This is a genomic window from Paeniglutamicibacter psychrophenolicus (assembly GCF_030812255.1).
Lineage (GTDB): Bacteria > Actinomycetota > Actinomycetes > Actinomycetales > Micrococcaceae > Paeniglutamicibacter > Paeniglutamicibacter psychrophenolicus_A.
In genome coordinates this window covers 1-107,932 of sequence record NZ_JAUSSH010000016.1, presented here as the reverse complement: position 1 = coordinate 107,932, position 107,932 = coordinate 1, and the positions used below count along the sequence as shown (strand labels likewise).

Genomic DNA, 107,932 nt, shown 5'->3' with positions numbered 1-107,932 from the left:
CACACGGGGGTGCGGACCCTGAAACCATTCACCAATAAAATAAATAAATTGGTATCAACAAATTTGGCACACTATTGAGTTCTCAAACAACAGACGCTTCCAACTTCCACGACCCGGGCTTATGTTTCCTGCCGGCGCTTCGCTCTGGAGCAACTTTTCAAGCTTAGTCCCAATCAAACCCGGAGTCAAATCGACTTCCGAAATTCATTTGGAATTCTTTGCATCCGCCTTCCGCTGCTCTCCCTTTCGGGCTACGCTGCGGGGCTCGGTGCGAGAAACAACTCTACGCGCAACCCGCCCGAATGTCCAAACACAGGCTTCCTTCGCCCTTCAAGGTGCATAAACCGCAGAATCACGGCGAATCTCGGTCATATAACGGTCCAAAACCAACGAAATTTGCCAAATTGGATTCCTGTGAACTGGCCCACAGTATTTACCGGTCAATGGAGGGGTTTCATTGCATTGAAAATTCCCGCATTTCTAGGCTTCGAATCCCTCGGGTTGGACCACACAGATGGTGTCCGGATCCTCGGTCGAATAATGGCCAACCGGGTCGGCGTACTCGACCCATGTACCGGTGGGCTCCAGGTACTCGAACCGGTATTTGGCCCCGATGGCCACGCCGGGGATGAAGATCTCCCAGATCCCGCTGTTTCCAAGCTTGCGCATGGCGTGGGAGGAACCATTCCAGATATTGAAGTCGCCGCACACCCGTACGGCCACGGCTTCTTCCTGCTTGACCACGAAACCGGTGCCTTCCACCTCCCCCATGGGTGAAGAGTAGTGCTGGGGGTGCGCACCAAGCAGGAGCTCCTGCACCTGTACTCCCCCGGTCCTGATTCGATGCAGCTCCATCTCGCCAAGGCGCGGTGTGTGCCGGTACGGATCGTCGACCACCCGTACCCCGTCGGGCTCAATGCGTTGAATCCGGTAATCGGGAACCCTCCCGATCTCCTTGGCTTCAAGCAGGCCCACCCAAATGTCCCCGTGTTCACGTGTCATCGGCACAATCTCGGTTTTGGTGAGGATGTTGATGGCCAGGGCACCGCGTTGCAGGGTCCGGACGCCCACATGACCCAAGCGGTTCAGGTGCGGGCCGAGGACCGCATGCGGGGATTTGTCTTCGCCGCGTTCAACCGCTTCCAAGACCTCGGGCCGCACATGCAATGGCGCACCCAAGGATTCCTCAAGCCGTTGCGGTGCATAGTCGTCGGCGTCTAGCTGCGTTGGACCCATGGCGTTTCTCCATCCCTTCGCTGCGACGAGATGTTCCCCCGGCTGCAGTCCGGAGCCCGGGGTTCCCTTGCGTCTCACGCTATCGAGAATCGCCGGGCTTGGGAATAGTCCGTCGGACCGCCCCGGGGCACCGGGATGTGCGTTAACGAAGAAAGTGGTCCGACGAATCCTTGCCGGAAACGTCGAACCACTTTCATGAAAGCCTAGCGCCTTCCGGGCAGTGCCCGATGCACGGTGTTGCCCTACTTGGTGCGCTTGCGCGAAACCTCGTACAGCGTGATGCCCACGGCCATCGATGCGTTCAGGGATTCCATCCCGGAGTTGATCGGGATCGAGACGATCGAATCGCAGTTCTCGCGTACCAGTCGGGACAGGCCCTTGCCCTCGGAACCCACCACGATGCACAGAGCCTCGGTGGCCAGGCCAAGATCCGGAAGGGAGACATCGCCGTCGCCGTCCAGGCCGATGACAAACACCCCTGCTTCCTTCATGCCCTTGAGCGTGGAGGTCAGGTTGGGGGCGCGGGTGACGGGCACGCGCACCGCGGCACCGGCGCTGGTCTTCCAGGCCGAGGCGGTCATGCCCACCGAGCGGCGCTCGGGAACGATCACGGCGTGGGCGTTGAAGGCCGAGGCCGAACGAACGATGGCACCGAGGTTGCGCGGATCGGTGATCCCGTCCAAGGCAATGAACAGCGGGGCGTTCTTGATATGGCCCTTGTTGTACTTGGAGATGGTGGCCTTGACGGTTTCCAGCGCGTCGGCGTAGTTGTACGGCGGGACCTGCAGGACCAGGCCCTGGTGGATCGCCTCATCGGTCATCCGGTCGAGTTCCGGCTTTCCGGTTTCCATCACGGGGATGCCGCGTTCGGCGGCAATCTTCAGGGACTCGCGCACGCGCTCGTCCATGTCGATGCGGATGGCCAGGTGCAGGGCCTTGGCCGGGATCCCGGCGCGAAGGGCCTCAACGACGGAGTTGCGCCCGGTGACCAGCTCTTCGCTGTTCTTCGAACGCCCCCCGGTGCTGCGGCCGCGGGGCGCAGAGCCCTTGGCCGGGCCGCGCTTGGCGGCGGAGCGCTCGGCGAGCTCCTTGTTCTTGTACGCCTTGTGGTAGGGGCGGTCCTCGGCCTTGGGCGTGGGGCCCTTGCCCTCGAGTGCCTTGCGGCCATATCCGCCGGTTCCGACGGAGGGGCCCTTCTTGCTCTTGCGTATGGCGCCGGAACGCTTCTGTGCAGCAGACATGATGGTGTATTCCTAGGATCGGGGCGGACGGCACGGCGATTTCACACACCGCCCCGCCCATTTTAGCGACAAAGAACGTCGATTCCTTGCCCTTTGTGGGGCAACTTACCCTTTCAGGCTCCAGCGGGCGCCGTCGGCGGAATCCTCGACCACGATTCCCGCCGCAGCCAGGGTGTCCCGGATGGCATCCGAGCGTGCCCAGTCCTTGGCTTCGCGGGCGGCGGCCCGGTCGGCCAATTGCGCGGCAACCAACACGTCCAGGGCGGAGCTCAGGGCCGAGTCGGCACCGCCGCCGGCCTCGATGGTGTCATCCAGTCCCAGCGCGTAGGTCATGGCCATGACCTGCTGCATTGCCTCGTCCGCGGTATCCGTCTCGCCGGCCGCCAGCGCGGTGTTGCCGCGGCGCACGGTCTCGTGCAGGGCGGCAAGCGCCTGGGGCACGTTCAGGTCGTCGTTCATGGCGTTGGCAAACGCCTCGGTGACCTCGAAGTGGTGCATGTCGATGGAGAAGTCGTCGTTCGGACCGACATTGTGGATGCGCAAGAGCGCGTTGGCGACGAAAGTGTCGATGCGCTCGACCGCGGCCGTGGCCTCGGCCAGTGAGTCGGGGCGGTAGTCCAGCTGCGAGCGGTAGTGCGCCTGGCCCAGGAAGTAGCGGACCACGCGCGGGGTGGCCAGTTCCAGCATCTGCGCCGGGGAAATGGTGTTGCCGATCGACTTGGACATTTTCTCGCCCTGGTACGTGACCATGCCGTTGTGCATCCAGAAGTTCGCGAAGTCGTGGCCCGCGGCCATCGACTGGGCCATCTCGTTCTCGTGGTGCGGGAAGCGCAGGTCCAGGCCACCGCCGTGGATGTCGAAGGCGGTGCCGAGGTACTTGGTGACCATGGCGGAGCATTCCAGGTGCCAGCCCGGGCGGCCGGCGCCCCAGGGGCTCGGCCAGGAGGCGGTTTCCGGGTCGGTGTCCTTGTGGCCCTTCCACAGGGCGAAGTCGCGCGGGTCGCGCTTGCCGCGCGGATCGGCGTCCGGGGCCCCCTGCATGTCGTCGACGTTCTGGTGCGTCAGCGAGCCATAGGCGGGGAAGGAGCGCACGTCGAAGTACACGTCGCCGGAGTCGTCAAGGGCCGGGTAGGCGTGGCCGCGTTCGATGAGCCTGGCAATCAGCTGGTGCATCTCGGTGATGTGGCCGGTGGCGCGCGGCTCGTAGGTCGGCCGACGCACCCCCAGGGTGTCGTAGGCGGAGGCGAACTCCTGCTCGAAGCGGTAGGCAAGCGCGAACCAGGCCTCGTTGGCGAAGTAGTCCTCGTCGCCCTCGAAGTCCTCGGAGAAGGAGGCCGCGGACTTTTCGAGGATCTTGTCGTCGATGTCGGTGACATTGCGGACCACGGTGACCTCGAAGCCGCGGTTTTCCAGCCAGCGGGTGAGGATGTCAAAGGCGATGGCGCTGCGCACGTGGCCCACATGCGGCATGCCCTGGACTGTCGCGCCGCAGTAGTACAGCCCGACCTTGCCCTCGTTCAGGGGAACGAAGTCCCGGGTCGCTGCCTGCTTGGTGTCGTAAAAACGGATGCTCACCAGTACAGGTTATCCGAAGCGGTCAAAACCCGGTGCGCGGCAGTCCGGGGATTCAGGGGCGGACCGAGTACACAAGCGCGGTGGCATAGGCGGTCAATCCCTCGCCCGCCCCTTCGTAGCCCAATCCGTCCGAGGTGGTGGCGGTGACGCTAACGGGGGCGCCGGCAGCCTTGCTCAGCACGGCATCGGCCTCCAGCCGGCGTGCGGCGAACTTGGGGCGGCGGCCCACGAACTGGACGGCCACGTTGCCGATCTCGAATCCGGCCTCGCGCACCAGGCGGGCCGCCTCGGCCAGCAACGTGGTGCCCGGGGCCCCGGCGTACTCGGGACGGTCGGTGCCGAAGTGCGTGCCCAGGTCCCCGATCCCGGCCGCGGAGAAGAGCGCGTCGCAGGCGGCGTGGGCCACGGCGTCCCCGTCGGAGTGCCCGGACAGGCCCTGGTCCCCGGGGAAGTGCAGCCCGGCCAACCACATGGGCCGGGACTCGGAGGGATCGGCGACGGCATGCACGTCGATCCCGATTCCGGTGCGCGGGATCAACAGCGGGGCAGGGTGGCCGGTGGGCTCGGTCATCGGGGCTTCCTTCTCTGGATGGCGCGGCAGCATGGATTCGGCCAGGACGAGGTCCGGTTTGGTGGTGATCTTCAGTGCCGCGGCTGCGCCCGGCACGGTGTCCACGCGCTCGCCCAGCATCTCCATGAGCATCGCGTCGTCGGTGATCGCCTCGGCTTCGGCCCGGTCCCGGCTGGCGGCGCGTCGGTGGGCGGCCAGCAGCGTGGGGGCGTGGAAGCCCTGCGGGGTTTGGACCGCGCGCAGCGTTTCGCGGGCCGGGGTGCCGGTGATGTGCGGCTGCCCGTGGCCCGGGTCGGTGGCGACATGCTTGATGGTGTCCACCACTGGCACCACCGGAATCACCGCGCGGGCCCCGGCAACCAGCGCCGCGGCCACCTGGCGGAAGACCTCCGGCGGGGTCAGGGCGCGGGCCGCATCGTGGATCAGGACCCGTTCGGTTTCCGCGTCCAGGGCAGCTAGCCCGGCCCGGACCGAGTCAGTGCGGGTTGCCCCTCCATCGACGCAGCGTGGTTTCAGCGGATGGCCGGCGGCGCGTGCCGCCAGTTCCGTGTCGCCGCCGGGCAGCACGACAATGACTTGGGCTGCGCAGCCTGCCTGCTGGATGCGGTCCAGTGCGTGCTCAAGCAGCGACCGCCCGGCCAATGGAACCAGGGCCTTGGGGATGCCGAAACCCAGCCTGGTTCCGGAGCCGGCCGCAACCACAATGATCGCCGTTTGTTGGATCTCTGGCCGGCTTAGGGAAATGGAGGAATTCACGCACCCAAGCCTAGCGGTGTTCGTTTCCCGGTCGGCGATGCCCGGCAGATGGCGGGTTAAATGCCGGTGGGGGTCCGGGGCTCCTTGCGGAGTCCGGACCCCCACCGGGGTTCAAATCAATTAGTGCTTGAAAGCTGCTACGAAGCCAAGACCTCGTCGAGGACGGTTTCTGCCTTTTCTTCGTCGAGCTTCTTGGCCAGCGCAAGTTCGCTGATCAGGATCTGGCGTGCCTTTGCAAGCATGCGCTTTTCGCCTGCGGAAAGACCGCGGTCGTTGTCACGGCGCCACAGGTCACGAACGACCTCTGCCACCTTGATCACGTCGCCGGAAGCCAGCTTTTCCAGGTTCGCCTTGTAACGGCGTGACCAGTTGGTAGGCTCTTCTGTGAACTCGGCACGCAATACCTCGAATACGTGGTCCAAGCCCTCCTGCCCAACTACGTCGCGCACACCAACGAGATCGACATTTTCTGCCGGAACCTCGATGGTCAAATCACCCTGGGCAACCTTAAGCTTGAGATACATCTTCTCTTCGCCCTTGATGGTGCGCATTTTGATCTCTTCGATCATTGCTGCACCGTGGTGCGGGTAGACAACTGTCTCGCCAACCTCAAAAACCATGTGGATAAACCCCTTTCCCGTTAACCAGTTTATCACGATAATTGGTCAAAACGATTCGGGACCCTCCCCTACTCCCTAGCAATGGCGCGGTTTTGGCCCTTCCCAAGCGGCCGATCTAGTGCTATGTCAAGCGGTCATTTCGGGTCGGTTCAGTGCCTTGATCAGCGCATTGATGACACTTACGCCGGGGGCCGAATCATACATTCGGGACAAAACCCATTAGGCTAGGGGACGAGAGTGGCTCCCTCGGGTGCAACCCGTGTGCCCACGAGCTCACCCGAACTCGAACCTGATTGAGGAGTTTGTGCCGTGATGACCGCACAGAAGAACCGTGGACGCCGCGTCGTTGCAGCAGCCGCACTGGCCATGTTGACCCTTGGTGTTACAAGCTGTGGCGCCATCAACGAACAAGCGACGACGTTCCAGTACGCCGCATCCGATGGAATCGTGCTCAATGTCGGCGAACTTGATGTCCGCAACCTGATGCTCGTCACCAAGAGCGCCACCGACGAGGCCCGCGTACTTGGCTCCCTGGTCAACAACACCGACACCGCCCTGTCCCTGGAACTGAAGCTGTCGACCGGCTCGGTCACCATTGCGGTCCCCGCCAAGAGCGCCGTCCAGCTGGAAAAGACGGAGAACGAAAAGCTCCTGCCTTCCACCGGAGTGGCCCCCGGAGCCCACGCCAAGGCAACACTGGTTGTTGGACCGAACTCCGTTGAGGCCGGTGTCCCGGTGATCGACGGCACCCTCGAGGAATACCGCCAGTACGTTCCGGGCGGATTCGACCCGAGCGTTCTCAACCACTTGACCCCGTCCCCGAAGCCAGCCGAACACTAGGCAGCGCGGGCGCCACGGCGCCGACGGTGGAATTCAAGATTCAAAAGCGATGGGCCCGGAGGATTCCTCCGGGCCCATCGCTTTTGCCGTTAACCGTCGTTGGCCCCAGATGCCCGGGCGAAGCATGCGACGAACCCCGGTTTGGCAGCGCCAAGACGGGGACCGTCACACCGGCCGGTTAGGCCTCGAACTTGTAGCCCAGCCCGCGCACCGTGACCAGGTGCACCGGGGCAGCCGGCTCCGGCTCGATCTTTGTCCGCAGCCGCTTCACGTGCACGTCCAGGGTCTTGGTGTCCCCCACGTAGTCCGATCCCCAGACCCGGTCGATCAGCTGCCCGCGGGTCAGTACCCGGCCGGCGTTGCGCAGCAGCATTTCCAGCAGTTCGAACTCCTTCAGCGGCATCGGCACCTCCGAACTGCGCACCGAGACGACGTGGCGCTCCACGTCCATGCGCACCGGGCCCGCGGCCACGATGTTGGATACCAGCTCGTCGCCCTCGCCCTGGCGCCGCAGCACCGCGCGGATGCGGGCCACCAGTTCCCGGGAGGAGTACGGCTTGGTGACGTAATCGTCGGCACCCAGCTCCAGGCCGACCACCTTGTCGATTTCCGAGTCCTTGGCGGTCAGCATGATCACCGGCACCTGGGAGGTGACGCGGATCTGGCGAAACACCTCGGTGCCGGGCTGGCCCGGAAGCATCAGGTCAAGCAGCACCAGGTCGGCGCCGTGGCGCTCGAACTCGGTGACGGCATCCAGGCCGTTCTCGGCCACGCGAACCTCGAAGCCCTCCTTTTCCAGCAGGTACGTCAACGGGTCGGAAAGCGACTCCTCGTCCTCAACCAGCAAAATACGGGTCATCCCCGGCCTCCTTCCGGCAGCGCATCCGAAGGGCGCGCACCGTGTTGTGTGTGATCGTTCCGCGAGGGAAGCGAGTTGTCTTGTTCGCCGGATTCCTCGATCATCGGCAGGCGCACCGTGAAGGTCGAGCCCTGTCCGGGCTGCGACCACAGGGTGATTTCGCCGCCGTGGTTGGCCACCACGTGCTTGACGATGCTCAGCCCCAGCCCGGTGCCCCCGGTGTGTCGGGAGCGTGCCGCGTCGATGCGGTAAAAACGTTCAAAGATCCGTTCCTGCTCGTCCGGGGCGATGCCCGGGCCCTGGTCGGTGACGGAGATCTGGATCAATCCGTCGCGCGCCCGCAGCCCCACGCCCACGGTCGTGTCTTCCGGGGAGTAGCGGATCGCATTGTCGATGAGGTTGCGCAGGGCGGTCATCAGCAGGTCGCGGTCGCCGAAAACCGCCTGTTCCACGGTGCCGCCCACGGAGATCTTGATGCGCTTTTCCTCGGCCGGCAGCTTGTTGCGGTCCACCGCCTCGGCGAGCACCTCGTTGAGGTCGATGGATTCGCCGGCCTGTACCACGTCGGTGCCCTGCAGGCGGGAGAGTTCGATGATGTCCTGGACCAATGCGGCCAGCCGGGCCGATTCCTTGTGCAGCCGGGTGGTGAAGCGGCGCACGGCAACCTCGTCGTCGGCGGCGCCGTCGATGGCCTCGGCCAGCAGCGAGATCGCCCCGACGGGGGTCTTCAGCTCGTGGGAGACGTTGGCGACGAAGTCGTTGCGGACCGCGGCGGTGCGGGTGATCTCGGTGCGGTCGTCGGCCAGCAGCAGGATGTATTCCTCGCCCAGCGGGGCGACCCGGACGTGCACGAACATGCTGGTGGCACCCATGGTGCCGCGCTGCAGCTCGAATTCGCGCTCGGCAATCACTCCGTCGGCGCGGACCTTGCGTGCCAGGGCGCGCAGATCCTCATGGATCAGCGTGTGCCCGCGCACCAGTCCGTAGGCATAGGAGGCGGGGTTGGCGCGCACCACCCCGTCGACCTCGTCGAGGATCACGAAGGCGCGGCCAATGACCGAGAGGACTTCGGCGGAACCTTCGGGCAGCGTTGGTTCGCCGACCACGGGCAGCCCGCCGCGGGAGCGCATGGAGCCGCGGTACGCCATGATGCCCACAATGCCCAGGGCCAACCCGACGAGGCCCGCAACCACCGATAGCAAGACATCATTCACGCCTCCTAGCCTAGCCGGGGTTCGAAGCCCGACCCGTGCCAAAGCGGGGAGATCGGCGACTCATTCACCAAACGTTCACCTCGTTCCCCCGGAGGGTTCACCCGGTGCTGTAACAATGGACATGAACAGTTCCGTCGTCCGTGCCGGACGCGGTGCCCCACCGTAGTGAAAGGACGCCCGCGTGCGTAAGGTTTTCCAGGCCGATCTGCAGCAAATCGGAGAAGAACTCATCGAGATGTCTCGTTTGGTGGCCTCGGCCATGGAACGGGCCTATGAGTCGTTTGCGAATGCGGACATCGAGTTGGCCCAGGAAGTCATCGGCGAGGACGCGAAGATCGATTTCCTGCAGAACCAGCTCGATGAGCGCGCCATCGACGTGCTTGCCCTCCAGGGCCCGGTGGCCTCGGACCTGCGCATGATCGTCGGGTCCCTGCGCATGAGCGCCTCGCTGGAGCGCATGGGCGATTTGGCCCGCCACGTGGCCCAGTTGGCCCGCCTGCGCTTCCCGCAGCAGGTGGTCCCCGAGTCCATCGCCCCCACCTTCAAGGCCATGGCCGAGCTGGACATCGCGATCGCGAAGAAGGTCGGGGAGTTGCTGGACAGCCGCGATCTGGCCGTGGCCCGGGAAATCATCGAGCTGAACACCAAGATCGATGAATTGCATGTCTCGATCTTCAAGGCCGTCGCCGCCCCCGAATGGAACCACTCCGGGCCGATGACCGCCGATGTCACCTTGACCAGCCGCTATCTGGAGCGCTTCGGCGACCACGGTGTCTCGGTGGCACGCAAGGTCTCCTACCTGGTCACCGGGGAATGGGATCCGGACATCACCGGCTTCTAGCCTTCAAGACGCGAAAAACGCGCCGGGATCGCCCCCACGGGGCCGGGCCGGCGCGTTTTTTGTGGTGTGCATTGTGCGCTTAAACGCCAAACCGCCACAACCATCCCGCACGCGGGCACCCTCGGCACCGAGGACCATTGGCCATCGACGGGCGGGCGCCGTTGCGCGAAAAAGTGCAGCGGCAGAGCTTGGTGGGCGTTGGCTTCTTTAGCCTTCGCAGTCGCGGCAGTATGCCACGCCATTTGCCTCGCGCGCCAGCAGCGTGCGGTGGCGGATCAGGAAGCACGAGCCACAAAGGAACTCGTCTTCCTTCTGCGGAACGACGGTGACCGTCAGTTCCTCGTTCGACAGGTCGGCACCCGCCAGCTCGACACCGTCAGAGGTGTCTTCCTCGTCCAGGTCTCGGGACACGCTGCGTGCGTCGGGAGCGTTTGCGGACTTGACCGCTTCAAGGGAGGCCTTACGGGCCTCGGCTACGTCTGGCCGGACCTCGTCATAATCAGTTGCCACGAAATGCAATCCTTACGTGATTCAGGGGTACGTCGAGACGACACAGTACAGCATGAACCCGTGTGCGCAAGTGCCAATTCTTCTTTTTAAGCCCGTCGCGCACATTTTGTGATCAGACACACATTCAGGGCACCTGCCTCCGCCGCATCCGCATGGCGCCGGACACAGTGGACGACCTTGCTTGCGGGCCCCGCAAACCGCCAAAAACGCACCTTCCACCCAACGGATCGGGGCCGTGCCCCCCGCCCGTCAGGGCAGGGAACACGGCCCCGAAAATCCCCCCTCGGAGGGGAATCGCGTGCTTGGGCCCTAGCGGCCCTGGTTGGCCACGGCCTTGATGGCGTCGGCCGCCGCGTCGGCATCCAGGTACTGCCCGCCACGGGTGACCGGGGTGAAGTCCTCGTTCAATTCGTACACCAGCGGGATCCCGGTGGGGATGTTGAGACCGGCGATGTCCTCGTCGCTGATGCCGTCCAGGTGCTTGACCAGGGCGCGCAGCGAATTGCCGTGCGCGGTGACCAAAACGGTCTTGTGCGCGGCCAGGTCCGGCTTGATCTCATCCTCCCAGTACGGAAGCATCCGCACCAGCACGTCCTTGAGGCACTCGGTGCGCGGTGCGTCGTCGCCCAGGTTGGCGTAGCGCGGATCGTTGATCTGGCTGAATTCCGAATCGTCGGCCAGGGCCGGCGGCGGGGTGTCGTAGGACCGGCGCCATTCCATGAACTGCTCCTCGCCGTATTCGGCCAGGGTCTGGGCCTTGTCCTTGCCCTGCAGGGCGCCGTAGTGGCGCTCGTTCAGGCGCCAGCTGCGCTTGACCGGGATCCACGACAGGTCCGCGGACTCCAGGGCCAGGTTGGCGGTGATGATGGCGCGCTTGAGCAGCGAGGTGTGCAGCACCGCCGGGGCCAGTCCGGCCTCGGTGAGCAGCTTACCGCCGCGGGTTGCCTCGGCACGGCCCTGCTCGGTGAGCGTGACGTCGTACCAACCGGTGAACAGGTTCTTTTCGTTCCACTCGCTTTGCCCGTGGCGCAGCAGGATCAGGGTGTAAGTCATGGAACCCATTCTAGGACGCGTGAAGTGCCTTACTTTATTCCGTGACACGCGCGGGTCGCGGCGCCGGGCACTTTACGCTTAAGCCAATGGTTCAGAAAGCGACTCGGCTCGGCGGACGGTCGCTGACCGGTCGCCCGCTGGGCAATACGACCCGTGGGACCACCAATCCCAACCGCATGCGCCGCGTGGACCGCTGGATGACCGGGCCCCAGGCCTGGCGCCTGCGCCCCGGAACCACCGGGGCCCCGCCCATTGCGGTGGACCTGGGCTACGGGGCGTCCCCTGCCACGGCCGTCGAATTCTTCGACCGCGTGCGCTCCGTGTCCCCGTTGGCCCAAGTGGTAGGCATCGAGATCGAACCCGAACGCGTGGCACGCGGCACCGCCCTGCACCTGGAGGGGCTCGATTTCCTGCTGGGCGGCTTCGAGATCCCCATTCCCACGCAGGCCACCGTGATCCGCGCCTTCAACGTGCTGCGGCAATACGACGAGGCAGACGTGCCCGGCATCTGGAAAACCATGGCCGGGCGGCTGACCGAGAACGGCGTGCTCATCGAGGGCACCTGCGATGAGATCGGCCGGCGCAGCTCCTGGGTCGCCGTGACGAAAAACGGTCCGCAAACCCTGAGCATCTCCCTGCGCTTCGGCGCCTTCACCCGCCCCTCCGATGTCGCCGAGCGCCTTCCCAAGGCACTGATCCACCGCAACATCCACGGCGAACGCATCCACGAATTCCTCGCCGCGGCCGATGCCGCATGGCTTTCCGCCGCACCGCTGGCCTCCTTCGGCAACAAACAGCGCTTCGTGGCCATGTGCCGGGCCCTGCGCGAGAACGGCTGGCCGATCTGCGACTCGGCCTCGCGCTGGCGGCTGGGCGAGCTGACCGTGAAGTGGGAGGCCGTGGCCCCGCGCACCGGCGCCCTGGCCTTGGCGGAACTCAACTAGCCAGCCCCGGATTTCACGCTCCCCAGCGGGGATGCAATTCACCGCCCGTGGCCCCATACTTGACCCATGGCCAAAGATATTGGGCGGCCCGGGAGACCACTTCTGGTGCTGCTGAGCGTGATCGCCGCACTCGTGCTCGTCTCCGTTGTCGTCGTGCTCACCCGGGGAACACCGAAACCGCTGGATGCCTCCACCCCGGCCGGGGTGGTGCAGGGCTATGTCACCGCCGTCATCGGCGGGGACGAAGCCGCCGCCGCACGCTTCCTCGAGCCCGGGGTGGACACCCGCTGCAAGGGATTCGAGTCCATCGCCCCGGAGCGGAACATCCGCGTTGCGCTCATCTCCACGACCCAGCGCGAGACCACCGCCGATGTCGCGGTTTCCATTTCCTACACCAACGTCGGCGGCCCCTTCTCCAGCCCCGAATACGCCAGCGAGGAATCCTTCGGCCTGTCCCTCGTCGGTGGCAAGTGGCTGATCTCCAACGCCCCGTGGCCCCTGCTCACCTGCCAGGACACGGAAGTCGGGCCATGAGCGCCCCCGCCGCGGCGACCAGCCGCCCCAGCGCCCCCGCCCTGGGCACGCTGCGCCGCATCATCCTCTTTGCCCTCCTCTTCACCCTGGTGTCCCTGACCGCCTCCGGCGTCGGCGGGCTGCTGGACAGGTTGTTCACCGCGTCCGAGACGATCGCGTTCAATGATTCCTCGTCGCTGGCGCTTTGGCTGGCCCTGACCCTGGTTGGCGGGCCGCTGGGTGCCGTGGTGTTCTGGGCCTCCTGGCGCATGCTGGCGGATCCGGCCGAACGCCGCGCCACGGCCTGGGGCATCTACGTCTCGGCCATGTACATGACCTCCCTGGTGACCGCGACCAGCTTCGGCATCGGCGCCCTGGCCTCACTGGCCGGCGGGGACTCCGGTTCCTGGAAGTCCTCCCTGGCCCAGGCCCTGGCCTGGGCGGGGGTCTGGGTGTGGCACCGGTGGATCCTGGGGCACCGCGGCCGGGGCCCGGAGGCATTGGCGAAGGTCCCGCTCGTGCTGGGCACCGTCCTGGGCCTGGCGATCGGCCTGGGCGCCGGCACCAACGCGCTGGCCGTGCTCTTCGAGCGTGCGTTGGGGACCGACGGGGAACTGGCCGCCGTCGGGGTTTCGTGGTGGCGACCCGGGCTCGGCCTGATGGTGTGGGCCGCCGGGGGCATCCTGATCTGGTGGTGGCACTGGGTTCGCGAGGGCGCCCGCGGGCTGCACACCAAGCTGGCCGGCGTGGGGCTGGTGGCGATCGGAGTCGCCGGGTCCGCGCTCCTGGCCCTGGGCGGGGCCGGGGTGCTGCTCTACGTGCTGCTTCGCCTAGGCCTGGATCGCACCGACCCGGTGCCGGCGATCCTGGAACCGGCGCCCGAGGCGCTGGCCGCCGCGCTGCTTGGCACGCTGTCCTGGCTGTACCACGCCCGGATCGCGCGGGCCCGGCCCGAGCCGGTCCCGGCCGCGGCGCAGCTGGCGGTCTCCGGGATCGCCCTGGCCGCCGCCGCCTCGGGGATCGGGGTCGTCATCAATGCCGCCCTGGCCACGGGCACCACGCGGCTGGGCGGCACCGACGCCACGGTGCTGCTGCTGGCGGGCCTGAGCTCCCTGGCCATCGGAGGGCCGCTGTGGTGGTTCGCCTGGCGTCCGACCCGTCCGGCGGAACCGCACGGCCGGCGGATCTACCTGGTGCTGGTCTTCGGGATCAGCGCCGTGGTCGCCCTGGTCACGCTGCTGGTGATCGGCTTCCGGCTCTTCGAGTTCATGCTCGGGGACGCCGGCGGCACGGGCCTGCTCGAACGCGTCCGCGCGCCCCTGGGCCTGCTGGTGGCCACCGGGCTGGTGGCCGGGTACCACTTCGCGCTGTGGCGGCACGACCGTGCCGCGGCCCCGGCGCCCGCCAGGGAACAGGCACCGGCCATCGGGGAGGTGCTGCTGGTCGCCGGAGCCAACGCCCGGGACCTGGCCACGGCCATCGCGGCGCACACCGGCGCCGTGGTCACGGTGCTGCCGCGTGCGGACGGCGCCACCCCGGCCCTCGAGGCGGTGCTGCCGGCACTGGAAGGCCTGGAGGCCGCACGGGTGCTGCTGCTGGCCGGGCCCGGGGAACGGGTCGAGGCCATCGAGCTGGATGCGGACACGCCGCGCTAGCCGCGAGCACCCGAAACCGGGAAACGCGGCCGGCATGCTCCCGCGAGGGGCGTGCCGGCCGCGTTCGAGGCACCGGTGCGGCGGGTGCGGAACCCGCCGAATGCTCAGTAGTTGTAGTAGCCGCCCTTGCCGGACACCGCCGGCTTGACGTCCGCCAGGTACACGCAGGCGATGCAGGCGCCGATGAGCTGGAAGATCCCGCCGCCGCCGCCGGAGAGCACCGAGAGCACGCAGACCAGGGTTGCGGCGGCGGTCATGCCCATCCAGAACGGCTTGGAGCGCTTGTTTTCGCGCTGGTAGTTGGCGGCCGGGTGCCGCACGGCGTCAATGAGCGCCACCAGGGCCAGCACCGCGGCAACGATGCCAAGGGCAAACAGGAGATAGTACTCAAACAAGTGCGCGTAGACCATGGGAATCAGCTTAGCCGCCAACACCCAGCGCGGCGACGAGGTCGGCGTGCAAGTCCTCGATGTTTTCGATTCCGACACTCAGGCGCACCAGGTTCTCCGGGACCGTATCCGGTTCCCCCTGGTGGCGCCGGCGCCGCTCGGCCAGTGACTCGACCCCGCCCAGCGAGGTTGCCGGGGTCCACAATTCCAGCCGTGCGAGCATGGCGTCGGCCGCGTCCGCGCCGCCTTCGACCTCGAGGCACAGGATCGCCCCGAACCCGTCAAGCTGCGCCGCGGCCCGCTGGTGCCCGGGATCGGTCGGCAGCCCCGGGTAGCGCACCCTGGCCACCGCCGGGTGGGAGGACAGGCGCACGGCCAGCTCCATCGCGTTGGCCTCGGCCCGGTCCAGGCGCAGGGCCATGGTGCGGATGCCGCGCAGTGTCAGCCAGGCCTCGAAGGGCCCGGGGATTGCCCCGTGCAGGGTCCGCATGGTGTGCAGGCGGGTGCGCAGCTCCGGGTTTCCGGTCACCACGGCACCCAGGACCACATCCGAGTGGCCGCCCATGTACTTGGTGGCCGAATGCACCACCACGTCGGCGCCCTTCGCCAGCGGACGCTGGCGCAGCGGGGTGGAGAAGGTGTTGTCCACCACGGTCAGCACGCCCGCGGTGCGGGCGGCAGCCAGCAGCACCGGCAGGTCGGCGACCTCCAGCATCGGGTTGGTGGGCGATTCCAGCCAGGCCATGTCGGCCCCGGCAAGGGCGGCGATCGCGGCCTCGGTGTCGGCCAGGTCCACGTGGCGCACCGTGAGCCCCAGGGTCCCCTGCAGCTCGGCGACCAGGGAGAGCGAGCCGTTGTAGGCGTGGGCCGGGATCACGATGGTGCCGCCGACCGGCAGCAGCGAAAGCGCCGCGGCCACCGCGGCCATGCCCGAGGCATAGGCCAGCGCCGGCAGCTCGCACCCTTCGAGGGTGGCGATGGTCTCCTCCAACGGGTCCCAGGTCGGGTTGGTGAAGCGGCCGTAGACCTTCTCCCCGGCTCCCGGAGCCCCCAGCGAGTGGAAGGTCGAGGAAAGCACGATGGGCGGGTTCACGGGCTGGTCAATGGCGTGCGGCGGGCGTCCGGCGGCCACCACGACGGTGTCCGGGGCCCACGGCGCGGAAGCGGGGCGAGTCATGTTTTTCAGGTTACTCCCTGGCCCTTCCGATTCCCGGCTTGGTGACGCGCACCGTGCGGGTTCGCCGATGGGGAACCCGGTGCCCGGGGCAGATAGGCTAGTGGCCGTGAGTGACACGCAGCTGAATCCCGAGATCGCCGGCCGCTTCATCGTCTTCGAGGGCGGTGACGGTGCCGGAAAGTCCACCCAGGCCGCCCTGCTGGCCGACGCCCTGCGCGCGTCCGGCCACACGGTGCTGCACACGCGCGAGCCCGGCGGCACGCAGATCGGCGAGAAGCTGCGCTCCCTGGTCCTCGACCACGGGCAGGGCACCGTCGATGCACGCACCGAGGCGCTGATGTATGCCGCTGCCCGCGCTGCCCACGTCGAGCAGGTCATCCGCCCGGCCCTTGAATCGGGCACCATGGTCGTCTGCGACAGGTACGTCGATTCCTCCCTGGCCTACCAGGGCGTCGGCCGGGAGCTCGGCGAGGATGCGGTGCGCTCCATCAACGACTTTGCCACCGGCGGACTGGTCCCGGATCTGACGGTGCTGCTGGATGTGGCGCCGGCCGACGGGCGCTCCCGGCGCACCACCGGTGCCGACGGAGCCCCGGTGGTCGAGGACCGCCTGGAATCCGAGCCCGACGAGTTCCACTCCCGGATCCGCGACGCCTTCGTGCGCTTCGCGGCCCGCGAACCGGACCGCTACCTGGTGCTGGATGCCGCCACCGGGGTTTCCTCGCTGGCCTCCGCCATTTCCGCCGCCGTGCGGGGCCTGTTGGACGGGAACGAAGCCTAGCCATGGACGTCTGGGACGACTTGCCGGGGCAGGACAAGGCCATCACCGCGCTGCGCCGCGCGGTCGCCGAGGGCAACCCGGCGCACGCATGGCTGTTCACCGGTCCCCCGGGCTCCGGGCGCTCGAACGCGGCCCGCGCCTTCGCCGCGGCCCTGCAATGCCAGCTGCCCGATCCGGCGCAGCGCGGCTGCGGGCAATGCAAGGCCTGCGTGACGGTGCTGGCCGGAACGCACCCCGATGTCGCGCTGATCGCCACCGAGAAGGTCAACTACCAGATCGAGGACGTCCGGACACTGATCACCAAGGCCCAGGACCGGCCCTCCACCGCGCCCTGGCGGGTGATCATCGTGGAGGATGCGGACCGGATGACCGAGCGCACCACCAACGTGCTGCTCAAGTCCATCGAGGAGCCGCCCCCGCACACCATCTGGATCCTCTGTGCCCCGTCCCCGGCCGACGTCTTGGTGACCATCCGCTCGCGCTGCCGCTCGGTCTCCCTGGCGGTGCCCACCCGCCAGGCGGTCGCTGAGCTGCTGGTGCGCCGCGACGGGCTCACCGCCGAACAGGCCGACTTCGCCGCCCGGGTGTCCCAGTCGCACATCGGCATTGCCCGCCGGCTGGCCCGCGACGAGGAGGCCCGCCGCCGCCGGGACCGGACCGTGCGCATGCCGCTGCGCATCCGCTCGGTCTCCGACGCCGTCATGGCCGCGGCCGAGCTGGTGGAACTGTCCACCGCAGAAGCCACCGCCTCGTCCACCGAACGTGCCGAGAGCGAAGCCGCGGCGCTGCGCACCGCGCTGGGCATGGATGCCGATTCGCCCATCCCGGCCCAGCAACGCAGCCAGTTCAAGGCCCTGGAGGAAAACGCCAAGCGCCGCGCCCGGCGCTCCACCCATGATGCGCTGGACCGCTCGCTGATCGACCTGACCACGTTCTTCCGCGACGTGCTGCTGCTGCAGCTCAAGAGCGGCACCGAGCTGGTCAACGAGTACCTCAGCGACAACCTGCACGCCTACGCCAACGCGTCGCGGCCCGAGGCCACGGTGGCGAAGATCGACGCGATCGCAGAGGCCCGCGCGCGCATCGGCGCCAACGTGGCCCCGTTGCTGGCCATGGAGGCCATGATGGTTGCGTTGCGCCCGGCCAAGTAGCGTCGTCTTCGTCTTTACCCACCTGTCCCGCCCCGAGATCCCAGATCCGCCACCAAGGAGCCCGAAGCCTGCATGAGAGCACCCCGCCGCCTGTCCCTGATTGCCGTCCTGGGGTCGTTGGCCCTGCTGCTGGGCGCCTGCTCCATGGCCACCGTCGAGGCACCGGCGCCCGCGCCGGCCACCGCGCCGGCAGCCCAGCCTTCCGCCGGTGCGCCGGTGGACGCGGTCCCGGCCGGCCTGGAGAAGTTCTACGCGCAAGAACTGGACTGGAAGTCCTGCGGCGGGGTGCTGCAATGCACCGAGCTGAGCGTTCCGATGGACTATGCGAACCCGGGCGGAGACACCATGACCCTGGCGCTGAACAAGCGCCCCGGCGCCAAGAACGCCGCAGGTTCCCTGCTGGTGAACCCCGGCGGGCCCGGCGCCTCCGGGCTCGAAATCGTCCGCGACGCGGTCCCGACGATGTTCGGACAGAAGCTGCAGCGCGGCTTCGACGTCATCGGCTTCGACCCGCGCGGGGTCGGCTCCTCCACCCCGGTGAAATGCGAGAACCCCGAGGAGCAGGACGCCAGCCGCGCGGAGCAATTCGACGCCACCACCGATGAGGGCCTGGCAGCCATGCGCAAGGCCAGCGCCGGGTATGCCGCGCTCTGCGCCGAGCGCACCGGCCAGGCCCTGGGCTTCGTGGACACCGTTTCCGCGGCCCGCGACATGGACGTGATGCGCGCGGCGCTCGGGGACAAGCAACTGAACTACCTGGGCTACTCCTACGGCACCTCGTTGGGTGCCCACTACGCCCAGCTCTTCCCGCAGAACGTCGGCCGCCTGGTGCTGGACGGGGCCCTGGACCCCACGCTGGACAACAACGAAATCACCATGGGCCAGGCCGTCGGATTCGAGCACGAGATCCGCGCCTACATGCAGGACTGCCTGGATTCCGGGGACTGCCCGTTCACCGGCGAGCTCGAGGACGCCCTGGGCCAGCTGCGGGAGCTCTTCGATTCCGTCGAGGCCAACCCGATGGTCTCCAGCGACGGTCGCCGCGTCCCGATCATCGACTTCGTCAACGGCTTCATCATCCCGCTCTACGACAATTCCACATGGCCCATGCTCACCGAGGGACTGCGCAACGCGATTGCCGGGAACGTCGATGACATCTTGTACTTCGCCGACCTGAGCGCCGGGCGCGAGTCGGATGGCAGCTACACCGGCAACGGGACCGCCGCCTTCACCGCCATCAACTGCCTCGACTACCCCATGGATGCCGGCATCCCGGCCATGCGTGCCGAGGCCGAGGCACTGGCGGAGGCCGCCCCCACCATCGGCAAGTACCTGGCCTACGGCCCGGTCGGCTGCCAGGACTGGAAATACCCGGCCACCGGCAAGCCCGGAGAGCTGACCGCCAAGGGCGCGGCCCCCATCATGGTCATTGGCACCACCGGGGACCCCGCCACCCCGTATGCCTGGAGCCAGTCGCTGGCCGAGCAACTCGAGTCCGCCTCGTTGGTGACCTTCGAGGGCCACGGGCACACCGCCTACGGCCGGTCCAACGGCTGCATCTCCAACGCCGTGGAATCCTATTTCCTTGACGGCACGGTTCCGGCCGACGGATTGCGCTGCTGAGCCAGGATCGGCGTCGGGCCGTTTTGACCGCTGCCGATAGACTCCTATAAAGTGTTCACTTGTGGTGCTTGCGCACCACGGTGCCTCCTTAGCTCAGTTGGTAGAGCGTTTCACTCGTAATGAAAAGGTCGCCAGTTCGATTCTGGCAGGGGGCTCGTTTTTTGGTTCGAGGGCCCGTCACCACCAGGTGGCGGGCCCTTGAGCGTTAACGACCACGGCGCCCACGACACCCGCGGCCCCAGGAGAAACCCCTCATGCCACCTGCGACGCCCGATCCCGAAGACTACGTTCCCGAGTTTGCGCGATTCCTGGAAAACAGCGGTTTTCTGGAGGCCGGTCGCATTTCGGACCATGTCCCCGATCCAAACCCGGAGGCGCGCGCCTACGCCGGCTGCAGCTTCGTGATGGCGGGAGCCGTTGGGGCAGGCACCCTGACGGTATTCCGCTCGGCCAAGGTGACGCCCACGAAGGCGGGCCTCTTCACGACCCTGTGGAAACGCGACGGGAACGGTGCCACGCGGCCGTACTCGCTCGCCGACGAGGCCGAGAATTTCATCATTGCGGCCTCCGTGCCCTACGGATACGGGTATTTCACCTTCACGGCCACGGATCTGGCCAACCACGGCATCCTGGCCACCGGCGGCAAACCCGGAAAACGCGGGTTTCGGCTCTACACCCCGTGGGACACCGGGTTGAACAGGAGCGCGGAGGCCACGTGGGCCTGGCAACGCGCCTTCTTCACCATCGTGGACGGCTAGTCTTTTTCCATGGAAAAACTCTCGCTGGCCACCGCGAACTTGGAGCTGGTTCCGCCCGGACCCGATGATGCCGAGGCGGTTTTTGCCGCCTGTCAGGATCCCGAGATCCAGAACTGGGTGCCGATTCCGGTGCCCTATTTGCGCGAACACGCCCTGGTGTACGTCACCTCGCACACCGATACGACGTGGGCCGAGGGCACCGAGCACACCTGGACGATTCGCTCGGCGGGCACCCTGGCCGGGGTCGTGGGCCTCTACCGGGTCGCCAACGGCTCCGCCGACCTGGGCTACTGGATGGCACCGGACTTCCGCGGCCGGGGCTTACTGACCGAGGCCTGCAATGCCGTGCTGGATTTCGCCTTCGCCCCCGTGCCCGAGGGGCTCGGCCTGGCGCGGGTCGGCTGGAACGCGTACGCGGGGAACCTCGGTTCGGCCCGCGTCGCCCAGAAGCTGGGCTTCCGGTTCGAGGGCACCGCGCGCCTGGGTGCGGCGCTGCGCGGCCAATTGCGCGACGACTGGGCAGCCGGATTGCTCGCCACCGACGACCGCTCCACCTGCCCCTGGGCAATCCTGGACTGAGCCGGTCCCCGCCCAAACGGCCGGTGGCCGTGGAATTCCTTGGGGGAACTCCACGGCCACCGGCGTTGGTCGTGCTCGGGCCCCGAAGGGGCCGGAATCATGGATCAGGCGAAGTCGCTGACGGCCGGGTCGGCGGCAATGCGGCCGGCGGCGCCCTTGTCCAGCGCGTTGATCGCGGCGATGTCCGACTCATCCAGCGTCACGCCCAGGCCTGCGTGGTTCTCCACGATGCGCGAGGGGGTCACCGACTTCGGGATCACCACGTTGCCCAGCGCCAGGTGCCAGGCGATGACGACCTGCGCGACGGTGGCGTTGTGCTTTTCGGCGATGGCCACCAGTGCCGGGTCGGCCAGCAGCTCGCTGCCCTGGCCCAGCGGGGACCACGACTGGTGCAGGATCCCCTTGGAGGCTTCGAACTCGCGCAGCTCGGTCTGCGGGAAGTACGGGTGGGTTTCGACCTGGTTGATCACCGGCAGCACCCCGGTGGCTTCCTCGAGCTCGGCGAGCGCCTCGACGGTGAAGTTGCAAACGCCGATGGATTTCACGCGTCCGGACTTCTGCAGCTCGATCAGGGCCTTCCAGGTGTCCACGTACTTGCCCTGCTTGGGCTGCAGCCAGTGGATCAGGTACAGGTCGAGGTATTCCAGGCCCAGACGCTCCATGGACGCATCGAAGGCCGACAGCGTCGATTCGTAGCCCTGGTCCGCGTTCCAGACCTTGGTGGTGATGAACATGTCCTCGCGCGGCACGTCGGTGGCGGCGATGGCGCGTCCCACGCCCTCCTCGTTGCCGTAGATGCGGGCGGTGTCGATGTGGCGGTATCCGGCGGCGAAGGCCTGGACGACCACGTCGGTTGCGACGTCGTCCTCAACCTTCCACACCCCGTAGCCGAGCTGCGGAATGGAGTTGCCGTCATGGAATGAGAGTTCTGGGGATACAAGGTTGGTCATGTTTTCCATCCTGCCACCGGACATGGTGTGGCCGGGCACCGGCCCCAAGCGATCAGCGGTGGGCGAAACCGGGAATTTCCACCACGCGTGTAACAGTCCGCCCACCTGCGGACATAGGTGCAGTATGGAGGGAATGATGACACTGCCGCGGCCGGTGCCAAGCGCCGAGGAACGTTTCGCCGCCGTGCATGCGGCCTGCCACGACACCGTGTAGCGGATCATGCCACGCGGCGGCATGATCGGCGAGGGAGACGACTCGCCGTTCAACCTGGACACCGGGGACACACCCACGGCCGATTTCACAGGAATCCCCACCAGAAGGAACGCAACCTGCGGGGAATACTCCGGGGAGGTTCTCTTGTTCCGGGCGGTGGCCACGTAGCGCCGTGCTGCCCCGGTTAGTGCCGGGCCAACTCGGCCTCGGCGGCGGCAATGCCGTCGGCGACCAGGTCCGCGCGCATCGCAACGTTCTCCAATCCCGCGGATTCGTAGCCCCAGCGCTCGCCATCCATGCGCGACATGGCGGCGACCTGCGCGGTGGTGGCCAGGTCGTTGGCGGCCTTGGACAGCAGCCGATGCACCTCGTGGAGTTCGTTGGGGATGTTCTGGCCGTCGCTGGGGCATTGGGCCTGGGCGGCCACGCACACCGTGCGCACCCGGGACTGCAGGTCGGCCAGGTGATTGGCAATCAGGATCAGCGCATTGTTCAGGTCGTCGTCCTCGATGCCTTCGAGGATCTGGTGCACCCGGTCAAGTGAGCGCCCGAACCTGTCGTAGGCCCGGCGCCACACCCCGTCGCCGAGTTCCTTGTTGTCGCGGCGTGCGCTGCGCGCTGCGGAGAACAAACCCATCTAAGTGTGTGCCTTCGTTAATGCCGCGGGAGTTGTTCCCTCGTGCAAATCCAGTCTAGAGGTATTGCCCAAAACCGCCGTCGCCCTCGGTGCCCTGGCCCTGGGTGGGTGACTGCGGGCCCGGTCCGGTGCCCTGGCCCGGTGCGCCCATGCGTTCGGGTTCGCCCTGCTCGTTGATGATGATGCCCGGGGCCACCCGCGTGCCCGGGGGAAGCTGGCGCATGGACATGCGCTGGGCCAGCTGCTGGTTGGCCAGTTGCTGGGCGGCCATCGCGGCCTGCAGCCCGTGGAAGACGCCCTCGAGCCAGCCCACCAGCTGGGCCTGGGCAACGCGCAGCTCCGCGGCCGAGGGGGTCTCCCCGTCGGCGAAGGGCAGCCGGATGCGGTGCAGTTCCTCGGCGAGCTCCGGGGACAGTCCGCTCTCCAGTTCGTGGACGGAGCGTTCGTGGATGTCGGCCATGCGGGCGCGGGCTTCGGCGTCCAGCGGCGCCGAGCGCACCTCGTCGAGCAGCTGCTTGATCATCCCGCCGATGCGCATGAGCTTGGCCGGCTCCCCGATGCTAACCACCTGCACCGCGTCCTTGCCCGGGGCGTGCTTGCCCTCCGCGCCGGGTTCGCCGGGACTGGCCGCGGGGCCCGCCGGCTGGGCGCTGGGGCGGGTTCCGGCCGCGGCCGCCGCCAGGTTCGCCCACGTGGCGTCGTCGGGCTCGGAAGCGTTGGATGCGGCGTGGGGATCGGGGATCTGTTCACTGTGCTCGCTCATGGCTCCATCTTGCCATGTGATCCCTGCGCCCGACTGGAAGATTTCGCCGGTGGTTCCGGGCACGTCACACGCCAAGGACCGGCGGACCTGTGGTCCACCGGCCCTTGGCCTTCATCAAGCGGTGCGACCCCCTGGGGGATCAGCAGCACCGGCCTTGCGGGTTTTTCTCCTGCCAGTCGGTGTAGTCGCGCCAGAATTCGCGCTCGCCCATGGGCTCTACGCCCGGATGCGTGCGGGCCTGGTGTTCCAGGTAGACCCGGTATTTGTCCGCTCCCAGCACCCCCTCCAGGTAGCGTCCGAGGCCGCGGGCCGCGTTGCCGACGGCGCACAGGCCGCGCACCAACACGGAGGTTCCGGCACCCTGCGGGGTTGCCCCTGCGGTGTCCATGCTCAGTGTCCTCCTCGTGCGGTCCGGTGTTCCGGGGCAACCTGCTTCCAGGCCTTCTCCAGTTCCTTCTCTGCCGGAGAGGAAACCAGTCCGCTCGGGGCATAGATCATTGAGGGGATTTCCGGGTCCTCGGTGTTCTTGCCGCCGCCGTTGGGGTAGGCCCGGATGGTGGCGATGATTGCCGCGATGATCACGATCACCGAGAGCACCAGGAAGATCACCGAGAGCCATCCCTGCACGCCGGTGTTGCGCACCACGGCCTCCATGGCCTCGACGTTCTTGGCGGAACCGAAGCTGGTTTCCCCGCGTTCGAGGGCGCCCTTGTGGGCGTTGTGCTGGGCGAAGTAGCCCACGGCCGGGACCGTGGAGAAGATCTTCAGGAACGAGGCGTACACGGTGACCACGGTGGCGAAGGCCAGCGGCAGCACCACGATCCACAGGTACCTGAAGTTCCCGCGCTTGGCCACGATGGCCATGACCACGGCCAGCGCGATGGCGGCCAGCAGCTGGTTGGCGATGCCGAAGAGCGGGAAGAAGGTGTTGATTCCGCCCAGCGGGTCGGTGACGCCCAGGATCAGGATGTATCCCCAGGCCGCGACCATGATGGCGGTGCACGCCCAGGCACCGGGACGCCACGAGGTGTCCTTGAACCTGGGGATGAAGTTGCCGATGGTGTCCTGCAGCATGAAGCGGGCCACGCGCGTGCCGGCATCCACCGCGGTGAGGATGAACAATGCCTCGAACATGATCGCGAAGTGGTACCAGAAGCCCATCAGGTTCACGCCGCCGAACCACTGGTGCATGATGTGCGCGATGCCCACGGCCAGGGTCGGGGCGCCGCCGGTGCGCGAGACCACCGATTCCTCGCCCACGCCCGCGGCCAGGTCGGTGAGCATGCTCGGGGTCAGGTTCACACCGGTCAGGCCCAGCGAGTTCACGAACGCCACGGCACCCTCCACGGTGCCGCCGGTGGCGGCCGCGGAGGAGTTCATCGCGAAGTAGATGCCGCGGTCGATGGAGATCGCCGCAACCAGCGCCATGATGGCCACGAAGGACTCCATGAGCATGCCGCCGTAGCCCAGGAAACGGGTTTGGCGTTCCTTTTCCACCATCTTCGGGGTGGTGCCCGAGGCTATCAGTGCGTGGAACCCGGACAGGGCGCCACAGGCGATGGTGACAAACAGGAACGGGAAGAGGTGCCCGGCAACCACGGGGCCCTTGTCGGAGCCCGCGAACTCGGAGATCGCCGGAACGCTGATTTCCGGGCGCACCACGAGGATCGCGATGGCCAGCAGGCCGATGACACCGATCTTCATGAACGTGGAGAGGTAGTCGCGCGGGGCCAGCAGCAGCCACACCGGAAGCACCGCGGCGATGAAGCCGTAGATGATGATGAACCAGGCCAGGGTGGTGCGGTCCATGTGGAAGAGCTCGGCACCCCATGCGGATTCGGCAACCCAGCGTCCGGAGATGATGGCGAACATCAGCAGTGCAAAGCCGATCACGGAGATCTCCAGGACCTTGCCCGGGCGGATGAAGCGCAGGTAGACGCCCATGAACAGGGCGATCGGGATGGTCAGGCCGACCGAGTAGACGCCCCAGGCGGATTCGCCCAGTGCGTTGACCACGACCAGGGCCAGGATGGCAACGATGATGACCATGATGGCCAGGGTCGCGATCAGTGCGGCGGTGCCGCCGATGACGCCGAGTTCCTCACGGGCCATCTGTCCCAGCGAGCGCCCTCCCCGGCGCATCGAGAAGAACATGACCAGGTAGTCCTGGACGGCACCGGCCAGCACCACGCCGATGATGATCCAGATGGTGCCCGGAAGGTAGCCCATCTGCGCGGCAAGAATCGGGCCGACCAGCGGCCCGGCACCGGCGATCGCGGCAAAGTGGTGCCCGAAGAGCACGCGGCGGTCGGTCGGCATGAAGTCGCGGCCGTTGTTGTTGTATTCGGCCGGGGTCGCCCTGAAGTCATTGGGCTTGGCGATCTTGCGCTCGATGAACTTGGAGTAGAAGCGGTAGGCCACCAGGTAGGTGCACACCGCGGCGAAGACGAACCAGATCGCGTTGATGGTTTCCCCGCGGGAGAACGCGAGGATGGCCCAGGCGACGCCGCCGAGCAGCGAAATCGCCACCCACAGGGCGATCTTGGCCGGCGTCCATTTGCGTTCCTCGGCATCCGCGACCTGCGGATCCACACCTGCCGGGGGAAGCTCGGGAGCAGAAGGTTGAGACGTGCTCATGTTTTCCTCTCAAGTGACTGATGGATCGGACGATGCGAGTGGTCCTGTGGGCACGTGCCGCGGATGCTTGTGGTCCGCGACACCACCCCATGTCATCCACCGTAGTCCTTGGGAAAAACAGAATCAGATCTTTACGATGATTTTCCCCGTGTGGTTCCCCGAATCGAAGTATTCATGCGCCGAACGGGCCTGGGTGAAGGGGAAGCGGCGGTCGATGGACAGGGCAAGCCGTCCATCGGCCAGCATCGGCAGGGCGTGGTCCTTCACCGCCGCGACGATCTCCGCCTTTTGTTCCAGCGGCCGGGCGCGCAGCGTGGTGCCCACGACCCGGGCGCGCTTGGCCATCAACACCCCGAGGTTCAGCTCGGCCTTGGCGCCGCCCTGCAGGCCGATGACCACCAAGGTCCCGTCCTTGGCCAGCGCACGCACATTGGCCTCCAGGTACTTCGCACCCACGACGTCAAGGATCACGTCCGCCCCGGCACCGTCGGTGAGCTCCCTGGTGCGCGCGGCAAAGTCCTCTTCGCGGTAGTTGATGCCCGCGGAAGCACCAAGCGCCAGGCAGTGGGCGATCTTTTCCGCGCTGGAGGCGGTCACCAGGACCTTGGCCCCGGCGGCCACGGCCAATTGGATGGCCATGGACCCGATGCCTCCGGCGCCGCCGTGCAGCAGCACGGTGTCGCCGCGGGCCAGCCCGGCTTCCAGAAACAGGTTGGACACCACGGTGCAGGCGACTTCCATGAAGCCCGCGGCATCAACCAGGTCCACGGTCTCGGGAACCGAAAGGACCTGCCCCGCGGCAACCGCCACGTACTGGGCGTAGCCGCCGCCGGCCAGCAGGGCACAGACCCGCTGGCCCACCGCCGGTCCCTCGGTGCCCTCCCCCAGTGCCTCGACGGTTCCCGAAACCTCGAGCCCGGGAATGTCGCTGGCCCCGGGCGGAGGCGGGTAGACGCCCCGGCGCTGCTGCACGTCGGCACGGTTCAGTCCGAAGGCCGCCACCTTGATCAGCACCTCCCCGGGCCCGGGGACCGGCATGGGCCGGTCGACCTCGGTGAGAACCTCCGGGCCGCCGGCACCGCGGTATTCGATGGCACGCATCATCGTCATGGTCGTCTCCCGACTTTGTTGGCTTCGCACGCGGGCATGGCACGGAGGCCCGTGTTTCAGGGTCCCGGCGCCCGCGTCCTGTCTCGTTGGGGTCACTCTAACCGTTCCTTTTTAAATGCGTTTAAGCAACGCACTTGCTCCCCGGACGGTCTTGGGAGCCTGCCGCCGGCCGGTTCCCGACGGGCCCGGGCGGTTCGTGGCCGCCGGGCGAACTGGGCCTGTGCCGGTGGCCGCACCCTTGGATGCTTGATTGGGCCTGGGACTGGGTTGGCCCGCACCCGTCCACTGTCGAGTGCGGGGACCGTCCTCCCGTCGCCTAATCCTGCATCCGAGGGCGCGCCTGCCGATGGCCACGGATGCGGCATGGTGCCGCGTCACCGTCCCACCGGAAGCTGCTTGGAGGGGCCTCTGCCAGTGCTGGCCGCCCCACCGCGAGGTGTACGCCGGGTCCGCCGCAATCACGGACAGCCCCCGGCTGGCGGCCATCCCCACCAGCCGCTCCCCGAATTTCCCGGTCGGGATCCCGTGCACGGTGCGCCGGAAACGCTTGCCACGGGCACCTCGGCCCATCTTTTCGCGGCCTGTGCTGTGGGCGTCCTGGAAGTCAAGGTTTTCGATGGCGATCGCTGCGGCACCGGTGTCCCGGGCAAAATCCAGCAGGGTGGTGATTGCCGACCGCAGCCGCCCGTCCCGCGTGCCAGCAGGAAGGCCCGCCAACTCCAGCGGGATGCTGATCGGTGTCCCGACCGGGTTGCCGGATGCATCCAGCCGGCAGGCGGCCAGGTGGTCGGCATTCAAATCCACGCCCACCACCCCGCCCGCTTGCAGCACCGCTAGTCCCGGGGCCGGGGTATCGCCATATGACCAGGATGCATCCAGGTACCAGCGCCCGTTGTGGGGGTTGTAGGTGACGTCGTAACGGATGCGCCGGCGTGCCTCCACCCGGTCGGCCCACTCCTCGCCGCGGTGATTGAAAGCTACCGGGACCGACAGCACCAGGCGCTCACCCAGCTCCGGGACCAGCGAGGCCGGGACCTTCACAGCCAGGGTTCCGGCCGCATCGAGCCGGATGGTCTGGTTGCCGCCGAGACACCCGGATTCCCCGTCGGCGGTCAGGAACATCCGGGAGGCGGCCCACCGTTCCTCCCACTGCACCCGGGTGAGGCCGGCTTCGCCGAGGTGGTTGCGGGTCTTCCAGAGTCGCTTGCCGCCCAGCGTGATCGAGGGGCGGCCCGCGGCCAGGGATTCCTGTGCCGTCTCAAGGCTTTCCTGCAGCTGGGCCAGACGGCGGGTTTTCTGGAACCGCTCCGACTCGCTCCGGTAGCCGCGATTCTTCCCGTCCTTCCGGCCGACAGGCACCGCAATCCGGCGGTGCAGGGCCGCGGTGGCGGCCCGCAGGTGCGAGACCTCCGCCACCAGCGCGCGCATGCCTAGCTGGTATTGGTCCTCGGCGGCCCGGGTGATGGCACCCGCCCACCGGGAAGACGATACGGCGGTGAGGTTCCGCTTGCGTTCGGTGCGGCCCCGCTGGGCTGCAGGGACCCGGCCCAGGGCCACGCGGCCGGCCAGGTCGGTGCGGTACAGGTGCCCCAGGTGTTCGCCGATCGTGGTGAGCGCTGCTGCCTCGGTGTCGGTGGGGCGCAGCCGGGTGCGGATCCGCACCCCGGCCGGCGGGGCGACCACAAACGGGACCGCGATCCTCCGCAGTCCACCGGCATTGCGGGCAGGATCCCGCCCGGCGGGTGCCTCGGATGGCTGGATGGGTGTGTCCATGCCTCAATCATCCGCCCCGCCACCGACGCTTTGGTGCCTACCGGGCGGGGATGTGGACAACAGGACGCTCCCAACCCTGTCGGCAGTTGGCACGCGGGGCGGGACGTCCCGCAGCGGCCACGTTCCCACCCGTGGGAACAGTGCGGGGCCGACACCGCCGCCGCACCACCGGCAGCCAGCAGGGCGGGGACTTCCAGGCTTGGGCTGGCCCACGGACGCGGACAACGCCGCACCCGAAGGCATTCATTCGTACGCAAACGCATTCCCGGGCCAACTGTTGGCAACCCCCGATGAATTCGGGTTCCCGTTTGTGACTGCCGGGGCGTGGCGGTCCGGCAGCGTCGCCGGGCTGGCGTATACTTTTTGGGTCTGGATGGTTGTCCGAGCGGCCTAAGGAGCTGGTCTTGAAAACCAGTGTGCGGTAACCCCGTACCAAGAGTTCAAATCTCTTACCATCCGCTCACGGATAAGGCCCCGGCTTCCCTGTGTCTACAAGGAAGCCGGGGCCTTTCCTGTGCCCAACAGCATGCGCTTTGGGCACAAGCCATCTTGGGACGGCGGCATCCAGTGCCATGGCCACGACGTCCAAGTCCTCATCGAACGGCTCTGCATAGGTGTCCGGCCTCCTGACGGCAATGCCGGGATCGCCATCGGCCAGCCGCATTACGGCTCGGCCTTGGGCGGCAGGAACGCTTGGACGACCCCCCGCCGGGCAGGTGGATTAGTGGAGGCCGTTGATGTCGGTGCGCGGGGTGTCCGCCCACATCGAGCCGTCGTGGGAAGTGACGCGGACCAGCTTCAAGCTGTGGTCTGTCCAGCCGGCTTTGCCCATCATGTCGAAGGAGAGAGAACTGAGGTACTTTTCTTCCCAGTTGTTGCTCGACAGCACAACTACCAGGACACCTTCTTCAGGAGAAGACCAAGAGTCGATATTCCGGTGCGGAGTTCCTTCCAGGAATCCCCGGAAGCTTGCCGCGCCGTAGCCGTTCAAGAAGTGGTTGATCTGGGCGTCCGCCCATTTCTGTGAGAGGTCTTCATTCACTGGCGCGACGGAGTGGGTCCGATGAGACTCAGCCGATACTTCCATACCTGAGGTGCATCCGGTGAGCGCGAGGGCCGCAGCGAGCAGCGCAGCAACCTTGTTACGCATCATTCAAGTCCCTGCGGATGGAGACTACGGCGAACCCGAGCGTTACCGCGCAAACAGTCCGGATGATGCCGAACGCCACCGGGTAGGTGGAGCTGGCAACGTAGCTTCCGGCCGCTATCACGACGGCGATTACCGCCAAGCTGATTGTTAGTCGGTGCTTCAGTAGGCGTTTCATGCTGGATTCCTAACGTGCGAGCGATTGATTCGAGTGTAGGCAGGCGGGGCGACGAATGGCGAAATGCCCATTATTTGCCCACGTCATGCATCAAGTGTTGTTATCTGGAGTGATGTAAATCCGAGTGGTTACAGGATTTTTTCGACTTCCCAGAGCACCTTTAGGAATTCAAGTCTCTTACCATCCGTGCCATTCAAGGAGTCGGTTCCCGTGCCAACGGGAACCGACTCCTTTCGTTAACCCGCAGGCCATGGTCTGCACCGGGTGCGGCACGTAGGATTCATCGCAACCGGGCAGGCAGGATTCCCGGTTCACGAACCAACGGAAACCCCAGGATTGGAAGCGTTCGAAAATGCCCCTGCGCGATACCACCCCCGCCGGAAACCCGGTCTGGACCGACATCATGACCACCGACATCGAAGCCAGCAAGAAGTTCTACTCGGCCCTCTTCGGCTGGGAGTTCGAGGAGCCCGTTGCGGAGGAGTATGGCGGCTATCTCAGCGCCCGGCACAATGGGCGGCTGGTGGCGGGAATGTCTCCGCACAATCCGGATTTTGGCGGCATCCCCAACATCTGGTCGTTGTACCTGAAGAGCGATGACATCACCGCCACCGAGGCCAGCATCCAAGGCGCGGGCGGCAAGGTCCTGATGCCGCCGATGCACGTGGCACCTTACGGGCACATGGGAATCTTCCTTGATGCCGGCGGCGCCGCTTTCGGTGTGTGGCAGCCGCAGGAGCACCAGGGATTCGGTGCCGATTCCCAGCACGGCACCCCGGCGTGGCACGAGCTGTACTCGAAGGACTATCCCGCGGCGGTGGAGTTCTACTCCAAGGCCTTTGGCTGGGACACCCATGTGATGGCCGATTCCCCGGAATTCAGGTACACCACCTACGGGGAGGACGACGATGCGAAGGCCGGGTTGATGGATGCCTCCGGCTTCCTGCCGGCCGAGGTCCCCGGATTCTGGGTGACCTATTGGGGCGTGGATGACGTGGACGCTGCTTGCGCGACGGTGGTGGCCAACGGCGGCACCGTGACCGAGGGTCCGCAGGATTCCGAGTTCGGCAGGGTTGCTGCGATTACCGATTGCTGCGGCGCCACCTTGAAGCTGGTGGGCGTGTAGCAGGGCCGGGAAGTTCCCGGCGCGGGGAGGGAACGGGCGTTGGCGCCCGGCCCCTCCCTGCGGCCCTTTCGTTCCACGGCTTAGGGCTGTGTCCTCAGCGCGGCTGGTTCAGGTCCTGGACCTGGCTCAGTCGCAGCAGTTCCCGGGCGATGTCTTGGGCGTCGCCCAGGGTCCGAGCCGCACCGTCGAGCGCGGCCCCGGCCTGGGCCGCGATGGCGGTGCCCCATTGCGCGGAGGAAAGCTGGAGCCCGAGCACGAAGATCGCCCGGTGCGCCACCCCCTCGGCATCAACCATCCTGTAAGGCTCGCCCATGACCTCGAGTCCCGAGCCCGGGAACGGTTCTCCTTGGTCGTTGCGCATGTGGAACGCGGTAGCCAAGCCATCGTCGAGCAGCTGCCGCAGCAAGGGCGAGGCAGTCTGCAGCACTCGGTTGGCCGGCATCATGGCCTCGATGAGCGTCCGTGCCGTACACGCCGGCGCGTCGACCCACGGCGAGGATGCGGTGAACACTCCGGAAGGCCTGTCAATCTCGAATTCCGGGTCCGGGCCGATGAACTCCACGACGTTGGCCCGGGCCAATGCTGCGAGTTCCTCGATGCGTTGCAGCGGAGGACCGGAGGCCAGGCCCTCGACCAGCGGTTCAAACCAGCCCTGCACCTCGCTCTGGCGCGACTCGTCCGAGATCAGGCGCTCGGTGATCATCCTTTTGACGACCATGCGCCCGGCGTTCAAGGTGGCAATGGCCATCTTCAACGGGTCCTTCTCGCCCTCCACCGAGGAGATCGCATCGAACTCCAGGTATTCCATGACGGCCTTCTGGTATTCCTTCAAGGAGGAAAAACCGCGTTCGGCGAAGGGATGGCCCAGCCGGGGGACATCAAGGAATCCCAAGGCGGGTGCCTGCTCGTCCACGAGCCGGCGAGCGCCCTCCAACCACACCTGGGAGCCTGCCTGGTGTTCGGCGTCGAGCACCGCAATCAAGTTGTCCACGAATTCATCCGGGTCCACCTCGAAGCGGGACGGGTGCCGCCTGGCTGCGGTGCGGTAGTAGGCCAGCAGGACGTCGCGGTGCAGCAGCGGCCACACGTGCGCGTCAAAGCGGACAGCTGCCTCCGTGTTCAGTGCCCGGTCCTCGGCAACCTTCTGGACGATCACTTCGAAGTCCAGGTAGCGCAGGCTCACGGAGTCCGGGATGAACTCCTCGACGCAGGATTTTGCGCGGTACGGCGTTCCGCGGCGGGAGGCCGCCACGATCCGTGGTTCCCGGCCCGAGGGCCAGTATTCCAGGGCACGCCCCGGGCCGCCGTTGATTTCATTGAATTGTCCGCCGCGTCCCACGGTCAGGGCAATCATCACGTCAAAGAAGTTCAGTCCCAGGCCGCGGACCAAGACTGTTTCCCCGGCCGGAATCTTGTCCCAGGCGACGTCCCCGGGGACATTGGGGCCCTGGTAGGCCAGGCCGGCGTCATCGGCGGCCTGGGCCATGGCCTCCTGTGCCGGGTTTAGGCGCGCCGGAACGTGGCCCAGTGCCAGCACCACGGCGTCGGCACGCAGTTCAAGTGCATCGCCGGCTTGTGGCGTTTGCGCGCTGGTGCCATCAACCCGGTGGCCAGTCAGCAGGTAGTCGGCCGCGCCGCGGCGCAGAGCGGTGATCTCGGCGCGCTCCACACGCACCTCCACCACGGCGGTGTTGGCGCGCAGTGCCGCCACCGACCGGTCAAAAACGTGGCGCAGATACCGTCCGTAGAGGGCCCGTGGCGGGTAGGTTCCCCTGCCCATCCGTTCCAGCTCTTCGGCTTCCACGCTGCTGAGCACTGCGCCGTCGCCGCCGGCCAGGCGCCATTGGTCAAAGCTCATGCCCGGTTCGCCCGGGGTTTCCCGTTCCGGGGCAACGGTGGGAAATCCTGCCGGGGTGTTCATCAGGAAGAGCCTGGACTGGGACGTGCTCCAGACATGCCCTGCACCCGGGTCGTGGACATCGAAGACGACCACGGTGATCGCGCGCGAATGGTTCCGGGTGCGCCCCAGTTCGGATGCCAAGCGCTCAAGAACCGAGGTGCCACGCGGTCCGGCTCCCACAACGGCAATGACATACGGTTCTCGACCGGGATTCTGCTGCTCACTCACGGTTTCAGCCTAGTCTGCCGTCATGCCGTATCGGTTCGCTTGGACACGGGAATTGAAGATCGTGCCCAAGCGAACCGCTGGTTCAAGACATCCATCCCTTTCGGCTACGCCGCTTCATAGCTTTCCACCGTGGCGCGCAGGGCATCTGAATGCAGGTAGATTTCGTCGAGGCTTTCAATGGGGATGCGCGATTCTGTCTTGTCTTCCCCAAACAGCCCCAGGTATTTCTGCGCCCTGTTGAAGTGCAGCCGGGCTATCGGTTTGCGGTTGTTGTCATCGAGCAGTACCGCAAAATAGGACTTCGCATCTCGGTGCGCAATACGGTTGACCTTGACGTTCTTGCAAACTATGGCACGAACAATGTGGAAGCCTTCGAGTTCTTCCAGCGTCGTTTCAACGCCATCGTCCGGTTCAAGGTCTGCTTCGACCACGGATTCGCTGGTTACGCTGGCGGCCGCTTCCGTACTCGACATCATGGGGATGTTCGGTTCCCCGAGCGCCGCCTTGAGGCGGTCGTTGACTTGATCCGCTAGGTATTGCTTCGTGGCCTTGGCAACGAGGACTGTGAATTGCTCGCGAACACGCTGCGTAAATTGACCCTCGTAGACGCCAGCAGACAGGAATTTGACCCACTCCGCCGTTGGTTCCTGGAAGTTGGCGGCGATGGCGCGCTTGATCTCCCCGACGTAGCGGAGTTCCTCGGCGGCGCTGACTATGGATTCAAGATCGAACGCATCACGGGACAGCTTGCGCAGCTCCGGGATCAGTGTTTCGTCGATGTCGTTCATGTCGAGGATCAGGAACGGCTTCGCGTCCATCTTGTTCGGGGCATCGAGGTCGGTATAGAACTGGTAGACCTCACCGTTGGTCAGGATCGCGATTCTTGCGGTTGTAGCGGCAAAGTACCGGTAGAGCTGCGATGCATGTTCATACTTCAGGCCACCGGCCGAACGCTTGCACTCAATCAGGATCTGCACCTCGCCACCAAGCATGATCGCGTAATCAATCTTTTCGCCCTTTTTGATCCCGACGTCGGCGGTGTACTCGGGGACAACTTCCAGCGGGTTGAACACGTCATACCCGAGGATCGTCGAAATGAACGGCATGATGAATGCGTTCTTCGTGGCTTCCTCGGTTTCTATGATGTTGCGTTGCTGCTGAATCTTTGCCGCAAGCGCTGCTAGCCGTTCTCCGAACTGCATCGTTTTCCCCTATTCGACGAAACTGAGACCTTCTGCTCAACCTACCCACCTACCCCGACAAAAAGGGGCATCCCACCACGAGTCATATAACGAATCGATTACGAATCCCCAGTGCGCAAACAGCCGGTTTCCCTAGACTGTCCATATGAGCACCCCTCCCCTTGAAACCCCCGCGTCCGCCAGCCTCGCCGAAATGACCGGTAGTTCCGAAGCCCCGGCCTCGGATGCCCTCGTGCAGCACGCCCAAGCCCAGGCTTCCAAGAACACTCCCGAGGATCCTTTCCTGTGGCTCGAGGAATTGGATTCGGACCAAGCCATGGACTGGGTGGTCGGCCAGAACGACCGCACCGAAGCGGAACTCTTCGACGCGGATTTCGCCGCCACCAAGGATGCCATCCTCACGGTGTTGGATGCCGCCGACAGGATCCCCATGGTCACCAAGCGCGGGGAACACTACTACAACTTCTGGCGCGATTCGCAGCACCCCAAGGGATTGTGGCGGCGCACCAGCTGGGAGTCGTATCAGCAACAGGAACCGGAGTGGGAAGTCCTGCTGGACGTGGATGCCCTGGCAGCGGCCGAGGGAATCGACTGGGTCTATGCCGGGGCGCAGATGCTCCGCCCGAAAGCTGGCACGGAGTACACCCGGGCGCTGGTCAAGCTCTCCCCCGATGGCGGTGACCAGGTTCGCGTGCGGGAATTCGACCTGCCTACCCTGGCCTTTGTCCCCGGGGGCTTTGACCTGCCGGTCGCCAAGACCAACGTCTCCTGGGCGGATGCGGACACCTTGTTTGTCGCCACCGATGTCGGGGAAGGGTCGCTCACGCTGTCCTCGTATGCCCGCACCGTGCGCCGCCTGTCGCGCGGCCAGGAGCTGGCCGAGGCCGAGGAAATCTTCGCCATCGACCAGTCACACGTCCTGGCCTACGTTTCCCACGATTCGACCCCGGGATTCGAACGCGATGTGGCCCACGACGTCATCGATTTCTACAATTCCAAAACCTACGTGCGCAGCGGCGCTCAATGGGTGCACCTTGATGTCCCCACCGACGTCGGGGTCTCGCTGCATCGTGACTGGGTGATCTTCTCCCCGCAAACCCCGTGGACCCGCGAAGGAGTCACCCACATTCCCGGCTCACTGGTGCTGGCAGAACTCGACGGGCTCATGGCCGGCACCGCGGCCCTGCGCGAGATCTTTGTCCCCACGGAATCGACCTCCCTGCAATCCATTGATTTCACCGCCAGCCACATCCTGCTCAACGTCCTGCAAGACGTCTCCTCCCAGATACTCATCTGCGATCCCGCCCGCGACTTCGCGCTTCGCGCCCTGGACATTGGTGCCCCGCTGCACAGCTTCAGCATCTCGGCCGTAGACGACGAGGATCCCGAATGCGGGGAGGATTTTTGGCTGACCCTCACCGGGTTCCTCACACCCACCACCCTGGCACGCGGGACCGTCTGCTCGGACGCGGCCTACGCGGCAACCCCGCTGCCGGTGAAGAGCGCACCGGCTCGTTTCGATGCGGAAGGCTTCGAGGTCACGCAACACTTTGCCGTTTCCGATGACGGAACCCGCGTCCCATATTTCCAGGTGTCACCGCACGAGCTTCCGCTGGACGGGAAGAACCCGGTGCTGATGAACGGCTATGGCGGGTTCCAGGCCAGCCTGACCCCGAGCTACCTCGGTGCGTTGGGTCCCGGCTGGCTGGTTCGCCGCACTGAACAGGGCCGGCGCGGCAGCTACGTGGTGGCCAACATCCGCGGCGGCGGCGAGTACGGGCCGCGCTGGCACCGGGCGGCGCTGCGGGAAAACAGGCACCGCGCCTACGAGGACTTCGCGGCCATTGCCCGCGACCTCATCAACCGCGGGGTCACTTCGCGCGAACACCTGGCCGCGACGGGGCGTTCCAACGGAGGGCTGCTGATGGGCAACATGATCACCGGCTACCCCGAGCTTTTCGGGGCCATCTCCTGCGGTGTCCCGTTGCTGGACATGCGCAGGTACACGCGGCTGGCCGCCGGGCATTCCTGGATTGCCGAATACGGCGACCCGGATGTGCCCACTGACTGGGAATTTGTTCGCACGTTTTCCCCGTACCACCGGCTCGACGATGCACTCCCGGAGGGGGCCACCTACCCGGCCTCGCTGATTTGGAGCGCCACCAGCGACGATCGGGTCGGCCCGGTGCAGGCACGGAAGATGGCGGCGAAGATGATGGACATGGGTGTCGGCAATGTCCGCTACCACGAGTCCCTCGACGGTGGACATGCCGGGGCCAGCGACAACGGCGCGACCGCGACCATGCTGGCAACCAGCTACGAATTCCTCTGGCGGCACGTCGCCGAGTAATTCATCTTCCGGGGCGCATGCCGCCCAGGTCGTCGAGTGCGGCATCGAGGCGCTTGAGCAGACGGTGGCTCAGCCGGACTTCGTGGGGCAACTCGCGAAGCTCGGCGGGGCCGATGTCGAGATCTTGTTGTTCCAGGATTTCACTCAGGAATTCCCAATACTCCGTTGCCATCTCTTCTTTGTCTTGGTCCTCCGTCGGGGCATCGGGTCCCATGACATCGAATGCTCTCTTTTCGATGTCGTCAACCGATGCGTCCGCCCAGTGCTGGCTGGTCGACCACCCGCGGTTGTCGAGCAGCAGGACGCTCCCGCCGTCCTCCAGCAGCAGCCCCAGCCGGGCAGCCACCGAAACACGGCTTTTGTCGGCCGAGCTGTAGTCGAGGTCCGCCACGGTCACCAGTTTGGAAGCACTTGCCATGTGGCCAACGTTAGCGCGTCAGGCCTCCTGTTGGCGGCGGCAGTTGGCCTTTCCCGCGCGGCTGTTGCGGCCCTTTCGGTCTCGTTTTGTGCGGCGCGCCAGCTTTGGGTAGTCTAGGGGAGCTGGAAACAGCAATATGGACACGTGCCAGAGCGGCCGAATGGGCTTCACTGCTAATGAAGTGTCGGGGTTATACTCGACCGGGGGTTCAAATCCCCCCGTGTCCGCTGAAACAGCCTCGATTCTTCGGGGCTGTTTTCGTTTAACCCGCCGGAACCGCCGTCGCCGGATATTTGCCCCGGCAAAGGCAAAAACCGCGTATACCCGGCCCCTTCGGAAAGCCAAGTGCACGCGGCCTCAAGCGGTCCCCTCGGGGATCCCGCAGCGGGAACTACTTGTCGCCGTCCCCAAATGCGTTGAGCAGGGTTCGCACCATTTCATCGGGCAGGCCCGTGTGGCGGACGACGATGGTGGTGGCCTCGTCCAGCTCACCCAGGCGCAAGTGGTCGAGCAGTTCCGACCGCTCGGGTTCCACCAGGTCGTTGATGCTGAATTTCACCGCTCCGTCCGGTCCCTGCCCCTCGAAGCTGAAGTCGGCAATGTTTGCGGTTGAGGCCTGGCCTCCGCCCAATGGGGACGCCGCAAGCATCTTCAGGATCTCGGCCTGTTCCAGGCCCGAATGCTTGGCAATGAGTCCCGCGGCCCCGGGCAGGTCATCGTCCCGAACCAGCGACAGGAACTGGTCGTACTCTGCCGGCGGCAGGTCCTCGCTGGCGAATTCCCTGGATTCCCCGTCCACCAGGTACGAGACCTTGAATTGCGTCGAGGTCCGTTCCGCTTCGCTTCCGAATTCCTCTGCCCATTCGCTGGGCACCACCCATGCGTCCTCAAGGTTCCGCTCATTCGCGGAAGTGGGAGCGGAGTCGTTGGGCAGGACGGGCTCGCTCGGGATGGTGGTCGCCGCGTTCGACTCCTGCTCCTGCGGGTTCTGGGGCTCCGCGGCCTTGGCCGCCTCGCGTTCGGCCTCGAGCTGCTGGGAAATGGTGGGTCCGAGGTCTGGTTCCTTGCGGACCTGCGGGAAACGCTCCAGGCTTCGCACAGCAATGATACTGGCCTTGTATCCTTCCCCGGTCATGGCCTTGTAGTTTTGCACCGCGGCCATGAAATCGCCCTGGGCCAGGGACTTGTAGACGGCTCGGTGTCCTTCCCCGGTCAGGTGCGCGGCGGCGGCCTGCGCCGATTCCGGGGTGATTGCAGCAGAAACCTCGGCCGAGTTCTTGATGCGCAGCTTCTTCAGCCCCATCCACGCAAGTCCGAGAATGAGCAGCGGGACGACGACCCAAAGCAGTATTTCCATATCTCTAGCCTACGGCCCGGCGAGACCCAGCGCTAAGTTGCAAGGACCAAAGATTGTCCTTGCCCGGACCCGCAGGCCATGTTCCATCGGCCGCTTCTCCCCAAATAGCAGACCGCTCGGAGGCGGGTGTCCGCCTCCAGATCTGTTGAATGGGCAATCGGGTCGCGTTGCCGCTTGATAGATAGCCAGTGGCAACGCGACCCGAGTCCCCCGAATTCACTTTTGCCGCTGGACCGGCTCGGCCGAGGGGCCTTCGGAGAGGCAGAAGATCTTCCCGCTGACCGGGTCGGCCCACGCCCTCTTGAACTCCACGCCTTCCTCGCCATGGAAGGCGAGATCGGCCCCGTGAGCGGCCTTGAGGTCCGCTGCGGACAAGCCCTGCATGTGGTTGTGGACGTCCATGTATTCAGCCATAGCAACACTTCCTTGGATTGTGGCAAACGCATTCATGACTCTGCGTTGGCCCCATTCTTAGGAGCAGCGCGAGCGCATAAACACCGCTGCCGGCCACGAATCCTACCGCGGACCGCCACCCTGCCGGCACGGACCGAAAACTTCGGAAACGTGCCGCCTGGCGAATGCGGCTAGCCGGCCACGCCCAGCACAAAGGGAAGCACCCCGGGGGCCCCGGCCTCACGCAGGATCCTGGCCGCCTCGGTCATCGACCACCGGCTGTCGGCCAGGTCGTCGAGGAGCAGGATCGGGCCCGGGGCGCCGGCCAACTTCTCGGCCATTTCGGCGGGAACCACGAATTGGTCCCAAACCGCGGCGAGCCTGAAGGCCGAGTTGCCGCCCGAGCCGCCGCGCGGCCCATGGTCCCGGTATTCCAGCTGCCCCAGGTACGGCAGCCGGCCGATGGTGGAAATGCCCTGGGCAAACGATCCGACCAGTTGCGGGCGGGACCGCGAGGGCATGGAGACCACCGCGACTGGCCTGGTCGACCATTTCCACTCGCTGAGCACCTTCACGCAGGCATCGAGCATGGCCTGGGGCACCGGTGCATCCGGCTCGTCCGTGCTTTCGAGCAGGGCACGCAACCGGCCGCCCCAGCCCAGGTCGGTCAGCCGGGCCAGGGCCCGTCCGTCCTCGGCCTGGAACTCGGGCTTGATCTTGCCCTTGAGCGGAACACCCAGTTTTTCCATGCCGCCGGGATACATCCGACGTGCCTCAACCAGGGCCCCAACCCTGCCCAGGGCAGTCTGCGCCGAGTCCTTGGCGGAGGCCTGGATGTCATCGCTGAACCAGACACCCGCGCAGTTGTCGCAGCGACCACACGGGGCAGCGGCCGGGTCATCCAGGGCCCGGGAGAGGAATTCCATGCGGCAGGTCTTCAGGTTTTCGTAGTCGAGCATCGCGTTCTGCTCGGCCACGCGGGCGGCAGCCACCCGGGTGTAGCGTTCGGCATCATAGAACCACGGGGCATTGGAACCGATCCACCCTCCGGAGACCCGCTCCACCGCGCCGTCCACGGCCAGCACCTTCAGCAGCAGCTCGAGCGGGGTGCGCTTGATGTTGACCCGGGCCTCGAGTGCGGGCACCGACAGCGGCCCGGACGTGGCGGCGAGTTCCTGCAGCACGGCGTTGGCCTTCTGCTGGTCCGGCATGGAACTGGTGGCGAAGTAACGCCAGATCTCTCGGTCCTCCGGGCCCGGAAGCAGCAGGACGTCGGCGTTGATGCTGCCACGACCTGCACGGCCCACCTGTTGGTAGTAGGCCACCGGTGAGCTGGGTGCCCCGACGTGGATGACAAACCCGAGGTCCGGCTTGTCAAAGCCCATGCCCAGCGCGCTGGTGGCCACCAGCGCCTTGACCTCGTTGTTCTTCAGCGCGGTTTCGGCGCGGTGGCGTTCCTCGGTGTCGGTGCGACCCGAGTACGCGAGCACCTTGTGCCCGGCCTCGGCCAGCAGCCGGGTGATGTCCTCGGCCGCGGAGACGGTCAGTGTGTAGATGATGCCCGAGCCGTGGAAGTCGTTCAGGTGGCTCAGCAGCCAGGCGAACTGCGAGCGCGGCGAGGCCAGGCGCAGCACGCCCAGGCGCAGGGACTCGCGGGCCAGCGAGCCGCGCAGCGTGAAGACCTCGGTGCCTCCCACGGCCAGTTGCTCCTGCACGTCGTGGACCACCCGTTCGTTGGCCGTGGCGGTGGTGGCCAGCACCGGGACATTGCCCGGCAACGCCTGGATGAGGTCCTTGATGCGGCGGTAGTCGGGACGGAAGTCATGGCCCCAGTCGGAGATGCAGTGCGCCTCGTCGATGACCAGCAGGCCCATCCGTGCCACCAGCGCCGGCAGCTGGGTGTCGCGGAAGACCGGGTTGTTCAGCCGCTCCGGGGACACCAGCAGCACGTCCAGCTCGTCGTTGTCGAGCTTCTGGGCAATCGACTGCCAGTCCAGGGCGTTGGCGGAGTTGATGGCCTCGGCCCGCACCCCTGCCCGGGAGGCGGCGGCGACCTGGTCGCGCATCAACGCCAGCAGCGGGGAGACGATCAACGTGGGACCGGCTCCGCGGGCCCGCAGCAGCAGCGAGGCCACGAAGTACACGGCGGATTTTCCCCAGCCGGTGCGCTGCACCACCAGTGCCCGGCGGCCGCCGGCCACCAGGGCCTCAATGGCCTCGAACTGGCCGTCGTGGAACTGCGCATCGTCCCGGCCGACCAGGGAACGCAGGATGGAGGTGGCAGCGGAGCGCAAGTCCGAATCAATGCTGGGTGTGTAGGCATCCATGGCCCCCAGTATTCCAGTGTCCACCGACACTTGCCCCCACCGGCGGCAAACGCCGCCCCTATGTCGCTACTCACCTTCATTGCGCCAATTTCCCGGCGGGACGGACCAACCGGATAAGCTCATGGGTGTGAGTGTGGAAATCGATCTTTCAGAGTCCTTCAAGGCCTACGACGTGCGCGGCATTGTCGGGGCCACCATTACCGCCGAGGCGGTCGAGGCCATTGGCGCCGCATTCGTCGACGTGTTGGGCCTGTCCGGACAGGACGTCCTGGTCGGCGGGGACATGCGCCCCTCCTCCCCCGAATTTTCCGCTGCCTTCGCGCGCGGTGCAGCCTACCGCGGCGCCAACCCCAAGATGCTCGGGTTGATCTCCACCGACGAGCTGTACTTCGCCGCCGGTTCGCTGGGCTGCGCCGGGGTGGTGTTCACTGCCAGCCACAACCCCGCCGCCTACAACGGCATCAAGATGGCCAAGGCCGGTGCCGTCCCGGTCTCCTCGGACACCGGGCTCTTCGACATCCGCGACCTGGCCCAGTCCTACCTCGACGAGGGCCTGCCGGTGTCCACCGAGGCCCCCGAGGGCACCGTCACCGAGGCCGACGTGCTGGCGGACTACGCCGCCTACCTGCGCGACCTGGTCGACCTCTCAAGCATCCGCCCGCTGAAGGTCGTGGTGGATGCGGCCAACGGCATGGGCGGGCTCACTACCCCCGCGGTGCTCGGCGACACCTTGTTGCCGGGGCTGCCGCTGGAAATCATCGAGATGTACTTCGAACTCGACGGCACCTTCCCCAACCACCCGGCCAACCCGCTGGAGCCGGAAAACCTGCGCGATTTGCAGGCGGCGGTCATCGAGCACGGCGCCGACATCGGGTTGGCCTTCGACGGGGACGCCGACCGCTGCTTCGTGATCGACGAAAAGGGCGAGCCGGTTTCCCCCTCGGCGATCACCGCCCTGGTCGCGGTGCGCGAGATCGCCCGGGCCCGGGCCGCGGGCGAGGACACCCCGGTGATCATCCACAACCTGATCACCTCCCGCGCCGTGCCCGAGGCCGTCACCGCCGCCGGCGGCCGCCCGGTGGTCACCCGCGTGGGGCACTCCTTCATCAAGGCCGTCATGGCCGATGAGGGCGCGGTCTTCGGCGGGGAGCACTCCGCCCACTACTACTTCCGCGACTTCTACAACGCGGACACCGGCATGCTCGCGGCGATGCACGTGCTGGCTGCGCTGGGCCACCAGGACACCCCGCTGAGCGAGTTCGCCGCCGAGTACGAGCCCTACGTTTCCTCCGGCGAGATCAACTCCGAGGTCCAGGACAAGGCCGGGGCCGTGGCCCGCGTGCTGGCGGAATTCACCGACGGTCCGGTCACCGTCACCCGCATGGACGGCACCACCGTGGCCGCCACCGACGGGTCGTACTGGTTCAACCTGCGCCCCTCGAACACCGAACCCTTCCTCCGCTACAACGGGGAAGCAATAGACACCGCGACCATGGAATCCATCCGCAACCAGGTCCTCTCAATCGTCAGGAGCAACGCATGAGCACCCCCGAAAACAAGATCGCCGAACTCGACGAGGCCGCCCAGGCCGAGCTGAACAAGGTCCTGGGCACCGCCCTGGGCGTGGCCCGCGAACAGCTGGAGGAACAGGGCGTCTTCCTGCCCTTCGCCATCGCCGTGGAACCGGCCACCGAGGATAACGCCGAGCCGGAATTGCGCCTGCTGGCCGTCCAGCCCACCGAGGACCTCGACGACCCGGAAGCCGACATCGACGCCGAGGTCATGATGGCCGATCTCGTCCAGCTGTTGCAGGACCAGCGCGAATCGTTCAACGCCGTGGCCTTCGTCTCGGATGTCACCTTGCTGGATGACGCCACGGACGCCGTGCATGTGCTGGCCGAGCACCGCAACGGCGGTTCGGTAGCCATCGTGCAGCCCTACACCGCACCGGATCCGGAAACCGGGATCTGGGAGTTCTCCGAGCCCAGTGCCGAGGGCGGCCAGATCCAGGTCTGGGCCTAACCCCGCCTGTTTGCTTTCCGGCCTGTGGCCCGGAACCGGTCCCCCGGTTCCGGGCCACAGGTCCATGAACGGCTGCCAGGTTTCCGCCCCGAGCGGGAGGTTGCCGGTATTCGGCCGCGCGGCGGGAGCGGGGCCGCCCGAAGCTGAAGGCGGAGCAGGATCACCGGGACCGGGACACACGATCGAAGCGGTTGCGGGAGCAATACCGGGTGGGCGCCGGCTGACGGAGGCATGGATCACGGCGCAGGTTTCCAACACCTGCGAGAATGGAACACGTGAAACTCAGCGCCTATGCAGACGTGTGCCTGCGCACCTTGATGTTTCTCGGCTCCCGTCGCGACCAGCAGGTCACCACCAAGGACATCGCCGAGCAGATCGGCGTGCCCTACAACCACGTGGCCAAGGCCGTCGTTGAGCTGCGCAACCGCGGTGCCCTGGATGTGGCGCGTGGGCGCTACGGCGGATCGCAGATCACCGGCCGCGGCCTGGAGCTGCGCGTGGGCACCTTGATGCGCGATCTCGATCTCCGCGAGGATGTTGTCGACTGCATCTCCGAGGCCGGTGTCCCCTGCCCGCTGCTTGCCGCGTGCAAGCTGCGCAGCGCCCTGCGCCGGGCCCGCGAGGCCTTCTACGCGGAGCTGGACCTGCTCAGTGTCGAGGATCTCACCTCCATTTCCACCAAGGCACCACTGCCTTTCCCCGCCATGCCCTGACCACCAGAGCCCCGATTTCCGGGCCCTGTAGCGGTGTCAGGGGCATTGCGCGGGCGCGCGGGCACGGGGGTTCAATGCCCCCGAAATGACACCCTTCTTCACGAAATTGACGGGCCGATTTGCATCAAACTTCTACGCCATGTAGAAATGAAGTATCAATCTTGCATGACAGATGCAAGATAAGAGCCACCCTTCGTCAAGGAGCCACAAGATGCTTTCCGACAAGTCCCGCCCGGTCATCGAAGCCACGCTGCCAATCATTGGCGAGCGGATCTCCCACATCACCCCGAAGTTCTACGACCGGATGTTCGCGGCCCGCCCGGAACTCCTTGACGGACTCTTCTCCCGCGCCAACCAGAAGAACGGTGCACAGCAGCAGGCCCTGGCCGGCTCCATCGCCGCCTTCGCCACCCACCTGGTCAACAACCCCGGCACCCTGCCCGAGGCGGTGCTCTCCCGCATCGCCCACAAGCACACCTCGCTGGGCATCGTCGAGGAACAGTACGCCATCGTCTACGAGCACCTCTTTGCCGCCATCGTCGACGACCTGGGCGAGGCCGTGACCCCCGAGGTCGCAGAGGCCTGGTCCGAGGTCTACTGGCTCATGGCCGACGCCTTGGTCAAGATCGAAAAGGGCCTCTACGCGCAGCAGGCCAACGACAAGATCTGGACCGACTGGAAGCTCGTGGCCAAGGAAGCTGCCGGGACCGGTTCGGTCACCTTCCGCTTCGTCCCGGCGGACGACACCCCGGTGACGGTGGCCAAGGCCGGCCAGTTCGTCTCGGTGCGGGTCCCGCTGCTGGACGGACTGCGCCAGTGCCGCCAGTACACCCTCAGCGATTCGGTCACCTCCACGACCGAGCGCGTGATCACCACCAAATTCGACGGCGGCGGCGAGGTCTCCCCGTTCATGCACCAGCACCTGAACGTCGGGGACGTCATCGAGCTTTCCAACCCCTACGGCGACCTGGTCATCGACACCACCGGCGCCCCGATCATCCTGGCCACCGCGGGCATCGGCTGCACCCCGAGCGCCTCCGCGCTGGCCACCCTGGCCGCGGCGGGCTCGGACCGCCAGGTCATGGTGCTGCACGCGGAGGCCAACGAGGATGCCTGGGCGCTCAAGGAGCAGATGCTCGAATCCGTCGATTCCCTGCCCAACGCCGAACTGAAGCTGTGGCTCGAGGACATCAATGCCAAGGCCGAAGGCACCGAAGCCACCGAGGGCTACATGTCCCTGGCCAACCTGGAACTTCCGGCCGATGCCCGCCTGTACCTGTGCGGCCCGCTGCCATTCATGCGCGCGGTCCGCTCGCAGGCCATCGAGGCCGGCATCCCGGCCACCAACATCCACTACGAGGTCTTCGGACCCGACCTGTGGCTCGCAGCCTAACGGCCCGGAATCCGCGGGTCCCGCGACGATAGGCATATCAGCGGAACCCGCTTGGGGGGCGAAGGCCGCCACCGATCACTCGGTGGCGGCCTTCGCGTTTCGTTTCAATACCCCACGGGAACCACGTCGCCAAAGACCCCGGACTCGGTGATCCTTGCACCGTTGTATTTGAATGTCCTTAGGACGATCCGCCGGTCATCGATGGTCAGACCGGGAACGGCACGCAGGATCTTGCGCTCGATGGCCAACGAATCGGCTGGGCTGTTAAGCCAGACCACCATGTGGATGTTGTGCGCGCCGGTGACAGCCATCATGATCCGGAGTTCCGGTATTTCAGCCCCGAGATCTCGGTCAATAAGAAGCATGGCCTCCGGCGACATGGTTCCCCAAAACACGGCACTGACATTGCGTCCCAGCCCGTGACGCACCAGATCGCAGCGTACATTGATAAAGTTCCCCGTTATCAGCCGGTTGACGCGTCGGGCCGCGGCCGTCGCGGAGATTCCGGCGCGATCGCCGATTTCCCTGAAGCCCATCCTCCCGTTGGTGCTCAAGGAACACGCCACCGCGCGGTCGGCTTCATCCATCACAACGTTGCGGTCTTCGCGAGCGGAACCGGCGCTGGAGGAAATGCTTCGAAGCGTGCGCACCGTAGCCGCCGGCAATGCACGAAAATGCCATTTGCTGGCTTCCACCAACTGGCCGGTCACCGTGCGCACCGAGTAGTGCAGCACTCCGTCCATGGACCCAATGGTGGTGATCAGGAAGTCCGCCAGTGAGCCCCCGGGAGCGGCAACCGTCACCAAGAGGTGAGCAGACCCTGCAATGAACTGGACGGTCATGGCCCGGTGGTCCATGAAAAGTTCGTTAGCGACCTGCGCGACCTGGCTGTTTCTGCATGTCAGCTCCACGAATGCCATTTCCAGTTGCGTGGCGCTGCCATGGCCCGGGGAGGTGGAGATGCGAGCCAGTCCGGCCTCCGCGATGCGGTCCCAGCGGCGTGAGAGTGTGGTTGCATGCACATCCAGGACCTTCGACAGCTCGCTCCAGCTGGCTCGCGGTGCCAGCTGCAGGGCGTTGACGAGTTCCAGGTCACTTTCGGAGATGCCATCAATTTTCTGCAAATTTTTCGCCATAGTATCTTTTTCCTGCATTCTGGAGAAAAGTCATGTCTATCTCCTTACGTTTAGTTGAAATTATGGCACAGCGCACATGGAGGAAAGTTGCAGCAGCTGCAAACGGTATTTGAACACGTCACCCTTATCGATGGCACGGGGACTGCCCCGGTGGAAATGCACACCGTAGTGGTGCGGGGCCGCGAAATCGAATGGGTTGGCCCGGACGCACATGCACCGATCTTCGATACCGATGCGATCCGCATTGACGGACGTGGACAGGTCCTTCTCCCAGGATTCATCGATTCCCACGTCCATTTGGCCATGTCCGCCGGCCTGTTCAGCGGCACCGAAATGCTGCACCTGCCTCCGCGCTTTGGTTACTACGCAGCGATTCCGCTGCTGCGCGCCACCCTTGACGCCGGGGTCACCACCGTCCGGGACTTGGGCGGCATAGACATGGCAACCGAGGTGGCCGTCGAGCGCGGACTCGTCGAGGGACCGGAAATCATCTTCGCTTACCGTGCGCTGGGCCCCACTGGCGGCCACGGCGATTTTCGCACCTGCTGCGGCTTCAACCAGGGCTCCGCGATTTCCCCGAACGGGGACATCGGATTCCTGACCGACGGGACGGATGAGGCCTTGCGCAACACCCGCGAGGTCATGCGCCTGGGCGGAAAGGTCATCAAGGTGATGGCCAGCGGCGGCGTGTGGTCCCCGCGCGACACCCCATGGCACGACGGCCTGAACATCGCCGAAATGCGCACGGTGGTCGACGAGGCCGGAAGCCACGGCGTGCCCGTTGCTGCCCATGCCCAGTCTGCTCGTTCCATTTCCAATGCCCTGGTTGCCGGTGTGCGAAGCATCGAGCACGGCTATGAGATCGATGAAAAGGCGATCGAGCTTATGCTCGACAAAGGCAGCTTCCTGGTGCCAACCCTCAGCACGGCAACGGTCCCAGCAGACCCGGCGACTGCCGCTTCCTACGCGGTTGAAAAGAAGCAGCGCCTACAGAAAAGCCTCTACGGCTGCGTTTCGAATGCCATATCCGCCGGAGTCAAGGTGGCCATGGGAACCGACGCAGGGATTTCCCCGCACGGCACCAACCTCACCGAGTTGGGCCTCCTTGTGGACTTCGGCATGTCGCCGATGGATGCCCTGGTCGCCGGAACCCTCAACGCGGCACGGCTGCTGCAGTTGGAGGACCGGGTCGGCTCTGTCGAGGTCGGGAAGGAAGCGGACTTGGTCCTGACAAGTATTGATCCCTTGACGTCCATCCATGCCTTAGCCAATGCCAAGAACATCGAGCTCGTCATGGCCAAGGGTCGCATCGTCAAGGACAGCCGCGTCGGCGTGCCGGCAGGGGCCGTGGCATGAGCACCCTGATGAGCAAGAAGCCACCAACCAAGCCCCGGGCCGGAAAGAAGAAGTTCGGCGCAGGGGCATTGGACCATATAGAACGCGTTGGCAACAAGCTGCCCGAACCCTTCGCGCTCTTCCTTTACCTTTTCCTGGCCATCGGGATCATTTCCACCGTGGTTTCCTGGTTCAATGTGAGCACCACGCTGCCGGGAGCCGAGACACCAACCTTGGTCAAGGGGCTTTTCACCGGCGAAGGCATCGTGTGGCTCATGACCACCGCCGTCCAGAACTTCATCGGGTTCCCGCCCTTGGGCGTTGTGGTCACCTTGTTGCTGGCGGTCGGGGTCGCCGAACGCACCGGGCTGTTGCTGGTCCTGGTCAAATCGACTTTGGGCCGCGCCCCGGGGTGGGCGTTGCCGTACGTCATGGCTTTGGTGGCGTTGTGCGCCCACATCATGTCCGATGCCTCGATCCTGGTAATCCCGCCCATAGCGGCCATGGTTTTCCGCGCCGCAGGGCGCAACCCCGTGGCCGGCCTGCTTGGGTCCTATGCCATCGGGCTGGCGGCATTCAGCTGCACCCCGTTCGTCACCTCCACGGATGCGTTGCTGGCAGGCATCTCCAATGCCGCAGCCGCCCCGGTCGCGGACATGGTGCTGCCGGTGACGGCAGTGTCGAACCTGCTGCTGAACATCGTCTTGGCCGGCGTGCTGACGATCGCCGGAGGCCTGGTCATCGACAAGGTGCTCGAGCCACGGCTGAACCGCGCCGGAGTGGGCGTGAATTCGATGGTCTCCGAGGACGCGAACACGGAAGTCACCGCCGCCGAGAAATCCGCACTGCGCTGGGCGGGGCTGGCACTGTTGGCCGTCGTCGGCCTGGTCTTGGCCTTGTCGATTCCAGGGGGCGCACCGCTGCGTAACGAGGCCGGCGAATTCCTGCCCAAGTCGCCGCTGCTGAGTTCGGTCATCTTCATCGTGTTCTGCGTATTGCTGGCACCCTCGATCGTCTATGGGGCGCGTCTTAGATTGATCACCAATATCCAGTCCGTCGTGGAAATGATGGGCCAGGCCGTAAAGGACGCGGTGTCCTTCATCATCGTGGCGTTCATCCTCGCCCAGTTCCTGGCGTTGTTCACATGGTCCGGTCTTGCCTCATGGGTTGCCTTCAACGGGGCCCAGATGCTGAAGGACATGAACTTCACCGGTTACGGCGCCATCATCGCATTCATCGTCGTCGTCTCGATCCTAAACCTCCTGATCAGCTCGGGGTCTTCCCTGTGGACGCTGATTGCCGCCGTGTTCATCCCAATGTTCGCCCTGATCGGCTACGAGGCCGGTTTCATCCAGGCGGCTTTCCGTGTCGGCGATTCCGCAACCCAGGTGTTGACTCCGTTGAATCCGTATCTGGTGGTTGTCCTTGGGTTCCTGCGTAGATACGAGCCGGAAGCAGGCATCGGGTCCATCATTGCCCGCCTTCTTCCGTTCACGCTGGTCTTCTGGGTGCTTTGGGTGCTGGTATTGACCGTGTTCTTCCTGACGGGGACCGGCACAGGCCCCGGCATGGACATCATGATCGGCTAGGGAACCCGTTTCCCGGGAGGCCGAGGGACCGGGGTCATTGCAGGGAACGTCCCGCAACGACTCCGGTCCTTTTGTTTCGTCCTTGCGTGCCGTCTACTGCCCGGGCTCCTGCAACCGCGGGTGTGCGGTGCCCTTTTCGACCCAGGCGCGCACGGTCGCATTGAAGAGGATCGGGTCCTCGATGTTCCACTGGTGGTGCATGCCGGCAGCGGTGCGGAACCGGGCCTGCGGCAGCGCGCGGGCCAGCACCGGGAAGGACTTGGCCACCAGCTTGGGTTCCTTGCCGCCGGCAATCACCAGCACCGGGCCCTTGTAGTCCCCGAGCTTGGCCGGGACGCCGCCGGGGTCGACCTCGTCCATGATGGCGCGCATGTTGTCGGCCCGCAGGTGCGTGCCGTGCTCGGTGAACAGGTCTTTCTCGTCGGCAACCATGCCATAGGCGCCGGCCTGGAAGCGCCAGTACCATTCGCTGCCGAAGAGGCGCAGCTGCATCCGGCTCATGGTGCGCATCGAGGCCGAGACCCCGGCGGCCGGGACCCCGGAGATCAGCAGGGACTCGACGAGCTCGGGGTGCCGGGCCAGCACGCGCAGTGCCACGACGCCACCCAGGGACAGGCCCACCAGGTGGGCGCCGCCGTTGGAGACCTCGTCGGCAATGACCGCGGCCACGTCGTCGGCTGCGCTGTCCAGGCCCGCCCAGTCTTCCTGGGCGCGTGCACCGAACCCGGGAAGGTGCGGGGTGAGCACCTCGTAGTCGCCGAAGGCCCGCACCTGCGGGTCCCAGGTCCAGTTCGCCACGTTTCCGCCGTGCAGGAACACGATGGTCTGGGCCGGCTTGCCGTCGCGGCGGGCACGCGTGGGCGCATGAAACTCCGGGTAGCCGCCCGGGTCGCGCGGACCTGCGGGCTTGGCCGAGACGGTGGCTGCTGCCGGTGCCGCCGTTCCCTGCGGCTCGGTGCGGGCGTGCGGGACCGTCGGCCGGGGTTGCCGTGGCGCCTTGGCCGGGCGCGCGGGCTTTTCCTTGGCCGGAACCTGCGGCCGGCGCTCCGGGGGCTTCGGGTCCGCCGGGCCGCCGGCCGGAACCGCGTCCGCTTCGGCTGCTGGCTTCGCCTCGTCCTTCGCGGTGCCCTTGTCCTGCCCGGGTTCGGGGCGGGGCCGGTGGTCCTTGGGCGCGCGTTTCGGGTTGGCTTCCCGGGCCGGCTTGTCGGCCCGGGAGGCCTGGCCTGCCCCGTCCTCCGGGGCGGGCTCCGAGTTTTCGTCGGACAGCGAGCGGTCCACGAATTCCTCGTCGGCTCCCGCGTCGCCGCCGGAGGCGCCCTCGTGCTCGCTCATGGCAGGTACTCCGTCACGGCATCCAGCCATTCAAGCTCGGCGGCCGCATGCCGGATTCCGTTGTCGAGGGTTGCTGCCATCAGGAAGCTGCGGCGGTCCGCTGCTGCGCGCATGTCAATGTCCTCACGCTGGGAGAGGTAGTCGTCCAGCACTTCCTGCGTGGCCTCGCGCCGGGCCCGGATCAGTTCGAGCACCGACTCTCGGTCGAGTTCGGCGGCAAAGAACACCCGGGCCAGGAACGGCTCGCGGGGCGTGTGCGCGGTGACCTCGCCGCCCAGCCATTCCACCAGGGCCTCGCGCCCGGCGTCGGTGATGTGGTGTTCCTGGCGGTCCGGGTAATTCTTCTGGGCAACGGTGGTGACGGTGGCGTGCCCGTCCTTTACCAATTGGGCCAGTGTGCGATAGATCTGCGCCTTGTCGGCATTCCAGAAGTGATTGATGGACGAGTCGAAGTGCTTCTTCAGTTCATACCCGGTCATGGGCGCCAAACTCAAGAGCCCGAGGATCAAACGCGCAAGAATCATGCTTTCATCCTGACACATCCCCTAGGGGATTGGTCCAGCAGCCACGCATTTTGCTGTCGAAACCATGCCCGACCTCTGGCGATGAGGCCGACGCCGGGACCCTGGAAGGGGAAACGGAAGGGCCCCGCCGGCCATCCCCCAACCATCCCGTAACCGGGTGGCGGGTGATGGCAGCGGGGCCCTTCTCGAAGGTTGCCGTGCCGGGAACGCTAGGCTTCCAAGCGCTCCTTCAAGCCATCAAGCTCGGCGCGCAGCGATGCGGGAAGCGCCTCGCCGAACTTGGCGTACCACCCCTCGATGCTTGCCAGCTCGGTGGCCCATTCGCCCTTGTCGACGACCACGGCGGCCTCGACGTCTGCCGGGGTCAGGTCCAGGCCGGTCAGGTCGATCGAGTCGCCGGTCGGTACGAAGCCGATCGGGGTCTCCACGGCGTCGGCCTTGCCCTCGATGCGCTCGATGGCCCACTTCAGCACGCGGGAGTTGTCACCGAACCCGGGCCAGGCGAAGCCGCCGTCGGCGTTGCGGCGGAACCAGTTGACCAGGAAGATCTTGGGCAGGCGCTCCGGGTTAGCCTTGGACTCGATCGAGTCCCAGTGGTTCAGGTAGTCGCCGGCGTTGTAGCCGATGAACGGAAGCATGGCCATCGGGTCGCGGCGGACCACGCCCACGGCACCGGCTGCAGCGGCAGTGGTTTCCGAGGACAGGGTCGAACCCATGAAGATGCCGTGGGCCCAGCTGCGGGCCTGGGTGACCAGCGGGATGGTGGTCTTGCGGCGGCCGCCGAAGAGGATCGCGTGGATCTCCACGCCGTCCGGGCTGTAGTACTCCTGCGAGAGCATGTCGACCTGGTCGATCGGGGTGCAGAAGCGGGAGTTCGGGTGTGCCGCGACTCGACCGGACTCAGGGGTCCAGTCGTTGCCCAACCAGTCGATCAGGTGTGCCGGGACCTCGTCCGTCATGCCTTCCCACCACACGCCGCCTTCGTCGGTGAGTGCAACGTTGGTGAAGATCGAGTTGCCCTTGGTGATGGCGTTCATGGCGTTGGGGTTGTTGGACCAACCGGTGCCCGGAGCCACGCCGAACAGGCCGTATTCCGGGTTGACGCCGCGAAGCTCGCCGTCCTTGCCGATGCGCATCCAGTTGATGTCATCGCCCAGGGTCTCGGCCTTCCACCCCTCGATGGTCGGATCCAGCAGGGCCAGGTTGGTCTTGCCGCAGGCAGAGGGGAAAGCCCCTGCAATGTTGTAGCTCTTGCCTTCCGGGCTGGTCAGCTTGAGGATGAGCATGTGCTCGGCCAGCCAGCCCTCGTCGCGGGCCATGACCGAGGCGATGCGCAGCGCGTAGCACTTCTTGCCCAGCAGTGCGTTTCCGCCGTAGCCCGAACCGTAGGACCAGATGGAGCGCTCTTCCGGGAAGTGCACGATCCACTTGTCCTCGTTGCACGGCCAAGCCACATCCGCCTGCCCGGGGGCCAGCGGGGCGCCGACCGAGTGCAGTGCGGGGACGAAGAATGCGTCCTCTGCCTCGATCTGGCGCAGGACCTTGTCGCCGATGAGTGCCATGATGCGCATGGAGGCGACAACATAGGCCGAGTCGGTGATTTCCACGCCGTACTGCGGCTGCTCGGCATCCAGCGGGCCCATGACGAACGGAATGACGTACATGGTGCGGCCGCGCATGGCGCCGTCGAACAGGCCCTTGAGCATCGACTTCATCTTGACCGGGTTTTCCCAGTTGTTGGTGAAGCCGGCGTCCTTCTCGTCTTCCGAGCAGATGAAGGTACGCTCCTCGACGCGGGCAACGTCCTTGGGGTCGGAGAAGGCAGCGAAGGAGTTGGGGAACGAAGGGTCGGTCAGCTTCTTCAGCGTTCCGCTCTCAACCAGCTCGGCGGTCAGTCGATCGTTTTCCTCCTGCGTGCCATTCACCCAATAGACACGGTCAGGCTTCGTCAGTTCCGCGACTTCCTGCACCCAAGCAGCTAGCTTTGCGTGCGTGGTCGGTGCTGCGTCGATGACCTTCTGGTCCGAGCTCTCGCTCATGTCCATTCCCTCCATTGGGCTGAATTTGCAATAATTCGATGCTATTGGGCGGAAATCGCGGGCCCATGTGACCCGGATCCCAAAAATTTCGCAAATTTGGTTTAGCTTCAACGAAAAGCCCGGCTTCACGGGCATTGCCCCTCCCCCATCAAACCACAAAAGTGACGAAGGACACGTAGACCGGTATACTTCATGCAACGCCACCCGAAGACGGCCCACCGTTCACTCCCCCGAATTTTGCGTGGCAGGCATTCGTCTGTATAGTTATTCGAGGTCGAACCGCGAGGTTGGTACCGAAAACAGAATATGCGCCCATAGCTCAGCTGGATAGAGCGTCTGTCTACGGAACAGAAGGTCAGGGGTTCGAATCCCTTTGGGCGCACCAAGAAGAAAGGCCACGAGAAATCGTGGCCTTTCGCATTTCCTCCAGCCCTGGCCATACCCCGGGCGTCGCTACCGACGACCCGCCGGGAAAGCCACGACACGGTCACGATGTTGGACTGTTTTCGGCTGCCGTCGCGCCGGAAATCCTATCCACCGTCCATTCCCCGGGCGTTGCCGACCCAAGTGGCGCTGTTGTCCTTGCTTAACAGGCCCTTCTGGATCGACTCGACCCACCGCGCCCGTGCGCGACTTGCCTCGCGGTCATCTGCCGGTCAAAAGCGGTCCGTGGCGCCACCTCGAGGGCGGCCAATGGCTTCACGAAAAGGCCGCGGACGCATCCGAATCCAACTCATGGAGCTGGATTGCCGGGGCCGGGCCCCGGCTTCGACCAGGCAGTGCCTGGGCGTTGAAGCTCCTTTCGGGGGCTCGTGTCCCACCACCGGTTGCGCATTTGCTCGGCCCAACCGAGCAGTCCGTCAATCCGGACCCGGCGCTCCTCCACCAGCACCGAACCGGTGAAGTGCCCAAGGCATTGGTGGCCGCGGCTGGCGACGAGCAGCAGCTCGGTGCGGCTCGTCCTGTCCCCGAACGGCGTGAATTCCAGTTCCACGTTCTGCCCGGAGATCCGCCAGGGCGCCAGCCAATCGGCAGTATCGTAGTGCCAGTCGAGCTCCTCGCCGATCCTGTGCAGCCGGCCGGAAACTCTAGTGCGATCCGCGCTTGATCAGCTCGGTGGGGATGATGGTCCGTTCCGGAACCTTCCCGCCGGAGATCAATTCCACGAGCAACTTGGCCATGGTTGCACCCTGGCGCTCGGCGGGCTGCGCGACGGTGGTCAGCGGCGGGGACGCGCTTTGCGCATAGGAGTCGTTGTCCACCGTGGTGATCGAGACGTCCCGGGGCACCAGGATCCCGCGCTCATGCAAGACCTTCAGTGCACCAAAGGCCATCTGCGCACTGGCGATGAAGATCCCGTCCAGCGGTTGCCCGCGCTCGAGCAGCGCCGTCATGGCGGCTTCTCCCCCGGAAGGGGTGAAGTCCCCGAACTCCACCAGGTCGGCATCCAGCCCTGCGGAATCGAGGGCCTCGCGCCAGCCCTGCAGGCGATCCTGCCCGGCTCCCATGTTTTGCGGACCGGCAATCGTGGCCACCCGGCTGCGGCCCGATTCCAGGATGGTTCGCGTTGCGGTGGCGGCGGCGGCAACGTTGTCCACGTCCACCACGTGCACGGGGCCGGTCTCCTTGCTCATGGGCCTGCCGCCAAAGACCATCGGCAGCGCTCCGGCCAGTTCCACGTAGGAGCGGTCGTCGCTGTGGTGGGAAAGGATCAGCGCACCGTCGACGTTGCCGCCACGCAGGTACCTGCCGGTCTTGGCGGGATCGGCCTCGGTGGCGATGAGCAGCGTGAGCGTGAATTCGGTGTCGGCCAGGTACATCGCGGCACCCTGGATGACTGTGGCGAAGTAGGGGTCGGCGAAGAACCTGGCGGCGTTCTCCGGGATCACCAAGGCGATGGAATTGGTGCGTCCGTTGGCCAGCGAGCGTGCCGCCCGGTTCGGGACGTAGTTGAGTTCGGCGATGGCCCTGTTGACCTGCTCGATCACCTCGGCCTTGACGTTGGGCGATCCGTTGACGACCCGGGAGACGGTTGCGCGTGAGACCCCCGCCCGCGCCGCCACGAGCTCGAGGGTCGGCTGCTGCTTGGCTGGATCGCCCATTGCTGCTCCCATGCCCCTTCCGTGACAAGTCCGTGTCCCCGCCGCGGCGACGGAGAGGTGCCGCGGAGCGTCAAGCGTCCGCGGCACCCGGTTCATGCCAGTGTACGGCTCGCCGCTATCAGCTTGGCGTAGGCGAGCCCGCTGTCCTTGATGGTTCGTTCCTGCGTGTCGTAGTCGACCCGGACTATGCCGAAGCGCTTTTCATACCCCCAGGCCCATTCGAAATTGTCCAGCAGCGACCAGACGAAGTAGCCCCGGACATCGGCTCCGTCCGTGATGGCCTCGGCCACGGCCCCGATGTGCTCCGTGATGTAGCCGGAACGCCGGGTATCGGCCACGCTCCCGTCCGGTTCCACCGCGTCTTCGAAGGCCGCACCGTTCTCCGTGATGTACAGCGGCGGCAGGTTCGGGTAGTCGGCGGTGAGCCGGTCCAGCAGCGTGCGCAGCCCGGCGGGGTTCACCTCCCAGCCCATGGCGGTCAGCGGCAGGTCGCGGGCGGGGAAGGAGACGTGTTCGCTGCCGACAAAGGGCGAGCTCTTGGGCCGATCGGTGGGGACCACCGCGGGGGCCGCGTCCGCGTCGGCCGGATGCCCGCTGACGTTGTCGTCGTGGTAGTGGTTCACGCCCAGGAAGTCGAGGGGCCGGGCGATGGTTTCCAGGTCGCCGGGCAGGATCAGTTCCGCCAAGCCGTGGTCCTTGAGGTCCTCGAGCAGGTCGGCGGGATAGGTGCCGTGCAGGATCGGGTCGAGGTACATGCGGTTCCACAACGCATCGATGCGCCGCGCGGCGTCAAGGTCCACCGGGTCGCTCGGGTCGTGGGGCACCGCATTGGTGAGGTTCAGCGTGATGCCGATCTTTTCGACGCCCGCCTCGCGCAGCCGCGCGGTTGCCAGTCCGTGGGCCAGGTGCTGGTGGTGCATCGCTGCCAGCGCAGCGCGCGGTTCCCTGCGGCCCGGCGCGTGCTCGCCCGCCGCATAGCCGATCAACGAGGAGCAGAGCGGCTCGTTGAAGGTCGTCCAGTGAGTGACCCTGTCCCCCAGTGCACCGTGGACGGCCTCGGCATACTCCACAAAGCGGTGGGCGGTGTCGCGGTTGGCCCAGCCTCCGCGCTCCTCCAGCGCCTGCGGCAGGTCCCAGTGGTAGAGGGTCAGCCATGGCAGGATGCCTGCCTCCAACAGCTCATCGACCAGGCGGCTGTAGAAGTCCAGGCCCTTGGCATTGACCCTGCGCCCACCCGGGACGACCCGGGCCCAGGAGGTGGAAAACCGGTAGGAATCCAGGCCAAGGTCTTTCATGATGCCTACGTCTTGGGCGTAGCGGTGGTAGTGGTCCACCGCCACTTCCAGGTGGTCGCCGCCGGCGATGGCCCCGGGGACCCGGGCGAACGCGTCCCAGATGGAGTCCTCCTTTCCGTCCTCGTGCGCGGCTCCCTCGATTTGCGCGGCGGCCGTGGCCGATCCCCACAAAAAGCCCCGGGGCCAGGAAAAATCGTGAAGTTTTTTGATGTCCATTAGCCTTTTACTGCTCCTGCCATGATTCCTGATACAAGTTGTTTGCCGGCCAGCACGAAGAGCAGCAGCAGCGGGATGGTCGCCATGACGGCTCCGGCCATCACGATGGTGTGGTCCACGTACTTGGCCGATTGCAGTTGGCTCAAGGCCACCTGCAGGGTGGGGTTTTGCGGGGCCACCAGCAGTGGCCAGAGGTAGTCGGTCCAGGCCGTCATGAAGGTGAACAGCCCCAGGATCGCCATGGCGGGTCTCGCTGCGGGGACCCCGACGTGCCAGAAGGTCTGGATCATGGATGCCCCGTCCACGCGGGCAGCCTCGACCAATTCGTCGGGGATGACATCAACCAGGTACTGGCGCATGAAAAACACCCCGAACGCCGTGACCAGCGTGGGGACCATGACAGCCCCGATCGATCCGGTCCAGCCGAATTCCTTCATCATCATGAACAACGGGATGATGCCCAGCTGCGTGGGCACCGCCAGCGTCGCGATGACAAACACCATCAGTCCGGATTTTCCGCGGAAGCGCAGCTTGGCGAAGGAGTAGCCGGCAAGCGTGGAAAACCCGACCACCGAGATCGTGATGACGCTTGAGACGATGACGCTGTTGCCCAGGGCGGCCCAGAAGTCGATGGTCGAAAAGACCTCGGCCACGTTGGCGAGGAATGCGCTTCCCGGAAAGAGCGGCGGCAGCGGCCCGGCGAAGGCACCTGTGGAGCCGGAGCCTGTCACAAACGACCACCACAGCGGATAGGCCCCGCCCAGGAAGAAGGCGATCAGCAACCCGTAGGTGAGGAATCCCGGCCGCCTGTCGATGCCAAGGGGTCGTTTGCGCCGGGTCTTGGCGGGCGCGGTCCGGGTACCGGGCCCCGGGGACAACTCGGTATTGGTGCTCATGACGGATCCTCCTTCGAATCATGGGCGGCCGAATGGCGGGCGGCCGGCTCGTGTGCGCGCCGCGACTTGCGCTCCCGTGCCGCCCGGCGGGCCGCCCGGCCGGGCTTGGCGTGGTGCTTCGCATCGGCCGAGGCGATGGAGCGGGAGATGAAGAAGTTGATCAGTCCCACGCCGATGATGATCAAGAAGAGCAGCCAGGCCACGGCCGAGGCCTTGCCGAAGTCTCCCCGGTTGAAGGCCAGGTCCCAGAGGTAAAGGACGGTGGTTTGGTATTCGCGGTTGGGACCGCCGAGGGTCGAGCTGCTGGGGTTGAAGAGCTTGGGTTCGGTGAAGATCTGCAGGCCGCCGACGGTTGCGGTGATGATCACGAAGATCATGGTCGGGCGGATGCCCGGCAGCGTGATGGAGACGAAGCGGCGCAGGGCCCCTGCGCCGTCCAGCGACGCCGACTCGTGCAGGTCCCGCGGCACGGCCTGCATGGCCGCCAGCAGGATCAGCGCGTTGTAGCCGGTCCAGCGCCAGTTCACCATCGAGGCAATGGCCAGGTGGGAGGGCAGGACCTCTGACTTCCAGCCGACCGGGTCGATGTCGAGCATCTGCAACAGGTTGTTGATCAGCCCGTATTTCTCGTCGAAGGCGCTGGAGAAGATCAGCGTCACTGCCACGGGGGTGACCACGTAGGGAAGCAGGACGCCCATGCGCCAAAAGGTCTTGGCGCGCAGGTTCTGGTCAAGCAGGGCGGCAATGAAGGTTGCCGCGATCAGCTGCGGGACGGCGGAAAGCAGGAAGATGCTGAAGGTGTTGAACAGCGAATTCCAGAAGTAGGGGTCGGTGAGCTCGGCCGCGTAGTTCTCCAGGCCCACCCATTCCCCGGCACCCGAAAGCAGGTCCCAGTCGTTGATCGAGACGACGAAGGTGTAGACCAGCGGGAAGAGTCCGACCAGGGCGAACAGGATGAAGAACGGCGCAACGTAGAGGTAGGGAGACGCCTTGACGTCCAGGGCCCCCAGCCTGCTGCGCAGCGTGCTGCGGGGGCGCGGGGATTCCGCGGCTTCGGGTGTTGCCGGAGCTTTCCCGGCACGTGGGCCATGCTTTTGCGCCGGCCCCGAGGGCGGGCTGATGGTGCTGGTCATTGGTTTCCTCTCCCAGGGGTCCGGGCTCGGCATGGTGCCCATGCCGAGCCCCGAACCGTTCGGTGGCCTATTTGAGGTCGAGGTTCTTCAGCGTGGCCAGTGCGTCGTTCCACGCAGTGGTCCCGTCGGTCCCCTTGTCCAGTGCGATGGTCGCCGGGCCGAAGACCTGCTCCTGGATGACCGAGTCGTTCGGGCCCTTGTACTGGGCCTTGACTCCCTCGGCACGCGAGGCCAGGATCTCCCCGACCGGGGCGTCGTTGAAGAACTTGCTCAAGGCGTTGCTGCCGGTGACGCCGGGATCGCCTTGGGCTGCCGTCACGCTCGGGAAGGTTCCTGCGGCCTGGAAGGCGGCCACCTGGGCCTTGGCGTCGGTGAGCCACGCGGCGAGTTCGGCGGCCTCGGCCGGGTGCTTGGACTGGGTGGGCACCGTCAGGAAGGTTCCGCCCCAGTTGGTGGCGCCGCCCGGGAACACGTCGGCGAAGTCCCAGCCGGAGTCCGCGTTTCCGCCGGCGGCCTCGACCTGCCCCTGGACGACCCCGAGCATCCAGCCCGGGCAGACGAAGGTGGCAAAGGAACCGTCGACAAAGGCCTTGCCCTTGCCCCAGTCCCATTGGGTCTGGCCCGCGGACAATCCGGCCGCTGCCCCGCCGGCGAGTTCGCCCCAGCGTTCGGCCAATGCCGCGTTGCCTTCGACGTCCAGCGTTCCGTCGGCCCGGTAGTAGCCCTCGGGCAGCTGGTTGACCATGGAATTCCAGACGAAGCCCGACTGGTCGTACCAGGCTTTGCCGGTGGCTTCCTTGTACTTCTTGCCGGTCTCGAAGTAGTCGGCCCAGGTGGAGTTGTCCCCGCCAAGCAGCGAGGCGACCTCTGCCCGGTCGGTCGGCAGGCCGGCCTCCTTGAACAGGTCCTTGTTGTAGCAAAGTCCCACCGGTCCGATGTCGGTGCCGTAGCCGATGACCCGGCCCTCCGGATCGGTGGCCTGGTCCATCTTCCAGGACACCCAGCGGTCCTTGATGTCGGCGGCGCCATGCTGGCCCAGATCGGTGAAGGCGTCGGAGACCGCCATGACTTGCCCCAGCCAGCCTTCCTCGACGGCCTGCACGTCGGCGAGTCCCGAGCCCGCTGCCTGCTTGGTCTTCCAATCGGTCAGGGCGTTTCCACCGGTGTCGATGTTGGTGGCCTCGATGGTGATGCCCGGGTGCTCGGATTCGTACTGCTTGTAGAGGTCGTCAAGACCCATGGTGCCGAAGGTGGTGACGGTCAGGGTCACCGGGTTGTCCGACGAGGCGGGCTCCGCCGAGGAGGCGCCTGTTGAGCAACCTACGGCCAAAAGCGCGAAGGCCGCTGCCCCGGCGACGGCCGCGGCGGTTCTAGTGTGGCGTGAGAACTTCACGTTCACTCCTTTGAGTGCGTTGGTGGTGCTGCGAATACATGGTGGTGAAACATTCTTGAGAGCGCTCTCAATTTGCGCCGACGAGCACCCTTCGCAAACTTGGCCGGGGATTCGCCGAACCGTGAGAGCGCTCTCAAACTTGAATGTGAGCGCTCTCACGAACTTTCTAGATACAAGATTCCATGACCCGGAACAAATGTCAACGCCCCGGGAGCAACGCATCCGGCTTCGGCCCGGCCATGAATTGCGGCGCCACCGGGATCGCCGACGGCCAACACGCGGCTTTCCCTGCCGGCGATCCAGCGATGGCCTTCCGAAACGGCAACCGAGAGCCCGTCCCGACAATGGAGATTCCCCAATGCGGCCAGGGCACGATCCTGGCCGCCGACAGGACCCGCGCCGTGTCCGCGACCAAGCCAATCGGCAGCGGGATCAGGCCCAGGGCAGCGATCTGCAACACGATGCTTCCCGCAACGGGAACGATGGATTGCGGCACAACGGCGGTGAACAAAATGAGGCTTTTGGGGTTGGCCAGCCCCACCGCGACGCCTGTGCGAGGGGCTGCACACGGGGAACCGGCCCGCAGCCTTGCCGGGGCGTCCCGCCGGACCGGTGCCGCGTGGCGCATTGCCTGGAGGCCCAGGTGCAGGAGGTGGAGGATGCCCGCCCTCTTGATGGCCTGGAAGAGCAGCTCGGACCGCTCGAGCAAGGGACCCAGGCCAAGGGTGCCGACCAGGCCCACGAGATAGCAGCCCAAGGCGTTCCCCGCGACGCTGGCCAGCGCGTTCCCGCGCCCCTGGCTCAGCGCCCGCCCCGCGACGAACATGACACCGGGGCCGGGCACGGCAATCAGGAGGACACCTGCCAGCGCCGGGGCACCAACTTGGGCAAGTGCAAGCATCCCCTGCGCCCCCGAATCCGAGGCTCCACGGTCGGACGCATCGATCCGTCCACACGTGATTCACCGTTCCGGCGGGCCGGGTTCCCTCGCACCCGCATCGGCCTGCTTCGAGCCGTCCGGCACCCGCCCCCGCCTCGGTTGGTTCGACACAGGACGGCATGTCCCGATGGGCCGGGGCTTGCGGGTCCCTAAACCGAGCTCGTTGCCGCGCGGTCGGCGCGCAAAGCGTGAGATCGCGCACGATTCGACCTCGCGGATCGACCATCCCGCGAAAGCTATGTATAGTTGTTCGAGGTCAAGTCGCAAGACTGGTCCAACAACTGCATATGCGCCCATAGCTCAGCTGGATAGAGCGTCTGTCTACGGAACAGAAGGTCAGGGGTTCGAATCCCTTTGGGCGCACCAAGACGAAAAGCCGCGAGAAATCGCGGCTTTTCTGCATTCACGCCGGAATCAACGCCCCCCGTACCAGCGCCGGGAAAGCAGCGCGTTCGCCCCATCGATGGCCCCCAGGGCCAGCGCAACCAGGGCAAAGGTGCACCAGGCGGGCAGGGCCCAGCTGAGCAGGCAGGCCACGACCGTCAGGGCAATTCCCAATCCCAGCACCAGCAGCACCCGCCGCCACGGGCGCCCGAGGCGCAGGGCAATCAACGCGTTAGATAGGTAGTAGCCGCCAACACCCATCGCGAGCAGGGCCCTGGATTCCAGGTCCAGCGGATCCTGCGCATGCGCCACGGCAATGCCGACGGCCGCCGAGACAAATGACAGGGCGGTGACCACGAGGAAGGGCAAATACATCACGACATCGCGCATGACCCCATAGGATTGCGCCAGGCGGGCGTCCCCCAGTCCCGCGGCCGCCGTTGGCACGCCCCAGCGGAAGAACGCCCGGGCCAGGAACGCGCAGGCCACGAATCCGGAGAATGCCGCCGCGGCTCCACCCCCGCTCGGATGCTCGATCAGCCCGGTAACCCCCAGATACACCGCCTCGCCGATCACGATGACAACAAAAAGACCGATCCTCTCGAGCAAGTGGGGAATGGAGACCTGCTCGTACACCTCGTAGGCGAACCCGGCACGCAGCACCAGCAGCAGCATCTCGGCGAGCACGGCGAGGGCCCACATCCAGTAGCGGTAGGGAGCGGGCACGGCGATCGACCCCAACCACAGCGCGGCGGTACCCACATTGTACCCCAGGGTCCGCCACAGCGGCACCCGGATCGCCCCGCGGACCGTGGCCGTCATCCACATCAGCAGCAACACCAGCCGGATCCAGACGGCACCGAGGGCGTAAAGCCAGGCATTGTCGGAGATTCCTCCCGCGACCGCGACGGCCATCGCCGCCGGTCCCGGCATGGCGGCCACCACCAGCATCCCGATGGGGGCATAACGCCGGCCATAGAGGTTGTTGGTGACCATCAAGTTGACCCAGGCCCACCAGAGCGGAAAGAACAACAGCACGAACCCGGCCACCGCGCCCGGCGTGGGCCCATGTTCGAGGACCTTCGCCGAAACCGCAATGACCACCACAAAGACCAAGTCGAAGAACAACTCGTACCAGTCGGCGGGGCGATGCTCCCCGGCATCCCTTCCCGGAATTACCGCTCGGCGCGGGTCGGATTCCGTGGAAGACACCGGACACCCATCTCTTTTCCCTCACCGGCAGCGGAAAACCTGACAGCCCATTATGGGCACCCCGGGGCCCCGCGCACCAGCGGAGTACGGCCCGGACCGCTCAGCGGCCGGCGGCCAGTATCGCGACCGCTTCGTTCACGGCGGCCAGCACCAGCGGATCCTTCAACGTCCGAAAATGCCCGGACACCGGCAGCCGCACATTCGTGCCGCCAGCCAAGGCGCTGCCACCGGGGATATGCGGGTCGAATTCAGGGAAAATGGAGGTGATCCGCCCATTCGCCTCCACCTGGGCCTGCAGGGAGAGCAGGACCGCATCGCCGGGCGAGAACTGCCTCAGGGCCCGCGGAAAGAGGTACCTGGCGTAAACGGATCCGGCAAACGGGGTATTGATGGCCACCATCCCCAGGATCTTGGGTCCCTCCGGTCGGAGGGCCGATTCCGGCGGCAGCAAGGCATCGAGCATCGCGTGCTTGCCGATCAGCCCGCCCTTGCTGTGTGCCAGCAACACGCATTGCTCCACGCCGTGCGCTTGGCCCAGTTCCACCAGGCGCCGGCGCACCCGGGCGGCGGACTCGGGCACGGAGCGCTGGTTGAATCCCAGATCCGGAACGGTGAAGACGCGGAACCCGGCCCGCCGAAGGCCCACGGCCGCGGGTTCGAGGAACAGCCATGTCTCGTACACACCGGGCAGCAGCACGAGGGCCGGGAGCCCCGGATCCCCCGCGGCGAAATCCCTCGGCGCGCGTCGCCTAAACACCGAGCGGGCTTGGACCCGCCCGGCATGGGAATAGTCAAGCAACCGCCACCACGGGTTTCCCGGGCGCATCAGGCAGCCACGCTACACGTCCACTTGCGCTGCGATGCAGGTGGGGCTTTCCAGCGCCAGGGAGCTGAGGCGCCGGCTGGGCAGCCCGTCCGCGGAGTCCAGCCCGATCGCCTCGATGGTGTTCGAGAGCTGGTTGGCCACCAAGAGGGAGTTGCCGACGTGCAGGTGGTGCCGGGGCCACTCCCCCGCGCACGGGCCGCTGCCCAGGAAGACCGGACGCCCTGCGTTCAGTCCCAGCACCGCCATCACCCGGGCGCCCCGGACCCCGATGTAGAGCCGATTGGTGGGCAGGTCCAACGAGATCTCCGCCGGGAAATGCTCACCGGCCCGGATCGATTCGCCCAGGGCGCTCCGGGAGACTTCCCGGTAGTCCCCGGTGGCATCGGCGCCCAGCGCGATGACCTCGGCGCCGTGTTCGGTCACCACATAGATGAGTCCCGAGGGATGCTCCACCAGGTGCCGCGGGCCGTCCCCCTTGCGCAATGCGACCTGCTGGCGCAATTGCAGCTCCCCGGCGACCAGGTCCCAGATCCGCACCGAATCATGGCCCAGGTCGGTGGTGATGACCCGGCCCGAGCGCAGCACCGTGCTTTGGTGCGACCGCGAGGCGCGCCTTTCGTGCCCGGGCACGGCAAAGGGGTCGACCGAGGCCGGTGCGGTCGCCGGTTCCGCCAGCGACCCGTCGGGGTTGATCGGGTAGGCGAGCACCTTCCCGTCCCCGTAGCAGCTGGCAACCAACGTTCCGGATGCGGTCGCGACGGCCAGATGGCACACCAGCTCCCCGGCCCGCACGGGCCTGCCCAGGGGTTCGAGCCGGTCGTTGCCGAGGATGCGGTAGGCGGCGACCTCTCCGCGGTGTTCGAGCGCTGCATAAAGCACCGGCAGCGTCGGGTGGGTTGCCAGCCACGACGGCGAATCGGCGGCGTGGGCCAGGCCCAGGTCGTTCAGCACGCCGTTGCGGATCCCGATGGCCCGGATGCCCAGGCTTGTTCCGCCGCCGTCGGGCGAATAGCCGCCAACCCAAAACCGCTTGTCCATACCCCCAATCCTCCCCCGCCGCCCCGCCCGTGTGGTGGTCAGCGCTGAAATGTTGCCCGATCGTGTCGTTGGGCCCGTTTTGCGCCACACCCCGAGGTGGGGAATCCGACATCCATACTATTTGAACTGACCGGTCAGTTCGGTTTACGCTTTAGCTGTGCTCATTGCCGATAACCTGGCCATTGCCGGACGCCACCTGCCCCTGCTGAAACCCACAAGCCTTGCCGTTGCGCGCGGCGAACTCCTGCTGGTGGCGGCCGAGCCCCAGCCCACCCGCACCGCGCTGGCCCTGGGCCTCAGCGCGCGCATGCGACCCGGCGAGGGCACCGTGAGCTGGTCCGGGACCACCGCCCTGCGCTCGGTGCGGCGCATCAGCGCACTTGTCGACTCCCCGGAAATCAACGAACCCGAGGCGCACCTGAAGGTCCGTGACCTCGTGGCCGAGGACCTGGCCCTGCAGCCCGGACCGATCTGGCGGCGCAGCGGCATCGAGGCCTGGATGAAGAAGCACGGCATGGAATCGCTGGCCAACCAATGGCTCGACGCCATCGACCCGCTCGAACGCCTCACGCTGCTCACCCACCTGGCCCTCGAGGACCGCGCCATCGAGCTGCTGGTCTTCGACTCCCCCGACCGCCACGGCATCCCCGAGGACGACTGGACCGGCTACCTTCAATCCGTGGCCACCTCCCGCCGCGCACCGGCGGTCGTCTCGGTGGTCCAACGCATCCCGGATAACTGGGAAGGCTCCAGGGCACACGCGGGCCAGGTCCAAGAGAAGCTGGCCGTGGGCCGGGAACGGCCACCGGCGCACCCAACCGAATCCGGGCCGCGCTCCGAAACCGCGGCCGCGCAAGTCGAGATCGCGGAGAACGCATGGGCCCCGGCATTCTCCCCCACCGGGGAAACCCCGGTTCCCGAGGCCTCGCCTTCACCGCAGGAACCCGAAATCGCGCCCGCGGACGAGCCCGCAACCGACTCCGCCCCGGACCAACCCACCGCCGCCCTGAGGGCACCGAAGGAAAATTCATGACCACGTTGCGCCTCGCCCTGTCCGAACTCAAGCGCATGACCTCCGGGGCCCTGCCGCGGATCGCGATCATCGCCATGTGCCTGGTCCCGCTGCTCTACGGCGCCCTGTACCTCTACGCCAACTGGGACCCGTACGCGCACCTGAACAACGTCAAGGCCGCCATCGTGAACCTCGATGCCGGTTCCGACAAGGACGGCAAGGAACTGCGGGTCGGAGACGACGTCACCACCGAGTTGCTCCAGGACGGAACCTTCGGCTGGACCGTGGTCGCCTCAGATGCCGAGGCCAACGCCGGGGTCGCCTCCGGCGACTATGCATTCTCCATGACCATCCCGAAGGACTTCTCCGCGAATCTTGCCTCCCCGGGTGACTTCGAGAAGGCCAGGCAGGGCATCTTGGAGATCACCACCAACGACGCCAACAACTACATGGTCGGCACCTTCGCCGACAAGCTCGCCGGGCAGGTGCACAACACCGTGGCCAAGGAGGTCGGCACGCAGACCGCCGACGCCCTGCTGACCGGATTCTCCGACATCCACACCTCCATGGCCAAGGCCGCCGACGGCGCCGGGGAACTGCACACCGGAACCGTCAAGCTCTCCGACGGGGTCACCACCCTGGCCGACGGGGTGGGAAGCCTGCAGGACGGAGCCACCAAGCTCAACGCCGGCGCCGCGGATCTTGCGGACGGAGCCGACACCCTGCACGGCGGCACCGGCTCCCTGGTGGCCGGGCAAGGGAAACTGGTCTCCGGCGCCGACCAGCTCGCCGATGGAGCCGACACCCTCGCCCGGGGCACCTCCGAGCTGAACACGGGGATGGGCGAACTGAAATCAAAGACCTCCTCGCTTCCGGCCAAGACCGCGCAGCTCGACGGCGGGGCGCAAAAAGCCGCCGACGCCTCCAAGAAGCTTTCCTCCGGTGCCGCCCAGGTCGCCGCCGGAAACAAGGCCCTGGATGACAAGGTCACCCAGGCTGCCGACACCCTCACTGCCCTGGAGAAGGATGCCGAGACCCGCATTGACTCGGCCACCAACACATTGGATGCCCGGCTGGACACCTTGGTGCAGGACGGGGTCCTCACCCAGGACCAGGCCCAGAAGCTCCGCGGCGACGTCAAGGACGCCGCCGCCTCCAGTGGCGTGGCCAAGCAGGTCGCCGACACCAAGAAGCAGCTAACCACCGCCCGATCGCAGATCTCCGCGCTCGCCGACGGGTCGGCCCAGGTCGCCGCGGGCGCCAAGGAACTTTCCGGCGGGCTGAGTACCCTCGCCGACGGAACCCACCAGCTGGCCGGGGCCATGCCGGCCCTGAAGACCGGCATCTCGGATGCCGCTGCCGGCGCGTCCAAGCTCAACGGCGGCGCCCACACCCTGGCCACCGGGGCGGGCACCCTGGCCGACGGGCAGCACGACGCGCTGGCCGGGGCGAAGAAGCTCGACTCCGGCGCCGGCGCGCTGGCCACCGGCGCCCACAGGCTCCATGAGGGAACCGGCTCACTGGTTTCCGGGGTCGGCGAACTGCGCGCCGGCGTGGGCGAGCTGGGCGACGGCGCCACCGAATTGCGCGACGGCTCCGGGGAACTGTCCACCAAGCTGGCCGACGGCACCGACGAGGTGCCCAACCCGAATGCCGCTGCCCGCGAACAGGTCTCCTCGGTCATCGGGGATCCGGTGGACATTGCCCGCACCGACCAGGCCAAGGCCGGGGTGTACGGCGAGGGCCTGGCCCCGTTCTTCATGACCCTGGCCATCTGGATCGGCGCGTTCATCCTGGTGCAGATCATGCGCCCCATCACCAAGCGCGCGCTGGCCTCCAACGCCGCGAACTGGAAGATCGCCGTCGGCGGTTGGCTGCCCTTCCTGGGCATCTCGATGCTCCAGGGCACCATCCTCTACGCCGTGGTGCTCTACGGGCTGGGCCTGGACACCGCCCACCCGTGGATGACGTGGGGGCTGTTCCTGCTGGCGTCCATGGCGTTCACCGCGATCATCCAGGGCATCTGCGCGCTGGCCGGGACCCCGGGAAAGATGGTGGTGCTGGTGCTGATGGTGCTGCAGCTGGTCTCCTCCGGCGGCACCTTCCCCTGGGAAACCACCCCCGAGGCGCTGCACGTGGCGCACCGCTGGCTGCCCATGGGGCACGTGGTCACGGGCCTGCGGCACCTGATGTACGGGGCGGACCTGTCGGTGCTCGGACCGATCGTCTCGGGCCTGGTTGGCTACACCGTGCTGGGCCTGGTGGCCAGCACCGTGGCGGTACGATTGCACAAGACCTGGTCCCTGAAAACCCTGCATCCGGAGCTGAGCGCATGAGCGACCCAAGCGCCCCGCGCACCCGCGTGCGGGCCACAGATTCAAAGCACCGCCTGTTCACCGCCTCCATGGAGCTGATCGGTGCGCGCGGGCACCACGAGGTAAGCGTCGATGAGATCGCCAGGGCCGCCGGGGTCTCCAAGGGCACGGTCTACTACAACTTCGGGTCCAAGTCCGAGCTGATCGGCGAGCTGCTGAACTACGGCGCGGCGATCCTCTTTGAGCGCTTCGAGCGGGCCGCCAAGGTCCCCGACGCCGCCGACGGCCTGCGGCTGATGATCGCCGATGCCCTGGAATTCATTGCCGAATACCCGTCGTTCGCGCAGTTGTGGATCTCCGAGCAATGGCAGTCCGACAGCGACTGGGCCACCGCCCTGGCCACGCTGCGCCACGAGGTGATCGCCCTGGTGCGCAACGCCCTGGCCCGGATGGCCGCGGACGGCCCGCCGGCCCCGGGCACCCCGGAGGCGGACCTGGATACCCTGGCCACCGCGATCTTCGGCGCGGCACTGATCCTGGGCCGGGACCGGCTGGTGTTCCACCCCGAACGCGGCATCGAAAGCTGCGTGGAGGCGGTCATGGCCTTCACCGCGCCGCTGCGCTGAGTCCCTCCGCGCCCTCGGCCGGCGCCTGCGGGCCGTCCAGGTTCCATTCCCGGTAGCCGGAGCACCAGTCGGCGTCGGAGCCGACGACCACCACGCCGCGGTACCCCTGAAGCATGGCCTCCAGCTCGCGCCGGGCCGCGGCGTCGAGGTGGGAGTCGATGTCGTTGAGCAGCAGCAGGGCCGGGGAGCCGAGCACCGCGCGGGCCACCATGAGCCCGGCGCGCTGCGCGGCGTCCAGCGGCATCCCGCCGCGGCGCAGCTGCGTGTTTTCCCCGTGCTCCAGCCGGGCGGTGTCCAGTCCCAGCCGCGCGGCCAGCGCCAGCGCCTTGGCCGGGCTTGCCTCGGGGCGGCGGTAGCGCAGGGCCCGGAGCACGGTTCCGCGTTCGGGCAGCATCGAGCCGAAGGCCGCGCCAATGAGCCGGCGGCGCTTCTTCTCCTCCACGGCCGCGGGAATCGCCCCGGCCACCACGTACCCGGCGGCGCGGTTCGAAGCGTCGGAGCCCAGGTTCCCGAGGACCGGTCCGTCGGGAGTGCGGGCCGTGGCCAGCACGCCGAACAGCTGGGCGCGGACCCGCGCGTCGCCGCCGGTCATCCGGATCCTGGCACCGGGTTCGGCGAGCAGCTCGGGGACGGGGCGCCCCTCGAGGGTGATGCCGCGCAGCCACACCCCGGACACCCGTTCGGCCTGGATCTGTGCCGCGGCGTGCCGGGCATCCTCGCGCAGTGGTGGACCGGCGGACAGCTCGCCCTCCTCCTCGAGCAGCGGGGCGATGATCCGCGCGGCGGCGCGGTGGTTCTGCCGGTACTCCACGATCCGCCCCCATTCGCCCACCGGGGCCGCGCACAGCCCCAGCAGGGTCAACGCCGTGGCGATCTGCCCGGCATCCAGCTGTGCGTGCCGGGCGAGCAACACCACCAGGGCGGTGGCCAGCAACGGCATGCCCAGCGAGAGAGCGCGCAGCACCGCGGCCAGCCGCGCGCGGTGCACCGCCGCGTCCATGACCTTTTGGCCGCTGGCCTTGACCCTGGCCAGTTCCCGGGCCACCCCGCCGGCGGCGACCACCGCGGAGGACGCGGCGACGGTGTCGGCGATGCGCGCGGCCAGGTTGCCGCGGTGCCGCCGCAGGGTGCGGGCCCGTTCGAAGGCGGGGCCCGCCAGCAGCAGCAGGGCACCGGCCAGGGCAAGCACCGGAAGCCCCAGGGCGAGGGCCAGGACGGGGTGCAGCATCCAGAGTCCGGCCATGGAGATGGCCACCAGCGGGATGCCGGCCAGCATCGGCGCGATTCCCTGGGCCACCCAGTTCCGTACCGAGGAGAGGTCGTTGCTGGCCCGGGCCACGGTGATCCCCAGCGAGGGGACCTTGCTGGCCAGCATCGAGTGCGAAATCAGGCCCACGCGCAGCTGTGCCACGTAGTGCTGCCCGAGCTTCTCGGCCAGCACCCGCTCCTGGTAGCGGCCGTAGCCCAGGAGCAGCACCAGCGCTGCGATGCCCACGGCGGCCGGGAGCACGGCGGCGCCGTTCACCAGCCGGCCGACCTGCAGGGCCACGAGCAGCCCGAGTCCGGCGCAGCCGACGGCGACGGCCAGCAGCGCGGCGAAGAGGGCCCGGCGCGATCCGGTGACGAGCTTCGGCAGCCGCGGGGCCGGCGCGCGGTCCTTCGCCGGCACGGCGGGAACGATGTCCAGCGGTGCCGTGACCGGGGCCTGCTGCTCCTTCATCAGCGCGTCGAGGTCGCTCACAGCGAGTCGGCGCGCACCGGGACCAGGGCGGTGGCGACCTTGGGGTTGCACAGGGAGTAGGTGTCGATGACCGGGACCTCGAGCTGGGCCGCGGCTTCCGCGGTGGCCAGCGGGGAGGCGGTGAGCAGGCCGGAGACCGCGGCAACCGGCACCCCGGCATCCTGCAGCACGTCGAGCCCGGCACGGGCACCCAGTGCGTCCTGGGCGGAGAACACCACGGTGTCCACGCAGGCGGCGAAGAGCGGGTCGCGCAGCAGCCGGGAGGTCTCGCCCTGGTACAGGCCATCGGCGATCTCGATGACCACCACGTCGGCGCCGGATGCGGCCTGCTCGTCGATCATCGCGGCCAGCAGGTCGCGGACCTGTTCGTAGGCGAGCTTGAAGGTGGTGGGGTAGCCGAAGTCGGTGAAGTCGCAGACCGGGAACGCGCCGGCGTCGATGAACAGGTTCGGGTCGTTGCCGGCCCCGGTTCCGGTGGCCTTGCCCGCTGCGACGTGCAGCCCGGCGTTGGCCAGCCCGTTGACCAGGCAGCCCAGGGTGGTGGACTTGCCCGAGTTCATCGAGGTGCCCAGCACAGCGATGACCGGCGGGCGCACGGTGCCCACGGCGCGCACCACGGCCAGCGACGGGGTGCCGACCTGCAGCGGGGCGAAGTCGCGCAGGTTCACCACGCCGTCCTTGGTGGCCAGCAGGCCGACCGGTTCGATCGCGGTGGCCGCGTCGATGGAGGCGTGCATCTCGGCCACGTAGCCGGCCAGCCCGCCGCCTGCCACCAGGTGGCAGGGCTCCAGGTTCTCGGGCACATGGGCCAGGAACTGGTCCGGGGCGTAGCGGTTGCCGTAGGCGACCATGATCTCCTGGCCGACGAACATCAGCTGGCGTCGGGAGACCGGGGATTCGAGGCGGGTGTGCTTGCCGATTTCGGCGACGCGGGCGATGACCACGTCCCCGGGTTGCGGGGTGACGTCGGCACCGGCGATCAGGTGGAAGTCCTCGGGGCGCTTGGAGAACTCGGTGGCCACGAAGCGGGTGGTGTAGGCGGCACGGATCTCCAGCGCCCGCCGGGCCCCGAGCGGCAGGTGGCGCAACTGGCCTTCGGCGGCCGGGGCAGCATCGACGGTGTGGGTTTCAAGGCTGGGGCTGATGCTCATGGGGACAATCCTTTTCAAGGCCGGGAATCAGGTGCCGCGCTGTCGCGGCCGCAAGCCTTGGTTGCTTGCGTTGCTCCTAGTCAAAGAACCCAAAGTAAGCAAAGGATGAACAATCCATGAGGGCGTTCTCATAATCGGCCCACCCGCTCTCATGTTCGTGGTGGCGCACCGCTGAAAGCCGGGGTTTCGGCCCTCCCCAAACTCTCATTGAACTATTTGCGGCGCCCGTGCCGGATCTCAGCGCGGGACCACGAAGTCGGTCACCCGCATGTCGCGTCCGTCGATTTCCGCCCACGGCTTCTCGGTCTGCAGCACGGCGAGTCCCAGCGTCGGGTAGTTCATGGCCAGCTCGTAGACAGCTTCCTCGTCCGAGTCCGCCGAGGCCAGGCGCATGGCCAGTTCCTGCAGCACCGGCTGGTGCCCGATGACCAGCAGCGTGGTGACGGTGTCAGGGGTTTCGTTGATGATGGAGCACAGCCTGGTGCTCGAGGCGCCGTAGATGCGTGAATCCATGTAGGGCGTGGGAGCCTTTTCGCCGAGCTCGCTGATGACCCAGGCGCAGGTGGCACGCGTCCTCTGGGCATCGGAGAGCACGATGTAGTCGGGGACCACGTCGTGCTCGCGCAGCCAGGCACCGGCGGCGGGCGCCTCGCGGTTGCCGCGGGCGGCCAGCGGCCGGTCGTGGTCGGACACACCCAGCGGATAGTCGCTCTTGGCATGGCGCAGCAACACGAGTCGCTTCAGATGATGTTCGCTCATGCCTCCAAGCCTAAGGCGCGCGGGGGCATCCGGTCTCCTGAGGGGCTTAAGCGCCCGCGGGGCCCGCATCCGTGGATGCGGGCCCCGCAGGACGCAAAGACAAAAACTAGATGGTGTATTCCGGAGCGGCCCAGACGACGACCTCGGGGTGCTCGTAGAATCGGTAGCCCTGGCCGCGCACGGTGCGCACGGTGTTGGCCAGGCGGCCCAGCTTGGAGCGCAGGCGACGGATGTGCACATCGATGGTGCGCTCGTTCGGGACCTCTTCGGCGTTGCGCCACAGGTTGGTGAGCAGCTCGTCGCGGCCCACGGTGCGGGTGCCGTTCTCCACCAGGTAGTTCAGCAGCTCGAATTCCTTGAACGTGAGGTTCAGGGTCTCGCCGTCCAGGTGCACCTCGCGGCGGGACAGGTCGATCAGTACGCCCGAGGGGCGCGGCGCCGCGGGGCGGGCGTCGACGCGCGGGCGGCGGTTGACGGTGGGGTCCCCCAGTGCCTGGCGTACGACGTCGATGTTTTCGCCCTGCGCGCTGGCCGGGGCCAGTGCGACGGCGGCATGGGTCTGTGCCTCGGGGGAAAGCGTGGCCAGGAAGGCGCGGACCTGGGTTGCCAGCTTGCCCAGCGAGGTTCCCTGCGCCTGGGCCACCGACTCGTCAAGACCTACATAGAGCACGAATCCGCGTGCGGTGGTGTCACCCGCCACCGGCTGCGGGCCGGGGTTTCCGCTGGGAGCCACAATGGGGGTCGGAGCAGTCATCGGTCGAGTCTCGTGGGCCGCCGGGACCGCATGGAGCTGGCGATAGCCGGCCGGGGTGTAGCCGCCTGGAGCAGTGTTGCGCTGCGCTGCCGCGGCGCGGGACTGGGCGTTGCGGATTGAGACATGGACGTATCCGGACGTTACCGACATGCTTCTTTACCTCTAACTCTTGTGAATGCCACGGAATGGCGCGAATACCTAGGTGCTCCGCTCATCTCGCCGGTGCGGGGGGCGGGAGCGATGCGAGTGGCACTGAGCGTCGAAAGGGTTCCGACGCTCAGCTGGGCATTCGACAATGACACTGGCGATGAGTCATCGCCACGCCTTCAAAAAGGCTTCGAGGTGTCATTGCTGCGCTATTCACAAATACTAGTTTCCTCGTAATATAAGGAACCCGCAAGTAACAAACTTCGATAGTGTCCACCATGTGAGACATCAAGCGCTTAAAGTGATGATCATCACATTGTGCAGATGTGTGATGTGGTGGCCTTGAACAACGCGGTATGCCCTGCGATTTCCCATCGGGCAAGCAATCTGATCAATGGTCCGGATCCGTAGCGCCTATGCGTCCAGACTTACACCCGAAGCGGGCTCCAAGCAACGGCACCGCCCAGCATTGGTGCTTCAGGCACCGGACCCCCGGTGGTCACAGGCCGTAGGCTGGATGCACCACGCCTCACAGCCCGCGCACAGCCACACCACAGGGCCGGCCTACACCACGGAGGGAAAGTTAGAAACATGCCAAGCTCCCGATTTTCCCCCACGCAACTTCCCCGACTGACCCACCCGGACGGAACAGCCATCAAGGTGCTGGTCGTCGACGACGAACCCTCGCTGGCCGAACTGGTCTCGATGGGCACCCGCATGCTGGGCTGGGAAGCCACCGTGGCGCATGACGGGCCCTCCGCGGTTGAAGCCGCCCGGAAGTCGACACCCGACGTCCTGGTGCTCGACTGGATGCTGCCGGGCTTCGAGGGCCCGGAAGTCCTGCGCAAGGTCCGCACCTTCCTTCCCGAGGTCCCGGTGCTCTTCCTGACCGCCAAGGACGCCGTGGAGGACCGCATCGAAGGACTGGGCATCGGCGCCGACGACTACGTCGCCAAGCCGTTCAGCCTCGAAGAGGTGCTGTTGCGGCTGCACAAGCTTGTGGAACGATCCGGCGCCACCGCCGCGGACGGCGCCGAACTGGTGGTCGGGGACCTGGTGCTTAACTCCGATTCCCACGACGTCACCCGGGCGGGAGTTCCCATCAACCTCACCGCCACCGAGTTCGACCTGCTCTCCTACCTGATGGTCAACGCCCGCCGAGTGGTCTCCAAGACCCAGATCCTGGACAACGTCTGGCACTACGACTTCGGGGGCCAGGCCAACATCGTCGAGCTCTACATTTCCTACTTGCGCAAGAAAATCGAGGCCGACGGCCCGGCCATGATCCACACCGTGCGCGGGGCCGGGTACATGCTCAAGCCCGCGTCATGAGCCAGGCAGCACGTCCGTTGCTTCCCTCCGACGCGCCGGAACCGCAGCCGGACGCGGCGGCCCGGCCCGATGCCGAGGATGCCGCGACCCCCGAGGCAGCTCCGTCCCAACCCGGCGGGCCCGGGCAGGAGTCCGGGCCGGTTCCGCTCAGCGCACGGCTGAGGCAACGCTTCGGCCGGCTCACCCTGCAACGCAAGCTGCTGCTGGCACTTATCGGGTCACTTGCCTTGATCTGCACCGTCATCGGGCTGCTGCTGAATGCCGGCATGCGCCAGGCCATGGCGTCGCAGCTGCACGAACAGCTGGATTTCGCTTCCGAACGCGCGGCCACCTACTCCGCGCAAAACGGACGCGACGCGTCATCCGGCCCGCTCTTCGCCCCCGGCCAGGCCTCCGGCACGCTCAATGCCCGGCTCGTCCCCGGCTACCTGATTTCCGGGGCCGTGCTCGATTCCAAGACCGGAGAGCGCAAGGACATCACCGACGCGGACGTGCTGCCGTTGTCCTCCGTCAAGGTCGATGCCCCGCCCGTGGTCAAGCACCTGAGCATCGGCGACTACCTGCTCTCGGCCCAGAAGGACCCCGGATCCGGAGGCGTCCTGATCACCGGGCTGCCGCTGGCACCCAACGAGCGGACCCTGGCCGCGTTGGGCGTCCTGACGCTGACCATTTCACTGGCCGGGCTGATCGCCATCGGCCTGGTTGGCTCGATGATCATCCGGCGCTCGCTGGCCCCGCTGCAGCGGGTCTCCGCCGTGGCCTCCTCGGTGGCCAACGCCGAACTCGAATCCGGCACCGCCGCGCTGGAGGCACGGGTCGCCCCCCGCGACTCGATCCCCGGCACCGAATCCGGTGAGGTCGGCAGGGCGTTGAACGCCCTGCTGGACAACGTGGGCTCCGCCTTCGCGGTGCGCGAGGCCTCGGAGGCGCAGATGCGCCGATTCGTTGCCGACGCGTCACACGAGCTGCGCACCCCGCTCTCGGCCATCCGCGGCTACACCGAGCTGATCAGCGCCACCGAGCACTTCTCCGACGACGGGCAACGCTCGCTGAACCGGGTGCTGGAACAAAGCACCCGGATGGGCTCCCTGGTGGAGAACCTGCTGCTGCTGGCACGGCTCGACGAGAAGCACCATGTCAAGAAGGCCCCGGTGGACCTGGGGAAGCTGGCGGCCGAAATCACCGAGGACTTTGCCATCACCGCCCCGTCCCACCATTGGACCCCCAAGGTCCCGGACACCCCGTTGGTGGTTTCGGGCGACGCCTCGGCGCTGCGCCGGGTCATCACCAACTTGTTGGCCAACGCCCGCAAGCACACCTCCGAGGGCAACACCGTCACGGTCTCCGTCGCCCGCGATGCGGCCACGCACCAGGCGGTGCTGCGGGTTGCGGACACCGGGGAGGGCATCGCACCGGATTTCCTGCCGCTGGTGTTCAAGCGCTTCACCCGCGCCGATGCGGCGCGCTCCGGCGCTGACGGCACCACCGGGCTGGGACTGCCGATCGCCAAGGCCATCGTGGAGTCGCACGACGGAACCATCGATGTCACCTCGGCCCCTGGGAACACGGTTTTCGAGGTGCGCCTGCCGCTGCCGCTGGTGGTCCCGCCCAAGCCCTCGACCCCGCCGAAGACTGCCTGAGCCGGGCCCCAAGACAAACGCCGCCGCGGATCGGAACCCTTGTTCCCGTCCGCGGCGGCGCCGCAAGAAAGTGTCGCTGCTAGTGGGCCACGCCGTAGAGGCGGTCCCCGGCATCGCCCAGGCCGGGAACGATGTAGGCGTTCTCGTCCAGCTTCTCGTCCAGGGCACCCAGGACCAGGTGGACCTTCTCGTTGTCCCCATAGGCCTGCTCCAGGCGGGCCAGTCCCTCGGGGGCGGCGATCAGGCAGATGCAGGTGACGTCGGCTGCGCCGCGGTCGAAGAGGAACTTGATCGATTCGATCAGTGTGCCGCCGGTTGCAAGCATCGGGTCCAGCACGAAGACCTGGCGACCGGTCAGGTCGGAGGGAAGCCGCTCGGCGTAGGTGATGATGTCCAGGGTTTCCTCGTTGCGGGCCATGCCCAGGAAGCCGACCTCGGCGGTCGGGACCAGGCGGGTCATGCCCTCGAGCATGCCCAGGCCGGCGCGCAGGATCGGCACCACCAGCGGGGTCGGCTTGGCGAAGGCGATGCCGGTGGTCGTTGCCACCGGGGTCTCGACCCGGACCTCAACTGTCTTGACCTCGCGCGTTGCCTCATAGGCCAGCAGGGTCACCAACTCATCGGTCAGCTGCCGGAAAACCGGCGACGGGGTGTTCTTGTCTCGAAGGACCGATACCTTGTGGGCCACCAACGGGTGGTCGATTACCTGTACGCGCATGCACCAAAATCTACCAGCCGATCGTGCCCTTGGCCCGGTTTTCGCATTCGGGCTTCGGGTGATTCCCGCCATTGACCGGCCTTTGGGCCGGGAGGAGAATGGGCCACAGACCGGGCCGGCCTGAAGCCCGGACAAACATGAAGCTGGCACCATGGAAATCACCCACCCGCTTCCGGCATCCGCGTTACGGTCGCTGTCGGCGTCACTGCACGGAATGCTCTTCACCGCCGCCGATCCCGAATACACGGAGAGCCGCACCGTTTGGAACGCCATGATCGACAGGCACCCCATGTTGGTGGTTCGCGCCGCCGACGTTGCCGACGTGTCTCTCGCGCTGGCCTTCGCCCGGGAGCATGGATTGCCGTTGGCGGTTCGATCCGGCGGGCACAGCGTGGCGGGGTTCGGCACCGTCGAGCACGGCTTGGTGCTGGACATGCGCGCCCTGAACACCGTGCACGTGGATGCCGCGGAGCACCGGGTGAGGGTCGGCGGAGGCGCGCTCCTGGGTGAACTCGACCGCGCGACCAGCGCCCACGGGCTGGCGGTTCCCGTCGGGGTCGTCTCGAAAACCGGCGTGGCCGGACTGTGTCTTGGCGGCGGCTTCGGCTGGCTCACCCGGCCCCTCGGACTGACCGTTGACAACCTCTTGGCGGCGGACCTTGTCACCCCGGAGGGCGAGGTGGTCCACACTGACGCCGCCACCAACCCCGACCTGCTCTGGGGTCTCACCGGAGGCGGCGGAAATTTCGGGGTCGTCACCGAGTTCATGTTCAAGACCCACCCGCTGCCGAAAACCCTCTACGCCGGGAACCTGATCTACCGCCCCGAACAGTGGAAGCATGCCCTGCGGGCCGTGCGTGACTGGTCCTCCAGGCTCCCGGACCAGATGACGGTCATCGCCACGGCCATGGTGCCGCCGCCCGAGTGGGAGCTGGGCACCAGCAGCGTGCTCATCGTCGGATTCCTCTGGGCCGATCCGGACCATGCGGCCGGTGCCGCTTGCGTGGAGGAATTCCTCGCAGCTGCGCCCACCGACGAACAGGACATCTCCCTCGTTTCATGGCCCGACTGGCAGTCCGTGGTGGACGAGATGTTCCCCAAGGGCGTGCGCGCCTACTGGAAGAACACTGCACTGGACTACCTCTCGGACAAGGCCATCAACGTGTTCACTGCCCGAGCGCGGCAACTTGACTGGCCGGGCATGGGCTTCGACATCCACGTCATGGGTGGCGCCATGGGACGGGTTCGCCCGGAAGCAACGGCATTCGAAGACCGAAGCTCCCCGTTCTGGCTGAACATCTACGGATTCTGGAACGGCAAGGAACACGACGAGCACCACATTGCCTTCATCCGCGGCTTCCACCATGAGATGCAACCCTTCACTCACGGCGGGGAGTACGTGAATTTCTCAAGCAGCGACGAACACGTGCCCGGCGGCTTCGATCTACTCGGCCTCTACGGGGCCGAAAAGCTCGCCAAGCTCACGACGCTCAAACACCGTTACGACCCTCACAACAGGCTACGCCTGAACCACAACATCATCCTGCCGAGCGCCGGATAGCCGCACCTGCCGGCAGCTGGTTTCCGGATTCCGGTGCAGAGAGCAGCGAGGTCCCTGCACCGGAACTAGACTTGGCCGGGTGACTCCCGAACAACCCAGCCACCGCGACCTCATGGACCTTGCCCTCGCCGAGGCCCGGGCCGCCCTGGCCACCGACGACGTCCCCATCGGCGCGGTGGTCATTGGCCCCGATGCAAAGGTGCTGGCCACCGGCCGCAACGAGCGCGAGGCCCACGGGGACCCCACGGCGCACGCGGAACTGGTGGCGATCCGCGCCGCGGCCCAGGCCCTGCGCGATGCCGGGCGCGGGGACGGCTGGCGGCTGGAGGACTGCACCCTGGTGGTCACCCTTGAACCATGCGCCATGTGCGCCGGGGCGATCGTGCTCTCGCGCATCCCGAAGGTCATCTTCGGCGCCTGGGACGAGAAGGCAGGTGCCGTCGGCTCGGTGTTCGACATCCTGCGCGAACCGCGGCTAAACCACTGGGTCGAGGTCTACCCCGGGGTCCGCAAGGAGGAATGCGCCGCACTGCTCAGCGACTTCTTCCGCGCCCGGCGCCGCGACTGATCCGCACCCGCTGCCCTACCCGGCGCGCAGCGCGTCAAGCCTGGCAATGTTCTTGGCCCGCGACTTCGGCGAATCCAGGGAGAAGGACCTGAAGTCCCCGAGGTCCTCGGTGATCCACTCCTCAGTGAGCGCGATGCGTGCACGCACGGCGGCGCTCGCCGGGCCAAAGGTCCACCAGGCAATGCGGGCGTTCTCCGGGTCGTACTGCCACAGCCCGATGATTCGCCCGCGATCCAGGATCGGGTGGTCCGAGAGGTCGGCGGCCAGCGCCGAGCCGCTCATCCCCTCCACGGCCTTGGCCCCCGCCTCATCGAACAGGTCGGCCGAGTTCCGGCGCAACAGCACCAACGAGTCGGAGCCCGAGAGCAGCTGGATGTCCTCACCCGCGGGAGCCTCGAAGCCGGCCAGTTCGTTCACGTCATCCGGCAGCATCCACAGCACCTCGCCCGCGGCGGTGGATACCTGAACGGCGTCGGTTGCCGCCAGTGCCTTCTTGGCCTGGGCCACGGTGAAGTCCGTGAACCAGCGGATTTGTCCCAGCGTGGCGCCTCCGGTCCAGCTGAGGAACCGCTCGAGCATCCGCGCCCTGACCGCCTCGTCGCCTTCCCCGCTGCCTTCCAGCTCCCAGGCCACATAGGAGTAGCGCTGTTGGTCCAGCCGCCCGTTCACCGGCACCCGGCGGATCCGGCCGTCCGCCTGCAGTAGCCCGAGCGCGGCCGGCAACGTGGTGGAGGCACCCTTCTTCTTGCCTTCCTCGCCCATGTTGCGGACCTTGTCCCCCAGGATCTTCTTGAGGCCCTGCGGGTCCAGGGCTTCTTCTGCGGTTCCCCGGGCGTCGAGCAGGACCTGCAGGATGGCTTGCGCCAAGGCCTCGATCTCGGCCCGTTGGACGCCCAGGCGCTCGAGCACCTTCACGGCGGCTTCGGCCGAGGCATGGCCCAGTTGCAACCCCCAGGCGTAGTCCGCGGCCGGCAGCACGTAGGTGCAGCCCCGGGCCGTCGGCAGTTCGTGGATTTCGCGGGCGGCCGCCGCCGCGTCGACATCGCCCCGGAGCATGCCGGCCCGGGAGAAAAGCGTCAGGTAAATGTTGGCTCCACCGATCGACCGGGCCCAGCCCACCCGGTCCAGGACCTCTGCCGCTCCCTTGGCTGCCAGCGACCCGTCAAGGCCCTGGCGGTGCCAGGACCATGCGCGCAACAATTGCGGGTCCAGTTTCTCCGGCGGGATCTGCGTCATTTCATTCTGCGTGGTCATGGGTACATTCTGCCTTCAAAGTTCCCACGTTTTTGCTGTGGACCATTCTTCCGATAGAGTATTCAGGTCTGGAGACGTGTCCGAGCGGCCGAAGGTGCAACACTCGAAATGTTGTGTACGGTAACCCCGTACCGAGGGTTCAAATCCCTCCGTCTCCGCCAGATTGAAGGCCTCAGATCCCTTGCGAACAAAGGGATCTGAGGCTTTTTTCATGCCCGGGAACCAGCCGCTGGGGCTCCGCTCCGGGCTCACGCCCCTGAGGCGCGCCGTCATGCATGCCCATGGCGACGCCCTCCACATTCATTAAGCAACCCCGCCCGGACGCCCAGGGGCGTTGCCCTGCACTCCAGCGAGGCTTGCCGCAGTGTGCCGCAGGCCGTGAGGCACCCCCTGGGAACCTTGGTCGGATTCACCACCGACGCAAACCACAAAATGCCGTTTCCATGCAGCCTTGCATTGCGGAGTGGATGCTTTTCTGCATTCCGGAAACAGATGCATGAGCGCACCTGGTGCAAGGCGGCGTCAGGAATGCGGCCGCATCAGCGGTGGATTGAGCACCGCCCGAACCGGCTCGCCCGCCGCGGAACGAGCCTCGGCCGCGAGCCGGAAGAGCGCCGCTGGGCGACCGGCGTCGCCCGTGGTCATCCGCCCCGTGTCCTCAAGGAAACCGGGGTTTCCCGTGGCCTTGCGGTGGAAGTTCCGGGGATCCAGGCGGGTGCCCCACACCGCTTCATATACGGCTCTCAGCTGCGCGATGGTGAATTCCTCCCCGCAAAAAGCCGCCCCCAGCGGCGAGTACTCGAGTTTTGATCTTGCCCGCTCCACGGCGTCGACCAGGATGCGGGCGTGGTCGAACGCCAGATGCCTTTCCCCTGCCAGGATGTCGCCGACCGGGCACCAGGCAGCCTGCTCGGCGTCGCTCCCGGCAGACAAGACGGGAAAGTCGGGCGCAAGCAGCAGGTGGGCCACGGTGAGCACATCCCCTCGCGGGTCGCGCCCCTGCGGCCCATAGCTCTGCAGCTGTTCCAGGTGCCCCGGCACCTGCTCGACCCCGGTTTCCTCCGCCAGTTCGCGGATTGCGGCCTCCCCCAAGTCCTCTCCGGCCAGTACGAATCCTCCCGGCAGCGCGAGCCGGCCGCGGAACGGCTCGATGAGGCGCGTGATGAGCAGGACGTTCAGGGCATTGTCGCGGACGGTGAGGGCGACGATGTCCACCGTCACCGGGAAGCGCTGGAGCGCGGGAGGGAATTCGGCCATGCACCCATCATAAATACTTATCGTCACCTTGAAAATAAACCCGAAAGCTCCCTATGCTTTTCTTATCGTCAAACAGACGATAAGTTGCAAAGGTTGAGGAGCGACCCCATCATGGCCACCATCAAGAACTACCCCTGGATCAGCCACTTCCTGGGCAGCCCCACCGGTTACGTCGTCCACCTGCAAAAGGGTGCCGTCAGGCACCGGGGTGTGGGCCAGGCGTTTTGGTTCCGGCCGGCGGCATCCGTGCTGAGCGAGGTTCCCGTCGACGACCAGGAACTGCCCACGCTCTTCCACGCCATCACCCGCGACCACCAGGACGTCAGCATCCAGGCCAACGTCACCTACCGCTTTGTGGACCCGGTGTCGGTGGCCAGCCGGCTCGACTTCGGCCTCCAGCAGGGCGGCCCGGCAGCGTCCGGCGGCAAGGAGCAGGTGGCCACCATCATCGGCCAGCTCTGCCAAAGCCACGCGATCGACCACATCGCCACCACCACACTCGCCCAGTCGCTGGAACGCGGGGTCAGCGAGCTGCGCCAGCTGCTCGCCGAGGCCCTCGGCACGGACGCCCGGCTGGCGTCCACCGGCATCGAGATCCTCGGCGTGCAGGTCCTCGCCGTCCGTCCGGAGTCAGAGGTCGAGCGGGCCCTGCAGACACCGGTCCGCGAACAACTGCAGGCCGAGGCCGACCGGGCCGTTTACGAACGCCGGGCGGTCGCGGTCGAACGCGAGCGGACGATCTCCGAGAACGAGATGGCCAGCAAGATCGAGCTGGCCTCCCGGCGCGAACACCTCGTGGCCCAGGAGGGGGCCAATGCCAGGCGCGAGGCCGAGGAACAAGCAGCAGCCGGCCTCATCCAGGCCAATGCCGAAGCCGAACGCCGGGGCATCGGCGCCACCGCCGAGGCCAACCGGATCCGCCTGGTCGGCGAGGCGGACGCAATCCGGGAAGCCGCCGCCATGGAGGTCTACCGGGGCATGGACCAGGCCACCCTGTTGGCAGTGGCATTCCGCGAGGCAGCCGGATCGCTGCCGAACATCGGCAACCTGACCGTCACCCCGGATTTGCTCAGCGGGGCCCTGGCCGGGTTGTTCCGGGAACCGGGCACCGCAGCCGCCGGCGGAAAGTAGGCCCGGCCATGGCAACACCCCGCCTCGTTATCGTCCACCGGCGCACCGAGCTGGACGAATTGCTGGACCGGCACGCCACCCTCGGCCAGGCCGAATTCTTCCTGCGCACCCGCGGTCGAACCCTTGCCGCCGTCCAGGAGCGCCACGAGCGGCTCGGCGCGGCCCTGGCAGCCATCCGCGCCGCGGTCCCGCCCGAATGGCGCCGCGCCGAGGTCGAACGGGAAGACCTGAACAGGTTCCTGTTCACGCCCGAGGACATCGTCGCCGTCGTGGGCCAGGACGGGCTCGTGGCCAATGCGGCCAAGTACCTCGCAGGCCAGCCCGTCATCGGGATCGACTCGGAACCGGGAACGAATCCGGGTGTGCTGGTCCGGCACACCTCCGCGGATGCCGCACGGCTGCTGCTGGGCCTCGCCCCGGGCAGTGGAAGCCAGCTACCGTTACCTTGCCGGGAACTGTCCATGGTGAGGGCAAGGCTCGACGACGGTCAGGAATTGTCGGGGCTCAACGAGATTTTCATCGGCCACCGGACCCACCAGTCGGCCCGCTACCGGCTTACGACGCCCGACGGCCGGAGCGAGTCGCAGTCGTCGTCCGGCCTCATCGTTTCCACCGGAGCGGGTGCCACCGGGTGGTGCGCCTCCATCGCGCAGGACCGCGGGGGACGCACGCTGCCGGCCCCGACGGACCCGGCCCTGGCATGGTTTGTCCGCGAGGCGTGGCCCTCCCCCGCCACCGGCACTTCCCTGACCGACGGCTTGCTGGAGGCCGGCGAACCACTCCGCCTCGCCGTGGCCTCGGACCAGCTGGTGGTGTTTGGCGACGGCATGGAGCAGGACCGCCTCACCGCCTCGTGGGGGCAGGAAATCAGCATCGGGCTCGGCGACCGGCCCCTTCGGCTGGCGTAGTGCCGTCGCCGGAGGCAACGGGAACGTCGACAATTCCAGCTCCCGGGACGGCATATGCCTCCACGGCGCGGAAACCTTGTTGGGCTTCCGGTCGACCGCGCGCGGCTGGATCACTTAGGACCGGCGTACGTTCCGGTTTCAGGCCTTCCGGCCCCCGGCCATCCACTGCTCGAAGGTCGTGGAATCGCGCGGAACCGCTGCCGACGGCAGCAGCCCGCCGTTCATCACCTTCACTCCCGGCACCGGGACGCCGATGACCCTGGCGTGCGGGCCGCCATTGCGGGATGCGGCATTGTTCTTGGCGACCAGTCGTGCCAGGCTCGCCATGTTCCGCGGTTCGGGCCCGGCAAGTTCAAGGCCGGCCGGGGCGTTCTTTCCCGCTTCGACCGCCGAGAGCACCAGCTTGGCCACGGCGTCGGCGGCCACCGGCTGGCTGTCCATGTGCGGCACCATCGCGACCGGGCCGATCGTGAGTTGCTCGATCATGGTTTCGGCCAGTTCGAACCATTGCGTGGAGCGCACGATCGTCGTGGGCACCTTCGCGTTTTGGTAGCGCGCCTCCTGCGCCGCCTTGCCGCGGTAGTAGCCCATGTGCTTGTTGACCTCGGGTTTGCGGGCATTGATGATCGAGACACACACCAGGTGCTTCACTTGTTCCTGCTCGGCGGTGCGGATGATGTTCCTGGCCGTCGTTTCATAGAAATCAATGGCCGTGGCGGCATTGGTGGTGAGCACGTTCAGGCAGTCCACCACCGCGTCGGCACCGCGCATCGCCGCCGCCAGGCCAAAGCCCGTGTAGGCGTCGACCCCCGTTCTGCGGCCGGCCGCCACCGCCTCATGTCCGGCTTCCTGCAACAGGTGCACGACCCGCTTGCCCAAGTTTCCGTTGCCGCCGAGAACGATCACCTTCATGCAATTCAGCGTACGCCTGAACCGGGGTTGGTTCGAGGGGAATGGCAGGCATTGGCCGCCGCCACCCGGTTCCGTGCCCCGCCGGATGCGCCTAAACGTTCAGCCACCTGTGCCAACGCCGGTTCTTGAGAACCACGAAGTGGTGCAGCACGATCACCACCGTGGCCCAGCAGCCGCCGATGAGCAGCCCGCCGGCCACGTCGCTGAGCCAGTGGTGGCCCAGGTAGATTCGGCTCCAGCCCACCCCGAGGGCAAAGCAGCCCAGCGCACACAGCGCCAGGATGCGGGCCATCCGGGTGCGCAGGACCAGGAACGCCAGGTAGCCAACGACGGACAGGATTGCGACGGCATTGAGCGTGTGCCCGCTCGGGAAGGAGAAGGATGCCGGCACCGGCTCCAAGGCTTCCGCCAGCGGCGGCCGGGCCCGGCCCAGGGTGCTCTTCAGGGCGATCGTCAGCGTCACCGAGCCGGCGGCCGTCACCGCGACCAGTGCACCCGGCCACGCGCTTCTGCTGCGCCAGGAAAACAGGGCGATGAGGCACAGCGAAATGATGGTCATGCCCAGGGTGTCCCCCGCAATGGTGAAGAACCAGGCCACCGCCGTGGCGGCCGGACTCCGGTGGCCCACCATCCACTCGAGCACCGGGATGTCCCAGGCATCGGGGACCCCTCCGACCCGCACCGACACCCACAGGCGGCGTGCCACGGCAAAAAGGCCCAAGACGAGGGCAAGGGCAAAGACCAGGATCGAACCGGCACGTTGCCCGCTCTTGCCGGAACGGCGCGGTGAACTCATGTAAGCCAGCCTAGCGTTCGCACCTTGGCATGGAGCGATGGGGGGCACCCGGCCTTCGCGCATGCCCGAGGGCCGGGCCGCAATGCGGGAAGATGGGGGCATGACAATCCGCGTGCTGGCCATCGGCAAGAAACACGAGTCCTGGGTGTCCGAGGGCATCGACCGCTACGAAAAGCGCATGAAGAAGCCCTTCGACCTCAAATGGCAGCTGCTTCCGCATTCCTCCCGCGAGGGGGATGCGGCCCGCACCGAGGAATCCGAGCGGATCCTGGCCAAGGTCGAGGCCAGGGACTTCCTGGTCCTGCTGGACGAGCGCGGCAAGAACATCGACTCCCCCGCGCTGGCCAAGACCCTGCAGCAGCCCTTCGACACCTCGCGGAACATCACCGTGGTGATCGGCGGCGCCTACGGCGTCGACGCCTCGGTCCATGCGCGGGCGGATTTCACTTGGAGCCTGTCCAAGCTGGTCTTCCCGCACCAACTGGTGCGGCTGATCCTCACCGAGCAGCTCTACCGGGCCCAGGAAATCTCCGGCGGCGGGAAGTACCACCATGTCTGACGCGCCATACGGCACCACTCGGCCCGCCAGGAAGAACCCGCAGCCGGTGGTGAATCGAATGTGGCGGTATGTGCCGGTGGTCTGTGCGGCTTCCATGCTCCTGGTGATCTGCGTGGTGGACCCGTCCATGGCCGGGTCACCATGGTGGGAACTGGATGAGGAAGGGCTGTGGTTGGCGCTGGCATTTCCGTTGGCGCCATGGTTCATCTGCGCGGCCCTGGCGGTGCTGGTTGGCTTCACGACGGGGTCGCGAACGGCCATCGCCCTGATGTCGCTGCTGTCGTTGGCCTCCGGGATCATCCCCGCCTTGATCTGGACCCTGCTGTTGCACGACGTGTTCCCGGACTCGGGACCGCTGCGGCTATCGATGGGCGTACCCGCGCTCGCGGGCGCCGCCTTGCTGATCTTCCTGGTGGGGCTGGGCCTCAGGCACACCGTGCGCGCCGCCCGCCGCCTCGGTGCCGCCTGACGGTGGTTCCCGCGGCCGAACCCGAATTGACGCTTCGAGCGTTTAGGCTGGGATCGATGGCTAAGAATGTTGATGCGGCGCACGTCCTTGAGCGGTTCACCCCCGCGACGCGGGCCTGGTTCGAGGGAGCCTTCGCCGCGCCGACCCCCGCCCAGATCGGGGCCTGGGACGCGATTTCCACCGGCCAACACGCCCTGGTCGTTGCACCCACCGGTTCCGGCAAAACGCTCTCGGCATTCCTCTGGGCACTGGACTCCTTTGCCCGCACCGCCACCGAGATCCTGGACCCGGCGCTCCCGGGCCTGGAAACCACGGGTTCTCCCGGGGCCAAGGACAAGAAGACGGCCGGCAAATCCGGTGGCACCAAGGTGCTCTACATTTCCCCGCTCAAGGCCCTGGGCGTGGACGTGGAACGGAACCTGCGCGCCCCGCTGGTGGGCATCAAGGCCACCGCCGCGCACCTGGGCCTGGCGGTCCCGCAGGTCTCGGTGGGCGTGCGCTCCGGGGACACCCCGGCGAACGAGCGCCGCAAGCTGGTGACCAACCCGCCGGACATCCTGATCACCACCCCCGAATCGCTCTACCTGATGCTCACCTCCCGGGCCCGCGAATCCCTGCGGGGCGTGCACACCGTGATCATCGACGAGGTGCACGCGGTGGCCGGGACCAAGCGCGGCGCCCATCTGGCGCTGTCCCTGGAACGCCTCGATGCCCTGCTGGCTTCCCCGGCCCAGCGCATCGGGCTCTCGGCCACCGTCGAGCCGCGCGACGAGGTGGCCCGCTTCCTGGGCGGCACGGCCCCGGTGAGCATCATCGCCCCGCCGATCACCAAGACCTGGGAACTGAGCGTCCGGGTGCCGGTCGAGGACATGACCGACCTGCCCGCCGCAGCCGCCGCCCACGACCTGGGCCCGGGTTCCGGGCTGGCCCCGCAGGCGAGCATCTGGCCGCACGTCGAGGAACAGATCGTCGATCTGATCGAGGCGAACCGCTCCACCATCGTCTTTGCCAACTCCCGCCGGCTGGCCGAGCGACTGACCGGGCGGCTCAACGAGATCCACGAAACCCGCCTCACCGGGACCGACTCCGGGGCAGGCTTCGCCCCCAACGGGATCGGGTCCACCGGCGCCGGGATGACGGCCGGGACCCCGGTCGCCCGGGTGCAGCCGGGAACCGGGATGCCCGCGGCGATGATGGCGCAGGCCGGCACCACCGCCACCAGCAGCCCCGATCCCGGGGACGGCGCCGTGGCACCGCTGGCCCGCGCCCACCACGGCTCGGTGTCCAAGGAGACCCGGGCCAACATCGAGGACGACCTCAAGACCGGGGTGCTGCGCGCCGTGGTGGCCACCAGCTCGCTGGAACTGGGCATCGACATGGGCCTGGTTGACCTGGTGATCCAGGTCGAGTCCCCGCCCTCGGTGGCCTCGGGCCTGCAGCGCGTGGGCCGCGCCGGGCACCAGGTCGGGGAAACCTCCACCGGCACCTTCTTCCCCAAGCACCGGGCCGACCTGCTCTCCACCGCGCTGACCGTCTCGCGGATGCGCGAGGGGAAGATCGAGAAGCTGCACATCCCGGCGAACCCGCTGGACGTGCTCGCGCAGCAGACCCTGGCCGCCTGTGCGCTGCAGGACCTGGGCGTCGAGGAATGGTTCGAGACCGTGCGGCGTTCGGCCCCCTATGCCTCGCTGCCGCGCGCCGCGTTCACCGCGACCCTGGAGATGCTTGCGGGCAAGTACCCCTCGGACGAGTTCGCCCAGTTGCGCCCGCGCTTGGTCTGGGACCGCGATGCGGGGGTGCTCACCGGGCGGCCCGGCGCCCAACGCCTGGCCGTGATCAGCGGCGGCACCATCCCGGACCGCGGGCTCTTCGGCGTGTACCTGGCCGGGGCGGAGGATTCCGGGCCCAAGGGCGGGCGCCGGGTCGGCGAGCTCGACGAGGAAATGGTCTACGAATCCCGGGTCGGGGACGTGTTTGCGCTGGGGGCCACCAGCTGGAAGATCGAGGACATCACCCACGACCGGGTGCTGGTCTCCCCCGCCTTCGGGCAACCGGGCAAGCTGCCCTTCTGGAAGGGCGACACCCAGGGCCGGCCCGTGGAACTCGGCGCCGCGCTGGGCGCCTTCACCGCCCGGCTGGCCAACGCCACCGAGGAGGCCGCCCGCGCGGAGCTTGAGGGCATCGGCCTGGATGCCTTCGCCGCGGGGAACCTGCGCAACTACCTCGGCGCGCAACAGCAGGCCACCTCCGTGGTGCCCAGCGACAAGACCCTGCTCATCGAACGCTTCGTGGACGAGCTCGGGGACTGGCGGGTCATCCTGCATTCGCCCTTCGGGCTGCCGGTGCACGCGCCCTGGGCACTGGCCGTCGGGGCACGGCTGCACGAGCGCTACGGACTGGACGGCTCGTCCATGGCCGCGGACGACGGGATCGTGCTGCGCGTCCCGGCGATGGACGATACGCCTCCCGGGGCCGAGCTGTTCGCCTTCGAGCCCGAGGAGATCGAGGACCTGGTCACCGCGCAGGTGGGCAACTCCGCGCTCTTTGCCTCGCGCTTCCGCGAATGCGCGGCCCGGGCGCTACTGCTGCCACGCACCGACCCGTCCAAGCGCACCCCGCTGTGGCAGCAGCGCCAACGCAGCAAGCAGCTGCTGGACGTGGCACGGAAGTACCCGGACTTCCCGATCATCCTGGAAACCGTGCGCGAGTGCCTCAACGACGTCTACGACCTGCCCGCACTCAAGTCCCTGCTGGGCGGCATCACCTCCCGGGCCATCGCGGTGCGCGAGGTCGCCACCCGCACCCCCTCCCCCTTCGCCCAGTCGCTGCTCTTCGGCTATGTCGCCCAGTTCCTCTACGAGGGCGACTCGCCGCTGGCCGAACGCCGCGCCGCGGCCCTGTCCCTGGACCCGGCGCTGCTCAACGAGCTGCTGGGCCGCACCGAGCTGCGCGAACTGCTCGATGCCCAGGTCATCGCACGCACGCAGGACCAGCTGCAGCGCACCGCCGAGGACCGCAGGCTGGCCGGCCTGGAAGGCACCGCCGATCTGCTGCGAATGCTCGGCCCGCTGGATGCCGGGGCCGTGGCGGCCAGGCTGCGCCCCGAAACAGGGGACGCAACCGGGGCCGATGCCCTTCAGGCCGCGGCCGGGCACCTGGCCGCGCTGGTGCACGCCAACCGGGCGCTGGCCGTGCGCTTGGGCGGCAGGGAGCTGTTCGCGGCCATCGAGGATGCCCCGCGGCTGCGCGACGGGCTCGGGGTGCCGCTGCCGCACGGGGTGCCGCTGGCCTTCATCGAACCGGTCGCCGACCCGGTGGGAGACCTGGTCTCCCGTTTTGCCCGCACCCACGGTCCCTTCACCGCGCCCGACGTCGCGGCCGCGCTGGGCCTGGGCGTCGCGGTCGTCGCCTCCGTGCTGGAACGCCTGGTGGCCGATGGCCGGGTCATGGCCGGGGCGTTCCGGCCCGCCGAAATGCTTGCCGGGCTCCCGGCCACCGGGGTGAATGCCACCGAGTATTGCGATGCCGGTGTGCTGCGGATGATCCGCACCCGGTCGCTGGCGGCGTTGCGCGCCGAGGTCGAGCCCGTGGACCAACAGACCTTCGCCCGCTTCCTGCCCGGCTGGCAGGGCATCGGTGCGGGGCTGCGCGGCATCGACGGGGTGCTGGCCGTGGTCGAGCAGCTGGCCGGGGTGCCGGTCCCGGCCTCCGCGCTGGAGTCCTACGTGCTGCCGGCCCGCGTGCGGGACTACCAGCCATGGATGCTCGACGAGCTCATGAGCGCCGGGGAGGTCCTGGTCTCCGGGGCCGGGGCGCTGGCCGGGACCGACGGGTGGATCGCCCTGCACACGGCCGAAAACGCGCCGCTGAGCCTGCCGCTGCCCGACACCTCCGCGCTGGGCCCGCTGGCCTCCCGGCTGCACGGGCTGCTGGGCTCCTCCGGCGCCCACTTCGTGCCGCAGCTGGCCGGGCTGCTGGCCCGCGAGCCGGGCGAACCGGGCCCGGAGCCCACGGGCGGCGCGGTGCTCGAGGCCCTGTGGGAACTGTTCTGGGCCTCGGCCGTCTCCCCCGACACCCTGGCACCGATCCGCCAGCTGGTCACCGGCGGCAAGAGCGCGCACCGTCTGCCCGCGCCGGCCCCGCGGGCGCGCACCGCCCGGTTGGGGCGCATGGCCATGCTGCGCGCCTCGGGCCCCGGGGCCCCCGTTGAGCTGACGGGACGGCGACCGGCACCGGAGTCGGCCACCGGGCGCTGGGCGGCGCTGCCGGCACCGCTGAACGACCCCACCATCCGGGCGCACGCCGCCGCGGAGTTCCTGCTGGAGCGCTACGGGGTGGTGACCCGCGGCTCGGTCGCCGCCGAGGCGGTGCCCGGCGGCTTCGGGCAGCTCTACCGGGTGCTCGGGAGGCTCGAGGAGGCCGGTCACACCCGCCGCGGCTACTTCGTCGAGCGGCTGGGCGCCGCCCAGTTCTCCACCTCCGCGACCATCGACCGGCTGCGCACCCTGGTGCGGGAGCCCGGGCACGGGCAGTTGCCCACCGCCCTGGGGCTGGCGGCCACCGACCCGGCCAACCCGTACGGGGCGGCGCTGGGCTGGCCCGAGTCCGCCGGCGGGCACCGGCCCGGGCGCAAGGCCGGGGCCCTGGTGGTGCTGCTGGACGGGGCCTTGGCCCTGTATGTGGAACGCGGCGGCAAGACCGTGCTGGGCTTCGGCCCGCTGGCCCCGGCCACCGAATCCGCCGGGCCCGACGCAGCGGTGCTCGATGCGGTGGCCGTGGAACTGGTGGCGGTGCTGCGCCGGGCCGGGACGGTGAAGCTGGGGATCGAGAAGGTCAATGGCTCCCCCGTCAACGATTCGCCGCTGGGTGCGGCGCTGCGCCGTGCCGGATTCTATTCGACTCCTAGTGGACTACGGTTTAGGAGCTAGTAATTTGGGGCATTTTCACCCGCCGTTGCCCGGCACCGGCTAGGCTAGGTGATCAGGGTCACCTGAATACTTGGGCAGGTGAACCCCGTCTAGCGAGTTAGGTGGTTTTGGCGATGCCCGAAGGGGACACAGTTTTTCGCACGGCCCGTCGATTGGAGGCCGCGCTGGGGGGAAAGACGTTAAGCCTGAGCGACTTCAGGGTGCCCGCCCACGCGACGTTGTCGCTGGTGGATTGGATGGTCGAATCCGTCGTCTCTCGCGGCAAGCACCTGCTGATCCGCACCCGCCCGCCGTCGCGGGTCTCCGCCCCTCCGCTGAGCATCCACTCGCACCTGCTGATGGAGGGCCACTGGGACGTCTACGCCACCGGCGAGCGCTGGCGCTCTCCGGCGTTCAAGGCCCGTGCGGTGCTGGGCAACCCGGCCTTCACCGCGGTGGGCTTCGAGCTCGGGTTCCTGCACGTGCTGCGCACCACCGACGAGGTCGAGGTCATCGGGCACCTGGGCCCCGACCCGCTGGGGCACTCCTGGGACCCGGCCGAGGCGGTGCGCCGGCTGCTTGCAGCCCCCGAACGGCCGATCGGGCTGGCGTTGCTTGACCAGCGGCTGATCTGCGGGCTGGGCAACGTGTACCGCTCCGAGTTGCTCTTTGTGGCGCGGGTGCACCCGCGCACCCCGGTGGGCGAGGTCGAGGACCTGGGGCACCTGGTGGATCTGGCGCACCGGCTGCTGAACGCCAACAAGGACCGTGCCCGGCGGGTGACCACCGGCGCGGACGGAATGAACCCCTACTGGGTCTATGGCCGTGCCGGGCAGGCGTGCCTGCGCTGCGGGGAGCCCCTGCAGAAGGAGTCGCTGGCCGAATCCACGCGCAGCGCCGAACGCGACGTGTTTTATTGCGCCTCCTGCCAGGGCTCCTACGTGCCTTCCGGGGAAGGGGCACGCTAGCGGCGGGAACGGGCGCCGGCGGCCGCTGGGGCCATGCACCCGTGAAAGACTGGTGTGCATGGCCATGATCTCTCCCCTGCCCGTGCGCAACGGCGTCAATGCAACCCGCCTGCGGGTGCCCTCCGGCGGCCAGTGGGCGACGGTGTGCGAGTACATGTTGCACCGCTTCGGGCACGTCGACGCGGCAGGCATCACCCGGCGCTTCCGCAACGGCGAGGTGGTCGGCATCGACGGGGCCGTGCTGGACGAGTTCACCCCGCTGGGCGGCCACGAGTTCATTTGGTACTACCGCAACCTTCCGGCCGAGGAGCCCATTCCCTTCACCGAGGCGATCCTGCACCACGACGAGCACCTGCTGGTCATCGACAAGCCGCACTTCCTGCCCACCACCCCGGGCGGGCGGTTCATCCAGGAATCGGCACTGGTGCGGCTGCGCAACCGGACCGGCAACCCGGAGCTGATCCCCATGCACCGGTTGGACCGGGCGACCGCGGGGATCCTGCTTTTCTCCACCAACCCGGCCACGCGCGGGGCCTACCAGACGCTCTTCGAGCGCCGCGAGATCTCCAAGGCCTACGAGGCGGTCTCCGCGCTGGAGCCGGTGGCGGGACGCCCGGCCGGCGAGGTGCTGGGCACCGGCGGGCTGGGCGGAAGCGCCGAGGAGCGCAGCGGCAACGCGGTCGACGGGATGGCAGGTCCGGGCAACCACCTGCTGTCCCCGGACGAACTGCAGGCACGCCTCGACGCCCTGGCCGCGGACCCGCTGGTGTACCGGAACCGGATGAGCAAGATCAAGGGGCAGCTGCGCTCGCTGGTCGAGGAGGGCGAGCCCAATGCCGAATCCCTGATCGAGCTGCTGGGCACCGGGACCTCGGCCGGGCACTTTGCCGGGGCGAGGGTGGCCAGGTTCAGGCTGCGCCCGCACTCCGGCAAGACCCACCAGCTGCGCGTGCACCTGGCCGCATTGGGCCTGGGGATCCTCAACGACCCGTTCTACCCGACGCTGCTGGACCTGGCCCCCGACGACTACGCGCGTCCGCTGCAACTGCTAGCCCGCAGCATTTCCTTCAACGACCCGATCACCGGGTTGCCGGTGAGCTACACCTCGAAGCTGGAACTGGCCGAATCCCCCGCCTGAGACCAGGCAAACGGCCACGGCTTTCCGCCGGCGGGGCGGCATTCATGGCACAACTCACCCTGCGGGCGCGGGTGTGCGGGCGTGGGGATCGGGCATCCCCTCGACGTTGTTCGGTACGCTGGTAGCCATCCGATGGGCCGGTGCACCACGGGCAGCGCGGCGAAGAAGGGGCTGAACATGAGCAATTCCAATACCAGGACCTCCGCCGGGTCAAAGAAATCGACCAACACGGCCCCGGCACGGCCTGCCGAGGCCCCGGCACCGGCGCCGGCACCGGCACCGGGCAAGGATTCGGGCAAAGATCCCGCCGCCGGCACCGCACCGGCGAAGAGCCCCAGGTCCATGGAACCTGCTCCGCACGGCCCGACCGACCTGGTCCGCGCTGCCGAGGAATCCGCACCGTCTGCCGGCACCGACCGGGTCTCCGAGCGCATTGCCCACCCGGTTCCCCATCGCATCGTTCCCGAGCCCGGCTCCGTCGATGAGGTGCTCAAGTCCCCCGGGGCACCGGCCGCTGCCGGGTCCCCGCTGCGCCACCTGACCGACAAGCATGCACCGACGGCCAAGGCCGCGGACAACAAACCCGAACGAATGGTTTCCGGGGGATTCTCCGGAATCAACAACTGGCTCGATTCGATGCCCGAACCCGACTGGGAAGCCCTGGGCGACAAGATCTACGCCGCCCCCAAGACCTTCAAGGCCCGCTGGCAGCAACGGCGCATTGAACGGGCCAAGGCCGCCGAACTCAAGGAACAACACCGGTTGCTCGAGGTCGCCCGCGCCGAGGCGAAGGCCGAGGCCGCCAAGCGCGAGGCCGTGCGCCTGGCCCACCAGGCCAAGCTGGATGCAGCAGCACACCAGGCCGCCGAGGCACGGGTCGCGGCCCAGGCGCAGGCCGAGGCCCGCACCCGGGCCGCCGAAGCTGCCCGGAACAAGCCAATGGCTCCGCCCCCCGAGGTGCTTCCGGCCTTCGAGGTGCCCGAGGTCGAGCAGTCGCCGGAAACCGAGGTGGCGATTGCCGGCGCGGGGACCCCGGTGGTTTCAGCTCCCGCCCCGCAGGTGGATCCGGAGCAGCTGGCCGCGCTGGTCGCCAGCGCCAAGGCCGCGATCGACCACCAGCAGGCCACCGCCGAGCCGGTGTACGTGGCCCCCTACGCGCTGCCCGAATTCGACCCCAACCCGGCCGAGGAACCGACGGACCTGCGCCGCAGGATCGCCGGGAGCACCGCGGCACTGGCGGCAGCGGTCCTGTCGCTGACCGCCTTGGATACGCTGTCCTCCGGCAGGGTCGTGTCGCTGGGCTCCAATTACTCGATGCTGTCCCTGGCCCCCACCGCACACCTGGTCTGGCCCGTCATCTTCATCTGGGCCCTGCTGGGTGCCGCCTACTCGTGGGCTCCCTCGCAGCGTTCGGCGGTGCGGCAGCGTGTGCTCGGCCATCAGTTTGCACTGGCCTGCGTGGCCTCCGGGCTGTGGATGCTCAGCGCCCTGAACGATTGGTTGTTCCCCGCACTCGTGTGCGCCGCGGCCAGCTGCTGGTTCCTGCTCACCGCGGTGCGCGGGCTGAATGCCAAGACCGCCCGCACCCGGCGCGAACGCATGCTCACCGACGCCCCCGTCAGCCTGATGACCGGCTTCAGCTTGGTCGTGCTGGCATCCACCTTCACCAACCTGCTGGCATCCTGGGGTGCCGGCGGCGGGGTGGGCATCTGGATCGCCACGTTCCTGGTGCCCGCGGCGGGCTACGCGGCCATGGCGCTGTCGATGACCGAACGCGGTCGCATCATCCTGGCCATCGGCTTTGGCTGGGGCATGTTCTGGATCCTGGTGCCCCGCGTGCTGGGGACCAGCAACTCCATCTGGGTCGCCATCCTCGCCGGCATGGCCGGCTTCGTGGTCCTGCTGGCCACCGAGAACCGGCGCTACCAGATCCACCATGCCGAACACCGGGCCGCCCGCGGCAAGTCCACCGACTTTTCCTGACCTTCCGGGCCCTGGGTCAGGGGCGCCGCAGCGCGATCCAGCGTCCCTTGGTGCGGCGCAACACCACCAGCTTCTCGGTCACCGCCACGTTTTCCACCGCGGCGCGCATGGCCGCAGCCGAGGAAACGGCACGCGCATCCGGGTTCCCGTCCTCCTCCACGGTGTAGCGCACCGTGATGCGCGGGACCCCGGCCACCACATCGAGCTGGTTCGCATCCACATGGTGGCCGGTTGCCAGCGAGGCCACCGCGGTGTCCATGACCGCTTCGGGCACGTGCCCGGGCCGCAGCCCCATGATGTTCAATTGCGCGCGATAGGAAGGCATGGCATCTAGCCTAGCGGCGCGATCCGGGTGCCGTCGCCGCACCCCGGGGCCCGAAGCCGCCGGTCGCGAAGGTGGGAGACTGAAACCATGAATGCAGCAGAAGAATTCACGCAGTGGCGCCGGATGCGCAATGAAGGCCTGGCCGTCCCCTTCGGGTGGCTCTCGCTGAGCAGCTACCAATGGCTCCCCGCGGATCCCGGGCACCTGGACCTGGTCCCCGGCAGCTGGAGCGCCGACGCGTCCGGAGCGAGGGCCGGCTTCGCGGCAGCCGACATGGTCACCACCCCGGACGGCGACCCGGTGTCCGGGACCCTGGCCAAGTCCCTGCACGAGGACGAGTCGATGCATCTCGTCCGCCACGGCGACACCCTGGGGGAGCTGGGGGTCCGCGGCGGACGCTACATGATCCGCACCCGCGAGCGCACCCACCCGCGGCTGAAGGCCTTCTCCGGGGTTCCGGTCTTCGACCACGATGCGCGCTTCGTCGTGGCCGGGCACTTCACGCCCTTCCACGCCCCGAAGGTGGTGCCGATCGACAGCTTCCGCCCCGACACCATGCTGAGGGCTGAGCTGGTCGGCGAGGTCGCCTTCACGCTCGCCGGACATGCCGCGTCCCTGGCCGCGACCCAGAACGCCGACGGCGCGCTGACCCTGGCCTTCAGGGACACGACCAACGGGGAGCAGACCGCGCCCTGGCGCTTCGTCACGGTCCCGGCCCCCGGTGCCGACGGCTCGGTCATGATCGATTTCAACCGCACGCTGAACTATCCCATGGCTTTCTCGCCTTTCGCGGTGTGCCCCGCCCCGGTGCCGGGCAACCGGCTCGGGTTCGCGGTGCGCGCCGGGGAAAAGCTGCCGCACTAGAGCTGCCGGGCCGGCGGCCCCGGCAGCGGTCGCGGTGCCTCCTACTTCGGGCCCATGCGGATGGCGCCGTCCAGGCGGATGGTTTCGCCGTTGAGCATCTGGTTGGCCACGATGTGTTGAACCAGGGCCGCGTATTCGGCAGGTTTGCCCAGCCGTGCCGGGTGCGGAACCTGCGCGCCCAGCGAGGCCTGTGCCTCGGCGGAGAGCGAGGCCATCATCGGGGTCTCGAAGATGCCCGGGGCAATGGTCATGACCCGGATGTAGTGGCGGGCCAGTTCCCGGGCCAGCGGCAGCGTCATCGCGGCCACCGCGCCCTTCGACGCCGCGTAGGCGGGCTGGCCGATCTGCCCGTCGAAGGCGGCGACCGAGGCGGTGTTGATGATGACCCCGCGTTCGGCGGTTCCGGTGGCCGGGTCCACGAGCGGCTCGGTGGCCGCCATGGCCTCGGCCGCCAGGCGCACCACGTTGAAGGTGCCGGTGAGGTTGACGGCGATGACCTTCTCGAAGGTGGACAGCGGCAGCACGCCCTCCCGCCCCAGCACCTTTCCCGGGGTGGCGACCCCGGCGCAGTTGACCACGATGCGCAGGTTCCCCATTTCCCCGGCCGCGGCAATGGCGGCCTTGACCTGGGATTCGTCGGTGACATCGGCGGCCACGAAGCTGGCCCGCTCCCCCAGTGCGGCCGCGGCTGCATCGCCGTTGGAGGAGGGCAGGTCCACCAGCAGCACGCGGGCCCCGGCGTCGTAAAGCACCCGGGCGGTGGCGGCTCCAAGGCCCGAGGCGCCTCCGGTGACCAGTGCGACTGAGTCGGTGATGAGCATGCTGGAATTCCCTCCATCGTGTTGCCGACGGCCGCCAATTGGGTTAGAGGCCATTAACTCACTCCAGCGTAGGCGAGCCGGCTCCCGGACAAAAGGGGTGGTGCCACAGCCCTTGCGGCCGCCACGGGGGACGTAGACTGCTGACATGGGGCGCTTCATCTTGATTTCCACGCGGGAACACGACCTGGCCACCTCCGACGAGGTGCGCGGGGTGCTGGCCGCCAGCGGGCTGGCCGCCGATGCCCTGCGGGTCATCCGGCTCGACCGCGAGCCGCTGGGCCCGATCGACGAACTGGGGCTGGAAGACTGCCCGGGCATCGTCCTGGGCGGCAGTCCGTTCAATGCCTCGGACGACACCTCGGTGAAATCCGCGACGCAGAAGCGCTGCGAGGAGGACCTGTCCAGGCTGCTCGATGTGCTGGTGGCCGAGGACTTCCCGTTCCTGGGCGCCTGCTACGGAGTCGGCACGCTGGGAACCCACCAGGGCGGGACGATCGACACCCACTACGGCGAGCCGGTGGGCACCTCGCGAATCCGGCTCACCCACGAGGGTCGGATCGATCCGTTGCTGGCCGGGCTTCCCGAGGAGTTCGACGCCTTCGTGGGCCACAAGGAAGCGGTCTCCGTGCTCCCCGCCGCGGCGGTCCTGCTGGCGGACTCGGCGGCCTGTCCCGTGCAGATGTTCCGCATCAAGACCAATCTCTACGCCACCCAGTTCCATCCCGAGCTCGACCCGATGGGGTTGGCCCAGCGCATCCTGATCTACCGGGATGCCGGTTACTTCCCGCCGCACGAGGCCCAGCGCCTGCACGATGCGGCCCTGGGCTCGCGCGTGGAGTGGCCCGCACTGATCCTGCGCAACTTCGTGCAGCGCTACGGGGCCGTAAGCTAGGCGATCCCCTGCCCGGCCTCGAGCCGGGCCACGTAGTCGGCGATCTTCCTCCGCCGGGTCTCGACACCCTTGACGGTGTGCAACCTGTAGTAGATGGCGAAGCGCTCGCCGGCAGCGAGTGTTTCCAGCGTTTCCCGTGCCCGGGGAGAACCGGACACCGCTTCGAGGAAATCGGCGGGAAGCTGCGCCGAGGCCTGCCCCGCATAGGCCTCGTCCCACCTCCCGTCGGCCTTGGCCGCCTGAACCGCGGCGGTCCCCGCCGGTTCGATCAAGCCGGCGGCCTCCAGCCGCTGGATGTGTTCCACGTTCCTGGCGGACCACTTGCTGCGCGCGGTGCGCGGGGTGAACCTATTGGTAAAGCTGTGCTCGTCGCGCCCGTTGCGCTGGCCGTCGATCCAGCCGAAGCACAGTGCCTCGTCCAGCGCCTGGGCGTAGGTGAGGCTCGTGGTGGTTCCGCCCTTCTTGTGCAACACCAGGCGGACCCCGGGATGGTCCGCGTGGTGCTCGGTGAGCCATTGGCGCCAGGCGGCGGCGTCGGGGACCAGGAGTTCTTCCAGAAGGATTGCCATGGCACCCATCCCACCACGCCAAGGCGCGTTGGCGCCACCGCCGGCGCCCCCTTCACATATCATTGCTAACTTGCTAGCATCCCTTGCATGGCAACGAACGAGGACGCAACCAGTCCCAAGATCCAGTTCAACGTGTATTTGCCCGCCGCCCTGGTGCGGCGGGTGAAGCACGCGGCCATCGACGATGAAGCAAGTCTGTCGGCATTCGTCGAAAAGGCGCTGGAACACTACCTGGAGGATCAGTGATGCTGCGCGTCCGCCCCACCCAGCACACCCCGCACGTATCTCTTTGGGCGCAGCTGCTCACCGCACTGGGCCTGAAGGAAATGCCCATGCTGCCGGCCACCTGCGCCGCACCCGGCACCGGGCAGCGCTGCTTTGCCGCCGACGCGGGCCGCATCCTGCTGCAGGAATCCGCCACGTTCCACACCGAGCTGGTCTTCGAGGTCCGCGACCTGGAAAGGTTCGCGCAGTGGACCATCAGTGACGGGACCCCCGTGACGATGCTGCCGGCACCCCACGGCGACGGCACCCGGGCACTGGCGCGGATCACGGCCCCGGACGGGCTGTCCTTCAGCGCACTCGCGGTGGATCCGCTGGCCACCGAGGGAACACCGCCGGACACGGCAGGCGCCGAGGAGCAGCTGGCGGTCCTGGCACTCTGGAACACCCCCGATGTGCCAGGTGCCCAGGCAACCCTGGCCAACATCGGGGCGAAACCGGACACCACCTCCAACGGCGGCACCTGGGCGCAATTCCGGGCCAAGCACGGCGGCTTCGTCGCAGCACACGCCGGCCAGGCGCCCGGGGTCGAGCTGTCCCTCGAATATTCCGGGAAGCTGGAAGCACTGGCGAACCGGCTGTCGGCTGCCGGCTTCGAGGCGCTGCTGGCGGACGAGGCCTACGGGCGCACGTTGCTGGTGGAGCATCCCGACGGCGCCCAGCTGTGGATCAACGAACGCCAGCGGGACCTGTACGGATACTTACGCCACTGATGCACCCGAGGTAGGGAGCGGGTTCCGGGGTGCCACGGGAATAGCCCGGGGCCCGCACCGGTTGGCACCACACATGAGCAAACTCTTTACGCCGGTCACCCTGGCCGCCCCGGCGGGCCCCGGCCTGGACCTGCGCAACCGCACGGTGCTGGCCCCGATGTGCCAGTACTCCGTCACCAACCACGACGGGGTGCCGCATGCCTGGCACCTGGCACACCTCGGCGCCCGGGCGGCCGGCGGCTTCGGGTTGGTGTTCACCGAGGCCACCGCCGTCACGGCCCAGGGCCGGATCAGCGACGCGGACACCGGCATCTGGAACGACGCCCAGGGAAGCGCCTGGGCACCGATCGTCGACTTCATCCACTCCCAGGGCGCGGCCGCAGGAATCCAGCTGGCGCACGCCGGAGCCAAGGCCTCCACCCACCCGTGGCTGCCGGGCCCCATCGCCGCCGGGGAAACCGGGAACCTGCCGGTGCCCGGCCGCGGCTGGGAAACAGCCGGCCCCTCGGCCACCGACGCCTTCGGGCTGGCCCCGGCCACCGCGATGTCCACCGGGCAGATCGCCGCCTCGGTCCGGGACTGGGCCGAGGCCGCAACCCGCGCAGACGCGGCCGGATTCGATGTTGCCCAGATCCACGCCGCCCACGGGTACCTGGTCCATGAGTTCCTCTCCCCGTTGGCGAACACCCGCACCGACGAGTACGGCGGAAGCTTCGAGAACCGCACCCGGTACGCCCGCGAGGTCATCACCGCGGTGCGCGCCGCCTGGCCGGCGCACAAGCCGCTGGCGATCCGCTTCTCGGGGGACGACTGGGTGGCCGGCGGGTGGCGGATCGCCGACACCGTGCGCTTTGCCGCCGAGGCCTTCGAGCTGGGGGTCACGGCCTTCGACCTCTCCAGCGCCGGGATCGGCAAGTACCATGGGCCCTCCGGCCCGGGCTTCCAGGTGCCGCTGGCCGCGGCCGTGAAGCAGGCGGTCCCCGGGGCCTTCGTGACAGCGGTGGGCATGATCAACGATCCCTCACAGGCCGAGCAGGTGCTGGTCACCGGCGCCGCCGACGGGGTCTCGATCGGCCGTGCGGCGCTGAAGAACCCGAACTGGCCGGCAGTTGCCGCGGCAGCATTGGGTTCGGTCCCCGACGCGGTGCCCTTCGCCCCGCAATACTGGCGCGCCCACTGGTAGGAGCGCCGGGAACGTGCAAGGGCGCGGCCCCTCCGGTTTCTCCCGGAGGGCCCGCGCCCTTGCACGTTGGTGCCGAAAGTCGGTTGCGCGGGCCTTAGCCGCGCAGGTCCTTGCCCACCGATTCTGGCAGCTTGTAGACGGTGACCGCCGTGATCAGCAGCAGGACGATGGCGTAGAGCGCGAAGACCGTTCCGCCGACGGAGTGCCCGAACCAGGCGTTGAACCCCGCCTGCAGGAAGGCCGCGGTGCCGCCGAAGGCCGCCACGCAGATGGCGTACGGGATGGCCACGCCAATGGTGCGGATGGCGGTGGGGAAAAGCTCGGCGTACACGGCCGGGACGATCGAGGCGGAGGCCGCGATGAAGACGAGCATCACCGACATGGCGATGAACAGCTGCCAGGCCTCGCCGCGGACCACGGAGGACATCGGGAACTGCATGACGGCGGCTCCCAGGGCCGAGATCAGCAGGACCGGGCGGCGGCCGATGCGGTCCGATAGCTTGCCCCAGAACGGCAGCACTGCCATGAACACCAGGTTGGCGGCGACTCCGGTCCACAGCGCGGTGGCCGGATCCATCTTCATGTTGGCGATCGCGTAGGCGGGGGTCGAAACGCTCCAGATGTAGTAGACCACTGTCAGCCCGACGGTCAGGCCGATGACCTGAAGCGCCTGGCGCCAGTTGGCCATGATCTGTGAGAAGACCGAGGGCCCGGACGTGCCGTGTGCGGCCTTGGCCGACTTCTGCTCCTCGAACTGTTTGGTCTCCTTCAGGCGCGAACGCATGATCAGGGTGTACAGGCCCATGAGCGCACCGACGGCGAAGGGGATGCGCCAGCCGAAGGCGCCCATCTGTTCCTTGCTCAGGGTCACGGTCAGGATCGCGCCGAGCAGCGTGCCGGCCACGATGCCGGCGGTGCCGGAGAAGTACATCAGCGTGGAGTAGAACCCGCGCTTCGGGGCCGGGGCCACCTCGGCGAGGTAGGTCTGCGCGCTGGGCATCTCGCCGCCGTGGGCCAGGCCCTGCAGCAGCCGGGCCACCAGCAGGATCAGCGAGGCGCCGGCTCCGATGCTGGAGTAGGTCGGGGTGAGGGCGATGATCAGTGAACCTACCGAGGCCAGGCCCACGGCCATGGTCATGGCCGCCTTGCGGCCGACCTTGTCGCCGATCAGGCCAAAGAAGGCGCCACCGAAGGGGCGCGCGACGAAGCCGACGGCAAAGATCGCCATGGTGGCCAGGAACGCGGAGGTCGGGTCGGCCTTGGAGAAGAGCTGGCCGGAGATGAAGGAGGCGAACGTGGCGTAGATGGCCCAGTCGAACCACTCCACGGCGTTGCCCGCGCCGATGCCCAGCAGGGTCTTGAAGGTGGACTGGCCGGGTGTCCCGTGCGGGGACGGAGCCGCGTCGTGCTGGGGCCGGCCGGTGGCCTGGGTGGTGCCGGCCGGGGCCAGCTGTTCCTTGATGCTCATGGGGAAGGGTTCCTGGATTCTGTGTGGGAGGGGGAACGGGGGTGGGGTTAGCGTGTTGCCAGGGAAGCGAGCTTGGCCGTGGCCAACTGCGTGTAGAGCGCGGTACCGCGACCCAACACCGAATCATCGAAACGTGCATACGGGGAGTGGTTGTAGTCCGCCGCAGCCGCATCCACGCCGGGGGTCAACGCGGAGAGGAAAACAAAGGCACCGGGAACCTCGTTGAGCACCCGGGAGAAGTCCTCAGACCCGGCCAGCGGGCTGGCCATGGTCGTGAAGGACCCGGTGCCGAAAAGCTCGTGCACCGCATCGGCGGCGAAACGGGTCTCGGCCTCGGTGTTGATCGTGGTGGGGTATTCGGTGCGGTACTGCACCTCGACCTCCAACCCGTGGGCCCGGGCGATCCCCTGCAGCAGCGTGGGGACCGCGGCCTGCAACTTCTCGTGCGCGGCAGGACTGAAGGAACGGATGGTTGCCTCGAAGTAGGCGGTTTCCGGGATGATGTTGCGTACCGTCCCGGCCCGCAACACGCCCACGGAGACGACCACCGGGTCGAAGATGTCGAATTGGCGGGTGACCATGACCTGCAGGGCCGTGACCATTTCCGCGGCCGCGGTGACCGGGTCCTTGGCGGCAAAGGGGGCCGAGCCGTGCCCGCCGGCGCCGCGGACCGTCACGAACAGCCCGTCGGAGGCACTCATCATGGCGCCGGGCTTCGCGGTGAAGACCCCGGTGGAGCCCATTGCGCTCATCACGTGCAGTCCGAAGGCCGCGTCGACCTTCTTGCCGCTGGCCTCCAGCACGCCCTCGCGCACCATGTGGCTCGCACCGTCCCAGCCCTCCTCGCCGGGCTGGAACATCAGCACCACGTCCCCTGGCAGGGACTCGCGGCGCTCGGCCAGCAGCGTGGCGGCACCGGCCAGCATCGCGGTGTGCAGGTCGTGGCCGCAGGCATGCATGGTGTCCCCGGTCTGCGAGGCGAACTCGACACCCGACTTCTCGGTCAGCGGCAGCCCGTCCATGTCCCCGCGCAGCAGCACCGCCGGGCGCTCGCCGGCGGGGGCGTTCGATGCCCCGCCGCTCAGCACCGCGGTCACCGAGGTCAGGTCCTGGCCCAGCGAAATTTCGTAGCCGAGGGGCTCGAGCCACTGGAGCACCTTCTCCTGGGTGCGCGGCAACTGCAGGCCAACCTCGGGATCGCGGTGCAGCGCGTGGCGCAGGTTCGTGATCTCGGGTGCGAGTTCGTGTGCGTCCTGCAGGATTGTGGTGGTGGCGGTGCTCATGCCGTGCGGCCTCTTCCTGGGTCTGGCTGCCCACCAATTGGTGAGTCGTGTCACTATCGATCGTGGGGCACGGGCAGGATAATGGAGGAAGATTCACAGTTAATTGCGCAAGGTGGCCTTCAAACCGCGAAAATGTGCACGGATGAAAGAGGGGTTCCATGGAATTGCCCGTCGAGGACCTGCAGCTGGTCCACGCGCTGCAAATCGCACCGCGCGCCAGCTGGTCCGAACTGGGGGCGATCCTCGGAAGGCACCCCGCGACGCTCTCTGCCCGCTGGGCCCGGTTGCGCGAGGATCGCATGGCCTGGATCCTGGGGCACTTGGGCGGCTATCCCGACCAGCATTGCACTGCATTCATCGAGGTAGTGGCCGACCCGGCACTCATCGAGCAGGCGCGCGTGGACCTGTGCGCGATCTCCGAAGTGTTGACGGTCGATGACGCGACCAGCAGTGCCGACTTCCGGCTGACCTGCCTGGCCGCGGACTGGTTGACCATGGCCCGCGAGGTGCTGCCGGGCATCAAGGCCGCCCGCGGCGTCCAGCGCACCAAGGTCTCGCTGTGCACCAAGCTCTATGCCACGGGCAACGCGTGGCGCCTGGACGTGCTCTCCCCCACGCAGCAGGCCCGGATCCAGCGGCTGGGCCACCCGCCGGTGGCGCAACCAACCCTGATCCCCGACTCGTTCTGGCCGATGCTGCGGGTGTTGATGCGCGACGGGCGGGCCACCGCCGCGGAGATTGCCCAGGCCACCGGCCAGCATCCGTCCACCACCGGCCGGGCACTGAAGACCGCGCTGGAGACCGGGATGGTGACCCTGCGCTGCGAACTGGCGAGCCACTACACGGGCTACCCGCTGACGGTGCAGTGGTTCGCAAAGGTTCCGGCCGGCTCGGCGGATGCCGTGGCCGCTTTCCTGCGGGAGCACCGCACGCTGCGGCTGTGCGCCGCCACCACCGGGGCGGCGAACATGACCTTCATGATGCAATTGCGCACCCCTGCGGACATCGCCGACCTCGAGGCCCGACTGGCGGCACGGGTCCCGGGAGTCGACATCCTAGAGGCGAGCGTGGGCGTGCATTCCTTCAAGCGCATGGGCTGGATGCTGGATCCGGACGGCAGGCCGACCGGGGTGGTCGTGACCTGATCCCCCGCCCAATTCCGGCCACGGCATACGTGGTGTGGTTGAGGATCATGGAGCCGGGGAACCGCGGCAGGCGCACCGCCCGCTTCTATCTGGGGCTTGGCGCGGGCACCGTTTCGCTGGGGCTCTTGCCGTGGGTTCGCTGGCCAGCAGCATGGTTTCCGTGGCAGCGCGGGACGTCTCCCGCGGCAACCCCGGCCCATGGAGGTGGTTCGCCGCCGGACATGGTGGGAATGGATTCCGGTTCCTGCGGTTGCGGCCGGACTCCCGGGTTCGGCAGCACCACATGGGGCGTCGCCGGCACCGGCAGCCCGAATCCGAATATTGCTAGTGGGCGTGGACCTCGACCTCGGCCGGCTCTTCGGCCTTGGACAGGAAGAAGGCAATGACAACCATGCCCGCGGCGCAGATCGAGGCCACCGTGAACCCGGCGGAGAAACCGTTGATCTGGGCCTGGATCGGATCGATCCCGGCCGCAGACCCGGCACCGATGCGCGAGGCCAGGACACCAACCAGCAGTGCGGTGCCCGCCGCGCCGCCGAGCTGCTGAAGGGTGGAGAGCACGGCGGAGCCGTGGGAGTGCAGCGAATGCGGCAGCGGGTTCAGTGCGGTGGTGAAGGCCGGGGTGAAGATCAGCGCCAGCGCCAGCGACATGGTCAGGTGCAACCCGATGATCACGCCGATGGCGGTCTCGGCGCCCAGCAGGCGCGAATAGCCAAAGAGCACCACCGTCAGGATCACGGCACCGGGGATCATCAGCGGGCGCGGGCCCACCTTGTCGAAGATCCGCCCCACGAACGGTGCCAGCAAGCCCATGAGCAGCCCGCCGGGCAGCAGCATCAGTCCGGTGGCTAGGGTGTCGAGCCCACGCACGTTCTGCAGGTACATCGGCAACAGGATGATGACCCCGAACAGCGCCACCATCGCAAGCACCATCAACGACAGCGAAAGCGTGAACGGCCTGTAGGTGAAGGTGCGCAGGTCAAGCAGGGCATGGTCCTTTTTTTGCAGGCGCAGCTGCAGCATCGTGAAGACCACCAGCGCCATCACCGCAATCACGAGGATGACCAGCGTCTCGGCATCCAACCCGTTGGCCGAGAGCCGGCTGAGTCCAAAGACCAGCCCGCCGAAGCCCGGGATCGAGAGGATCACCGACGGAATCGACAGCGGCATCTTCGAGGCCTCCGCGACCTTGTTCAACCGCGGGGCGCCGATGAGCAGGGCGGCCAGCGCAATGGGGGCGACGATCAGGAACATGAAGCGCCACGACAGCGAGTGCAGGATCAGCCCGGAGATGGTCGGGCCGATGGCCGGGGCCACGGAAATCACGATCGACACGTTGCCCATGATGACCCCGCGTCGTGCCGGCGGCACCAGGTCAAGGACCGTGGTCATCAGCAACGGCATCATGATCGCGGTGCCGGAGGCCTGGATCACGCGGGCAACCAGCAGCAAGGAGAAACCCGGGGCCGCGGCGGCCAGCAGCGTGCCCAGGGAGAACAGGCCCATGGCCAGCATGAACACCCCGCGGGTGCTGAAACGCTGGAGCAGGAAGCCCGTGGCCGGGATGACCACGGCCATGGTGAGCATGAAGATTGTCGAAAGCCACTGGATGGCTTCCTCGCTGACCTTGAACTCGTGCATGAGCACCGGCAGCGCCACGTTCATGATGGTTTCGTTCAGGATCACCACGAAGGCAGAAACGATCAGCACCGTGATGGTGGCCAAATCCTTGGGGTTGAGTTTGGTGCTGGTCTCGGTCACGGGTGGTGGCCTCTTCCATGGGTGTTGGAATGGTATTTTTCAGAACATTTCATTCTAGCGTCGGGGGACACCGGTTGATTCCCGGAAAACGAAAACATGTCCGGGATTACACAACACGGCCTCCGACGTCGCCCGGCGGCGTCTCGATGGGCGAAGATGGGAACATGAACGTTCGCACTCCGGATCCCTATCCCGGCTGGTTGTCCGATGAAGACCTCTACGAGGCCCGCGCCCGGTTGCCCATGCTTTACATCGAAGCCATCCCGGTGCGCCTGGATCCGCTCGGCTATGTCACGGAGATCGGTCTGCTGCTCACCGCCGATCCGGAGGGCCGGATGCTGCGCACCTTCGTCTCGGGCCGGGTGATGTACCGCGAGACCATCCGCGCGGCACTGACCCGCCACATCGAGAAGGACCTGGGGCCCTTGGCGATGCCGCAGCTGCCGCCCTGCCCGGCCCCCTTCACCGTGGCCGAATATTTCCCCTCCCCTTCGGAGACCGGGCTGACCGACGAACGGCAGCACGCCGTGGCGCTGGCCTACATCGTGCCGGTCCGCGGGGAGTGCTCCCCGCGCCAGGACGCACTGGAGCTGACCTGGTTGACGCCCGAGGAGGCGCTGAGCCCAAACATCCAGGAAGAGTTCGCCGGAGGCCGGGAAAACCTGGTCCGCCAGGCCCTCGCCCACGTCGGCTACATCCGCTAGCCTGAAGTTACGTTAGGGATTTGCCCCGGAACCGCAAGGTTCCGGGGCATTTCCATGTTTCAGGCCGAAAACCGTAGCCACTAAAATATTCGTGAAAAGTCTTCCACTTTCAATCAAACGGGTGTAATTTGTTGCCATGGAACCGGGAACCAAGGCCATGCACGTAGCCATCAACAAGTCCCGTCGGGTGAACAAGGCCGGC

At 67.2% G+C, this 107,932-nt stretch carries 96 protein-coding genes and 6 tRNA genes; 47 read left to right on the top strand and 55 right to left on the bottom strand.

Annotated features, from left to right (window positions below; all coding sequences use genetic code 11):
- Positions 1-480: 480 nt before the first annotated feature.
- From J2T21_RS17750 to J2T21_RS17730, 5 genes are all read right to left on the bottom strand, one after another.
- Positions 481-1,236, bottom strand: coding sequence for a GlgB N-terminal domain-containing protein (locus tag J2T21_RS17750; RefSeq protein ID WP_307583223.1), 756 nt, complete (start codon positions 1,234-1,236; stop codon positions 481-483).
- A 242-nt stretch (positions 1,237-1,478) separates the two neighbouring features.
- Positions 1,479-2,477: a 23S rRNA (guanosine(2251)-2'-O)-methyltransferase RlmB gene (gene rlmB, locus J2T21_RS17745; RefSeq protein WP_307583220.1), complete on the bottom strand. Its 999-nt coding sequence runs from the start codon at positions 2,475-2,477 to the stop codon at positions 1,479-1,481.
- 105 nt (positions 2,478-2,582) lie between these two features.
- Complete coding sequence (cysS, locus tag J2T21_RS17740; RefSeq protein ID WP_307583219.1) at positions 2,583-4,052, bottom strand: cysteine--tRNA ligase; 1,470 nt, start codon at positions 4,050-4,052, stop codon at positions 2,583-2,585.
- 52 nt (positions 4,053-4,104) lie between these two features.
- The gene (gene ispD / locus J2T21_RS17735; protein ID WP_307583217.1) at positions 4,105-5,379 is read right to left on the bottom strand and encodes a 2-C-methyl-D-erythritol 4-phosphate cytidylyltransferase; all 1,275 of its coding nucleotides are present in this window, start codon (positions 5,377-5,379) and stop codon (positions 4,105-4,107) included.
- A gap of 137 nt (positions 5,380-5,516) precedes the next feature.
- Positions 5,517-5,999: a CarD family transcriptional regulator gene (locus tag J2T21_RS17730; RefSeq protein WP_071214867.1), complete on the bottom strand. Its 483-nt coding sequence runs from the start codon at positions 5,997-5,999 to the stop codon at positions 5,517-5,519.
- A gap of 312 nt (positions 6,000-6,311) precedes the next feature.
- Between J2T21_RS17730 and J2T21_RS17725 the strand changes: the two genes are divergently transcribed.
- The gene (locus tag J2T21_RS17725; RefSeq protein ID WP_307583213.1) at positions 6,312-6,839 is read left to right on the top strand and encodes a hypothetical protein; all 528 of its coding nucleotides are present in this window, start codon (positions 6,312-6,314) and stop codon (positions 6,837-6,839) included.
- Between the two features lie 178 nt (positions 6,840-7,017).
- Here the strand turns inward: J2T21_RS17725 and J2T21_RS17720 are convergent, their stop codons facing one another.
- On the bottom strand, positions 7,018-7,698 hold the full coding sequence (locus J2T21_RS17720; RefSeq protein WP_307583212.1) for a response regulator transcription factor: 681 nt from the start codon (positions 7,696-7,698) through the stop codon (positions 7,018-7,020).
- Positions 7,695-8,912 (bottom strand): sensor histidine kinase, encoded by a 1,218-nt coding sequence (locus J2T21_RS17715; protein WP_307583210.1) that lies wholly within the window; start codon positions 8,910-8,912, stop codon positions 7,695-7,697. Before J2T21_RS17715 ends, J2T21_RS17720 begins: the two co-directional genes overlap by 4 nt.
- 181 nt (positions 8,913-9,093) lie before the next feature.
- Between J2T21_RS17715 and phoU the strand changes: the two genes are divergently transcribed.
- Positions 9,094-9,753, top strand: coding sequence for a phosphate signaling complex protein PhoU (gene phoU / locus J2T21_RS17710; protein ID WP_307583208.1), 660 nt, complete (start codon positions 9,094-9,096; stop codon positions 9,751-9,753).
- 207 nt (positions 9,754-9,960) lie between these two features.
- Here phoU and J2T21_RS17705 read toward each other — a convergent pair whose 3' ends face one another.
- Positions 9,961-10,263, bottom strand: coding sequence for a DUF4193 domain-containing protein (locus J2T21_RS17705; RefSeq protein WP_071214863.1), 303 nt, complete (start codon positions 10,261-10,263; stop codon positions 9,961-9,963).
- Positions 10,264-10,572: 309 nt separating this feature from the next.
- Positions 10,573-11,316, bottom strand: a complete 744-nt coding sequence (locus J2T21_RS17700) for a phosphoglyceromutase (RefSeq protein ID WP_307583206.1) — start codon at positions 11,314-11,316, stop codon at positions 10,573-10,575.
- Between the two features lie 86 nt (positions 11,317-11,402).
- On the opposite strand from J2T21_RS17700, the gene J2T21_RS17695 reads away from it, so the two are divergent.
- The 3 genes from J2T21_RS17695 (at position 11,403) to J2T21_RS17685 (ending at position 14,428) form a co-directional block, all read left to right on the top strand.
- Positions 11,403-12,260 carry a class I SAM-dependent methyltransferase gene (locus J2T21_RS17695; RefSeq protein ID WP_307583204.1) on the top strand — a complete coding sequence of 286 codons (858 nt, stop codon included), beginning with the start codon at positions 11,403-11,405 and terminating at the stop codon, positions 12,258-12,260.
- A 66-nt stretch (positions 12,261-12,326) separates the two neighbouring features.
- Positions 12,327-12,794 carry a hypothetical protein gene (locus J2T21_RS17690; protein WP_307583202.1) on the top strand — a complete coding sequence of 156 codons (468 nt, stop codon included), beginning with the start codon at positions 12,327-12,329 and terminating at the stop codon, positions 12,792-12,794.
- Positions 12,791-14,428: a DUF5671 domain-containing protein gene (locus J2T21_RS17685; protein WP_307583200.1), complete on the top strand. Its 1,638-nt coding sequence runs from the start codon at positions 12,791-12,793 to the stop codon at positions 14,426-14,428. Before J2T21_RS17690 ends, J2T21_RS17685 begins: the two co-directional genes overlap by 4 nt.
- Before the next feature lie 104 nt (positions 14,429-14,532).
- Here the strand turns inward: J2T21_RS17685 and J2T21_RS17680 are convergent, their stop codons facing one another.
- Together J2T21_RS17680 and J2T21_RS17675 are read right to left on the bottom strand one after the other, a co-directional pair.
- A complete protein-coding gene (locus J2T21_RS17680; protein WP_307583199.1) occupies positions 14,533-14,838 on the bottom strand; it encodes a DUF2516 family protein in 306 nt (101 codons plus the stop codon).
- Positions 14,839-14,848: 10 nt separating this feature from the next.
- The gene (locus J2T21_RS17675) at positions 14,849-15,994 is read right to left on the bottom strand and encodes a trans-sulfuration enzyme family protein (protein ID WP_307583197.1); all 1,146 of its coding nucleotides are present in this window, start codon (positions 15,992-15,994) and stop codon (positions 14,849-14,851) included.
- Between the two features lie 121 nt (positions 15,995-16,115).
- Between J2T21_RS17675 and tmk the strand changes: the two genes are divergently transcribed.
- The 6 genes from tmk (at position 16,116) to J2T21_RS17645 (ending at position 20,886) form a co-directional block, all read left to right on the top strand.
- Entirely contained in the window at positions 16,116-16,775 is a 660-nt protein-coding gene (gene tmk, locus J2T21_RS17670; RefSeq protein WP_307583227.1) for a dTMP kinase, read from the top strand.
- A gap of 2 nt (positions 16,776-16,777) precedes the next feature.
- On the top strand, positions 16,778-17,926 hold the full coding sequence (locus J2T21_RS17665; protein ID WP_307583195.1) for a DNA polymerase III subunit delta': 1,149 nt from the start codon (positions 16,778-16,780) through the stop codon (positions 17,924-17,926).
- Between the two features lie 72 nt (positions 17,927-17,998).
- The gene (locus J2T21_RS17660) at positions 17,999-19,549 is read left to right on the top strand and encodes an alpha/beta hydrolase (RefSeq protein WP_307583193.1); all 1,551 of its coding nucleotides are present in this window, start codon (positions 17,999-18,001) and stop codon (positions 19,547-19,549) included.
- Between the two features lie 82 nt (positions 19,550-19,631).
- Positions 19,632-19,704, top strand: a tRNA-Thr gene (locus J2T21_RS17655).
- A gap of 99 nt (positions 19,705-19,803) precedes the next feature.
- Positions 19,804-20,307: a MepB family protein gene (locus J2T21_RS17650; protein WP_307583191.1), complete on the top strand. Its 504-nt coding sequence runs from the start codon at positions 19,804-19,806 to the stop codon at positions 20,305-20,307.
- A gap of 9 nt (positions 20,308-20,316) precedes the next feature.
- Positions 20,317-20,886: a GNAT family N-acetyltransferase gene (locus J2T21_RS17645; RefSeq protein ID WP_307583189.1), complete on the top strand. Its 570-nt coding sequence runs from the start codon at positions 20,317-20,319 to the stop codon at positions 20,884-20,886.
- 104 nt (positions 20,887-20,990) lie between these two features.
- On the opposite strand, the gene J2T21_RS17640 is transcribed toward J2T21_RS17645, so the two are convergent.
- Entirely contained in the window at positions 20,991-21,836 is an 846-nt protein-coding gene (locus tag J2T21_RS17640) for an aldo/keto reductase (RefSeq protein ID WP_307583187.1), read from the bottom strand.
- Positions 21,837-22,056: 220 nt separating this feature from the next.
- Between J2T21_RS17640 and J2T21_RS17635 the strand changes: the two genes are divergently transcribed.
- The gene (locus tag J2T21_RS17635; protein ID WP_307583185.1) at positions 22,057-22,218 is read left to right on the top strand and encodes a hypothetical protein; all 162 of its coding nucleotides are present in this window, start codon (positions 22,057-22,059) and stop codon (positions 22,216-22,218) included.
- A gap of 16 nt (positions 22,219-22,234) precedes the next feature.
- Here J2T21_RS17635 and J2T21_RS17630 read toward each other — a convergent pair whose 3' ends face one another.
- From J2T21_RS17630 to J2T21_RS17605, 6 genes are all read right to left on the bottom strand, one after another.
- Positions 22,235-22,687 (bottom strand): hypothetical protein, encoded by a 453-nt coding sequence (locus tag J2T21_RS17630; protein WP_307583183.1) that lies wholly within the window; start codon positions 22,685-22,687, stop codon positions 22,235-22,237.
- Positions 22,688-22,742: 55 nt separating this feature from the next.
- The gene (locus tag J2T21_RS17625; protein WP_307583181.1) at positions 22,743-23,450 is read right to left on the bottom strand and encodes a proteasome activator; all 708 of its coding nucleotides are present in this window, start codon (positions 23,448-23,450) and stop codon (positions 22,743-22,745) included.
- 139 nt (positions 23,451-23,589) lie between these two features.
- Positions 23,590-23,838 carry a YbdD/YjiX family protein gene (locus J2T21_RS17620; RefSeq protein WP_307583179.1) on the bottom strand — a complete coding sequence of 83 codons (249 nt, stop codon included), beginning with the start codon at positions 23,836-23,838 and terminating at the stop codon, positions 23,590-23,592.
- 2 nt (positions 23,839-23,840) lie between these two features.
- Complete coding sequence (locus tag J2T21_RS17615; RefSeq protein WP_307583177.1) at positions 23,841-26,087, bottom strand: carbon starvation CstA family protein; 2,247 nt, start codon at positions 26,085-26,087, stop codon at positions 23,841-23,843.
- 123 nt (positions 26,088-26,210) lie between these two features.
- Positions 26,211-27,188, bottom strand: a complete 978-nt coding sequence (locus tag J2T21_RS17610) for an NAD(P)H-quinone oxidoreductase (RefSeq protein ID WP_307583225.1) — start codon at positions 27,186-27,188, stop codon at positions 26,211-26,213.
- Between the two features lie 120 nt (positions 27,189-27,308).
- A complete protein-coding gene (locus J2T21_RS17605) occupies positions 27,309-28,970 on the bottom strand; it encodes a hypothetical protein (RefSeq protein ID WP_307583175.1) in 1,662 nt (553 codons plus the stop codon).
- A gap of 371 nt (positions 28,971-29,341) precedes the next feature.
- Between J2T21_RS17605 and J2T21_RS17600 the strand changes: the two genes are divergently transcribed.
- Positions 29,342-29,429, top strand: a tRNA-Ser gene (locus J2T21_RS17600).
- Positions 29,430-29,691: 262 nt separating this feature from the next.
- Here J2T21_RS17600 and J2T21_RS17595 read toward each other — a convergent pair.
- Positions 29,692-30,123, bottom strand: a complete 432-nt coding sequence (locus tag J2T21_RS17595) for a hypothetical protein (RefSeq protein WP_307583173.1) — start codon at positions 30,121-30,123, stop codon at positions 29,692-29,694.
- Positions 30,113-30,295, bottom strand: a complete 183-nt coding sequence (locus J2T21_RS17590) for a hypothetical protein (RefSeq protein ID WP_307583172.1) — start codon at positions 30,293-30,295, stop codon at positions 30,113-30,115. Before J2T21_RS17590 ends, J2T21_RS17595 begins: the two co-directional genes overlap by 11 nt.
- A gap of 352 nt (positions 30,296-30,647) precedes the next feature.
- On the opposite strand from J2T21_RS17590, the gene J2T21_RS17585 reads away from it, so the two are divergent.
- Positions 30,648-31,421, top strand: a complete 774-nt coding sequence (locus J2T21_RS17585; RefSeq protein WP_307583170.1) for a VOC family protein — start codon at positions 30,648-30,650, stop codon at positions 31,419-31,421.
- 94 nt (positions 31,422-31,515) lie between these two features.
- Here J2T21_RS17585 and J2T21_RS17580 read toward each other — a convergent pair whose 3' ends face one another.
- Entirely contained in the window at positions 31,516-33,549 is a 2,034-nt protein-coding gene (locus J2T21_RS17580; RefSeq protein WP_307583168.1) for an FAD/NAD(P)-binding protein, read from the bottom strand.
- Positions 33,550-33,653: 104 nt separating this feature from the next.
- Positions 33,654-34,751, bottom strand: coding sequence for a type I restriction endonuclease (locus tag J2T21_RS17575; RefSeq protein ID WP_307583167.1), 1,098 nt, complete (start codon positions 34,749-34,751; stop codon positions 33,654-33,656).
- A 145-nt stretch (positions 34,752-34,896) separates the two neighbouring features.
- Here J2T21_RS17575 and J2T21_RS17570 point away from each other — a divergent pair, with 145 nt between their 5' ends.
- Positions 34,897-37,101 carry a prolyl oligopeptidase family serine peptidase gene (locus J2T21_RS17570; protein WP_307583165.1) on the top strand — a complete coding sequence of 735 codons (2,205 nt, stop codon included), beginning with the start codon at positions 34,897-34,899 and terminating at the stop codon, positions 37,099-37,101.
- Between the two features lies 1 nt (position 37,102).
- Here the strand turns inward: J2T21_RS17570 and J2T21_RS17565 are convergent, their stop codons facing one another.
- Positions 37,103-37,519, bottom strand: coding sequence for a hypothetical protein (locus tag J2T21_RS17565; RefSeq protein WP_307583163.1), 417 nt, complete (start codon positions 37,517-37,519; stop codon positions 37,103-37,105).
- Positions 37,520-37,657: 138 nt separating this feature from the next.
- Here J2T21_RS17565 and J2T21_RS17560 point away from each other — a divergent pair.
- Positions 37,658-37,746: transfer RNA gene (locus J2T21_RS17560), tRNA-Ser, on the top strand.
- A 164-nt stretch (positions 37,747-37,910) separates the two neighbouring features.
- Here the strand turns inward: J2T21_RS17560 and J2T21_RS17555 are convergent.
- The 3 genes from J2T21_RS17555 to J2T21_RS17545 form a co-directional block, all read right to left on the bottom strand.
- Complete coding sequence (locus tag J2T21_RS17555; protein ID WP_307583162.1) at positions 37,911-38,876, bottom strand: hypothetical protein; 966 nt, start codon at positions 38,874-38,876, stop codon at positions 37,911-37,913.
- 216 nt (positions 38,877-39,092) lie between these two features.
- The gene (locus J2T21_RS17550) at positions 39,093-39,290 is read right to left on the bottom strand and encodes a nickel-binding protein (RefSeq protein WP_307583160.1); all 198 of its coding nucleotides are present in this window, start codon (positions 39,288-39,290) and stop codon (positions 39,093-39,095) included.
- 170 nt (positions 39,291-39,460) lie between these two features.
- Entirely contained in the window at positions 39,461-41,596 is a 2,136-nt protein-coding gene (locus J2T21_RS17545; protein WP_307583158.1) for a RecQ family ATP-dependent DNA helicase, read from the bottom strand.
- 121 nt (positions 41,597-41,717) lie between these two features.
- Between J2T21_RS17545 and J2T21_RS17540 the strand changes: the two genes are divergently transcribed.
- The 4 genes from J2T21_RS17540 to J2T21_RS17525 all read left to right on the top strand — a co-directional run bounded on the left by J2T21_RS17540 (position 41,718) and on the right by J2T21_RS17525 (position 45,724).
- The gene (locus J2T21_RS17540) at positions 41,718-43,139 is read left to right on the top strand and encodes a phosphomannomutase/phosphoglucomutase (protein ID WP_307583156.1); all 1,422 of its coding nucleotides are present in this window, start codon (positions 41,718-41,720) and stop codon (positions 43,137-43,139) included.
- Positions 43,136-43,618, top strand: coding sequence for a hypothetical protein (locus tag J2T21_RS17535; RefSeq protein WP_307583154.1), 483 nt, complete (start codon positions 43,136-43,138; stop codon positions 43,616-43,618). Before J2T21_RS17540 ends, J2T21_RS17535 begins: the two co-directional genes overlap by 4 nt.
- Positions 43,619-43,884: 266 nt before the next feature.
- A complete protein-coding gene (locus J2T21_RS17530; protein WP_307583152.1) occupies positions 43,885-44,331 on the top strand; it encodes an RrF2 family transcriptional regulator in 447 nt (148 codons plus the stop codon).
- A 211-nt stretch (positions 44,332-44,542) separates the two neighbouring features.
- Positions 44,543-45,724, top strand: a complete 1,182-nt coding sequence (locus tag J2T21_RS17525) for a globin domain-containing protein (protein ID WP_307583151.1) — start codon at positions 44,543-44,545, stop codon at positions 45,722-45,724.
- Between the two features lie 104 nt (positions 45,725-45,828).
- On the opposite strand, the gene J2T21_RS17520 is transcribed toward J2T21_RS17525, so the two are convergent.
- On the bottom strand, positions 45,829-46,878 hold the full coding sequence (locus J2T21_RS17520) for an Lrp/AsnC family transcriptional regulator (RefSeq protein ID WP_307583149.1): 1,050 nt from the start codon (positions 46,876-46,878) through the stop codon (positions 45,829-45,831).
- 69 nt (positions 46,879-46,947) lie between these two features.
- Here J2T21_RS17520 and J2T21_RS17515 point away from each other — a divergent pair, with 69 nt between their 5' ends.
- Positions 46,948-48,216 carry a metal-dependent hydrolase family protein gene (locus J2T21_RS17515; protein WP_307583147.1) on the top strand — a complete coding sequence of 423 codons (1,269 nt, stop codon included), beginning with the start codon at positions 46,948-46,950 and terminating at the stop codon, positions 48,214-48,216.
- Positions 48,213-49,784: an AbgT family transporter gene (locus J2T21_RS17510; protein ID WP_307583145.1), complete on the top strand. Its 1,572-nt coding sequence runs from the start codon at positions 48,213-48,215 to the stop codon at positions 49,782-49,784. The genes J2T21_RS17515 and J2T21_RS17510 overlap by 4 nt, the downstream gene beginning before the upstream one ends.
- 93 nt (positions 49,785-49,877) lie before the next feature.
- Here the strand turns inward: J2T21_RS17510 and J2T21_RS17505 are convergent, their stop codons facing one another.
- The 3 genes from J2T21_RS17505 to J2T21_RS17495 all read right to left on the bottom strand — a co-directional run bounded on the left by J2T21_RS17505 (position 49,878) and on the right by J2T21_RS17495 (position 53,679).
- Positions 49,878-51,116 carry an alpha/beta fold hydrolase gene (locus tag J2T21_RS17505; protein WP_307583144.1) on the bottom strand — a complete coding sequence of 413 codons (1,239 nt, stop codon included), beginning with the start codon at positions 51,114-51,116 and terminating at the stop codon, positions 49,878-49,880.
- Complete coding sequence (locus J2T21_RS17500; RefSeq protein WP_071214826.1) at positions 51,113-51,640, bottom strand: PadR family transcriptional regulator; 528 nt, start codon at positions 51,638-51,640, stop codon at positions 51,113-51,115. Before J2T21_RS17500 ends, J2T21_RS17505 begins: the two co-directional genes overlap by 4 nt.
- A 209-nt stretch (positions 51,641-51,849) precedes the next feature.
- Complete coding sequence (locus tag J2T21_RS17495) at positions 51,850-53,679, bottom strand: phosphoenolpyruvate carboxykinase (GTP) (protein ID WP_307583142.1); 1,830 nt, start codon at positions 53,677-53,679, stop codon at positions 51,850-51,852.
- A 308-nt stretch (positions 53,680-53,987) separates the two neighbouring features.
- Here J2T21_RS17495 and J2T21_RS17490 point away from each other — a divergent pair.
- Positions 53,988-54,064 (top strand) — tRNA-Arg (locus J2T21_RS17490).
- 348 nt (positions 54,065-54,412) lie between these two features.
- On the opposite strand, the gene J2T21_RS20895 is transcribed toward J2T21_RS17490, so the two are convergent.
- The 7 genes from J2T21_RS20895 to J2T21_RS17460 all read right to left on the bottom strand — a co-directional run bounded on the left by J2T21_RS20895 (position 54,413) and on the right by J2T21_RS17460 (position 61,615).
- A complete protein-coding gene (locus tag J2T21_RS20895; protein ID WP_373458068.1) occupies positions 54,413-54,754 on the bottom strand; it encodes a DUF2804 family protein in 342 nt (113 codons plus the stop codon).
- Positions 54,755-54,767: 13 nt separating this feature from the next.
- Entirely contained in the window at positions 54,768-55,793 is a 1,026-nt protein-coding gene (locus J2T21_RS17485; RefSeq protein ID WP_307583140.1) for a LacI family DNA-binding transcriptional regulator, read from the bottom strand.
- Positions 55,794-55,873: 80 nt separating this feature from the next.
- Positions 55,874-57,292, bottom strand: coding sequence for a GH1 family beta-glucosidase (locus tag J2T21_RS17480; RefSeq protein ID WP_307583139.1), 1,419 nt, complete (start codon positions 57,290-57,292; stop codon positions 55,874-55,876).
- The gene (locus tag J2T21_RS17475; protein ID WP_307583138.1) at positions 57,292-58,188 is read right to left on the bottom strand and encodes a carbohydrate ABC transporter permease; all 897 of its coding nucleotides are present in this window, start codon (positions 58,186-58,188) and stop codon (positions 57,292-57,294) included. The genes J2T21_RS17480 and J2T21_RS17475 overlap by 1 nt, the downstream gene beginning before the upstream one ends.
- A complete protein-coding gene (locus tag J2T21_RS17470) occupies positions 58,185-59,321 on the bottom strand; it encodes a carbohydrate ABC transporter permease (RefSeq protein WP_307583137.1) in 1,137 nt (378 codons plus the stop codon). The genes J2T21_RS17475 and J2T21_RS17470 overlap by 4 nt, the downstream gene beginning before the upstream one ends.
- Before the next feature lie 67 nt (positions 59,322-59,388).
- Positions 59,389-60,714, bottom strand: coding sequence for an ABC transporter substrate-binding protein (locus J2T21_RS17465; protein WP_307583135.1), 1,326 nt, complete (start codon positions 60,712-60,714; stop codon positions 59,389-59,391).
- 199 nt (positions 60,715-60,913) lie between these two features.
- Complete coding sequence (locus tag J2T21_RS17460; RefSeq protein ID WP_307583133.1) at positions 60,914-61,615, bottom strand: LysE family translocator; 702 nt, start codon at positions 61,613-61,615, stop codon at positions 60,914-60,916.
- Positions 61,616-61,943: 328 nt separating this feature from the next.
- Between J2T21_RS17460 and J2T21_RS17455 the strand changes: the two genes are divergently transcribed.
- A tRNA-Arg gene (locus J2T21_RS17455) sits at positions 61,944-62,020 on the top strand.
- A gap of 48 nt (positions 62,021-62,068) precedes the next feature.
- Here J2T21_RS17455 and J2T21_RS17450 read toward each other — a convergent pair.
- From J2T21_RS17450 to J2T21_RS17440, 3 genes are all read right to left on the bottom strand, one after another.
- Positions 62,069-63,250: a low temperature requirement protein A gene (locus J2T21_RS17450; RefSeq protein ID WP_307583132.1), complete on the bottom strand. Its 1,182-nt coding sequence runs from the start codon at positions 63,248-63,250 to the stop codon at positions 62,069-62,071.
- Positions 63,251-63,350: 100 nt separating this feature from the next.
- The gene (locus J2T21_RS17445) at positions 63,351-64,076 is read right to left on the bottom strand and encodes an esterase/lipase family protein (protein WP_307583130.1); all 726 of its coding nucleotides are present in this window, start codon (positions 64,074-64,076) and stop codon (positions 63,351-63,353) included.
- A 12-nt stretch (positions 64,077-64,088) separates the two neighbouring features.
- Positions 64,089-65,114 (bottom strand): lactonase family protein, encoded by a 1,026-nt coding sequence (locus J2T21_RS17440; protein ID WP_307583128.1) that lies wholly within the window; start codon positions 65,112-65,114, stop codon positions 64,089-64,091.
- 157 nt (positions 65,115-65,271) lie between these two features.
- Between J2T21_RS17440 and J2T21_RS17435 the strand changes: the two genes are divergently transcribed.
- Genes J2T21_RS17435 through J2T21_RS17425 form a run of 3 tightly spaced genes read left to right on the top strand, consistent with a single transcriptional unit; the run spans position 65,272 to position 69,067 of the window.
- Positions 65,272-66,147 (top strand): ABC transporter ATP-binding protein, encoded by an 876-nt coding sequence (locus J2T21_RS17435; protein ID WP_307583126.1) that lies wholly within the window; start codon positions 65,272-65,274, stop codon positions 66,145-66,147.
- Positions 66,144-68,462, top strand: coding sequence for a YhgE/Pip domain-containing protein (locus J2T21_RS17430; protein WP_307583124.1), 2,319 nt, complete (start codon positions 66,144-66,146; stop codon positions 68,460-68,462). Before J2T21_RS17435 ends, J2T21_RS17430 begins: the two co-directional genes overlap by 4 nt.
- Positions 68,459-69,067 (top strand): TetR/AcrR family transcriptional regulator, encoded by a 609-nt coding sequence (locus J2T21_RS17425; RefSeq protein ID WP_307583123.1) that lies wholly within the window; start codon positions 68,459-68,461, stop codon positions 69,065-69,067. The genes J2T21_RS17430 and J2T21_RS17425 overlap by 4 nt, the downstream gene beginning before the upstream one ends.
- Here J2T21_RS17425 and J2T21_RS17420 read toward each other — a convergent pair.
- The 4 genes from J2T21_RS17420 to J2T21_RS17405 form a co-directional block, all read right to left on the bottom strand.
- On the bottom strand, positions 69,048-70,808 hold the full coding sequence (locus J2T21_RS17420; RefSeq protein ID WP_307583121.1) for a hypothetical protein: 1,761 nt from the start codon (positions 70,806-70,808) through the stop codon (positions 69,048-69,050). The genes J2T21_RS17425 and J2T21_RS17420 overlap by 20 nt on opposite strands.
- Positions 70,805-71,959 (bottom strand): DUF1611 domain-containing protein, encoded by a 1,155-nt coding sequence (locus tag J2T21_RS17415; protein WP_307583120.1) that lies wholly within the window; start codon positions 71,957-71,959, stop codon positions 70,805-70,807. The genes J2T21_RS17420 and J2T21_RS17415 overlap by 4 nt, the downstream gene beginning before the upstream one ends.
- Positions 71,960-72,196: 237 nt before the next feature.
- Entirely contained in the window at positions 72,197-72,718 is a 522-nt protein-coding gene (locus J2T21_RS17410) for a SixA phosphatase family protein (protein WP_307583119.1), read from the bottom strand.
- Positions 72,719-72,824: 106 nt separating this feature from the next.
- Complete coding sequence (locus J2T21_RS17405) at positions 72,825-73,622, bottom strand: winged helix-turn-helix domain-containing protein (RefSeq protein WP_307583118.1); 798 nt, start codon at positions 73,620-73,622, stop codon at positions 72,825-72,827.
- Positions 73,623-74,210: 588 nt separating this feature from the next.
- On the opposite strand from J2T21_RS17405, the gene J2T21_RS17400 reads away from it, so the two are divergent.
- Both J2T21_RS17400 and J2T21_RS17395 read left to right on the top strand, forming a co-directional pair.
- On the top strand, positions 74,211-74,951 hold the full coding sequence (locus J2T21_RS17400; RefSeq protein ID WP_071214811.1) for a response regulator transcription factor: 741 nt from the start codon (positions 74,211-74,213) through the stop codon (positions 74,949-74,951).
- Entirely contained in the window at positions 74,948-76,591 is a 1,644-nt protein-coding gene (locus J2T21_RS17395; protein WP_307583117.1) for a sensor histidine kinase, read from the top strand. The genes J2T21_RS17400 and J2T21_RS17395 overlap by 4 nt, the downstream gene beginning before the upstream one ends.
- A 79-nt stretch (positions 76,592-76,670) precedes the next feature.
- On the opposite strand, the gene upp is transcribed toward J2T21_RS17395, so the two are convergent.
- The gene (gene upp / locus J2T21_RS17390) at positions 76,671-77,309 is read right to left on the bottom strand and encodes a uracil phosphoribosyltransferase (RefSeq protein ID WP_307583114.1); all 639 of its coding nucleotides are present in this window, start codon (positions 77,307-77,309) and stop codon (positions 76,671-76,673) included.
- 151 nt (positions 77,310-77,460) lie between these two features.
- On the opposite strand from upp, the gene J2T21_RS17385 reads away from it, so the two are divergent.
- On the top strand, positions 77,461-78,870 hold the full coding sequence (locus J2T21_RS17385; RefSeq protein WP_307583112.1) for an FAD-binding oxidoreductase: 1,410 nt from the start codon (positions 77,461-77,463) through the stop codon (positions 78,868-78,870).
- A gap of 79 nt (positions 78,871-78,949) precedes the next feature.
- The gene (gene tadA, locus J2T21_RS17380; RefSeq protein ID WP_307583110.1) at positions 78,950-79,438 is read left to right on the top strand and encodes a tRNA adenosine(34) deaminase TadA; all 489 of its coding nucleotides are present in this window, start codon (positions 78,950-78,952) and stop codon (positions 79,436-79,438) included.
- 15 nt (positions 79,439-79,453) lie between these two features.
- On the opposite strand, the gene J2T21_RS17375 is transcribed toward tadA, so the two are convergent.
- The gene (locus tag J2T21_RS17375) at positions 79,454-80,692 is read right to left on the bottom strand and encodes a DNA glycosylase AlkZ-like family protein (RefSeq protein ID WP_307583108.1); all 1,239 of its coding nucleotides are present in this window, start codon (positions 80,690-80,692) and stop codon (positions 79,454-79,456) included.
- 70 nt (positions 80,693-80,762) lie between these two features.
- Here J2T21_RS17375 and J2T21_RS17370 point away from each other — a divergent pair.
- A tRNA-Ser gene (locus J2T21_RS17370) sits at positions 80,763-80,853 on the top strand.
- A 361-nt stretch (positions 80,854-81,214) separates the two neighbouring features.
- Here the strand turns inward: J2T21_RS17370 and J2T21_RS17365 are convergent.
- Positions 81,215-81,949 carry an NUDIX hydrolase gene (locus J2T21_RS17365; protein WP_307583106.1) on the bottom strand — a complete coding sequence of 245 codons (735 nt, stop codon included), beginning with the start codon at positions 81,947-81,949 and terminating at the stop codon, positions 81,215-81,217.
- A 111-nt stretch (positions 81,950-82,060) separates the two neighbouring features.
- On the opposite strand from J2T21_RS17365, the gene J2T21_RS17360 reads away from it, so the two are divergent.
- Both J2T21_RS17360 and J2T21_RS17355 read left to right on the top strand, forming a co-directional pair.
- A complete protein-coding gene (locus tag J2T21_RS17360; RefSeq protein ID WP_307583104.1) occupies positions 82,061-83,080 on the top strand; it encodes an SPFH domain-containing protein in 1,020 nt (339 codons plus the stop codon).
- A gap of 8 nt (positions 83,081-83,088) precedes the next feature.
- Positions 83,089-83,988 carry a hypothetical protein gene (locus J2T21_RS17355; protein ID WP_307583102.1) on the top strand — a complete coding sequence of 300 codons (900 nt, stop codon included), beginning with the start codon at positions 83,089-83,091 and terminating at the stop codon, positions 83,986-83,988.
- A gap of 138 nt (positions 83,989-84,126) precedes the next feature.
- Here J2T21_RS17355 and J2T21_RS17350 read toward each other — a convergent pair whose 3' ends face one another.
- Both J2T21_RS17350 and J2T21_RS17345 read right to left on the bottom strand, forming a co-directional pair.
- Positions 84,127-84,900 (bottom strand): SDR family oxidoreductase, encoded by a 774-nt coding sequence (locus J2T21_RS17350; protein WP_307583100.1) that lies wholly within the window; start codon positions 84,898-84,900, stop codon positions 84,127-84,129.
- 91 nt (positions 84,901-84,991) lie between these two features.
- Positions 84,992-85,696, bottom strand: coding sequence for a phosphatase PAP2 family protein (locus J2T21_RS17345; RefSeq protein ID WP_307583098.1), 705 nt, complete (start codon positions 85,694-85,696; stop codon positions 84,992-84,994).
- A 100-nt stretch (positions 85,697-85,796) separates the two neighbouring features.
- Here J2T21_RS17345 and J2T21_RS17340 point away from each other — a divergent pair, with 100 nt between their 5' ends.
- The 6 genes from J2T21_RS17340 (at position 85,797) to J2T21_RS17315 (ending at position 95,720) form a co-directional block, all read left to right on the top strand.
- Positions 85,797-86,255 carry a 23S rRNA (pseudouridine(1915)-N(3))-methyltransferase RlmH gene (locus tag J2T21_RS17340; RefSeq protein ID WP_307583097.1) on the top strand — a complete coding sequence of 153 codons (459 nt, stop codon included), beginning with the start codon at positions 85,797-85,799 and terminating at the stop codon, positions 86,253-86,255.
- On the top strand, positions 86,248-86,724 hold the full coding sequence (locus tag J2T21_RS17335; RefSeq protein ID WP_139194829.1) for a hypothetical protein: 477 nt from the start codon (positions 86,248-86,250) through the stop codon (positions 86,722-86,724). Before J2T21_RS17340 ends, J2T21_RS17335 begins: the two co-directional genes overlap by 8 nt.
- A gap of 56 nt (positions 86,725-86,780) precedes the next feature.
- The gene (locus J2T21_RS17330; protein WP_307583094.1) at positions 86,781-91,652 is read left to right on the top strand and encodes an ATP-dependent helicase; all 4,872 of its coding nucleotides are present in this window, start codon (positions 86,781-86,783) and stop codon (positions 91,650-91,652) included.
- A 113-nt stretch (positions 91,653-91,765) separates the two neighbouring features.
- Complete coding sequence (locus J2T21_RS17325; RefSeq protein ID WP_373458067.1) at positions 91,766-92,599, top strand: DNA-formamidopyrimidine glycosylase family protein; 834 nt, start codon at positions 91,766-91,768, stop codon at positions 92,597-92,599.
- A gap of 64 nt (positions 92,600-92,663) precedes the next feature.
- Positions 92,664-93,737 carry a pseudouridine synthase gene (locus J2T21_RS17320; protein WP_307583224.1) on the top strand — a complete coding sequence of 358 codons (1,074 nt, stop codon included), beginning with the start codon at positions 92,664-92,666 and terminating at the stop codon, positions 93,735-93,737.
- 177 nt (positions 93,738-93,914) lie between these two features.
- Positions 93,915-95,720 carry a hypothetical protein gene (locus J2T21_RS17315; protein ID WP_307583091.1) on the top strand — a complete coding sequence of 602 codons (1,806 nt, stop codon included), beginning with the start codon at positions 93,915-93,917 and terminating at the stop codon, positions 95,718-95,720.
- A gap of 16 nt (positions 95,721-95,736) precedes the next feature.
- On the opposite strand, the gene J2T21_RS17310 is transcribed toward J2T21_RS17315, so the two are convergent.
- Complete coding sequence (locus J2T21_RS17310; RefSeq protein WP_307583090.1) at positions 95,737-96,045, bottom strand: hypothetical protein; 309 nt, start codon at positions 96,043-96,045, stop codon at positions 95,737-95,739.
- A gap of 87 nt (positions 96,046-96,132) precedes the next feature.
- Here J2T21_RS17310 and J2T21_RS17305 point away from each other — a divergent pair, with 87 nt between their 5' ends.
- Positions 96,133-96,909 (top strand): DUF1684 domain-containing protein, encoded by a 777-nt coding sequence (locus J2T21_RS17305; RefSeq protein WP_307583089.1) that lies wholly within the window; start codon positions 96,133-96,135, stop codon positions 96,907-96,909.
- A 41-nt stretch (positions 96,910-96,950) separates the two neighbouring features.
- Here J2T21_RS17305 and J2T21_RS17300 read toward each other — a convergent pair whose 3' ends face one another.
- Positions 96,951-97,730, bottom strand: coding sequence for an SDR family NAD(P)-dependent oxidoreductase (locus tag J2T21_RS17300; RefSeq protein ID WP_307583087.1), 780 nt, complete (start codon positions 97,728-97,730; stop codon positions 96,951-96,953).
- Between the two features lie 145 nt (positions 97,731-97,875).
- On the opposite strand from J2T21_RS17300, the gene J2T21_RS17295 reads away from it, so the two are divergent.
- Positions 97,876-98,622 (top strand): glutamine amidotransferase, encoded by a 747-nt coding sequence (locus J2T21_RS17295; RefSeq protein WP_307583085.1) that lies wholly within the window; start codon positions 97,876-97,878, stop codon positions 98,620-98,622.
- Here the strand turns inward: J2T21_RS17295 and J2T21_RS17290 are convergent.
- Positions 98,619-99,191, bottom strand: a complete 573-nt coding sequence (locus J2T21_RS17290; RefSeq protein WP_307583083.1) for a YdeI/OmpD-associated family protein — start codon at positions 99,189-99,191, stop codon at positions 98,619-98,621. The genes J2T21_RS17295 and J2T21_RS17290 overlap by 4 nt on opposite strands.
- A gap of 87 nt (positions 99,192-99,278) precedes the next feature.
- On the opposite strand from J2T21_RS17290, the gene J2T21_RS17285 reads away from it, so the two are divergent.
- The 3 genes from J2T21_RS17285 (at position 99,279) to J2T21_RS17275 (ending at position 101,369) form a co-directional block, all read left to right on the top strand.
- Positions 99,279-99,437, top strand: a complete 159-nt coding sequence (locus tag J2T21_RS17285; protein WP_307583081.1) for a ribbon-helix-helix domain-containing protein — start codon at positions 99,279-99,281, stop codon at positions 99,435-99,437.
- Positions 99,437-100,186 carry a hypothetical protein gene (locus J2T21_RS17280; protein ID WP_307583080.1) on the top strand — a complete coding sequence of 250 codons (750 nt, stop codon included), beginning with the start codon at positions 99,437-99,439 and terminating at the stop codon, positions 100,184-100,186. The genes J2T21_RS17285 and J2T21_RS17280 overlap by 1 nt, the downstream gene beginning before the upstream one ends.
- 73 nt (positions 100,187-100,259) lie before the next feature.
- Positions 100,260-101,369 (top strand): oxidoreductase, encoded by a 1,110-nt coding sequence (locus J2T21_RS17275; RefSeq protein WP_307583078.1) that lies wholly within the window; start codon positions 100,260-100,262, stop codon positions 101,367-101,369.
- Positions 101,370-101,463: 94 nt separating this feature from the next.
- On the opposite strand, the gene J2T21_RS17270 is transcribed toward J2T21_RS17275, so the two are convergent.
- Entirely contained in the window at positions 101,464-102,837 is a 1,374-nt protein-coding gene (locus J2T21_RS17270) for an MFS transporter (RefSeq protein ID WP_307583077.1), read from the bottom strand.
- Between the two features lie 47 nt (positions 102,838-102,884).
- Positions 102,885-104,120, bottom strand: a complete 1,236-nt coding sequence (locus J2T21_RS17265) for a M20 metallopeptidase family protein (protein WP_307583075.1) — start codon at positions 104,118-104,120, stop codon at positions 102,885-102,887.
- Between the two features lie 158 nt (positions 104,121-104,278).
- On the opposite strand from J2T21_RS17265, the gene J2T21_RS17260 reads away from it, so the two are divergent.
- The gene (locus tag J2T21_RS17260; protein ID WP_307583072.1) at positions 104,279-105,265 is read left to right on the top strand and encodes an AsnC family transcriptional regulator; all 987 of its coding nucleotides are present in this window, start codon (positions 104,279-104,281) and stop codon (positions 105,263-105,265) included.
- A gap of 324 nt (positions 105,266-105,589) precedes the next feature.
- On the opposite strand, the gene J2T21_RS17255 is transcribed toward J2T21_RS17260, so the two are convergent.
- Positions 105,590-107,026 carry a DHA2 family efflux MFS transporter permease subunit gene (locus J2T21_RS17255; RefSeq protein WP_307583070.1) on the bottom strand — a complete coding sequence of 479 codons (1,437 nt, stop codon included), beginning with the start codon at positions 107,024-107,026 and terminating at the stop codon, positions 105,590-105,592.
- 164 nt (positions 107,027-107,190) lie between these two features.
- Here J2T21_RS17255 and J2T21_RS17250 point away from each other — a divergent pair, with 164 nt between their 5' ends.
- On the top strand, positions 107,191-107,730 hold the full coding sequence (locus J2T21_RS17250) for an NUDIX hydrolase family protein (RefSeq protein ID WP_307583068.1): 540 nt from the start codon (positions 107,191-107,193) through the stop codon (positions 107,728-107,730).
- Positions 107,731-107,932: the final 202 nt, after the last annotated feature.

Bases quoted from the DNA above. Each gene is read 5' to 3' on its own strand.
- J2T21_RS17330 (WP_307583094.1), top strand. From the start codon at position 86,781: ATGGCTAAGAATGTTGATGCGGCGCACGTCCTTGAGCGGTTCACCCCC.
- J2T21_RS17540 (WP_307583156.1), top strand. From the start codon at position 41,718: ATGGGTGTGAGTGTGGAAATCGATCTTTCAGAGTCCTTCAAGGCCTAC.
- J2T21_RS17405 (WP_307583118.1), bottom strand. From the start codon at position 73,622: ATGTCGGTAACGTCCGGATACGTCCATGTCTCAATCCGCAACGCCCAG.
- J2T21_RS17260 (WP_307583072.1), top strand. From the start codon at position 104,279: ATGGAATTGCCCGTCGAGGACCTGCAGCTGGTCCACGCGCTGCAAATC.
- J2T21_RS17415 (WP_307583120.1), bottom strand. From the start codon at position 71,959: ATGAGCATCAGCCCCAGCCTTGAAACCCACACCGTCGATGCTGCCCCG.
- J2T21_RS17400 (WP_071214811.1), top strand. From the start codon at position 74,211: ATGCCAAGCTCCCGATTTTCCCCCACGCAACTTCCCCGACTGACCCAC.
- J2T21_RS17480 (WP_307583139.1), bottom strand. From the start codon at position 57,292: ATGGACATCAAAAAACTTCACGATTTTTCCTGGCCCCGGGGCTTTTTG.
- J2T21_RS17605 (WP_307583175.1), bottom strand. From the start codon at position 28,970: ATGGACACACCCATCCAGCCATCCGAGGCACCCGCCGGGCGGGATCCT.
- J2T21_RS17675 (WP_307583197.1), bottom strand. From the start codon at position 15,994: ATGACTCGCCCCGCTTCCGCGCCGTGGGCCCCGGACACCGTCGTGGTG.
- J2T21_RS17535 (WP_307583154.1), top strand. From the start codon at position 43,136: ATGAGCACCCCCGAAAACAAGATCGCCGAACTCGACGAGGCCGCCCAG.
- J2T21_RS17290 (WP_307583083.1), bottom strand. From the start codon at position 99,191: ATGGCAATCCTTCTGGAAGAACTCCTGGTCCCCGACGCCGCCGCCTGG.
- J2T21_RS17430 (WP_307583124.1), top strand. From the start codon at position 66,144: ATGACCACGTTGCGCCTCGCCCTGTCCGAACTCAAGCGCATGACCTCC.
- J2T21_RS17640 (WP_307583187.1), bottom strand. From the start codon at position 21,836: ATGACCAACCTTGTATCCCCAGAACTCTCATTCCATGACGGCAACTCC.
- J2T21_RS17525 (WP_307583151.1), top strand. From the start codon at position 44,543: ATGCTTTCCGACAAGTCCCGCCCGGTCATCGAAGCCACGCTGCCAATC.
- J2T21_RS17610 (WP_307583225.1), bottom strand. From the start codon at position 27,188: ATGCGTGCCATCGAATACCGCGGTGCCGGCGGCCCGGAGGTTCTCACC.
- J2T21_RS17725 (WP_307583213.1), top strand. From the start codon at position 6,312: ATGACCGCACAGAAGAACCGTGGACGCCGCGTCGTTGCAGCAGCCGCA.
- J2T21_RS17700 (WP_307583206.1), bottom strand. From the start codon at position 11,316: ATGACTTACACCCTGATCCTGCTGCGCCACGGGCAAAGCGAGTGGAAC.
- J2T21_RS17315 (WP_307583091.1), top strand. From the start codon at position 93,915: ATGAGCAATTCCAATACCAGGACCTCCGCCGGGTCAAAGAAATCGACC.
- J2T21_RS17690 (WP_307583202.1), top strand. From the start codon at position 12,327: ATGGCCAAAGATATTGGGCGGCCCGGGAGACCACTTCTGGTGCTGCTG.
- J2T21_RS17625 (WP_307583181.1), bottom strand. From the start codon at position 23,450: ATGAGCGAGCACAGTGAACAGATCCCCGATCCCCACGCCGCATCCAAC.
- J2T21_RS17650 (WP_307583191.1), top strand. From the start codon at position 19,804: ATGCCACCTGCGACGCCCGATCCCGAAGACTACGTTCCCGAGTTTGCG.
- J2T21_RS17310 (WP_307583090.1), bottom strand. From the start codon at position 96,045: ATGCCTTCCTATCGCGCGCAATTGAACATCATGGGGCTGCGGCCCGGG.
- J2T21_RS17615 (WP_307583177.1), bottom strand. From the start codon at position 26,087: ATGAGCACGTCTCAACCTTCTGCTCCCGAGCTTCCCCCGGCAGGTGTG.
- J2T21_RS17645 (WP_307583189.1), top strand. From the start codon at position 20,317: ATGGAAAAACTCTCGCTGGCCACCGCGAACTTGGAGCTGGTTCCGCCC.
- J2T21_RS17275 (WP_307583078.1), top strand. From the start codon at position 100,260: ATGAGCAAACTCTTTACGCCGGTCACCCTGGCCGCCCCGGCGGGCCCC.
- upp (WP_307583114.1), bottom strand. From the start codon at position 77,309: ATGCGCGTACAGGTAATCGACCACCCGTTGGTGGCCCACAAGGTATCG.
- J2T21_RS17285 (WP_307583081.1), top strand. From the start codon at position 99,279: ATGGCAACGAACGAGGACGCAACCAGTCCCAAGATCCAGTTCAACGTG.
- J2T21_RS17470 (WP_307583137.1), bottom strand. From the start codon at position 59,321: ATGACCAGCACCATCAGCCCGCCCTCGGGGCCGGCGCAAAAGCATGGC.
- J2T21_RS17410 (WP_307583119.1), bottom strand. From the start codon at position 72,718: ATGAGCGAACATCATCTGAAGCGACTCGTGTTGCTGCGCCATGCCAAG.
- J2T21_RS17750 (WP_307583223.1), bottom strand. From the start codon at position 1,236: ATGGGTCCAACGCAGCTAGACGCCGACGACTATGCACCGCAACGGCTT.
- J2T21_RS17340 (WP_307583097.1), top strand. From the start codon at position 85,797: ATGACAATCCGCGTGCTGGCCATCGGCAAGAAACACGAGTCCTGGGTG.
- J2T21_RS17660 (WP_307583193.1), top strand. From the start codon at position 17,999: ATGAGAGCACCCCGCCGCCTGTCCCTGATTGCCGTCCTGGGGTCGTTG.
- J2T21_RS17300 (WP_307583087.1), bottom strand. From the start codon at position 97,730: ATGCTCATCACCGACTCAGTCGCACTGGTCACCGGAGGCGCCTCGGGC.
- J2T21_RS17495 (WP_307583142.1), bottom strand. From the start codon at position 53,679: ATGAGCGAGAGCTCGGACCAGAAGGTCATCGACGCAGCACCGACCACG.
- J2T21_RS17685 (WP_307583200.1), top strand. From the start codon at position 12,791: ATGAGCGCCCCCGCCGCGGCGACCAGCCGCCCCAGCGCCCCCGCCCTG.
- J2T21_RS17365 (WP_307583106.1), bottom strand. From the start codon at position 81,949: ATGGCCGAATTCCCTCCCGCGCTCCAGCGCTTCCCGGTGACGGTGGAC.
- J2T21_RS17665 (WP_307583195.1), top strand. From the start codon at position 16,778: ATGGACGTCTGGGACGACTTGCCGGGGCAGGACAAGGCCATCACCGCG.
- J2T21_RS17345 (WP_307583098.1), bottom strand. From the start codon at position 85,696: ATGAGTTCACCGCGCCGTTCCGGCAAGAGCGGGCAACGTGCCGGTTCG.
- J2T21_RS17360 (WP_307583104.1), top strand. From the start codon at position 82,061: ATGGCCACCATCAAGAACTACCCCTGGATCAGCCACTTCCTGGGCAGC.
- J2T21_RS17445 (WP_307583130.1), bottom strand. From the start codon at position 64,076: ATGCGCCCGGGAAACCCGTGGTGGCGGTTGCTTGACTATTCCCATGCC.
- J2T21_RS17440 (WP_307583128.1), bottom strand. From the start codon at position 65,114: ATGGACAAGCGGTTTTGGGTTGGCGGCTATTCGCCCGACGGCGGCGGA.
- J2T21_RS17305 (WP_307583089.1), top strand. From the start codon at position 96,133: ATGAATGCAGCAGAAGAATTCACGCAGTGGCGCCGGATGCGCAATGAA.
- J2T21_RS17635 (WP_307583185.1), top strand. From the start codon at position 22,057: ATGCCACGCGGCGGCATGATCGGCGAGGGAGACGACTCGCCGTTCAAC.
- J2T21_RS17320 (WP_307583224.1), top strand. From the start codon at position 92,664: ATGATCTCTCCCCTGCCCGTGCGCAACGGCGTCAATGCAACCCGCCTG.
- J2T21_RS17545 (WP_307583158.1), bottom strand. From the start codon at position 41,596: ATGGATGCCTACACACCCAGCATTGATTCGGACTTGCGCTCCGCTGCC.
- J2T21_RS17350 (WP_307583100.1), bottom strand. From the start codon at position 84,900: ATGAAGGTGATCGTTCTCGGCGGCAACGGAAACTTGGGCAAGCGGGTC.
- J2T21_RS17385 (WP_307583112.1), top strand. From the start codon at position 77,461: ATGGAAATCACCCACCCGCTTCCGGCATCCGCGTTACGGTCGCTGTCG.
- J2T21_RS17595 (WP_307583173.1), bottom strand. From the start codon at position 30,123: ATGATGCGTAACAAGGTTGCTGCGCTGCTCGCTGCGGCCCTCGCGCTC.
- J2T21_RS17325 (WP_373458067.1), top strand. From the start codon at position 91,766: ATGCCCGAAGGGGACACAGTTTTTCGCACGGCCCGTCGATTGGAGGCC.
- J2T21_RS17500 (WP_071214826.1), bottom strand. From the start codon at position 51,640: ATGATTCTTGCGCGTTTGATCCTCGGGCTCTTGAGTTTGGCGCCCATG.
- J2T21_RS17265 (WP_307583075.1), bottom strand. From the start codon at position 104,120: ATGAGCACCGCCACCACCACAATCCTGCAGGACGCACACGAACTCGCA.
- J2T21_RS17575 (WP_307583167.1), bottom strand. From the start codon at position 34,751: ATGCAGTTCGGAGAACGGCTAGCAGCGCTTGCGGCAAAGATTCAGCAG.
- J2T21_RS17530 (WP_307583152.1), top strand. From the start codon at position 43,885: ATGGAACACGTGAAACTCAGCGCCTATGCAGACGTGTGCCTGCGCACC.
- J2T21_RS17720 (WP_307583212.1), bottom strand. From the start codon at position 7,698: ATGACCCGTATTTTGCTGGTTGAGGACGAGGAGTCGCTTTCCGACCCG.
- J2T21_RS17375 (WP_307583108.1), bottom strand. From the start codon at position 80,692: ATGACCACGCAGAATGAAATGACGCAGATCCCGCCGGAGAAACTGGAC.
- J2T21_RS17590 (WP_307583172.1), bottom strand. From the start codon at position 30,295: ATGAAACGCCTACTGAAGCACCGACTAACAATCAGCTTGGCGGTAATC.
- J2T21_RS17510 (WP_307583145.1), top strand. From the start codon at position 48,213: ATGAGCACCCTGATGAGCAAGAAGCCACCAACCAAGCCCCGGGCCGGA.
- J2T21_RS17250 (WP_307583068.1), top strand. From the start codon at position 107,191: ATGAACGTTCGCACTCCGGATCCCTATCCCGGCTGGTTGTCCGATGAA.
- J2T21_RS17620 (WP_307583179.1), bottom strand. From the start codon at position 23,838: ATGGACACCGCAGGGGCAACCCCGCAGGGTGCCGGAACCTCCGTGTTG.
- J2T21_RS17335 (WP_139194829.1), top strand. From the start codon at position 86,248: ATGTCTGACGCGCCATACGGCACCACTCGGCCCGCCAGGAAGAACCCG.
- J2T21_RS17695 (WP_307583204.1), top strand. From the start codon at position 11,403: ATGGTTCAGAAAGCGACTCGGCTCGGCGGACGGTCGCTGACCGGTCGC.
- J2T21_RS17630 (WP_307583183.1), bottom strand. From the start codon at position 22,687: ATGGGTTTGTTCTCCGCAGCGCGCAGCGCACGCCGCGACAACAAGGAA.
- J2T21_RS17295 (WP_307583085.1), top strand. From the start codon at position 97,876: ATGGGGCGCTTCATCTTGATTTCCACGCGGGAACACGACCTGGCCACC.
- J2T21_RS17475 (WP_307583138.1), bottom strand. From the start codon at position 58,188: ATGAGCACCAATACCGAGTTGTCCCCGGGGCCCGGTACCCGGACCGCG.
- J2T21_RS17570 (WP_307583165.1), top strand. From the start codon at position 34,897: ATGAGCACCCCTCCCCTTGAAACCCCCGCGTCCGCCAGCCTCGCCGAA.
- J2T21_RS17520 (WP_307583149.1), bottom strand. From the start codon at position 46,878: ATGCAGGAAAAAGATACTATGGCGAAAAATTTGCAGAAAATTGATGGC.
- J2T21_RS17485 (WP_307583140.1), bottom strand. From the start codon at position 55,793: ATGGGAGCAGCAATGGGCGATCCAGCCAAGCAGCAGCCGACCCTCGAG.
- J2T21_RS17730 (WP_071214867.1), bottom strand. From the start codon at position 5,999: ATGGTTTTTGAGGTTGGCGAGACAGTTGTCTACCCGCACCACGGTGCA.
- J2T21_RS17280 (WP_307583080.1), top strand. From the start codon at position 99,437: ATGCTGCGCGTCCGCCCCACCCAGCACACCCCGCACGTATCTCTTTGG.
- J2T21_RS17680 (WP_307583199.1), bottom strand. From the start codon at position 14,838: ATGGTCTACGCGCACTTGTTTGAGTACTATCTCCTGTTTGCCCTTGGC.
- J2T21_RS17565 (WP_307583163.1), bottom strand. From the start codon at position 37,519: ATGGCAAGTGCTTCCAAACTGGTGACCGTGGCGGACCTCGACTACAGC.
- J2T21_RS17395 (WP_307583117.1), top strand. From the start codon at position 74,948: ATGAGCCAGGCAGCACGTCCGTTGCTTCCCTCCGACGCGCCGGAACCG.
- rlmB (WP_307583220.1), bottom strand. From the start codon at position 2,477: ATGTCTGCTGCACAGAAGCGTTCCGGCGCCATACGCAAGAGCAAGAAG.
- J2T21_RS17505 (WP_307583144.1), bottom strand. From the start codon at position 51,116: ATGAGCGAGCACGAGGGCGCCTCCGGCGGCGACGCGGGAGCCGACGAG.
- J2T21_RS17270 (WP_307583077.1), bottom strand. From the start codon at position 102,837: ATGAGCATCAAGGAACAGCTGGCCCCGGCCGGCACCACCCAGGCCACC.
- J2T21_RS17550 (WP_307583160.1), bottom strand. From the start codon at position 39,290: ATGGCTGAATACATGGACGTCCACAACCACATGCAGGGCTTGTCCGCA.
- J2T21_RS17585 (WP_307583170.1), top strand. From the start codon at position 30,648: ATGCCCCTGCGCGATACCACCCCCGCCGGAAACCCGGTCTGGACCGAC.
- J2T21_RS17460 (WP_307583133.1), bottom strand. From the start codon at position 61,615: ATGCTTGCACTTGCCCAAGTTGGTGCCCCGGCGCTGGCAGGTGTCCTC.
- J2T21_RS17355 (WP_307583102.1), top strand. From the start codon at position 83,089: ATGGCAACACCCCGCCTCGTTATCGTCCACCGGCGCACCGAGCTGGAC.
- J2T21_RS17425 (WP_307583123.1), top strand. From the start codon at position 68,459: ATGAGCGACCCAAGCGCCCCGCGCACCCGCGTGCGGGCCACAGATTCA.
- J2T21_RS17555 (WP_307583162.1), bottom strand. From the start codon at position 38,876: ATGGAAATACTGCTTTGGGTCGTCGTCCCGCTGCTCATTCTCGGACTT.